General features: G+C 68.4%; 106 protein-coding genes and 2 pseudogenes (2 of these 108 running past the window's edge). 61 read left to right on the forward strand and 47 right to left on the reverse strand.

Features of this window, described 5'->3' with window-relative positions:
* The 6 genes from EV138_RS22935 to EV138_RS22960 all read right to left on the reverse strand — a co-directional run.
* Positions 1-760, reverse strand: the start of a protein-coding gene (locus tag EV138_RS22935; protein ID WP_133980850.1) for a multicopper oxidase family protein. It extends 761 nt beyond the left edge of the window; 760 of the gene's 1521 nt are visible here — the first part of the coding sequence; the start codon lies at positions 758-760; the stop codon falls past the left edge of the window.
* A complete protein-coding gene (locus EV138_RS22940; RefSeq protein ID WP_133980851.1) occupies positions 757-1191 on the reverse strand; it encodes a hypothetical protein in 435 nt (144 codons plus the stop codon). The genes EV138_RS22935 and EV138_RS22940 overlap by 4 nt, the downstream gene beginning before the upstream one ends.
* Positions 1188-1574 carry a hypothetical protein gene (locus EV138_RS22945; RefSeq protein ID WP_133980852.1) on the reverse strand — a complete coding sequence of 129 codons (387 nt, stop codon included), beginning with the start codon at positions 1572-1574 and terminating at the stop codon, positions 1188-1190. Before EV138_RS22945 ends, EV138_RS22940 begins: the two co-directional genes overlap by 4 nt.
* A 595-nt stretch (positions 1575-2169) precedes the next feature.
* The gene (locus tag EV138_RS22950) at positions 2170-2514 is read right to left on the reverse strand and encodes a DUF8819 family protein (protein WP_133980853.1); all 345 of its coding nucleotides are present in this window, start codon (positions 2512-2514) and stop codon (positions 2170-2172) included.
* A gap of 336 nt (positions 2515-2850) precedes the next feature.
* A complete protein-coding gene (locus EV138_RS22955) occupies positions 2851-3075 on the reverse strand; it encodes a hypothetical protein (protein WP_133980854.1) in 225 nt (74 codons plus the stop codon).
* Between the two features lie 80 nt (positions 3076-3155).
* The gene (locus EV138_RS22960; protein ID WP_133980855.1) at positions 3156-4196 is read right to left on the reverse strand and encodes a LacI family DNA-binding transcriptional regulator; all 1041 of its coding nucleotides are present in this window, start codon (positions 4194-4196) and stop codon (positions 3156-3158) included.
* Positions 4197-4318: 122 nt separating this feature from the next.
* Here EV138_RS22960 and EV138_RS22965 point away from each other — a divergent pair, with 122 nt between their 5' ends.
* A complete protein-coding gene (locus EV138_RS22965; protein ID WP_133980856.1) occupies positions 4319-5032 on the forward strand; it encodes a copper homeostasis protein CutC in 714 nt (237 codons plus the stop codon).
* On the forward strand, positions 5029-5286 hold the full coding sequence (locus EV138_RS22970) for a DUF4031 domain-containing protein (RefSeq protein WP_133980857.1): 258 nt from the start codon (positions 5029-5031) through the stop codon (positions 5284-5286). The genes EV138_RS22965 and EV138_RS22970 overlap by 4 nt, the downstream gene beginning before the upstream one ends.
* 34 nt (positions 5287-5320) lie before the next feature.
* Here EV138_RS22970 and EV138_RS22975 read toward each other — a convergent pair whose 3' ends face one another.
* Positions 5321-5785: a nuclear transport factor 2 family protein gene (locus EV138_RS22975; RefSeq protein ID WP_133980858.1), complete on the reverse strand. Its 465-nt coding sequence runs from the start codon at positions 5783-5785 to the stop codon at positions 5321-5323.
* A gap of 124 nt (positions 5786-5909) precedes the next feature.
* Between EV138_RS22975 and sigJ the strand changes: the two genes are divergently transcribed.
* Positions 5910-6827: an RNA polymerase sigma factor SigJ gene (gene sigJ / locus EV138_RS22980; protein WP_369410812.1), complete on the forward strand. Its 918-nt coding sequence runs from the start codon at positions 5910-5912 to the stop codon at positions 6825-6827.
* 39 nt (positions 6828-6866) lie between these two features.
* Here sigJ and tuf read toward each other — a convergent pair whose 3' ends face one another.
* From tuf to EV138_RS22995, 3 genes are all read right to left on the reverse strand, one after another.
* Entirely contained in the window at positions 6867-8054 is a 1188-nt protein-coding gene (gene tuf / locus EV138_RS22985) for an elongation factor Tu (protein ID WP_133980860.1), read from the reverse strand.
* A gap of 298 nt (positions 8055-8352) precedes the next feature.
* On the reverse strand, positions 8353-9234 hold the full coding sequence (bla, locus tag EV138_RS22990; RefSeq protein ID WP_133980861.1) for a class A beta-lactamase: 882 nt from the start codon (positions 9232-9234) through the stop codon (positions 8353-8355).
* Positions 9235-9253: 19 nt separating this feature from the next.
* A complete protein-coding gene (locus tag EV138_RS22995; RefSeq protein ID WP_133980862.1) occupies positions 9254-11635 on the reverse strand; it encodes an outer membrane protein assembly factor BamB family protein in 2382 nt (793 codons plus the stop codon).
* A gap of 149 nt (positions 11636-11784) precedes the next feature.
* On the opposite strand from EV138_RS22995, the gene EV138_RS23000 reads away from it, so the two are divergent.
* Positions 11785-12660 carry a Gfo/Idh/MocA family protein gene (locus tag EV138_RS23000; RefSeq protein WP_133980863.1) on the forward strand — a complete coding sequence of 292 codons (876 nt, stop codon included), beginning with the start codon at positions 11785-11787 and terminating at the stop codon, positions 12658-12660.
* Positions 12661-12696: 36 nt separating this feature from the next.
* On the opposite strand, the gene EV138_RS23005 is transcribed toward EV138_RS23000, so the two are convergent.
* Both EV138_RS23005 and EV138_RS23010 read right to left on the reverse strand, forming a co-directional pair.
* On the reverse strand, positions 12697-14958 hold the full coding sequence (locus EV138_RS23005; protein ID WP_238158297.1) for an outer membrane protein assembly factor BamB family protein: 2262 nt from the start codon (positions 14956-14958) through the stop codon (positions 12697-12699).
* 102 nt (positions 14959-15060) lie between these two features.
* Complete coding sequence (locus EV138_RS23010) at positions 15061-15375, reverse strand: ArsR/SmtB family transcription factor (protein WP_133980864.1); 315 nt, start codon at positions 15373-15375, stop codon at positions 15061-15063.
* Positions 15376-15463: 88 nt separating this feature from the next.
* On the opposite strand from EV138_RS23010, the gene EV138_RS23015 reads away from it, so the two are divergent.
* From EV138_RS23015 to EV138_RS23025, 3 genes are read left to right on the forward strand one after another with little or no spacing between them, the layout of a single operon-like run.
* The gene (locus EV138_RS23015) at positions 15464-16666 is read left to right on the forward strand and encodes an MFS transporter (RefSeq protein WP_133980865.1); all 1203 of its coding nucleotides are present in this window, start codon (positions 15464-15466) and stop codon (positions 16664-16666) included.
* Between the two features lie 52 nt (positions 16667-16718).
* The gene (locus EV138_RS23020) at positions 16719-17756 is read left to right on the forward strand and encodes a hypothetical protein (RefSeq protein ID WP_133980866.1); all 1038 of its coding nucleotides are present in this window, start codon (positions 16719-16721) and stop codon (positions 17754-17756) included.
* Positions 17753-19324, forward strand: a complete 1572-nt coding sequence (locus tag EV138_RS23025) for a hypothetical protein (protein WP_133980867.1) — start codon at positions 17753-17755, stop codon at positions 19322-19324. The genes EV138_RS23020 and EV138_RS23025 overlap by 4 nt, the downstream gene beginning before the upstream one ends.
* A gap of 2 nt (positions 19325-19326) precedes the next feature.
* Here the strand turns inward: EV138_RS23025 and EV138_RS23030 are convergent, their stop codons facing one another.
* The 5 genes from EV138_RS23030 to EV138_RS23050 all read right to left on the reverse strand — a co-directional run bounded on the left by EV138_RS23030 (position 19327) and on the right by EV138_RS23050 (position 26005).
* Positions 19327-21393, reverse strand: coding sequence for a HelD family protein (locus tag EV138_RS23030; protein ID WP_439649000.1), 2067 nt, complete (start codon positions 21391-21393; stop codon positions 19327-19329).
* Positions 21394-21440: 47 nt separating this feature from the next.
* Positions 21441-22247, reverse strand: a complete 807-nt coding sequence (locus tag EV138_RS23035) for a phosphatase PAP2 family protein (RefSeq protein ID WP_133980868.1) — start codon at positions 22245-22247, stop codon at positions 21441-21443.
* A 311-nt stretch (positions 22248-22558) separates the two neighbouring features.
* A complete protein-coding gene (locus tag EV138_RS23040; RefSeq protein WP_133980869.1) occupies positions 22559-23446 on the reverse strand; it encodes a carbohydrate ABC transporter permease in 888 nt (295 codons plus the stop codon).
* A complete protein-coding gene (locus tag EV138_RS23045; RefSeq protein ID WP_133980870.1) occupies positions 23443-24387 on the reverse strand; it encodes an ABC transporter permease subunit in 945 nt (314 codons plus the stop codon). Before EV138_RS23045 ends, EV138_RS23040 begins: the two co-directional genes overlap by 4 nt.
* A 4-nt stretch (positions 24388-24391) precedes the next feature.
* Positions 24392-26005, reverse strand: a complete 1614-nt coding sequence (locus EV138_RS23050; RefSeq protein ID WP_133980871.1) for an extracellular solute-binding protein — start codon at positions 26003-26005, stop codon at positions 24392-24394.
* Between the two features lie 56 nt (positions 26006-26061).
* On the opposite strand from EV138_RS23050, the gene EV138_RS23055 reads away from it, so the two are divergent.
* Genes EV138_RS23055 through EV138_RS23065 form a run of 3 tightly spaced genes read left to right on the forward strand, consistent with a single transcriptional unit; the run spans position 26062 to position 28860 of the window.
* Complete coding sequence (locus EV138_RS23055) at positions 26062-27159, forward strand: sialidase family protein (RefSeq protein WP_133980872.1); 1098 nt, start codon at positions 26062-26064, stop codon at positions 27157-27159.
* Positions 27156-28103 (forward strand): dihydrodipicolinate synthase family protein, encoded by a 948-nt coding sequence (locus tag EV138_RS23060; RefSeq protein WP_202866799.1) that lies wholly within the window; start codon positions 27156-27158, stop codon positions 28101-28103. Before EV138_RS23055 ends, EV138_RS23060 begins: the two co-directional genes overlap by 4 nt.
* Before the next feature lie 46 nt (positions 28104-28149).
* Entirely contained in the window at positions 28150-28860 is a 711-nt protein-coding gene (locus tag EV138_RS23065) for a FadR/GntR family transcriptional regulator (RefSeq protein ID WP_238158298.1), read from the forward strand.
* A 710-nt stretch (positions 28861-29570) separates the two neighbouring features.
* Here the strand turns inward: EV138_RS23065 and EV138_RS23070 are convergent.
* From EV138_RS23070 to EV138_RS23080, 3 genes are all read right to left on the reverse strand, one after another.
* Positions 29571-31211, reverse strand: a complete 1641-nt coding sequence (locus tag EV138_RS23070) for a DNA repair helicase XPB (protein WP_133980873.1) — start codon at positions 31209-31211, stop codon at positions 29571-29573.
* Positions 31212-31357: 146 nt separating this feature from the next.
* Complete coding sequence (locus EV138_RS23075; protein WP_133980874.1) at positions 31358-33646, reverse strand: helicase C-terminal domain-containing protein; 2289 nt, start codon at positions 33644-33646, stop codon at positions 31358-31360.
* A gap of 85 nt (positions 33647-33731) precedes the next feature.
* Positions 33732-34535, reverse strand: coding sequence for a GNAT family N-acetyltransferase (locus EV138_RS23080; RefSeq protein WP_133980875.1), 804 nt, complete (start codon positions 34533-34535; stop codon positions 33732-33734).
* Positions 34536-34621: 86 nt separating this feature from the next.
* Between EV138_RS23080 and EV138_RS23085 the strand changes: the two genes are divergently transcribed.
* The 5 genes from EV138_RS23085 to EV138_RS23105 all read left to right on the forward strand — a co-directional run bounded on the left by EV138_RS23085 (position 34622) and on the right by EV138_RS23105 (position 39524).
* Positions 34622-35245, forward strand: coding sequence for an SIMPL domain-containing protein (locus EV138_RS23085; protein ID WP_133980876.1), 624 nt, complete (start codon positions 34622-34624; stop codon positions 35243-35245).
* 69 nt (positions 35246-35314) lie between these two features.
* Positions 35315-36550 carry an Nramp family divalent metal transporter gene (locus tag EV138_RS23090; RefSeq protein WP_133980877.1) on the forward strand — a complete coding sequence of 412 codons (1236 nt, stop codon included), beginning with the start codon at positions 35315-35317 and terminating at the stop codon, positions 36548-36550.
* Positions 36551-36557: 7 nt separating this feature from the next.
* Positions 36558-37349, forward strand: coding sequence for a metallophosphoesterase (locus EV138_RS23095; RefSeq protein ID WP_133980878.1), 792 nt, complete (start codon positions 36558-36560; stop codon positions 37347-37349).
* A 90-nt stretch (positions 37350-37439) separates the two neighbouring features.
* Entirely contained in the window at positions 37440-37820 is a 381-nt protein-coding gene (locus tag EV138_RS23100) for a DUF427 domain-containing protein (protein ID WP_133980879.1), read from the forward strand.
* Positions 37821-37883: 63 nt separating this feature from the next.
* The gene (locus tag EV138_RS23105) at positions 37884-39524 is read left to right on the forward strand and encodes an AMP-binding protein (protein ID WP_133980880.1); all 1641 of its coding nucleotides are present in this window, start codon (positions 37884-37886) and stop codon (positions 39522-39524) included.
* Here the strand turns inward: EV138_RS23105 and EV138_RS23110 are convergent.
* The gene (locus tag EV138_RS23110) at positions 39442-40620 is read right to left on the reverse strand and encodes an MFS transporter (RefSeq protein ID WP_133980881.1); all 1179 of its coding nucleotides are present in this window, start codon (positions 40618-40620) and stop codon (positions 39442-39444) included. The genes EV138_RS23105 and EV138_RS23110 overlap by 83 nt on opposite strands.
* A 48-nt stretch (positions 40621-40668) precedes the next feature.
* Between EV138_RS23110 and EV138_RS23115 the strand changes: the two genes are divergently transcribed.
* Positions 40669-41118, forward strand: coding sequence for a winged helix-turn-helix transcriptional regulator (locus tag EV138_RS23115; RefSeq protein ID WP_133980882.1), 450 nt, complete (start codon positions 40669-40671; stop codon positions 41116-41118).
* 48 nt (positions 41119-41166) lie between these two features.
* Here the strand turns inward: EV138_RS23115 and EV138_RS23120 are convergent, their stop codons facing one another.
* On the reverse strand, positions 41167-42117 hold the full coding sequence (locus tag EV138_RS23120) for a R2-like ligand-binding oxidase (RefSeq protein WP_133980883.1): 951 nt from the start codon (positions 42115-42117) through the stop codon (positions 41167-41169).
* A 32-nt stretch (positions 42118-42149) separates the two neighbouring features.
* On the reverse strand, positions 42150-42731 hold the full coding sequence (locus tag EV138_RS23125; protein WP_133980884.1) for a TetR/AcrR family transcriptional regulator: 582 nt from the start codon (positions 42729-42731) through the stop codon (positions 42150-42152).
* A gap of 134 nt (positions 42732-42865) precedes the next feature.
* Between EV138_RS23125 and larE the strand changes: the two genes are divergently transcribed.
* Positions 42866-44347 (forward strand): ATP-dependent sacrificial sulfur transferase LarE, encoded by a 1482-nt coding sequence (larE, locus tag EV138_RS23130; protein WP_133980885.1) that lies wholly within the window; start codon positions 42866-42868, stop codon positions 44345-44347.
* Between the two features lie 173 nt (positions 44348-44520).
* On the forward strand, positions 44521-44904 hold the full coding sequence (locus EV138_RS23135; RefSeq protein ID WP_133980886.1) for a cold-shock protein: 384 nt from the start codon (positions 44521-44523) through the stop codon (positions 44902-44904).
* 32 nt (positions 44905-44936) lie between these two features.
* Here EV138_RS23135 and EV138_RS23140 read toward each other — a convergent pair whose 3' ends face one another.
* On the reverse strand, positions 44937-45683 hold the full coding sequence (locus EV138_RS23140) for a TetR/AcrR family transcriptional regulator (RefSeq protein ID WP_133980887.1): 747 nt from the start codon (positions 45681-45683) through the stop codon (positions 44937-44939).
* Between the two features lie 131 nt (positions 45684-45814).
* Here EV138_RS23140 and EV138_RS23145 point away from each other — a divergent pair, with 131 nt between their 5' ends.
* Positions 45815-47734: an MFS transporter gene (locus tag EV138_RS23145; RefSeq protein ID WP_202866800.1), complete on the forward strand. Its 1920-nt coding sequence runs from the start codon at positions 45815-45817 to the stop codon at positions 47732-47734.
* Here the strand turns inward: EV138_RS23145 and EV138_RS23150 are convergent, their stop codons facing one another.
* Positions 47735-49633, reverse strand: coding sequence for an MFS transporter (locus EV138_RS23150; protein WP_238158299.1), 1899 nt, complete (start codon positions 49631-49633; stop codon positions 47735-47737).
* A 515-nt stretch (positions 49634-50148) separates the two neighbouring features.
* Between EV138_RS23150 and EV138_RS23155 the strand changes: the two are divergent.
* Positions 50149-50913: pseudogene (locus tag EV138_RS23155) on the forward strand (DUF3027 domain-containing protein); the annotation flags it as partial.
* Positions 50914-51144: 231 nt separating this feature from the next.
* Here the strand turns inward: EV138_RS23155 and EV138_RS23160 are convergent.
* Positions 51145-51462, reverse strand: a complete 318-nt coding sequence (locus EV138_RS23160) for a DUF2530 domain-containing protein (RefSeq protein ID WP_133980889.1) — start codon at positions 51460-51462, stop codon at positions 51145-51147.
* Positions 51463-51536: 74 nt separating this feature from the next.
* Between EV138_RS23160 and EV138_RS23165 the strand changes: the two genes are divergently transcribed.
* Positions 51537-53024, forward strand: a complete 1488-nt coding sequence (locus EV138_RS23165; RefSeq protein ID WP_133980890.1) for an NCS2 family permease — start codon at positions 51537-51539, stop codon at positions 53022-53024.
* Between the two features lie 185 nt (positions 53025-53209).
* Positions 53210-55270 carry a prolyl oligopeptidase family serine peptidase gene (locus tag EV138_RS23170; protein WP_133980891.1) on the forward strand — a complete coding sequence of 687 codons (2061 nt, stop codon included), beginning with the start codon at positions 53210-53212 and terminating at the stop codon, positions 55268-55270.
* Here EV138_RS23170 and EV138_RS23175 read toward each other — a convergent pair.
* Complete coding sequence (locus tag EV138_RS23175) at positions 55251-56348, reverse strand: hypothetical protein (RefSeq protein ID WP_133980892.1); 1098 nt, start codon at positions 56346-56348, stop codon at positions 55251-55253. The two genes, EV138_RS23170 and EV138_RS23175, sit on opposite strands and share 20 nt — an antisense overlap.
* A 94-nt stretch (positions 56349-56442) precedes the next feature.
* Here EV138_RS23175 and EV138_RS23180 point away from each other — a divergent pair, with 94 nt between their 5' ends.
* Genes EV138_RS23180 through EV138_RS23190 form a run of 3 tightly spaced genes read left to right on the forward strand, consistent with a single transcriptional unit; the run spans position 56443 to position 59634 of the window.
* Complete coding sequence (locus EV138_RS23180) at positions 56443-56892, forward strand: MarR family winged helix-turn-helix transcriptional regulator (RefSeq protein WP_133980893.1); 450 nt, start codon at positions 56443-56445, stop codon at positions 56890-56892.
* Positions 56889-58205 (forward strand): MFS transporter, encoded by a 1317-nt coding sequence (locus EV138_RS23185; RefSeq protein ID WP_133980894.1) that lies wholly within the window; start codon positions 56889-56891, stop codon positions 58203-58205. The genes EV138_RS23180 and EV138_RS23185 overlap by 4 nt, the downstream gene beginning before the upstream one ends.
* Positions 58206-58239: 34 nt before the next feature.
* Positions 58240-59634 carry a mycothione reductase gene (locus EV138_RS23190; protein ID WP_133980895.1) on the forward strand — a complete coding sequence of 465 codons (1395 nt, stop codon included), beginning with the start codon at positions 58240-58242 and terminating at the stop codon, positions 59632-59634.
* Here the strand turns inward: EV138_RS23190 and EV138_RS23195 are convergent.
* Entirely contained in the window at positions 59631-61115 is a 1485-nt protein-coding gene (locus tag EV138_RS23195) for an LLM class flavin-dependent oxidoreductase (protein WP_166678659.1), read from the reverse strand. The two genes, EV138_RS23190 and EV138_RS23195, sit on opposite strands and share 4 nt — an antisense overlap.
* A gap of 60 nt (positions 61116-61175) precedes the next feature.
* Here EV138_RS23195 and thpR point away from each other — a divergent pair, with 60 nt between their 5' ends.
* Genes thpR through EV138_RS23220 form a run of 5 tightly spaced genes read left to right on the forward strand, consistent with a single transcriptional unit; the run spans position 61176 to position 65894 of the window.
* Positions 61176-61739, forward strand: a complete 564-nt coding sequence (thpR, locus tag EV138_RS23200) for an RNA 2',3'-cyclic phosphodiesterase (RefSeq protein WP_133980896.1) — start codon at positions 61176-61178, stop codon at positions 61737-61739.
* A gap of 42 nt (positions 61740-61781) precedes the next feature.
* Entirely contained in the window at positions 61782-62627 is an 846-nt protein-coding gene (gene efeU, locus EV138_RS23205) for an iron uptake transporter permease EfeU (RefSeq protein ID WP_133980897.1), read from the forward strand.
* Positions 62628-62669: 42 nt separating this feature from the next.
* Positions 62670-63812: an iron uptake system protein EfeO gene (gene efeO, locus EV138_RS23210; protein WP_133980898.1), complete on the forward strand. Its 1143-nt coding sequence runs from the start codon at positions 62670-62672 to the stop codon at positions 63810-63812.
* On the forward strand, positions 63809-65080 hold the full coding sequence (efeB, locus tag EV138_RS23215; RefSeq protein ID WP_133980899.1) for an iron uptake transporter deferrochelatase/peroxidase subunit: 1272 nt from the start codon (positions 63809-63811) through the stop codon (positions 65078-65080). Before efeO ends, efeB begins: the two co-directional genes overlap by 4 nt.
* A gap of 37 nt (positions 65081-65117) precedes the next feature.
* Positions 65118-65894, forward strand: coding sequence for a hypothetical protein (locus EV138_RS23220; RefSeq protein ID WP_133980900.1), 777 nt, complete (start codon positions 65118-65120; stop codon positions 65892-65894).
* A 26-nt stretch (positions 65895-65920) separates the two neighbouring features.
* On the opposite strand, the gene EV138_RS23225 is transcribed toward EV138_RS23220, so the two are convergent.
* From EV138_RS23225 to EV138_RS23240, 4 genes are all read right to left on the reverse strand, one after another.
* Positions 65921-66760 carry a carbohydrate ABC transporter permease gene (locus EV138_RS23225; protein ID WP_133980901.1) on the reverse strand — a complete coding sequence of 280 codons (840 nt, stop codon included), beginning with the start codon at positions 66758-66760 and terminating at the stop codon, positions 65921-65923.
* On the reverse strand, positions 66753-67736 hold the full coding sequence (locus EV138_RS23230) for a carbohydrate ABC transporter permease (protein WP_133980902.1): 984 nt from the start codon (positions 67734-67736) through the stop codon (positions 66753-66755). Before EV138_RS23230 ends, EV138_RS23225 begins: the two co-directional genes overlap by 8 nt.
* 93 nt (positions 67737-67829) lie before the next feature.
* Positions 67830-69152, reverse strand: coding sequence for an ABC transporter substrate-binding protein (locus tag EV138_RS23235; protein WP_133980903.1), 1323 nt, complete (start codon positions 69150-69152; stop codon positions 67830-67832).
* 259 nt (positions 69153-69411) lie between these two features.
* Entirely contained in the window at positions 69412-70497 is a 1086-nt protein-coding gene (locus EV138_RS23240; protein WP_133980904.1) for a LacI family DNA-binding transcriptional regulator, read from the reverse strand.
* Between the two features lie 484 nt (positions 70498-70981).
* On the opposite strand from EV138_RS23240, the pseudogene EV138_RS38680 reads away from it, so the two are divergent.
* Positions 70982-71146, forward strand: a pseudogene (locus EV138_RS38680) (DapH/DapD/GlmU-related protein); the annotation flags it as partial.
* A gap of 1422 nt (positions 71147-72568) precedes the next feature.
* Here EV138_RS38680 and EV138_RS23250 read toward each other — a convergent pair.
* Together EV138_RS23250 and EV138_RS23255 are read right to left on the reverse strand one after the other, a co-directional pair.
* Entirely contained in the window at positions 72569-73468 is a 900-nt protein-coding gene (locus EV138_RS23250; RefSeq protein WP_133980906.1) for a MerR family transcriptional regulator, read from the reverse strand.
* Between the two features lie 27 nt (positions 73469-73495).
* Positions 73496-74284, reverse strand: coding sequence for an alpha/beta fold hydrolase (locus EV138_RS23255; RefSeq protein WP_133980907.1), 789 nt, complete (start codon positions 74282-74284; stop codon positions 73496-73498).
* Positions 74285-74498: 214 nt separating this feature from the next.
* Between EV138_RS23255 and EV138_RS23260 the strand changes: the two genes are divergently transcribed.
* Positions 74499-75611 (forward strand): hypothetical protein, encoded by a 1113-nt coding sequence (locus tag EV138_RS23260; RefSeq protein ID WP_238158300.1) that lies wholly within the window; start codon positions 74499-74501, stop codon positions 75609-75611.
* On the opposite strand, the gene EV138_RS23265 is transcribed toward EV138_RS23260, so the two are convergent.
* Both EV138_RS23265 and EV138_RS23270 read right to left on the reverse strand, forming a co-directional pair.
* On the reverse strand, positions 75535-76884 hold the full coding sequence (locus tag EV138_RS23265; protein ID WP_133980908.1) for an MFS transporter: 1350 nt from the start codon (positions 76882-76884) through the stop codon (positions 75535-75537). The two genes, EV138_RS23260 and EV138_RS23265, sit on opposite strands and share 77 nt — an antisense overlap.
* Positions 76881-77471, reverse strand: coding sequence for a helix-turn-helix domain-containing protein (locus EV138_RS23270; RefSeq protein WP_166678660.1), 591 nt, complete (start codon positions 77469-77471; stop codon positions 76881-76883). The genes EV138_RS23265 and EV138_RS23270 overlap by 4 nt, the downstream gene beginning before the upstream one ends.
* 211 nt (positions 77472-77682) lie before the next feature.
* Here EV138_RS23270 and EV138_RS23275 point away from each other — a divergent pair, with 211 nt between their 5' ends.
* The 3 genes from EV138_RS23275 (at position 77683) to EV138_RS23285 (ending at position 80723) form a co-directional block, all read left to right on the forward strand.
* Positions 77683-78048, forward strand: coding sequence for a hypothetical protein (locus tag EV138_RS23275; protein ID WP_133980910.1), 366 nt, complete (start codon positions 77683-77685; stop codon positions 78046-78048).
* Between the two features lie 285 nt (positions 78049-78333).
* Entirely contained in the window at positions 78334-79584 is a 1251-nt protein-coding gene (locus tag EV138_RS23280; protein WP_133980911.1) for a class I SAM-dependent methyltransferase, read from the forward strand.
* A 32-nt stretch (positions 79585-79616) separates the two neighbouring features.
* Positions 79617-80723 (forward strand): hypothetical protein, encoded by a 1107-nt coding sequence (locus EV138_RS23285; RefSeq protein ID WP_238158301.1) that lies wholly within the window; start codon positions 79617-79619, stop codon positions 80721-80723.
* Between the two features lie 316 nt (positions 80724-81039).
* Here the strand turns inward: EV138_RS23285 and serC are convergent, their stop codons facing one another.
* Both serC and EV138_RS23295 read right to left on the reverse strand, forming a co-directional pair.
* Positions 81040-82164 (reverse strand): phosphoserine transaminase, encoded by a 1125-nt coding sequence (gene serC, locus EV138_RS23290; RefSeq protein ID WP_133980912.1) that lies wholly within the window; start codon positions 82162-82164, stop codon positions 81040-81042.
* A 128-nt stretch (positions 82165-82292) separates the two neighbouring features.
* A complete protein-coding gene (locus EV138_RS23295) occupies positions 82293-83126 on the reverse strand; it encodes a phytanoyl-CoA dioxygenase family protein (protein WP_133980913.1) in 834 nt (277 codons plus the stop codon).
* Between the two features lie 122 nt (positions 83127-83248).
* Between EV138_RS23295 and EV138_RS23300 the strand changes: the two genes are divergently transcribed.
* The gene (locus tag EV138_RS23300; protein ID WP_133980914.1) at positions 83249-84064 is read left to right on the forward strand and encodes an AraC family transcriptional regulator; all 816 of its coding nucleotides are present in this window, start codon (positions 83249-83251) and stop codon (positions 84062-84064) included.
* On the opposite strand, the gene EV138_RS23305 is transcribed toward EV138_RS23300, so the two are convergent.
* Both EV138_RS23305 and EV138_RS23310 read right to left on the reverse strand, forming a co-directional pair.
* Positions 84061-84732, reverse strand: a complete 672-nt coding sequence (locus tag EV138_RS23305) for a DUF2293 domain-containing protein (protein WP_133980915.1) — start codon at positions 84730-84732, stop codon at positions 84061-84063. The two genes, EV138_RS23300 and EV138_RS23305, sit on opposite strands and share 4 nt — an antisense overlap.
* A gap of 3 nt (positions 84733-84735) precedes the next feature.
* Entirely contained in the window at positions 84736-85848 is a 1113-nt protein-coding gene (locus tag EV138_RS23310; protein ID WP_133980916.1) for a citrate synthase 2, read from the reverse strand.
* 102 nt (positions 85849-85950) lie between these two features.
* Between EV138_RS23310 and EV138_RS37355 the strand changes: the two genes are divergently transcribed.
* A complete protein-coding gene (locus tag EV138_RS37355; protein WP_166678454.1) occupies positions 85951-86553 on the forward strand; it encodes a hypothetical protein in 603 nt (200 codons plus the stop codon).
* Between the two features lie 30 nt (positions 86554-86583).
* Positions 86584-87210, forward strand: a complete 627-nt coding sequence (pdxH, locus tag EV138_RS23320; RefSeq protein ID WP_133982075.1) for a pyridoxamine 5'-phosphate oxidase — start codon at positions 86584-86586, stop codon at positions 87208-87210.
* On the opposite strand, the gene EV138_RS23325 is transcribed toward pdxH, so the two are convergent.
* Entirely contained in the window at positions 87159-89363 is a 2205-nt protein-coding gene (locus EV138_RS23325) for an MMPL family transporter (RefSeq protein WP_133980918.1), read from the reverse strand. The two genes, pdxH and EV138_RS23325, sit on opposite strands and share 52 nt — an antisense overlap.
* A 183-nt stretch (positions 89364-89546) precedes the next feature.
* Between EV138_RS23325 and EV138_RS23330 the strand changes: the two genes are divergently transcribed.
* The 5 genes from EV138_RS23330 (at position 89547) to EV138_RS23350 (ending at position 93609) form a co-directional block, all read left to right on the forward strand.
* Complete coding sequence (locus EV138_RS23330; protein ID WP_238158302.1) at positions 89547-90239, forward strand: TetR/AcrR family transcriptional regulator; 693 nt, start codon at positions 89547-89549, stop codon at positions 90237-90239.
* Between the two features lie 334 nt (positions 90240-90573).
* A complete protein-coding gene (locus EV138_RS23335) occupies positions 90574-90867 on the forward strand; it encodes a hypothetical protein (RefSeq protein ID WP_133980920.1) in 294 nt (97 codons plus the stop codon).
* Complete coding sequence (locus EV138_RS23340; RefSeq protein WP_133980921.1) at positions 90867-91820, forward strand: SPFH domain-containing protein; 954 nt, start codon at positions 90867-90869, stop codon at positions 91818-91820. The genes EV138_RS23335 and EV138_RS23340 overlap by 1 nt, the downstream gene beginning before the upstream one ends.
* A gap of 4 nt (positions 91821-91824) precedes the next feature.
* Complete coding sequence (locus EV138_RS23345; RefSeq protein WP_133980922.1) at positions 91825-92451, forward strand: CGNR zinc finger domain-containing protein; 627 nt, start codon at positions 91825-91827, stop codon at positions 92449-92451.
* A 348-nt stretch (positions 92452-92799) separates the two neighbouring features.
* The gene (locus EV138_RS23350) at positions 92800-93609 is read left to right on the forward strand and encodes an SDR family NAD(P)-dependent oxidoreductase (protein ID WP_133980923.1); all 810 of its coding nucleotides are present in this window, start codon (positions 92800-92802) and stop codon (positions 93607-93609) included.
* A gap of 19 nt (positions 93610-93628) precedes the next feature.
* On the opposite strand, the gene EV138_RS23355 is transcribed toward EV138_RS23350, so the two are convergent.
* The gene (locus EV138_RS23355; protein WP_133980924.1) at positions 93629-94363 is read right to left on the reverse strand and encodes a hotdog family protein; all 735 of its coding nucleotides are present in this window, start codon (positions 94361-94363) and stop codon (positions 93629-93631) included.
* Between the two features lie 261 nt (positions 94364-94624).
* On the opposite strand from EV138_RS23355, the gene EV138_RS23360 reads away from it, so the two are divergent.
* The 5 genes from EV138_RS23360 to EV138_RS23380 all read left to right on the forward strand — a co-directional run bounded on the left by EV138_RS23360 (position 94625) and on the right by EV138_RS23380 (position 99250).
* The gene (locus EV138_RS23360; protein WP_133980925.1) at positions 94625-95257 is read left to right on the forward strand and encodes a TetR family transcriptional regulator; all 633 of its coding nucleotides are present in this window, start codon (positions 94625-94627) and stop codon (positions 95255-95257) included.
* 138 nt (positions 95258-95395) lie between these two features.
* Complete coding sequence (locus EV138_RS23365; protein ID WP_238158303.1) at positions 95396-96358, forward strand: ROK family protein; 963 nt, start codon at positions 95396-95398, stop codon at positions 96356-96358.
* Positions 96355-97485 (forward strand): N-acetylglucosamine-6-phosphate deacetylase, encoded by a 1131-nt coding sequence (gene nagA / locus EV138_RS23370; RefSeq protein ID WP_133980926.1) that lies wholly within the window; start codon positions 96355-96357, stop codon positions 97483-97485. The genes EV138_RS23365 and nagA overlap by 4 nt, the downstream gene beginning before the upstream one ends.
* Entirely contained in the window at positions 97473-98396 is a 924-nt protein-coding gene (locus tag EV138_RS23375) for a 1-phosphofructokinase family hexose kinase (RefSeq protein WP_133980927.1), read from the forward strand. The genes nagA and EV138_RS23375 overlap by 13 nt, the downstream gene beginning before the upstream one ends.
* A 17-nt stretch (positions 98397-98413) precedes the next feature.
* Positions 98414-99250, forward strand: a complete 837-nt coding sequence (locus tag EV138_RS23380; protein WP_133980928.1) for a class II fructose-bisphosphate aldolase — start codon at positions 98414-98416, stop codon at positions 99248-99250.
* Between the two features lie 18 nt (positions 99251-99268).
* On the opposite strand, the gene EV138_RS23385 is transcribed toward EV138_RS23380, so the two are convergent.
* Positions 99269-99523: a hypothetical protein gene (locus EV138_RS23385; RefSeq protein ID WP_133980929.1), complete on the reverse strand. Its 255-nt coding sequence runs from the start codon at positions 99521-99523 to the stop codon at positions 99269-99271.
* Positions 99524-99607: 84 nt separating this feature from the next.
* On the opposite strand from EV138_RS23385, the gene EV138_RS23390 reads away from it, so the two are divergent.
* The 3 genes from EV138_RS23390 (at position 99608) to EV138_RS23400 (ending at position 102059) form a co-directional block, all read left to right on the forward strand.
* The gene (locus EV138_RS23390; protein ID WP_133980930.1) at positions 99608-100165 is read left to right on the forward strand and encodes a TetR/AcrR family transcriptional regulator; all 558 of its coding nucleotides are present in this window, start codon (positions 99608-99610) and stop codon (positions 100163-100165) included.
* An 83-nt stretch (positions 100166-100248) separates the two neighbouring features.
* Positions 100249-100782: an HIT family protein gene (locus tag EV138_RS23395; protein ID WP_133980931.1), complete on the forward strand. Its 534-nt coding sequence runs from the start codon at positions 100249-100251 to the stop codon at positions 100780-100782.
* The gene (locus EV138_RS23400) at positions 100779-102059 is read left to right on the forward strand and encodes an APC family permease (protein ID WP_238158304.1); all 1281 of its coding nucleotides are present in this window, start codon (positions 100779-100781) and stop codon (positions 102057-102059) included. Before EV138_RS23395 ends, EV138_RS23400 begins: the two co-directional genes overlap by 4 nt.
* Here the strand turns inward: EV138_RS23400 and EV138_RS23405 are convergent.
* The 3 genes from EV138_RS23405 to EV138_RS23415 are packed head-to-tail and all read right to left on the reverse strand — an operon-like array spanning position 102025 to position 104347.
* Positions 102025-103068 carry an ABC-2 membrane transporter-related protein gene (locus EV138_RS23405; RefSeq protein ID WP_133980932.1) on the reverse strand — a complete coding sequence of 348 codons (1044 nt, stop codon included), beginning with the start codon at positions 103066-103068 and terminating at the stop codon, positions 102025-102027. The two genes, EV138_RS23400 and EV138_RS23405, sit on opposite strands and share 35 nt — an antisense overlap.
* Entirely contained in the window at positions 103065-103958 is an 894-nt protein-coding gene (locus tag EV138_RS23410) for an ABC transporter ATP-binding protein (protein ID WP_133980933.1), read from the reverse strand. Before EV138_RS23410 ends, EV138_RS23405 begins: the two co-directional genes overlap by 4 nt.
* Entirely contained in the window at positions 103955-104347 is a 393-nt protein-coding gene (locus EV138_RS23415) for a GntR family transcriptional regulator (RefSeq protein WP_112242662.1), read from the reverse strand. Before EV138_RS23415 ends, EV138_RS23410 begins: the two co-directional genes overlap by 4 nt.
* 92 nt (positions 104348-104439) lie before the next feature.
* On the opposite strand from EV138_RS23415, the gene EV138_RS23420 reads away from it, so the two are divergent.
* Positions 104440-104937 carry a GNAT family N-acetyltransferase gene (locus EV138_RS23420; RefSeq protein WP_238158305.1) on the forward strand — a complete coding sequence of 166 codons (498 nt, stop codon included), beginning with the start codon at positions 104440-104442 and terminating at the stop codon, positions 104935-104937.
* On the opposite strand, the gene EV138_RS23425 is transcribed toward EV138_RS23420, so the two are convergent.
* Entirely contained in the window at positions 104903-106237 is a 1335-nt protein-coding gene (locus EV138_RS23425) for a cryptochrome/photolyase family protein (RefSeq protein ID WP_133980935.1), read from the reverse strand. The two genes, EV138_RS23420 and EV138_RS23425, sit on opposite strands and share 35 nt — an antisense overlap.
* Before the next feature lie 108 nt (positions 106238-106345).
* Here EV138_RS23425 and EV138_RS23430 point away from each other — a divergent pair, with 108 nt between their 5' ends.
* The 9 genes from EV138_RS23430 to EV138_RS23470 all read left to right on the forward strand — a co-directional run.
* Positions 106346-107059 carry an iron-dependent transcriptional repressor DtxR gene (locus EV138_RS23430; RefSeq protein ID WP_133982078.1) on the forward strand — a complete coding sequence of 238 codons (714 nt, stop codon included), beginning with the start codon at positions 106346-106348 and terminating at the stop codon, positions 107057-107059.
* A gap of 80 nt (positions 107060-107139) precedes the next feature.
* A complete protein-coding gene (locus EV138_RS23435) occupies positions 107140-107916 on the forward strand; it encodes a class I SAM-dependent methyltransferase (RefSeq protein ID WP_133980936.1) in 777 nt (258 codons plus the stop codon).
* A 69-nt stretch (positions 107917-107985) separates the two neighbouring features.
* Positions 107986-109344, forward strand: coding sequence for an aminodeoxychorismate synthase component I (gene pabB, locus EV138_RS23440; protein WP_133980937.1), 1359 nt, complete (start codon positions 107986-107988; stop codon positions 109342-109344).
* 11 nt (positions 109345-109355) lie between these two features.
* Entirely contained in the window at positions 109356-110039 is a 684-nt protein-coding gene (locus EV138_RS23445) for an aminotransferase class IV (RefSeq protein ID WP_238158307.1), read from the forward strand.
* Positions 110040-110361: 322 nt separating this feature from the next.
* Positions 110362-111276, forward strand: coding sequence for an SPFH domain-containing protein (locus EV138_RS23450; protein ID WP_133980939.1), 915 nt, complete (start codon positions 110362-110364; stop codon positions 111274-111276).
* Positions 111277-111284: 8 nt separating this feature from the next.
* The gene (locus EV138_RS23455; protein WP_133980940.1) at positions 111285-111488 is read left to right on the forward strand and encodes a type II toxin-antitoxin system antitoxin; all 204 of its coding nucleotides are present in this window, start codon (positions 111285-111287) and stop codon (positions 111486-111488) included.
* Between the two features lie 99 nt (positions 111489-111587).
* Complete coding sequence (locus EV138_RS23460; RefSeq protein ID WP_133980941.1) at positions 111588-111959, forward strand: GntR family transcriptional regulator; 372 nt, start codon at positions 111588-111590, stop codon at positions 111957-111959.
* On the forward strand, positions 111956-112858 hold the full coding sequence (locus EV138_RS23465) for an ATP-binding cassette domain-containing protein (protein WP_133980942.1): 903 nt from the start codon (positions 111956-111958) through the stop codon (positions 112856-112858). The genes EV138_RS23460 and EV138_RS23465 overlap by 4 nt, the downstream gene beginning before the upstream one ends.
* Positions 112855-113104: the start of a hypothetical protein gene (locus tag EV138_RS23470; RefSeq protein WP_133980943.1), read on the forward strand. Its footprint extends 521 nt past the window's final position; 250 of the gene's 771 nt are visible here — the first part of the coding sequence; the start codon lies at positions 112855-112857; its stop codon lies off the right edge, out of view. Before EV138_RS23465 ends, EV138_RS23470 begins: the two co-directional genes overlap by 4 nt.

Raw genomic sequence — 113104 nt, forward strand, 5'->3', positions numbered from 1 at the left:
CGACAACGCCTTCCATATAAGCCGATTCGACGCCCGGGCCGTCCTTGGCGGCGGGATAGCGGAACGATCCGTCCGCCGCGAAGGCGCGATCCGCGATCAGCAAGGGGATCTCGCGATCACCCCGCGGCAACGGCAGGGCGTCCTCCTCGTCGTCCCGGATCAGGTGCAGTCCGAACAGACCGCGATAGACCTGAGGGGCGGTGTAGTCCATCCGGTGGTCGTGATACCAGAGCGCCGCGGCGCGCTGGGTGTTCGGATACGTATAGGTGCGGCTCCCCGTCTTCTGATCCCCGCCCGACATTTGCATGTGCTCGTGATGGTGGCCCCCGTTCGGCAGGAGAAGATCCAGCGGCCAGCCATCGCTGGCAGCCGGAGTGTGTCCGCCGTGCAGGTGCACCACGGTCGGTACGTCGAGTTGGTTCACCTGCTCGATCACAGTGGTCCGCCCACTGCGTACGTCGAAGGTCGGGCCGGGGAACAGGCCGTCGTACCCCTGTACTTCGGTTCGCAGGCCCGGCAGGATCTCCAGGCTTGCCTTCTTCTGCACCACTCGGTAGTGGTCGACACCTGCCTCGGTCCGGACCGGCTTCTTCACCGGCGGGATCGGCAGCGGCACCTCGAAGGCTTCCGGGAGAGGGACTTCGCTGCGGAGCAACTCGGCTGATTGGCCCGGCGAGGCCTCCAGGCCGCAGTCGGCCAGCGCCGCGACCAGACCGGTGCCTCCGGCAACAGTCAGGAACGTCCGTCGGGACAGGCTCATTGCGCACCCTTTCTGCGGCCACGGCGAGCGGCGGGCCGGAAGGACCAGATGGTCAGTGCCACCACCGTGAGGACGATGGCGGTGCCGAGCGGCACGTGGATCGCCAGGTTCTGGGAGTGGCCGACGATCATCTGGAGGAACTCGGCGAAGAACAACAGGAATGTCAGTCCCGCCGGCCACAGTCGGCCGCCACCCGGTCGCCAGTAGAGCAAGGCCGGCACGAGCTGGACCATCGAGATCATCCAGAGGGTGGAGCCGATCGGGCTGTGCACGTCCATCGCGTCGGCATCGCCGGACAGGTAGTAGCCGGCCATGATCGGCTGGGTCACGACCAGGCCGGTGTGCAGTAACAGCACGAGCCGCAAGACCCACAAGGAGGCGCGCGGACGACGTACCGGCTGTTGGCTCGGGGCTTGCAGTTGGTCGGTCATGCGGCGGCCTTCTCCGTACGGCGTACGCGCGTGGCCGGGCGGCAGGTCCAGACGGCGACCGCGATGCCGGTGCCCACCAGGGTGATGCCGACCGGGATGTGCAGGAGCAGGTTGCGGGTGTATCCCATGGTGACCTGGAGAACCTCGCCGGCCAGCATCGCCGCGGTCAGCCCGACGGCGAGGGCGCGACCGCCGGTCCGCCACCAGATCGTTGCTATCAGCAACTGGCCTAGGCAGAGGAACACCGCGGCCAGGCCGATCGGTTCGTGCATCCGCATCGCGGCACCCGCGCCGTTCAGGTACGAACCCGCGAGCACGGGTTGCAGGCAGAGCGCGATGGCATGCGTCACCGCGACCACCCTCAGAACCACCAAGGACTTCATGCCGTCATAATAGTAGCCTGTCTACATGTAGCGCGACAGGGTATTTCCCGGAGCCACCCCTCAGAAGACAGACAGAAACCCCCGGCCGGCTGCCGGGGGTGTGGTGAGGCACCCGGCTGGTCGCTCGGGGCGCGTGAGGCGAGAGCCGGTCAGTTGATGACTCGGGACCGTGGTGAGGCAAGAGCTACCGGCTGGTGGCTCGGGGTGTACCGCAGCAAGAGTCACCCGGCTGGTGGCTCGGGGTGTGCTGCAGCAAGAGCCGAGGAATTGATGGCTCGGGTGTGGTGCAGCAAGAGCCGGTCGGGTTGAGGGCTCCGGGTGTGGCGAGGCAAGAGCCGGCGGTTGGTGGCTTGGGGTGTGGCGAGGCAAGAGCCGGCGGTTGGTGGCTTGGGGTGTGGCGAGGCAAGAGCCGGCGGTTGGTGGCTTGGGGTGTGGTGAGGCAAGAGCCGGCGGTTGGTGGCTTGGGGTGTGGTGAGGCAAGAGCCGGCGGTTGGTGGCTTGGGGTGTGGTGATGCGAGAGCCGGCGGTTGGTGGCTTGGGGTGTGGTGATGCGAGAGCCGGTTGGTTGAGGGCTCGGGGCGTGGTGGGGGCCGGGTCAGGTGAGGCGGCCGAGGGGGGAGACGCTGATGCCGGCGCGTTCGCAGACCCAGTGCGGGTCGGGGCCGAGTTCGGGCTCGATGCGGAGCTCGTGGTCGTTGAGGTCGTCGCAGGCGGTGCAGCGTGGCCAGCGGAGGCCGGAATCGACCAGGCGGTCCTGCACGTCCTGGGCGACCAGGCCGGCGATGTGCTCGGCGCCGTCGGGCCACTGGTCGAGCCACCACTGCCGGCCGGCCACCACGTCCTCGAGCAGGGACACCATCACGGCGTCGTCGAATCCCCGCGCGGCCAGGTCGTGAAGGACCATCGCGCGGGCGGTCAGCAGGATCCCGGGCTCACTCATCGCCCTTCAGGGTGCCAGACGGAACCGACAAAACCCCACGCCTGGTCGGCATGGGGTCTCATCGCCTCGGGAGAGGTCTTCACCGGACCGGTCTTCCGGATCACCTTCGGGTTGTGCTTCCGGTCGTTCCGGCGCTTGCCTACGGGTCGTCCCCGGGATCGCCTTCGGGTTGTGCTGCGGCGATCGTGTTCGGGTTGTCCCCGGGTCGCTCGGGATCGCCTTGGGGTTGTGTTCCGGCGATCGCGTCTGGGGCGTCCCCGGATCGCCTCCGAGTTGTCTCGGGGGCTTTGCTCTTCCGGGGCTGTTCGCCCAGGTGCTTGGTCCGGGGTGCGGGTGTCAGCTGGAGGCGGCTTCGCAGTGGGGTTGGGGGGCGATGCGGTCGGCCAGTTTGAGTTCGTGGGCGGCTGCGGTGCGGAGGAACGCGCTGAGCCGGGCGCGGACGGCGTACGAGCGGCGCGGGGCGGGCTCGTGGTACTCCTGCTGGGGAGCGTTCGGTAGGGCGGACTGGGCGACGGCCCGCGCGTTCTCCACTGCGGTGTTGCCGGCGATGAAATAAGTCATGGTCGTGCTGCTCCCTTCCGGTGAGCGTGCTTGTCGGAACCAGCGGCCGGACGGCCGTGGTCGGACGATCTGTGGTTGTGTCAGCTGCGCGGGGCGGGACCGCTGCTCGAGCGGACGATCAGCTCGGTGGGCAGCATCACTTGGTGGTCGGTGAAGCCGGGGTCGAGCAGGACCCGGCCGACCATCCGGCCGCGGTCCTTGATCGGCTGGCGGATCGTGGTGAGCCCGGCCGCCTCGGCCGCGGGGATGTCGTCGAAGCCGACCACGGTCAGGTCCCGGCCGGGAACCAGTCCGCGGGTCTTCATCGCCTCCATCGCGCCGAGCGCCTGGACGTCGCTCAGCCCGACGATCGCGGTCGGCCGGTCCTGGGAGTCGAGCACCCACTCGGCGCCGGCCAGCCCCGAACTGAAGGCGTTGTGGCCGCCGGAGACCAGCCTGATCCGGGCATCCGGCATCTCCTTCTGCAGACCGCGGATCCGCAGTTCGCAGTCGGCGTACCCGACCTGGTCGAGGCTCAGTTCGACCGGCCGGCTGCCGGCAGCCTCGGTGTTGTCGACCAGTACTACGAGGTCGCGGTGGCCGAGGCGGGCCAGGTGCTGGCCGAGCTTGGCCGCGGCCTCCATCTCGTCGATCGCGACCCACGAGGTGTCCGGGTGGGCGCCGCGGTCGGTCGAGACGGTGGGGATGCGGCGCTTCCTGAGTACGTCGAGGCCGGGGTGGCCGGGGGCGACGCAGAAGATCGCGGCGCCGTCGATCGCGGCCTGCCGGACCGCGTCGGTGCCGCCTTCGATGTCCGAGGAGTCGAGGGGCATCAGCAGCAGGCTGGTGACGAACTCCTCGGCCACCTCGGCGAGGCCGGCCAGGAAGCCCACGGCGTACGGATCGGAGAAGGCGTAGGCGAGCTTGTCGGTGAACAGGACGCCGACCGCGCCGGCCTTGCCGCTGCGCAGTGCGCGGGCGGAGGCGTCGGGTCCGGCGTAACCGAGCTCGGCGGCCTTGGCCAGGATCCGCTCCCGCATGGTCGCGGAGAGCTGGTCGGGCTTGTTGTAGGCGTTCGAGACGGTCGACGGCGACACCCCGACGGCCTGCGCCACGGTCTTGATGGTGACTCCGGGTGCCATCCCGAACCTCCTTCTGAATCGTTCTTCTAAATCGTTCTAGAAAAACGATACAGAAGCTCTCTGCGGAGCGCAACACCTATTTCTGACCGGGCCCGGCGGGGCGATGCAGGATGATGTCCTGCATGGGTTCGTTGCTGGAGGTCATCGCTCTGCATCCGGCCGATGCGGAAGCGGCTCAGGAGGGTGGCGCGGACCGGCTGGAACTGTGCGCCTCGATGGAGGCGTCCGGCCTCTGCCCGTCGGTGTCGACGGTGAGCGCGATCCGCCGGGTCACGGACCTGCCGCTGCGGGTGATGCTGCGGCTGACCGACTCGTTCGCGACCAACGGGGCCGAGCTGAACCGGCTGACCGCGATGGCCCAGTCTTATCTGTCGGCCGGCGCGGACGGGTTCGTGTTCGGCTTCCTGACCCCGGACAACCAGGTGGACACCGAGTCCGTCGCGGCGCTGGCGAGCACGTTCGCCGGCACACCGTGGACCTTCCACCGGGCGATCGACGCCGTGCTCGAGCAACGGCCGGCCTGGCGTGCCCTGCGCAGCCTGCCCGGCCTGGACTGCGTACTCACGGCCGGCTCGTCGCTGGGGGTCGGCCACGGTTTGGACGAGCTCACCGGGCTGGCCAAGGAGGACCCGCAGGTGGCGAAGGTGATGATGGCGGGCGGCTCGCTCCAGCCCGAGCACGTGCCGTGGCTGTACGGCGCCGGCGTACGGCGGTTCCACGTCGGGTCGTCCGTGCGCCAGGACGGCTCGTGGACCAAGGCCTACGTGAACTCGCGCTTCGTCCGGGCCTGGCGCAACCTGCTGGACGCCCAGGACAGCAAGGAGCAGCACGCGTGATCCTCATCGACCCACCGGTCTGGCCGGGCTGGGACCGGGTCTGGTCGCACCTGGTCAGCGACGAGTCGTTCGACGAGTTGCACGCGTTCGCGCGGCAGGCCGGCATCCCCGCGCGCGCCTTCGATCGCGATCACTACGACGTCCCCTCCGACAAGTACGACGAACTGATCGCGGCCGGCGCCACTCCGGTCGCCAGCCGCGACCTGGTCCGCCGCCTGATCGCCTCGGGCCTCCGTCACCGCAAGCGCACCTAGTAGCAGACCTTCGCCGCCGAAGCGGCACGTAGTACTAGATCTCGACGTCCACGTGGGTCTCGCCCTCGGCCGGCACCGAGCCGGGCAGCGGAGAGGTGTCGACGTACTTGATCTCGTAGCTGCGTTCGGCGAACTTCCAGCCGTCCGGCGTCCGCCGGTAGCGGTCGTGGTAGACGGCGTAGTTCGAGTACGACTGGCCGTCGTGGAAGCGGCCGAACTCGTAGATGTAGGCGCGGCCGGTCGCGGTGTCACCGTCGACCACGACCGAGCCCGGGTGCACGTTCTGGACGAAGTACTCCCAGACGCTCTTCATCCGGACGATGCCGGCCCGGATCTCGGCGCGGCTGGTGAACTCGACGGCGCCGGGGATCCGGAAGATGCCGTCCTCGGTGAACAGCTCGGCGAAACGGTCGTAGTCGTGCATCATCCCGGCATCGGTGAATTCGGCCGGCAGGGTGCCGATCTCGAACCGGTCGACGATGCTCTGCAAGTCGGTCATGGGTCGTCCTCTCATCGGGTCATCTGCTCGACGAGACGGCGGCCGGGAATGTGAGCCTCACATTTGGGGTCCGGGTTTCGTCGGAGAGGATGAGAGGGCATTCGCGGACGTTGGGAGTGGACAGGTGAGCACCGAAACCGGAGGCGACCAGAGTCTGGGCGCGATCATGAGTGAGCGGCGGCAGTTGATCAACGTCGCCTACCGGCTGCTCGGCTCGTTGGTGGACGCGGAGGACGTGGTACAGGAGACGTATGCGCGGTGGTACGCGATGTCGCCGGAGGAGCAGGAGGCGATCCAGTCGCCGGGTGCCTGGCTGACGACTGTTGCCAGCCGCATCTGTCTCGACCTGCTCGGGTCGGCCCGGGCCCGGCGCGAGAACTACGTGGGGGAATGGATTCCCGAGCCGCTGCCCGGGCGGACGGAATGGGTGAGCGGACGAACCGGTGGTGCGACGACCGACCCGGCCGACCGGATCACGCTCGACGAGTCGATCAACATGGCGTTCCTCGTAGTGCTCGAATCGATGACGCCGGCGGAGCGGGTCACCTTCGTCCTGCACGACGTCTTCCGCTACCCGTTCAAGGAGGTCGCCGAGATCGTCGGCCGGACGCCGGCGGCCTGCCGCCAGCTGGCCACCTCGGCCCGTCGCCGGGTTCGCGACGCCGAGGCGCCGGTGACCACGCCGGCCCAGAAGGCCGAGGTCGTCCGGGACTTCAAGCTGGCCTGGGAGGCCAAGGACATCAACGCCCTGATCGGGCTCCTCGACCCCGACGCGACGTCGATCGCCGACGGCGGCGGTCTGGTCCCGGCGTTCCTGGAGCCGATCCGGGGTGGCGAGGAGGTCGCGCGTCTGATGCTGGAGGTCGCCAGAAGGGTGCCTGTGCTTGGACTGGTCGAACGCACGGTCAACGGTCAGCCGGGCCTCGTCGCCCAGCAGAACGGTGTCACCGTCTCCGTCTTCGCCTTCGACGTCGTCGACGACCGGATCAAGCACCTGTGGATCATCCGGAACCCGGAGAAGCTGCGTCCCTGGACCGTATGACCAGAAGGCCCCCACAACAAAGTCTGTGGGGGCCTTCGTTCAGTCGAGCAGTTCGGTCACGGTGCCGGCGGCGACCGTGTGGCCGCCTTCGCGGACCGCGAAGCCGAGGCCGACGTCCATCGCCACCGGCTTCTCCAGCTCCACGCCGAGCTCGATCGTGTCGCCGGGCATCACCAGGGTGATCTCACCGAGGTCGATGCCGCCGGACACGTCCGTGGTACGGAAGTAGAACTGCGGCCGGTAGTCCGCGGCGAACGGCGTGTGCCGGCCACCCTCGGCGGTGGACAGCGCATGCAGTTGCGCCCGGAACTTGCGGTGCGGCCGCACGCTGCCCGGCAGTGCCACCACCTGGCCACGACGGACCTCGTCGCGCTTGACGCCACGCAGCAGTACGGCGGCGTTGTCGCCCGCCTCCGCGGACTCCAGCGACTTGCCGAACGTCTCCATCCCGATCGCCACGCTCGCGACGGTCGGGCCGAGACCCACCACCTCGATGGCGTCGCCGACCCGCAGCGACCCGCGCTCGACCGCACCGGTGACGACCGTGCCGCGGCCGCTGATGGTGAGCACGTTCTCGATCGGCATCAGGAACGGCTCGCCCAGCTCACGGTCCGGGACCGGCACGTAGTCGTCGACGGCGTCGAGCAGGTCGCCGACCGCCTTCATCCACTCGGGGTCGCCCTCGAGCGCACGCAGGCCGGACACCCGTACGACGGGTACTTCGTCGCCCGGGAAGCCGTACTCCGACAGCAACTCCCGGACCTCCAGCTCGACCAGGTCGAGCAGTTCGGGGTCGTCGACGGCGTCCGCCTTGTTCAGCGCGACCACCAGGTACGGCACACCGACGCGTTGTGCGAGCAGCACGTGCTCTCGCGTTTGCGGCATGGCGCCGTCCTGCGCCGACACGACCAGGATCGCGGCGTCCACCTGGGCGGCGCCGGTGATCATGTTCTTCACGTAGTCGGCGTGCCCGGGCATGTCGACGTGCGCGTAGTGCCGGTTGGCGGTCTCGTACTCCACGTGCGAGATGTTGATCGTGATCCCGCGCTGGACCTCCTCGGGCGCCCGGTCGATCCCGTCGAACGCGACGAACGAGTTGAGGTTCGGGTAGCGCTCGGCGAGCACCTTGGTGATCGCGGCGGTCAGCGTGGTCTTGCCATGGTCGACGTGCCCCATGGTGCCGATGTTGAGGTGCGGCTTGGTCCGCACGAACTGGCTCTTGGCCATGATGTGTGTTTTCCCTTGCTGGTCAGAGGATTCGACTGAGCCAGGACCCCCGGCCACACACCTTCGACACAGCAGTCGGTACTGCGGTGAAGGGGGCCGGTTTGCCGTGCCACCCTCCTCCGCGGGTCCTGCTTCAGCAGGAGGAGGGTCGGCTTCGCGCGCCGGTGAACAGATCCTCTGACGTCCACGCAGCAGCGCCCGTCAGGCAGACGCCTGACAGGTACGCAACAGAATCCACGCGGAACATGTCGATCACGGTAGAGCTCAACGCTGCCTCGGGCAACGGAATTCCCGGACCCTAACCGAGGCGCGGGACGACCAGTTCGGTGGCCGCAGCGAGGAGGGCGTCGTCGTACTTCGCGTCGGCTGTCGCGCGGCTGGACATGATCGCCAGGACGATCGGGGACCGGCCGGGGGGCCAGACGACGGCGATGTCGTTGCGGGTGCCGTAGCCGCCGCTGCCGGTCTTGTCGCCGACCTTCCAGTTCTTGGGGACGCCGGCCCGGATCAGGGTGTCGCCGGTGGTGTTGCGACGCATCCAGTCGATCAGCAAGGCACGCCTGGCGATGGGCAGTGCCTGGCCGAGGGTGTAGGCGCGCAGACTGGTCGCGATGGCGCGCGGCGTGGTGGTGTCACGGATGTCGCCGGGTGTGGCTTCGTTCAGGGTGGGTTCGGTGCGGTCGACGTGCGTCGTACGGTCTCCCAGGCGGTGCAGACGGGCCTGGAGGCCGGCCGGTCCGCCCAGCTCGCGGAAGAGCAGGTTGGCGGCGGTGTTGTCGCTGTAGCGGAGGGCGGCGTCGCAGATTTGGCGCAGAGTCATACCGGTCGCGACGTGCTTCTCCGTAATGGGGGAGTAGGTGACCAGGTCCGCCTCGGTGTAGCGGATCAGCTTGTCCAGGTTCCGGCCGTCGCTGAGCAGGGCTCCGACGGACAGGGCTTTGGAGGTCGACGCGTAGGCGAACCGCTCGTCGGCTCGGTAGGTGACTGTGCGACCGGTGCCGGTGTCCAGCGCGTACACGCCCAGCCGGGCGTCGTACTGCTTCTCCAAGGCGCTGAAGGGAGCCACCGCTGGGGTCGAGGTCGCCGGTGGCGCGCTGGGCGGAGAGACGGCTGTGGCAGCGGGCTCGGCACAGCTGGTGGCCAGGAGAAACAGCATGGAGATCGCTACGGCTCGACGCATGTGGTCAGAGGGTAGTGGTCTAGTTCAAGGCGAAGAGGCGCGTGTTGTCGGAGAAGATCGGGCGGCCGTCGGCGACCGTGACGGCCGGCTTGTCGCAGGTGACCTTCTTGGTGTCCGCGACCGAGGCCGCGGTCGGGCCGGCGACGATCGGGCGGGGCAGGATGCCGGTGGTGCCGACCAGGACGGGAGAGCAGGTGCCGTCGGGTTGCGGCATCAGCGTGACCACGCGGCCGTCTGGCAGCATCCCGAAGCCGTCCCGCGGGTACTGGGGCCGCTGCAGCTTCGGTGGCACCGGCAGGAGGTGGTGCCACTGCGTCGTACCGTCTGCTGGGCTCGATGCCGACACGTCGTAGTTCTGTACCTGGCCCGCCTCGTTGTTGGTGCGGCAGGTGACCAGGACGAGGGACGCGTGGGTCGCCGTCAACTGCGCGTCGCAGGACGACGCGCCGAGCCGCGGCCTCGGCGTACCGGGGACGGGTGAGGTCCACAGCACGCGGCCTTCGCCGACGTCCACTGCCCACTGGTAGAGCGTTCCGCCGGCCGCGCCCGTCCACACCAGCCCCGTGACCTCGCGGCTGTCCGGCACGGCGACCATGTCCCCGACCCAGGTCGTCGGGTCGAGTTCGGCGCTCAGCTCGAACCGGATGCCCAGATCGACCTCCCAGCGCTGCTTGCCGTCGGTCAGGTCGAGCCCGCGAACCACGGCGTGGTTGTCATCGCAGGCGTCGACCACGACGGCCTGGTCGGCCAGCAGCACGCCTTGCGTCACAGTGCACTGCAACCGGGTCCGCCAGTGAGTCGGGTTGCTGACGCCGTGCGCGACGACGTACTTGCCCTCTGCAACGAGTAGTTGGTTCGCGTCAACGGCCAGTGCCGTGCCGTCGGTGTGTACCTCGGTGAGCGGCTTACCGGTGCCTGCATCCAGTACGGCGTACGTGGGCAGGTCGATGCCGCTCGGTGCACGGTTACCGGCGTACGGGAGGTGTGCCGCCAGCGTCCGGCCGTCGCCGGAGACCAGGAGGCCACGGGACCCGCTGGAGGCGGCACCGTCGACGTCGGCGCGCGCGTAGCGCCACCTGATCTGCCCGGTGGTCGCGTCGGACATCACCACGCCGTCGGAGCGGAGCTCGGCGACACCGCCGGCCGTGCCCGCGATCGCACCGGTCGCTGGGACCTCACGACTCCAGGCGAGTTCACCATCGAGCTGGACCGGCAGTACGCCGGGCGGCACGGTCGTGGTGGTACTCACGGTGTTCGCTGTCTCGAGCCGGGCCTGAACGAACGGTTCGCCGGCCGACACGACGATCCAGGCCAGCAGGGAAGCGCAGACGAGGGTCACTCCAAGGCCTAGCGCACGCGGTGGCGCCAGAGCGTACGGCGGTGCGAGGCGGAGGCGGCGGGCCAGTGCGAGGAGTGCTCCGGCGAGTACCAGGGCGACGGAGGCGAGCATCAGGTACGGCCAGCGCTCGCTCATGGCAGCGCCCGGCTGTGCGGCGGGCCAGCGCCACCAGCACACGCCGATCGCGATCACACCCAGGCCGATCAACGCGAGAGCAGGAATGGTGACCAGCCGCGGTTGAACTCGTCGGTACCACGCGCAGGTGAGGGCGGCAGCTACCGCAGTACCGGCGATCGGTGCCCAGACCGGGAAGCCGGTGGACTCGTCCGCAGCGGCGGGCCAGTGTGCGGCAGCGCCGAGGCCGCGGCCGAGCAGGACAGAGGCTGCGACGATCACCCCGAGGGCGGCACCCAGGTAGATCATCGGGATCAGCCCGGAGATCGGACGGGCCGCCTTGGGCGCCCAGGTGGACAGCTCCCGGCTCAGGTTCGCCCTGGCGGCGGCTTCCCACCTCTCGTGGCCCCGGCTGGTCGCGTACAGCGCAGTACCGGCCAGGCCCTGCAGGAACGTCATCCGGCCGCGGGCGAAGTCCCGGTCGCCGATGTGCCCGTACTCCTCGCGGATCCCGGTCGCGTACTCGTCGTACCGGTCGGCGGGCAGGCTGAGGATGCGCAGGTCCGCGTCGCACAGGACCGCGCCGTTCGCGTCGTCGGGGTCGCAGTCGTGCTTGGCGGTGAGCCGGATCAGCCGGCCGATCTCGTCGACCTGCTCGGCCGGTACGCCGTACGCCGACAGCTCGAGCTCGGCCAGTTGCGCGGAGAGCTCTTCGTTCTCACCCGGTTCGGCCGTCGGATCGTAGATGGCGTCGTGGAACCAGGCCGCGAGCCGCACGGTCTCCGGGTCCTCGGCCAGGTCGGCGAGCTCGTCGACGGTTTCGAGCATCTCGGTCAGGTGCCGCTGGTCGTGGTAGTGCCGATGTTGCTCTGCGTAACGAGCCAGCAGATCATCGCCCAGCGGCTGCGCGTGCGGCAGCAGGCGATTCCACTGGTCGCGCAGGTCCATGGCTGGGAGTCTCGCACCCGGAACAGGCCTGTACCGACCGATCCGGGGCTCGGGGTTAGGGTCGTGGCCAAAGCGATATCGCCTCGTCACCAGACCGGTGCGGGAGCGTCGGATCCGCAGGTTTCTGCCGGGTGGAAGAGGAGCGCGCGATGCGATTCGGTCTGGTCGGTACCGGTCACTGGGCGCGGGTGACGCACGGGCCGGGGCTCCGCGCGGCCGAGGGCGTCGAGCTGGTCGGAGTGTGGGGCCGAAGCGCCGACAAGGCGTCACGCTTAGCGACCGAGCTGGGAGCGACCGGATACGACGACTACGCCGAGTTACTGGAGGTCGTGGATGCCGTCGCGTTCGCCGTACCGCCGAAGATCCAGGCGACGATGGCGCTCGAAGCCGCTGCCGTAGGCAAGCATCTGCTGCTGGACAAGCCGGTCGCGGACTCCCTCGACGACGCCCGGGCGCTGGCCGGCGAGGCGACCGCGGAAGGAATCGCGTCGGTGGTGTTCTTCACCGGCCGCTTCGCGCCGGAACTGCGGTCCTTCTTCGCCGAGGTCGAGGAGACCGGCGGCTGGCGCGGCGGCTGGTGCCGGATGCTCGCCTCCTTGGACGCCCCCGGCAACCCGTACGCCGAATCCGCGTGGCGCCGCGAGAAGCGAGGCGCCCTCTGGGACGTCGGCCCGCACGCGCTGTCCAACCTGACCGCGATGCTCGGCCCCATCGCCTCGCTGCAGGCCGTGGGCGGCGCAGGCGACCTGGTCCACCTCGTCGTCACCCATGAATCCGGCGCCACCAGCACCGCCAGTCTTTCCCTCAGCGCCCCGCCGAACGGTACAAGCTTCGAAACCGGCCTCTGGGGAGAATCCGGCACCACGCTCCTCCCGCGCGCCACGACGCCGGCTACCAACTCCCTGAGTCGTGCGGCCGAGGAACTGGTAGCCGCCGCCGAGTCCGGCGACTCGCACCCGGTGGACGTCGTCTTCGGCACCCACATCGTCGAACTCCTGGCCTCCGCCGAAGCCCAACTCCACTAGCCCAACATCTGCTCACGAACTTCGGTGCGTGGGGTGTCAGTGGAGGGCGATGACTGTGCCGTCGCCGGAGGTGAGGAGGAGGTTGCCCAGGGCTCGGGGAGCGCGGGTGCAGGTGATGCCTTCGGGGAGGCGGGACTGGCGGTAGCCGTTGCGGGTGATGATGTTGGCCACGCAACCCGTGCGCGCCTGGGCCAGGGAGATGACGCGGGCGTCGGCGGTGACGGCTACTCGGGTGCGGGGGTTGACTGGAGCCGTGCTCTGCCAGGCGGTTCGCCCGGTGGTGGTGTCGATCGCGGTGATGATCGTCTTGGTGTTGACCTGCGTGGCCGGCCCTGGGCAGTCGACCACGACCAGCAGGTTGCCGGCCGCGTTCAGCAGCGTGCGGCAGGCCCAGTTGCGGGGGACCAGCCAGCGCCACTTGGTGTCGCCGGTGCGCGGCTCGATGCCGACGAGCGCTGCCGGTACGTCGGAGTCGCCGCCGGGCTCGGCGACGACGACCAGGCCGCCCACCACGATCGGCCGGCGGTACATGTCCGCGGGCGACTTGGTCCACAGCTTCTTGCCGGTCTCGAGATCCAGCCCGCTCATCTCGTCCGGCCGGTCGCCGCAACTGTGCCCGAGGAAGGCGACGACGGTGTCCGCAGTCGCGACCGCGCCGATGTCCGTGCACCGGCCGGGCTCGAACGTCCAGCGCTCGTGCCCATCCGGATCGGTGCCGCGCAGCTTGTCCGAGCCCTTGCTGACTTCCTCGCCGGTCAGCAGCGGATCGGCCTGCTGGATCGAGTGGTCCCTGGTGTGACCTGGCCAGGCCGCCTTGCGCTTGCCGGTGTTCGCATCGAGCAGCAGGTAGCCGATGTCGGAGAACTCCGCGACCAGCAACTCACCGTTCCCCGTGGCGTAGATGTCCGGCTTCTCGTCCGAGTCGGAGCGGGAGTAGCGCCAGCGCAGTTCACCAGTCGCCGCATCGAGCATCTCGACCACACCGGTCTGCCGCGGGACGGCAATCCCGTACTTCGTACCGACGGCCTCCTCCGCGCCCGCGCCCGACAGGGCCCTGCTCACCCAAGCGACCGTCCCGTCCAGCGTGGACCGTGGGAACTCGCCGGCCGGGCGACGGCCGCCCTCCACTCGCTCGTTCGAATCCAGCACGTAGTTGCGTGCCAGTGGCTGCACGATCAACAGCAGCGCCAGAGCGATGACACCCGGTACCGCGAGCCAGGCCAACTGCTGCCCGAGGTTTCGCGAGGGCAAGAACCGTGCGGTCCTCGTGCGAAGCAGTGAGCCCACCAGCGCAGCACCAGCGGCCACTAGGAGCAGCAGCAATGCAGAGATGAGCAGCGGCACCCGCAACCCGACACCAAGCGCAGGGTTCGTCACCGGAACCTGCGCCCACGCCACCAGCAGCCCTGTCACTGCAACCGCCACTAGGGCGCCCGAGATGAGCCGAGCTCGCTGACTGCTGCTACGCGCGCAGCGGAACAACACAGGTGCGCTGAAGAAGGCAACCACAGCAAGGACAACCGGCGGCCAGCCGGCTTCGGATTCGAGAGCCGGAACTTGCCATGGCGCGCCGGCCGCGGCGATGGCGACTACTGCGGCGGCGATAGCGCCGAAGGTAGCCAGTGCCGCCAGAGCCGCTTGCTGCCAACCGCGCCAAGGAGCAGGGAGTTCACTGTCGAGCCCGGCGAGCTCTGCTTCCAGGTTGGCGCGAGCCGCAGCGCCCATTCGCTGCCGCGCCAACTGAGTCCGGTACAGATGACCGTCCAGGATTTCGCGGACCTCGTCGTACCGGCGTTCGGTGGCGGTTGCCCGGTCGCCGGCGTCGCGGCGTACTTCGGACGCGTGCGCGGCGTAGCGGCTGGGTGCAGTGGCGAGTGCCGCGTTGACGGCGTCCAGCAGGACGTCACCGTTCGCGTCGCGGCGAGGCGGAGCGTAGGAGTCCGTCGGCGGTGTGGACAGCGAGCCGGTCAGCCGGATCAGCCGGGCGACCTCGGCGATGCGGATCGGGTCCACGCCGTACGCCGGCAGGGTCTGCTCGGCCAGGCGCGCCGACGCCTCCGCGTCCTCCGCCGGGGCACCGCCCGGTTCGTGCACGGCCCGGTGGAACCAGGCGGCGAGCCGGACCGAGGTCGGGTCGGTGCTCAGCTGGATCAGCGAATCGAGCCCGGTCAGCACGGTTTCGAGGTACTGGTCGCGGTACGCGCGCCGGTTCCGGCCGAGATAGCGCGCGACCAGGTCGTCGGCCAACGCGGTCGAGCCAGGGATCAGCTCGTTCCACCGTTCGCGCAAGGCCACCACCGCCACAGTCTGCCAGTCCGCCCACACGCCCGCCGCTCGATCTGGGCACCATCGGCTTGCGGTTGCCGAACACCGGCCGAGATATGGGCCGGGACGGGCGGCTCAGCGAGGAGCGGCCAGGACGCCGGGGAGCAGGCCGGGGTACAGGCAGTCGAGGTCTTCGCGGCGCAGGCTGCTGATTCGCCGGGTGCCCTCGGTGTGGGTGCTGATGACGCCGGCCTCGCGCAGGATCCGCAGGTGGTGAGCCCGGGTCGACGGCGTCACCTGGAGGTCGATCTCGCCGCACGCGATGCCGTCCGGCAGGTCGGCGAGGAGCCGCACGATCTGCAGCCGGACCGGCTCGCCCAGGGCCTGCAGCACGTCCTCGATGCGAATCTCTTCGCGATCGGGCTGCGGCAGGGCTTTCGAGGTGCTCATGGCATCCATAGTACGACCACTATCGAAGTTCGACGAAGATCGTAGTACGATCAACGTCGAACTAACCATTTCCGTCGGAAGGTCCCTGATGTCCGCACGCATCTACCTGCTGGCCGCCGGTGCCTTCGCCGTCGGCACCAGCGCGTACGTCGTGTCCGGCGTGCTCCCCGCCGTCAGCTCCGAGCTGCACGTCTCACTCACCGCCGCCGGCCAGCTCGCGACGGCTTTCGCTCTCTCGTACGCCGTCGGCGCGCCGCTGTTGTCCACGTTGACGGGCCGCTGGGAGCGCCGCACGCTGCTGCTCGCCGCACTCCTCACTGCTGCGCTGGGCAACCTGATAGCCGCGCTGGCCACGGACTACTCGGTGCTGATCCTGGGCCGGGTCGTGGCCGCGTTCGGTGCTGCTGCCTACACGCCGGCTGCCACGTTGTTCGCCACCGGCTTCCTGCCGCCGGAGGAGCGGGGCCGCGCGGTTGCTGTGGTCTTCGGTGGGCTCACCTTCGCGCTCGTGCTGGGAGTACCGGCGGGCAGTCTGCTCGGTGGAAGTCTCGGCTACCGCGGGGTGTTCGGGCTGATCGCGGCAGTGGCCGTCCTGATCGCGCTGGCCGTCCAGACCGCGCTTCCCAAAGTCCAGGCGCCACCTGCCATCAGCTTGCGTGAACGGTTCGCGGGAGTGACCGACAGGCGCGTGCAGATCGTGCTGGCGATAACGGTGCTTTCGGTCCTCGCAACAATGAGCGTTTACATCTACGTCGTGCCGCTGCTGGCCAAGACTGCTCACCTGAAGGGCGGCATTGTCGGCGTGCTGCTGCTGGTCTACGGGCTCGGTGCTGTGGTCGGCAACCTGATCGGTGGCCGGGCAACGGACCGCTTCGGCAGTCTTCGGACACTGGGCGTGGTGCTGACCGGATTCACCGTGGTGATCGCGACACTGACGCTGACCGCGACCACGGTGGTCGGTGCGGGGATTGCCTTGTTCGTGTGGAGTCTCTTCACGTGGGCGTTCAACCCGCCGATCCAGAACCTCCTGCTGGAGCTGGGCTCCGGCGGTGGACTGCTGCTGGCGATGAACGCGTCGGCGATCTACCTGGGCGCCGGACTCTCGGCCGTGGTCGGCGGCCTGGTGATCAAGCTGGTCGGCGTACAGCTGCTACCGCCCATCGCAGCCGGGCTCGGCGTGATCGTGCTCGCTCTGCTGGCAGTACTGCGCCGCAACCCCGCACTGGAAGCGATCGAGCACCTGGAGCCGGTCGAGTCCGAAGAGCGCCTGTCAGTAGCCGTCGCCGACTGACCGACGACACCGCCGGCCTGCCTTAACACCTCGTTAGGGCAGGCTTGCGCCCATGCGTCCGCTGGCTGCCCTGCTCCTTGCCGTCTCCTGGGCGGTTCCGCTGCCCGCGTCGGCCGAGCTCCCGAGGACCCAGTCCGCCACTCCGAGCGAAGTGGTCGAGGGATGGAAGAGCTCACCCGTGTACGTCGACCCGTCGCAGCGGTCGCTCGTTCCGGAGCAGGACTCTCAGCGCTTGGCTACCCGGATCGACGGGCAGACGCCGGCGATCCGGATCGCTGTGGTCCCTGCTGCGGCGCTGGCCGCGGGAGACCGTGACCAGGCGGCCAGGGCGTTCGTGGATCAGGTAGTGGATCTCCAGCAGGCCGACGGGATCTACCTGGTGGTGTTCGGCGGGGCGATCACCTGGGGGAGCGCGGTAGGGGTGGATACGCCGATCGCCGGGATACTCACCGACGAACTGGCGAAGCACAGCCGCTCGGACCCGGTGGGGACGCTGGAGGGCGTACTGGATCAGCTCGACGTTCCCAGCTCGTCCAAGGGAGCCCCGGGCCGGCTGTGGCCGGTGGGGATCGTGCTGGTGCTTCTGGTTGCCGGCGGGCTCGGCTTGCGCTGGTGGAAGCGGAGGCCGGGAAAGGATGAAGGCCCTGCGTTGTACCGGCCGTCGTACCAGGTGTTGCCCGACGAGGCGGACACGCTGGAGGAGCGGCAGAAGCTCGCCCTGGAGGACGTGACCCGGTTCGGCGAGGAACTGGACAGAGCCGACGTGCGTCTGGACGGCGTGGAGACAGCAGCGGACGTGCAGGCGGCGATGGACGCGTACGCCGACGCGGGCCGCGTGGTCGACAGCTTGCCGGACGACCAGCAGTTGCGCGCAGTACGAGCAACTGTCGAGTACGGACGCTGGCGGCTGGCTTGTGCTCAAGCCCGGCTCGCCGGTACGCCGGCGCCGCCGCGGCGCGCTGCCTGCTTCTTCGATCCGGCGCACGGCACCTCCGTGACCGACTGGATGTACACGCCACCGGGCGGTAAGGCCCGGGAGATCCCTGTCTGTGCTGCCTGCCAGAACCGCCTCGCTGGAGGAACACGATGACCCGCTACCTTCGCCTGCTCGGCACGCTCGCGCTGGTCGCCGCGCCTGTGCTCGCTGCGTCGCCGGCCCACGCCGCCACCCCGACACCGACACCCAAGCCGAGCAAGCCGCCGACCAGCCGGCCGACGTACAAGTACACGCAGCCTCGCTACACACCGCCGGACATCGAGGGCGACCGCCAGCGCGCGCAGGCTGCCGCGGAGACCTACATGAACGGCGTCGCCGCCAAGTTGGGTGATCCAGGCATCTGGGTCGACCCGGCGGTGACCCGGCTCAGCTCCTCGGAGGTGGTCGAGCTGAACCGCGCAGTGAGGTCTGCAGCGGCACCGATGCGGATCGCGGTCATCCCGGCATCGGCGATCGACACCGCCTACAAGAGCACCTATAGCTACAGCTCGCGGGTCCGGCTCGCCTGGACCGGCGAAGAGATCGCGAGCCAGCTGTACGACCGGGTCGGCGTGGAGGGCGTGTACGCCGTACTGGTCGATGCGAGCTCGGAGGCGAAGGGTCGCGGGTTCCACGCCGTGCAGCACGCCGACAAGGGACCGACGTACCACGTGGGGGACGCGGTCGACGAGGCGGTCGACTGCTGTGCGCCGGACTACGACGCCATCCTCACCAGGTTCATCCAGCGTGCGCAGCTGATCGACAAGCCGTTCTACATCGACGCCGCCCCGTACGCCGGAGGCGTGGCCGGCCTGGCGGTGCTGTGGTGGGGCGGTACCACCCTGAGCGCTCGCCGCGCCCGCAGGTCGGACGAGAAGCAGCACCTGGAGGTCGCGGTACCGGTCCTCAACGAGGAGATCATCGGGCTCTCACAGCAGGTGTCAGCGCTACCGGCCACCTCCGACCCCCAGCAGGCGAAGCTTTCCCAGGAAGTGCTCGATGCCGTGGAGAAGGCCCGGCATCGGCTCGACGAGGCCAAAGGTGACGACGACACCGCGGCTGTAGCCACACTGCTCGGCTCCGCGCGGTACGGCTTGGTCTGTCTGGCTGCGGTGCGCGCAGGCAAGCCGATCCCCGAGCCGACGCCGCCCTGCTTCTTCGATCCCCGCCACGGGCCCAGTACTACGGCCGTGGAGTGGGCACCCGAAGGCGGTACGGACCGGGAGGTGCGGGTGTGCGCCGCATGCGCTGCGAAGGTCGCGGCCAAGCAGGAGCCCGACATCCGGATGGTGACGCTCAGGGACAGGCCACGGCCCTACTGGACGCTCGGCGAGGAGCTGGCGTCGTACATGGACGGCTACTGGACTATGGGCGACGGCACGCGCTGGTGGTTCCCGGACCAGGACGCCCGCCGGGCCGGAGAGGCGATGCGATCCCGCTGGGGCTCCCGTCGCCCCGGTGCTCGCCTGAGTCGCTTCTCCGACGACCTCAGTACTGCGATGTCCAGCCGCTCGTCCTCGTCGAGCTGGAGCAGCTCGGACGACGACGACAACGACAGCGGCAGCAGCTGGAGCTCCGGATCGTCCCGGCGCCGGCACTCCTACTCGTCCCGTACCCGCTCCAGCGGCGGCGGCTCGTCCCGGCGCTCCTCCCGCCGCTCCGGCGGCTCCCGCGGCTTCTGACCTCAGCGCAGTACGTCGGGCAGGTCGTCGGTGTGCAGGATCGCGAGTGAGGTGACCGCACGGGTCAGGCAGACGTAGAGGCGGCGGAGGCCGGTTCGCTCGTCGGCCTCACCGGCCACGATGCCTGCCGGTTCCACCAGAACCACGTGGTCGAACTCGAGACCCTTCGCAAGCCCGGCCGGTACGACGTCCACGTGCGCCTCGACGTCGTCCTCTTCGCCGAGCACGCTGAAGCTGATTCCCTTGTCCTGCAAGGCTTTCCGGGCTGCGGGGACCAGTGCGTCCGGAACGATCACGCCGATCGACCCGGGCCGTTCGGTGATCTCCTGCAGGGTCTCGACGGCGGCGGCCAGACTGTCCGGCACCTGGGTGATGGCGAGCTCCCCGCGGGCGCGTCGTACAGCGGTCGGTGGCGTCAGGTGCGGCGCGATCTGCGGCAGCAGCCGCGCGGCGTACTCGATCACCTGGCCGGGCACGCGGAAGCCGGCCGTGAGCTCCTCGGTGTGCGCGCCGCTCTTGCCGAGATGCTTCAGCGCCTCGTCCCAGGACGGCGTCGCCCACGGTGTCGTGCCCTGCGCGATGTCGCCGAGCACGGTCATCGAACCGGTCGAGCACCGCCGCCCGACAGCCCGCAACTGCATCGCCGACAAGTCCTGCGCCTCGTCCAGTACGACGTGGCCGAGGCTGGGCGTCCGATCCACCAGGTCAGCGAGCTCGTCGATCAGGGTGGCGTCGGCAACAGACCACTTCGCGGCGCCCGCCGACCGGGGCGCCTTGTCCCACAACAGGAGCGCCTGCTCGTCCTCGGTCAGGATCCCGTCGGCGTGCTCGGCCAGCAACTCGGCGTCCGTGAACAACCGGAACAGCAGCTTCGCCGGATCGACGGCCGGCCAGAGCGCATCGGCGTACAGCTTGACCGGCCGGCTCCGCGCTACCGAGTCCTGGACGCGATCGTCCGGCGAATCACCGCCGGTTTCCATCCGGAGCAGTACTGCGTGCGCCAGCCGCTGCGGCAACATCGCCCGGCCGGCGCCGTACCGGATCCCTCGGGTGCGGAGCTCGTTCACCAGTTCCTCGGCCTCGTACGCCGGTACGCGCCAACGGTGCGATCCCCGCGGTACGACCAGCGCCTCCTTCGGCAGTTGCACCTGCGACCACACTGCCCGGCGCAGCACCTCCGCCATCCGCGCGTCACCCTTGAGGATGTCGACCGGTGCGGGTCCCGGCCCTGCGATCTTGACCCGCGCGACCAGCTCCTCGACGGTCGTCTGCTTCGCCTCGATCTCGCCCAGCGCGGGCAGCACGTCGCCGATGTACCGCAGGAAGCTCGCGTTCGGCCCGACCACCAGGACGCCGGCCCGGCTCAACTGGTCGCGGTACGCATAGAGCAGGTACGCCGCGCGGTGCAGCCCGACGGCCGTCTTCCCCGTTCCGGGCGCACCCTGGACGCAGATCGTCTCGTCCACCCCGGCCCGGACGATGACGTCCTGCTCCGGCTGGATCGTCGCCACGATGTCGCGCATCGGGCCGGACCGCGGCCGCTCGATCTCCGCGTCGAGGATGTCGCTGTGTTCGCCGACCGGTGCGGAGGTGGTCAGGTCCTCGTCCTCGAAGGCGGTCATCTCGCCGTGGGTGAAGCCGAACCGGCGGCGGATCCCGACGCCCATCGGCTCGGTCCGGCTGGCCCGGTAGAACGGCACCGAGATCTCGGCGCGCCAGTCGACCACCAGCGGCTCGCCCTGCTCGTCGTTCACGTGCCGGCGGCCGATGTGGAAGGTTTCCTCGGTGGGTTCGAGGTAATCCAGCCGGCCGAAGAACAGCGGTACCTCGGGATCGTCCTCGAGTTCCTGCATCCGGCGGAAGATCGCCGCTTTGAGGAACTCGGCGTTCACCGGGTCCGCGCTGTAGATCTTCAGCGAGCCGGTCTTCTCCCGCATCAGCGCGAGCGCCGCGCGGGAGGTCCGCAGGTAGTCCTTCTCGGCCTGCAGGGTGGACGGCGTCGGGTCGGGATGCTGCGTGGGGTCGGAAGGCGCGGGCTCGGGATGCGTGGGGTCGGGATCAGGGGGCACGACAAGACCTCCGCAAAGCGGTCGACGGTCGGGGAAGCCCCGCTACGTTACTTGAGCGCGGGCTCCGGGGCGACCGAATTATCCGCGGACCTGTCGACGGTCTTGTAGCTGCGCAGTCCGGGCCGGAGCAGCAGCGGCAGGCTGATACCGATCAGCAGCAGGGCGACGATGCCGTCCAGCCAGTAGTGGTTCGCTGTCACGACCACCACCGAGAACGTGATGATCGGGTGGGCGAGCCACAGCCAGCGCCACTTGGACCGGGTGATCAGGATCATCGAGAGCGCGATCAGGGCGGCCCAGCCGACGTGCAGGCTCGGCATCGCGGCGAACTGGTTCGCGACGCCGCCGGAGTTCTCGGGTCCGTAGACGGACTGGCCGAACTTGAGGCCGGTGTCGACGAAGCCGGGCATCATCCGCGGCGGTGCCAGCGGGAACAGGATGTGGCCGATCAGTGCCAGCCCGGTAACGGAGACCATCGTCCAGCGGACCAGCGGGTAGGCCTTCGGCCGCCAGATGGACAGCCAGAGCAGGACCGCACCGGTCAACGGGGCGTGCACCGACGCGTAGTACAGGTTTGCTCCCTGGACCAGTTGGGGGAGCTGGAGGGCGGCGTGCTGGATCGCTGCCTCGTCCGGGAGATGCAACCAGTGCTGCACGGAGAGCACTTCGCGGGCATGGCCGAAGGCCGAGCCGGTATGTTTTCCGGCGAACTGCCGACCCGCGCTGTAGACCAGGAACATGGTGGCGAGCAGGACTGCTTCCCGCACCACCCGCCAGACCACCGGCCCCGCCCCGGTGGAGCTGCGCGCCCGTTCCCCAGTCAGATCCACCCGCTCGAGTGCCTGTGTCCCCATACGTCTCGACGGTACCGGTCGAAGTCTCGGGATTCGCTCAGGTTGAACCCTGATGTTGCCCTGGGCAATCCCCGAACCACCCTCTGTGACCGAACCGTCACCCCCATTCAGCTGATCGGCGACCTGTCCCAATCTGGGCCAACCCCGGCAACGGCGGTCGCATTCCCGGGCGACTGACTCGAAGATCACAGTTGACAAATAACGCACCGCAGGTCTGTTGTCAGTCTGCCCGATACCGAGGGCTTCGCGCAGCCGGTTTTATCCCTTCATCGCCCCGGTCAGAACGCCCTCCCCTCTCGCCTTCCTTTCCTTCATCCTTTGACAGCTCCGGTCAGAACGCCTTTGGCGAAGTGTCTTTGCAGGAACGGGTAGACCAGCAGGATCGGCACGATCGAGATCACCAGGATGGCCATCTGGATCGAGGCCTGGGGTGGGAGCAGTTCGGTGCCCAGGTCCGCACTGCCGAGTTGGGTGTCGTTGATGACGTACGTCCGCAGTACCAGTTGCAACGGCCACAGCTTGCTGTCGTTGAGATACAGCAGGGCACCGAAGAACGCGTTCCAGTAGCTGACCGCGTAGAACAGGCCGATCACCGACAGCACCGCCTTCGACAACGGCAGCACGATGTAGCCGAAGGTCTTCAGTTCGCCGGCACCGTCGATCCGGGCGCTCTCGGTGATCTCACCGGGCAGGTTCGAGAAGAACGCCCGCAGCACGATCACGTTGAACGCGCTGACCATCGTCGGCACGATCAGCGCCCAGAGACTGTCCAGCAGCCCGGCCCCTTTGACCACCAGGTACATCGGGATGATGCCCGGCGAGAACAGCATGCTGAACAGGACGATCAGCAAGATCGGTCGCCCCGCCGAGAAGCCCGGCCGGGACAGGGCGTAGGCGAGCAGGCACGAGACCGTGAGACTCAGCAGCGTCCCGATCACGGTGACGAAGATGCTCACGAACAGTGCCCTGGTCACCACTCCGCCGGCGAACAACGACTTGTACGCCGCGAAGTTGACCGAGTCGGGCAACAGGACGAGGCCGCCCGACTCGTTGATCTGCTTGTTCGGCGCCACGCTGGTCGAGATCACGCCGACGAACGGAAGGATCACGACCGCACAGAACACCAGTAGAACCACGCCTTTGAAGGCCCGCATCGGCCACGACGGCACCGGCACGCCCTGAACGATTCGCCGTGTCATCGGCTGTACACCCCCTGCTCCCCGAAGATGTGCGCCACCTTGTTGGCGGCCAGCACGAGGACGACGCCGACGAGGCCCTTCACCAGGCCGACCGCGGCCGCGACTCCCCAGGCGCCACCGAGCACACCGTTGTTGTAGACGTAGGTGTCCAGTACTTCGCTGACGTCGCGCCCGACGGCCTGTTGCTGCAGGATGATCTGCTCGAACCCGACGGTCAGCGAGTCGCCCAGCTTCAGGATGAACAGCAAGATGATGATCCCGCGCAGCCCGGGCATGGTCACGTGCCACACCTGCCGCATCCGGCTCGCGCCGTCCACGCTGGCCGCTTCGTACAGCTGAGAGTCGATCTGCGAAAGCGCGGCCAGGAACAGGATCGTCGCCCAGCCGGTGTCCTTCCAGATCACCTGCGAGGTGACCAGGACACGGAACAGTTCGGAGTTCCCGATGATGTCCAGTGTCGCCAGGTCGTGCGCCCGCAGGTAGTTGTTCAGCAGTCCGCTGCCGCCCAGCATCTGCTGGAACAACGCGACCACGATCACCCAGGACATGAAATGCGGCAGGTACAGGATGCTCTGCACGATCCGCTTGATCCGCTCCGAGAACAGCGAGTTCAGCAGCAACGCCAGCAGGATCGGCGCCGGAAACACCAGGATCGCCTGCAGACCGGTCAGGATCAGCGTGTTCTTCAGTGCCTGCAGGAACGCAGGGTCGCCGTTGAAGATCACCGCGAAGTTGTCCCAGCCGGACCAGTCGCTGCCGCCGATGCCGAGGAACGGCTGGTAGTCCTTGAACGCGATCACGTTGCCGAGCAGCGGCAGGTAGTGGAACGCAAGGATCAGCGCAGTACCGGGCAGAGCGAACAGCAGCAGCACCCGGTCGCGGAGTAGCCGGCGACCGAGGCTGAGCTGCTGGGCCGGGTGGGGCTTGGTGCGCTGCAGCATCTGGCTAGCGCCCCGCCGCGTCGGCGTACGCCTGCTGCAGTTCCCCGCGCATCTTCTCGCCGCCCTGCGACAGCCAGTCCTTGACCGCGGAGGCCCACTCGGAGACGGGCTTCTTGCCCTGCATGATCTGGTTCTCCACGTCGGTCATCACTTTGACCAATCGCGGCCCGTCCTTGGACACGGTCTCGGAGTAGAGCCCGTACGACGCGTCGTACACCAACCGCGACGCAAGCTTCTCCTGAATCGCGTGTTGCTTACGCGGTACGTCGGGTTTGCCGGCCATGTACAGCGCGAGGGTGGAGTCGGCGACGTACTGCAGTCCGATCCCGGTCTCCACCACACCAGTCTTGGTCGGCACCGGATCCGTTCCCTGCAAGGCGTAATGGCGACCCGCTACGCCGTACTTGCGGAACAGATACTCCTCCGTACCGAAGGGTGCGGCCATCCAGTTGGCCACCTTCAGCAGGGTCTCGACCGAGTGCTTGCTGTCCTTGCGGAACGCCGTGATGTTGTTCAGGGCCGCGCCCATCCACGGCCTGCCCTGACTCGGCACGTCGAGCATGTTGACCGAGAAGGCGTCGCCGGCGGTGTTGTCGGCGTAGTACTGGTTCCAGGCGACGAAGCTGTCGATGTCGAACGCGGCGATGCCACCGTTGAACCATTGCTTGCGCTGGCTGGCCTGGGCACTGAAGGAGTCCGGGTTGATGACGCCGGCCGCGACCATCTTGCGGCCGGCCTCCAGAGCGTCGGCGCCCTGCTCGGCCTCGTAGAACGAGGTGAACTTGCCGCCTTCTTCCTTCCACTGGTTCGGGATGCCGAGCAGTTGGCGCAGGTACGAGATCGGCGGCCTGGTCCATGCCCACCGGTTCTGCTTCGCCGCGGTCAGCTCCTTGGCGAGGTCGAGGAACTCCTCGAAATCCTTCGGGGCGGGGTCCTTGATGCCCTTGGCTGCCAGCAGATCCTCGCGGTACAGCGGCAACGTCGTCCGCGACATCCCGCGCGGAACCGGTACGGCGTAGATGCCGCCGTTGTACACGCAGCCCTTCCAGTACTCGGTGGGAATGTTCGCGAGGAACGGGTATTTCTTGACCGCGTCGCCGGAGAGCTGATCGGTCAGGTCCAGGCACTTGGCCTTCAGCAGTGCGGGAATCTGCGGCGTGGTCGGCGGCAGGTTGATGATGTCGGGAAGGTCGCCGCCGGCGACCCGCGTCGCGAGCTTGTTCGGGTACTCGTCGTTCGACGCCATGCTGATCTGCAGTTCGGAACCGAGGCGTTCGTTGACCGCCTGCCAGAACTGGTTGCTGTCCGCGGCGGGCGGGATCGCGCCCGGGATGTTCGTCATGAAGCTGATCGGCTGACCGTCGCCGGGCTTCTCGGTGATCGCCTTGAGCGGGTTCGCGGGGTACTTCAGGAAGCCGTCGAGCACCACATCGGTGCCGGGCAGATCGGGCGTCACCCCGGTGAAGCGGACGTAGGTCGGGAGCTTGACCGCGAGATTGGCGGCGGCCTGGTTCTTCTTGTCCGACGCGCAGCCGCTGAGCAACGGCGTACCGGTCACCGCGACCGCCGCGGCGGCCAGGCCCCCACCGAGGAGTGTTCTTCTGCTGAGTCGCTGCATGAGGCCTCATTTCCGGGCGATTGAGAGTGCGGCCTCACCATGACATAGTACGTCCTATGTCATCAAGCCTCAGTCCTCCGGAAGTCGTCTTCGACCCGGTCGGCAGCCGCTATCACACGTTCCGCATCCCGGCCGTCACGATGCGTGGCGATTGGCTGTTCGCCTTCTGCGAGGGCCGGCTGCACTCCGCTGCGGACGCGGGCGAGATCGAGGTCGTACTGCGGCGCTCCGGTGACGGCGGGCGGACCTGGTTGCCGTTGCGGGTGGTGTCGGCAGCGGCCGGGAAGACCTGCGGGAACCCGGTGCCGATCGTCGATCCGGCGAGTGGCGACCTGGTGCTGGTCACGGTGCAGAACGGGGCCGATGAGCTCGAGCATCTTGTTGCCCTGGGCACTGATGTTGAGGACGGGCGACGGGTCTACGTGCAGCGCAGTATCGATGACGGGGCTTCGTGGAGTGCTCCTTCGGAAATCACTGCGCAGGTGAAGCCTCGCGATTGGGGTTGGTACGCGACCGGCCCGTGCCACGGGATCGCCTTGACCGCTGGGCCTTACGCCGGGCGGCTGGTCGTACCGGCGAACCACTCCTTCGTGCCGGCCGACGTCGGCGATCTGGACTCAGCAGCTACGGCGCGGTTGAACGGCGGGCATTGCATCTTCAGCGATGACGGCGGCCGGACCTGGGCACTTGGATTCGTCGATCGCAACGACGGTGGCGTGGTGAATGCGAACGAGACAGCCGTTGCGGAGTTGGGCGACGGGCGACTCTATTTCACGGCGCGGAATCATCGGGGGACCGGACCGGCGCGGGTGCACGCGTACTCGTCCGACGGTGGCGCCACGCTTGAATCGCCGTACGAAGGAATCGCTGAGATCACCGCTCCCGGGATTCAGGGGAGTGTGCTTCGGGTGGGGGACCGGCTGTTGTTGTCGACGCCGGCGCATCCGGAGATCCGGCGCGAGTTGACCGTGTTCGTCAGCACCGACTCGGGGGCGACCTGGCGGCCGGGTTTCGTCGTCCATCCGGGGATGGCCGGCTACTCCGATCTGGTGCCGCTGCCCGATGGGCGGGTCGGGCTGTTCTACGAGGCGGGCGAGACGTCCTCGTTCGCGACGCTCCGTTTTGTCACCTTCGATCCTCGGGAGATCCTTTGAGCACCTCTGCCTCCGCTGTTCGCCTGAGTGGTGTGGTACCGCCGCTCGTCACGCCGCTGACTGCCTCGTACGACGTCGACACCGCCTCGCTGGTCCGGCTGGTCTCGCATCAGCTGGCCGGTGGAGTTTCCGGCGTCTTCGTGCTCGGGACCTCTGGTGAAGGGACATTTCTGACCGACGAGCAACGGCGTACGGTGCTGGAGGTGGTGGTCGGCGAGGTCGCCGGGCAGGTACCGGTTCTGGCGGGGGCGATCGATACGTCGACCGCGCGAGCGGGCGCGCATGTCGTGGCTGCTTTGAAGGCGGGAGTGGATGGTGTTGTCGCGACCGCGCCGTTTTATGCGGCGACGCATCCGGCGGAGATCTCACTGCATTTCGAGCGGCTGGCTTCGGTGGCGGACGGCGTACCGCTGTATGCGTACGACATTCCGCCGCGAATCGGTGGGACCAAGCTGCCTTCTTCGCTGCTGATCTCACTGGGGGAGCGTGGGGTGATCGCGGGAGTCAAGGACTCGAGTGGGCAGGAGACGAGTTTGCGGCGGCTGGTGCTGGATCGCGCCGCGGCCGGTCTCGATGGGTTTGCGGTGATGACGGGGTCGGAGTTGACGGTCGATTCGGCCTTGGGCTTCGGGGTCGACGGGGTGGTGCCTGGGCTGGGGAACGTGGATCCGGCGGGATATGTGCGGATCTTCGACGCCGTTGCCGCTGGGGATTTTGCCGCCGCGCGGTCGGAGCAGAACCGGCTGTTCCGGTTGTTCGAGGTCGTCGACGTGGCCGACCGCGGGCGGATGGGGGCGAGCTCGGCGGCGTTGGGTGCGTTCAAGGCGGCGCTGTTCTTGCTCGGAGTCATCGAATGCCCGCTCACGGCGTACCCGTCGATCCCGCTGGACGACGACGAGATCGCGAGGATCGGCTCGCTGCTGGCCCGGGCCGGACTGCTGTGAGCGCTCCCGGTCAGTAGACTGGCCGATCTCGACGAAGGGGGCCGGCGTGACAACGGGTGGGCTCGGCCGCGCACGCGGCGCCGCTGGGAACCAGAGCTTCATCCGCGACCAGATGAAATCGTTCATCCTGGAACGCGGACTGAAAGCCGGCGACCCGCTGCCCAACGAGCAGGAGCTGATGGCGCAACTCGGCGTCGGCCGGCATCCGTTGCGCGAGGCAATGAAAGCGCTGCAGGCGGTCGGCATCATCGAGATCCGGCACGGCTACGGGACGTACGTCGGCCAGGTAACGCTCGAGGCGCTGGAGGACGGGCTCGCCTTCCGGATGTCCCAGTCGATGGCCGGCGACCTGCGCGACGTACAGAACGTCCTGGAGGTCCGCCAAGCCATCGAAGTCGGCCTGGCGGACGAGGTGGTCGCCCATTTCAGCGCCGCCGGCTTCGACTCGCTCGAGCCGATCGTCGCGCGGATGGAGGAGAAGGCGGCCGCCGGTGAGTATTTCCCCGACGAGGACTGGGCCTTCCACCAGGCGCTCTACGAGCCGCTCGGCAACGCCCTCGTCATCGACCTCCTCAGCGTCTTCTGGCGAACCTTCGCCCAGGTCGACGCTCGGCTTCCAGGTGCCCGCTACACCCCCGCCGACGCGGCCGGTTGGCACCGAGACCTCCTCAACACTTTGAAAACCGGTCGGCCCGAAGCGTTCGCACGGTCGATGAAGCACCACTTCGTAGGCATCCACACCCGCCTCGACCCCTGACCCACGCACCTCCTGCGTCGGCGCTCCCGCCCGCCCTGGGTCGCGGCTCCTGCGTCGCCACTCGGTGACTGCACCCACGCACCTCCTGCGTCGGCGCTCCCGCCCGCCCTGGTTCGCGGCTCCTGCGTCGCCACTCGGTGAGAGCGGTCGTTCGCTGCCTGGTGGACTTGGGGTGACGCGGTGGGTGTGTGGCCCACGCAACCTCCTAGGTCGGTGTTCCCACCCATCCGGTTCGCGGCTACTACGTCGCCGCTCGATGACCACCGGCATGGTCCAGGCACTGGCCGGCTGGTGAGCCCGAAGCCTGGCGGTCTACTTCGTCGCAGAATTCATCCGGCTCGGCCCGTGGCCGTCTGCACCAGATTGGCGACCACGACATGGTGGTCGCCCAACCTGGCTGCTGTGTCGAGCGCCGACGCAGGAGGTGCGTAGGTGACGTATCGGTCCGGTTCGCGACGTCGACCTGGTGCTCGCCCGACGTGGCCGTTGTTATAGAGCGGCGACGGAGGAGCCGCGATCAGGGGTGGGTGGGAGCGCCGACGCAGGAGGTGCGTGGGTGACGCGTCGGTCCGGTTCGCGATCCCGACGTGGTGGCCGCCCGACGTGGCCGTTGTTATCGAGCGGCGACGGAGGAGCCGCGAACCGGGGTGGGCGGGAGCGCCGACGCAGGAGGTGCGTGGGGACAGGCGCTTCGTAGTACCGGAAAGCGTTCAGGCGAACAGGTTTTCGGCGTCGACGATGGTGTAGGCGTAGCCCTGTTCGGCGAGGAAGCGTTGGCGGTGGGCGGCGAACTCGGCGTCGACGGTGTCTCGGGCGACGATGGAGTAGAAGCGCGCGGTGCGGCCGTCACCCTTCGGGCGTAGTACTCGACCGAGCCGCTGCGCCTCCTCCTGACGCGAACCGAAAGTGCCGGAGACCTGTACGGCGACCGACGCCTCGGGCAGGTCGATCGAGAAGTTGGCGACCTTGCTGACGACGAGCATGTTGATCTCGCCGGTGCGGAACGCCTGGAACAACCGCTGGCGCTCCTTGACGGTCGTCTCGCCCTTGATCACCGGGCATTCGAGGCGTTCGCCGAGCTCGTCGAGTTGGTCGATGTACTGCCCGATCACCAGCATCGGTTCGCCCTTGTGGTGCTCGGCGATTCGCCGTACGAGCCGTGACTTGGCCGGGGTCGACGCGGCCAGCCGATACCGGTCCTCGGGCTCGGCGGTCGCGTACACGAATCGCTCGGTCTGCTCGAGATCAACTCGTACTTCGACGCAGTCGGCCGGTGCGATCCAGCCCTGCGCCTCGATGTCCTTCCACGGCGCGTCGTACCGCTTGGGCCCGATGAGCGAGAAGACGTCACCCTCGCGGCCGTCTTCGCGGACCAGCGTCGCGGTCAGTCCGATCCGGCGCCGGGTCTGCAGATCGGCGGTCATCCGGAAGATCGGGGCCGGCAGCAGGTGCACCTCGTCGTACACGATCAGGCCCCAGTCGCGCGCGTCCAGCAGTTCGAGGTGCGTGTAAACACCCTTCCGCCGGGTCGTCATCACCTGGTACGTCGCGATCGTGACCGGCCGGATCTCCTTGCGCGCACCGGAGTACTCGCCGATCTCGTCCTCGGTCAGCGTGGTCCGCTTGAGCAGCTCTTCCTTCCACTGCCGGGCGGACACGGTGTTGGTGACCAGGATCAGCGTGGTCGCGGACGCCTGTGCCATCGCGGCCGCGCCGACGATCGTCTTGCCGGCGCCACAGGGCAGTACGACGACGCCCGAGCCGCCGTGCCAGAACGCGTCGGTCGCCTGCTGCTGGTACGGACGGAGGTCCCAGCCATCTTTGACCAGGTCGATCTTGTGCGCCTCGCCGTCGACGTAACCGGCGAGGTCCTCGGCCGGCCAACCGAGTTTCAGCAAGGTCTGCTTCAGGTGTCCGCGCTCGGACGGGTGGACGATCACCATGTCGTCGTCGATCCGCGCGCCGAGCAGCGGCTTGATCTTGGCGCTGCGCAACACCTCTTCGAGCACAGGCCGGTCAGTGGTGATCAGCACCAGCCCGTGCTCGGGGTGCTTCTCCAGCCGCAGCCGCCCGTAGCGGTCCAGTGTCTCGGCGATGTCGACCAGCAGCGAGTGCGGCACCGGGTAGCGGCTGTAGCGAAGCAGTACGTCGATCACCTGCTCGGCGTCGTGCCCCGCGGCCCGGGCGTTCCACAGCCCCAGCGGAGTCAACCGGTAGGTGTGCACGTGCTCCGGAGCGCGTTCCAACTCCGAGAACGGCGCGATCGCCTTACGGCAGTCGGTCGCATCCGGATGGGCGGTCTCCAACAACAGCGTCTTGTCGGACTGCACGATCAACGGCCCGTCGGTCACTACACATCCCCTGTCACCAGCCTTCAGGCGAAGTACTCCGCCCGACCCTCCATTGTGCCTCCTCCCACCAAACACCCCGGGCGACGCCGGCCGGCAGGCGGGCGCCGCGGGGGTGCAGCCGGGGCACCGGGGCGTGGGAGACGTTGTTACTCCGGCACCGGGCGGGCGGCGGCTATGCGGTGGAGGGCGTAGGTGCGGGGCTGGTCGGCGCCGTCGTCGTACGCGGTGAGCCAGCCGTCGGCTACTCGGACCGGTTCGACGATGCGTTCGGCCGCGTTGCCGTTGTGGTCCACGTAGGAGATCCACGTGGGCCTGCCCGCTTCGGCGGCCTCGGCGAGGACGCCGATGGTTTCGGCGGGCGCGGTGGCGTCGCCCGAGGTGTGTTCGGCCGGGCGCTCCGCCGCGACCCGGTCACCCGCGCGAACGCGTTCGATGACCGCCTTCACCTGCTCCTCGCTCAAATCGATCGTGCTGTCCGCGAAGTCCCGGCTCGTACGCCGACGCGGTGGCTGGCCTCGGCGGTTACCCGCGGACGTCACGTGCACCACCCCGTCGAACGACTCGCCCAGTGGAGCGAGCCCGGCTTCGCGCAGACGCGAGAGCACCATGTCCGGCGGCGACGGCGAGACGACCACGGTGGGCGCGAGGCGGCGGAACCGGATGCCCGGCAGGTTGGAGCTGAGCAACTGGGTGAGCACCGACTCGTCGTCGCAGCGCAAGTACGTCGACGCCGCACCGATCCGCAGTACGCCGTGGCGGCGGGCGACGTCGTCGATGAGGTAGCTCAGCGGCTGCGGCACCGGCGTACGCGAGTGCTCCACCAACCAGGAGTGCAACTGCTCGGCAGTGCGCCCGAGGTCGAAGGCGCGCCGGATCGAGCTCTCACTGAACCGGTAGACGCCACCACCGCCGTGCGACTCGGCGTCGGCCATCACCACAAGGTCCTCTTGTACTGCGCGCACCAGCGGCCCTGGTGCCACAGCAGTGAGGTCCGCCTGCAGCAGTACCTCCGACACCGGCGCCGGAACCAGCGGCTGAATAGCAACAGCCAGATCCTCGGCAGCAGGCTCCTCGCCGAGCAGCACCCGAGCATGCGAAGCCAACGCGCCTAGACCGGTCAGCCCGAGCAAAGCCGCCTCGGTGATGGTCCAGTCGACCAAGTCGTCCCGGAACTGACCACCGCGACGCGGGCGATGCCAGGCGACCCAGGTGACCACAGACTCGACTGCAGGCGCAGTACCGGCTCCTGCTTCCGCCAGTGCCTGCAACGTGAGCTGTCTGACCTCCGGCGCCAGCAAGCGCTCCAGGTCCGGCGCGAGCGCGTTGACCAACCGCTCACGCGCAGCAGCGGTCGCTCCGCCGCTGTCACGCCTACCGATCAGACCGATCGCCCGTAGCCCGCTGTGCCAGGCCAGCACTAGCTGGGCCCACCGATGCGCAGTGTCGAGCTCCAGCCAGTCGTCGTACGACGAAGTCGGCAACCAGAGCTCTCCCGTACCGACCTCAGCAGCAGCAACCAGCCCAGCGGCGTACGCGATCTCCAGTACGGCGCCCGCCGCCTGCTCGTCGGCACCGATCTTGGTGGCGAGGCTCCGAAGCTCCCGTACGCCGATGCCGCCCGTCCGCAGTACGGCAGGGGGATCGGTGCCCAGCTGCTCAAGTGCACCGTCGACAAGGCGAACCAGGTCGAGAGCCGCACCAGCCGCAGCGCGGTCAGCGATAGTCGCAGACACCTGCTTGCCACCAAGCGGCGGCGGCGTCGGCCTCGTGGACGCCAGGACGCGCCCACCGCGCAGGTGCAGCCCGATCTGCCGCGGCAGCACGACGGTGTTGGCATCCTTCGGTACTACGAGTCCGCGGGCGAGCAACTGCTCCACGGGCGTCTTGGCGGAGGCGATCGTGACAGGCCGCTCGGCCTTCTCCACCGAACCGGTCGGCGGACCCCAGGTGAGCTTGTCGAGCACCTCGCGCGCCTCGGGGCCGGCCTCCTCGATCAGCTTGTCCAGGTCACCGAAGTGCCGGGTGGTGATCGGACCCAGGCCGGCCGGCGTCGGCCCGAGGAGCTCGTGTACCGCGCGGATCGGACGCAGGTCGTCCTCGTTGCCCCAGACCAGGGCCAGGGCCAGCAGCTCGGTCACCCGCGGCTGCACGACCTCCACCGGCTGGTCGACGCCCGCAGCGAGCGCCTGCAGGTCCACCGGCTCAGGCAGTGCCGACAGTGCTTCCAGCAGATCGACACTGAACTCGTCGAGCCGGTTGATAGCTCTCGCCGCCGAAGCGTTGCTGGTCGCGCGGGCAGCGAGCTGACTGGTGTCGGCCGGGATGGGCGTAGCCAGGTCGGGCCGGTTCTGAAGCAGCTGGCCGAGGGCAGCATCGTCCCAACCGCGTAAAGCCTCGGCGAGGGTACGTGGGCGGGTCCGCTCGGTATTGCTCATCCCTCCAACGGTACGGCCCCGCACCCAGCATCCACGACCCGCAGCCCGACTCTTGTCACGCTGATGACGTCACCGGCGCAAGTGGTCACTCGCCGTCGGGTACTTCGGCGGCGCCGGCGTGGCCGATGCGGCGGAAGCCGATGCGCTCGTAGACAGCCGCCACCGCGTCCGATTCGGCCGACAGCAGGAGCAGCGTGATGCCCATGGCGAAGGCATGCTCGGCCAGGCAGCTGGTGACGGCGGCTCCGAAGCCCTGCCGCCGCATCGCGGGCAGCGTGGCGACGCCGACGATCTCACTGGCCTTGCCGACCGGCTGGTGCACGCCACTGGCGACCAGGCCGTCCGCGGTGGCAGCACCGGCGGTGACGGAGTACCCGGCCTGGGCACGGTCGAGCAGGAACTTGAGCATCTCAGGCGAGATCTCGGCGGCCTTGGCGTCCCTGTCCTCGATGCCGCCCCTGCCGACCGCCGTACCGGGGTCGCCGAAGGCAACGTTGGCGACGGCGCGAGCTTCTTGTAGTACGGACTCGACCGCGGGCAGGATCGTGCAGTTCGCGTCAGCCGTCGCGGGCTTGAAGTTGGCCTGCTCGAGCACGAGCAGCGGGTGCTCGGTGACCTCCAGGCCGGCGGCGGCCGCGGCGGCACTGAGCGATGGGCAGGTCTCCACGACCCACTCCAGGTTCAGCGGGAGGTCCAGCTCGGTGCAGCGCTTCCGCAGCGTCTCCAGGTCGGCCGCCTCGATGGTCCGCTCGGCACCAGGCCGCGGACGCGCGTAGTACGGCCAGGGACTTGTACTACGGAACAGCGTGAAGGGGCCGACCTCCTCGGGCGTGGCACCGGACAGCGGCGCGGCGTGCAGGTAGTCGTCGACCTCGTTCAGCAAGCTCATCCCCGGAGAGTCCCAGCCCAGCGGGCCACCGGCAACCCAAATTTGCCGCGCTTTACAGAGTCCGTAGCAATGGCACACTGGCGGGCATGGACTCTGGGATCACTGTGGTGGGCACCGGGCAGGTCACTGCGCCGGCCGACGTACTCCGTCTGACGCTGAGCGTGGGACACGACGCCAAGGACGTGGCGGCCGCCGTCGCGCAGGTCGCCGAGCGGACCGACGCGGTGAGCGCCGCGCTGCACGATCAGGGTGTCGCCGAGAAGGACATCCACACGAGCTCGGTGAACGTCTACCCGCAGTACGCGGATTCGATGCAGATCGCCGGGTACCGCGCGTCGCACTCGATGACGGTCTCGACGACCGACCTGACCGGGTTCGGCCGGCTGCTGAACGCCGCGGTGGGTGCTGTGGGCAACGATCTGGGGCTGGACGGGCTGCAGTTCGACGTCGCCGACAAGGCGCCGCTGGTGGAGCAGGCGCGCGAGCTCGCCTTCGCCCAGGCCCGGCAGAAGGCGGATCACCTGGCCGGGCTGACCGGGCAGACGATCGGATCCATCACCGCGGTCGCCGAGACCTACGGTCATGTACCGATCCGGGCGATGGCCGCCGCCGGGAAGGCCGTCCCGCTCGGGTTCGACGCGGAAATGGCCGTCACACCGGGCGAGCAGACCATCGAGGTCTCGCTCGAGGTGCGCTGGTCCTGGGGCTGATCCTGGACTGATCTGTCTCAAAATCAGACCGGATCCCCTTTTGTTCCCGGCTTCGGACACACTTCTCCCATGTACGCACCGGCCCCGCTCCGACGGCAACTGAACCGATCAGGTCTGTTGCTGCTCGGTCCCGCCTTCGTGGCAGCGGTCGCGTATGTGGACCCGGGGAACTTCGCGACCAACATCGCCGCGGGCGCGACATACGGGTATCTGCTCTGCTGGGTCGTCGTCGGGGCGAACCTGATGGCCGTGCTGGTGCAGTATCTGGCCGCCAAGGCGAGTATCGCGACCGGCCGCACGCTGCCCCAGCTGTGCCGGGAGCACTTCCGGAAGTCGACCTCCACCGGGTTGTGGGCGCAGGCCGAGCTGGTGGCGGTCGCGACCGATCTGGCCGAGGTGGTCGGCGGCGCGATCGCGCTGAATCTGCTGTTCGGAGTCCCGTTGTTGCTGGGCGGTGCGATCACCGGTGCCGTCTCCTTCGGGTTGCTGATCTACCAGTCCAAGCGCGGCCAGCGGCCGTTCGAGGCCGCGATCATCGGGTTGCTGGCCGTCGTACTGGTCGGATTCGTGGTGTCCACGATCCAGTCGCACCCGTCCGGATCGGGGATCGTCGGGGGCCTCGTGCCACGCCTGGACGGCACGCAGTCGCTGGTGCTCGCGGCCGGAATGCTCGGTGCGACGGTGATGCCGCACGCGATCTGGTTGCACGGGGCCCTGGTCACCGACCGGCACTGGAAATCGATCCGGTCCGCCTCGGGCAGGCAGCGCGTACTGCGCGCGACGCGGCTCGACGTCGCGGTGGCGATGGCGCTGGCCGGTGCGGTCAACCTGGCCATGGTCGTGGTCGCCGCCGCCGCGTTGAAGGGCAGTGGAGCCGATTCGCTCGACGCGGCGCACACCGCCATCGGGGACCGGATCGGCAGCCTGCCGGCCCTGTTGTTCGCGTTGGCCTTGCTGGCCAGCGGGTTCGCCTCGTCCTCGGTGGGCACGTATGCCGGCTCGGTCATCCTGGACGGGTTCTGGCAGCGGCACGTCCCGCTGGCCGCGCGCCGGCTGGGGACGTTGCTCCCGGCCCTGATCATCCTGGCCATCGGCATCGACCCGAGCCGCGCGCTGGTGGTTTCGCAGGTCGTGCTGAGCTTCGGTATCCCGTGTGCCCTGTGGCCGCTGGTCCGGTTGACCGCCTCCCGGCGCGTCATGGGCGACCTTGTCAACCGCTGGCCGACTACTCTCACGGCATGCCTGGTAGCAACCGCCGTCACGGCCCTCAACGTCGTACTGATCGTGCTGACGCTGCGAGGGTGAGTTCCGCATGACCGCGACGTACGCGGTCAGCGACATCCACGGCCACCCCGAGAAGCTGACCGAGGCACTCACCGCGGCCGGCCTGATCGACGCCGAGGGCAACTGGGCGGACCACGACGTCCGGCTGTGGTTCCTCGGTGACTTCTTCGACCGCGGCCCCGACGGCGTCGGCGTACTCGCGCTGGTCCGCCGGCTGGCGGACCAGGCGGCGGCCGGCACCGGCGAGATCCGGGTCCTGCTCGGCAACCACGAGATCCTCGCGCTCGGGATGCGCAAGTTCGGCGACACCTTCGTACCGCACGACGGACTCACCTCGCGCAGCTTCGAACGCAGCTGGGCGCTGAACGGCGGCCAGGACCGCGACCAGGAACTGCTCACCGACGACGACGTGGCCTGGCTGATCGAGCAGCCGATGGTCGGCCTCGACGCCGACCACCTGCTGCTGCACTCCGACACCGAGGAGTACCTCGAGTGGGGTGACTCGATCGACGAGATCAACCAGGCGGCCTGGGCGGACCTGCACAGCGACGACATCACCGTCTGGTGGGAGGTCTGGCGCCGGATGACATCGCGGTACGCCTTCCGCGGCGAGACCGGCCCGGCGGTCGCGGCCGACCTGCTGAACCGCCTGGGCGGCCGCCGGATCGTCCACGGTCACAGCATCGTGGCCGACCAGCTCGGCATCGACCCGGCGTACCTGACCGGTCCCTTGCTGTACGCCGACGGCCTCGCCCTCGGTATCGACGGCGGCATCTTCGACGGCGGCCCCTGCCTGCTGATCAAGCTCCTCCCGGTCTGAGCCGGCCCGAGAAGCTCGTGCGAGGGGGAATGCGATGGTGGCCGGAGGGGTTGTCGAAACCTGAAGAGTCGATCTTTGGGAGCTGAGACTATGTCTGACAAGCCGGTGAAGGTTCCGGGGCCGGATCACCCGATCACTGTCGAGAAGAACCCCGACCGCGTGGTCGTGAAGGTCGCCGGGCAGATCGTGGCCGACACCCGCGACGCCCTGTCGCTGCAAGAAGCGGACTACCCGGCCGTGCAGTACGTCCCGCGCAAGGACGTCGACCTGACGCAGCTGGAGCGCACCGACCACGAGAGCTACTGCCCCTACAAGGGCGACGCGTCGTACTACAGCATCATCCCGGGCGGCGAGAAGACGGTGAACGCCGTCTGGACGTACGAGAACCCGTACGCCCCCGTCGCCGAGATCAAGGATCACCTGGCGTTCTACCCCGACCGGGTCGACTCCATCGAGATCCTGGCCGACTGAGCCCGGCCGGTCGCCCGGCGCGTTGGGGTTGTCGGGCGACCGATGGGGAGTGACGATGGCGGCATGAGCCAGCCTTCGTATGCGTCCGGGGTGTCCGAGGTTCCGCTGCTGGGCGAGACGATCGGGCAGAACCTCCGGCGAACGGTCGCGACGTACGGCGACCGGGAGGCGATGGTGGAGGTCGCCAGCGGACGACGGTGGACGTACGCCGAGTTCGGGGCCGACGTCGACGAGTTCGCCCGGGGGCTGATGGCCCGGGGGATCGCGAAGGGCGACCGGGTCGGGATCTGGGCCCCGAACTGCGCGGAGTGGACGATCACGCAGTACGCGACGGCGGCGATCGGCGCGATCCTGGTGAACATCAACCCGGCGTACCGGACCCATGAGCTGGCGTATGCGCTGAACCAGTCCGGTGTGAAGCTGCTGATCTCCGCGACCGAGTTCAAGACCAGCGAGTACCGCAAGATGATCGAGGAGGTCCGGCCGGACTGCACGGCGCTCGAGGACGTCGTCTACATCGGTACGCCGGACTGGGCCGCGGTGGTCGAGGCGGCGGGCCGTGTGACCGCCGAGCAGTTGGACGAGCGCGCGGAGCAGCTCAGCTTCGACGACGCGATCAACATCCAGTACACCTCGGGGACCACCGGCTTTCCCAAGGGCGCCACGCTGTCCCACCACAACATCCTGAACAACGGGTACTTCGTCACCGAGACGATCGCCTTCGGTCCGGACGACCGGCTGTGCATCCCGGTGCCCTTCTACCACTGCTTCGGCATGGTGATGGGTAATCTCGGCTGCACCACCCACGGTGCCTGCATGGTCATTCCGGCGCCGGCCTTCGATCCGGCGGCGACCCTCAAGGCCGTGCAGGACGAGCGCTGCACCGGCCTGTACGGCGTACCGACGATGTTCATCGCCGAACTGGGCCTGCCCGACTTCGCGTCGTACGACCTGAGCTCGCTGCGGACCGGCGTGATGGCGGGCTCGCCGTGTCCGGTCGAGGTGATGAAGCGCTGTGTGGCCGACATGCACATGGCCGAGGTGGCGATCTGTTACGGGATGACCGAGACCTCGCCGGTGTCGACCCAGACCCGGCGCGACGACGACCTGGATCGCCGTACGTCGACCGTCGGCCGGGTGATGCCGCATGTCGAGGTGAAGCTGGTCGACCCGGTGACCGGGCTGGTCGTACCGCGCGGTGAGCCGGGGGAGCTGTGCACGCGTGGGTACTCCGTGATGCTCGGCTACTGGGACGAGCCCGGGAAGACCGCCGAGGCGATCGACCAGGCCCGCTGGATGCACACCGGGGATCTCGCGGTGATGCGCGACGACGGCTACGTGAACATCGTCGGACGGATCAAGGACATGGTGATCCGCGGCGGCGAGAACGTGTACCCGCGGGAGATCGAGGAGTTCCTGTACACCCATCCCGACATCGCCGACGTCCAGGTGATCGGCGTACCGGACGAGAAGTACGGCGAGGAGCTCTGCGCGTGGATCAAACTTCGCCCGGGCGCCGACGAACTGGACGCCGCCGGACTGCGCTCCTTCGCCACCGGCAAGCTCGCGCAGTACAAGATCCCGCGCTACGTCCTGCTCGTCGACGACTTCCCGATGACCGTCACCGGCAAGATCCGCAAGGTCGAGATGCGCGAGAAGTCGATCGCCCTGCTCGGACTGCAACCGCCAGCGCCGACAAGCTGAAGGTTGCCCCAAGCAAACAAACCGCAGTCCAGCCGCCGGCGGCGTACAGCGCGGTCGAGGAGATCGCGCCGAGCCCGCTGCCGATCGAGTAGAACACCATGTAGCCGCCGATCAGCCGGCTGCCGGCATCGGGGCGCAGGCCGTAGATCATGCTCTGGCTGCTGACATGCACAGCCTGGACCGCGAGATCCAGCAGGATCGCGCCGATCGCCAACGCCCACAGGAAATCCGACGTGAAGGCGAGCGGGAGCCAACTCGCCGTCAACAGAACCAGGGCCACCCAGGTGGTGGTGCTGCCGCGGCCTCGATCGTTGAGGCGACCGGCTGGTCCGGCGGCCAGAGCACCAGCAGCGCCAACAAGCCCGAACGCTCCGATCGCCGTGTGTGAGAGTTCGTACGGCGGTGCGCTCAGCGGGAGCGCGATCGAACTCCACAGGGTGCTGAACGCGGCGAAGACGAGCAACGCGAGGACCGCGCGGGTGCGGAACAGCGGCTCGTCCGTCCAGAGCGTCATGGTGGAGCGCAGCAGTTCGTAGTACGAGAGATTCGCCTTGTTCTGTGGGGTTGTGCGGAACAAGATCAGTGCGATGAGCAGGCTCAGGATGCCGGCGGCGAGATAGACCGATCGCCAGCCGGCGAGGTCGGCGAGCATTCCGGAGACGGTGCGGGCCAGCAGGATGCCGATCACGATGCCGCTGGTGACAGCGCCGACCACTCGGCCGACTTCAGCGGGGCGGCTGAGGGAGGCGGCGAACGCCACCAGGGATTGGGTGACCACCGCGAGAAGTCCGATCGCGGCCAGGCCGAGCAGCAGGACGGCCGCTCCCGGGGCGGTGGCTACCACCAGCAAAGCGGTTGCCAAGAGCAAGAACTGGAGCCGGATGAGCCGGCGGCGGTCGACGAGATCGCCGAGCGGAACCAGGAAGAAGAGGCCGAGCCCGTAGCCGAGTTGTGTGATCGTGACGAACAGGCCGACCCGGCTGGGCGGGATGCCGAGCTCGGTCCCCATCGTCACGACCAGGGGCTGGGCGACGTACACGGTGGCGACGGCCACGCCGGCCGCGAGCGCGAGGAACAGCCGTCTGCTTGGTTGCATGTTGCTACCATATGAGCGATGGTAGCATGATGCAACCAGGAGGTGGAGATGGTCGAGCGGACCAGGTTCGATACGGCGGAGTGCCCGGTGGCGCGCTCCGTCGATGCGGTCGGCGACTGGTGGTCGCTGCTGATCGTGCGGGACGCCTTCGACGGCAGTCGCCGGTTCGGTGAGTTCCAGCGCAGCCTCGGCGTGGCCAAGAACATCCTGTCCGCACGGCTGAAGGCCCTGGTGGACCAAGGCATCCTGCAGGTGAGTCCGGTGGGCGCCTACAACGAGTACGTGCTGACGGCGAAGGGCGAGGCGCTCTTCCCGGTCATCGTCGCGCTGCGGCAATGGGGTGAGGCCTTCGCCTTCGAGGCCGGTGAACCGCACTCGGAGCTGCTCGATCGACGGGATGGCAAGCCGCTTCGCCCCCTGGAGATCCACGCCGCCGACGGCCGCATCGTGACGCCCGAGGCAACCGTCGTACGCAAAGTCGGCTTCGAGGAAGACTGAGGTTCGCAGGAGCCGGCGAATTCATCGTCGCCTCTTGACTGCGCCGGGTCAGCGGACCGCGGCCAGGGCGGCGGAGTCTTCGGCGCCGAAGACGTCCTCCAGTTTCTCGGGGGAGTAGTCGAGGTCGATGCCGGCGACATCCGCGCCGAGGGCCGACTCGATGGCGCCGAGGCGGCGGGTCGCGCGGTCGCCGGCGTACGTCATCAGTGCGGTCGGGTCGATCTCCGGGGGAATCTCCGGCGAGTTCTCCAGCGCCCACTGGATCTGGACGAGGGCGTGCGGGAGCAGTTCCTCCATCGTGTCGGTGACGACCTTCCAGTTGGCCTCGTCGGCGGCGACGTGGCGCCGGCAGGTGAACGTGCCCCAGGCCATATGGCGTCGTTCGTCGTCACCGATGCGGCGGATCAGTTCCTGCATGCCGGGCAGGACTCCGCGGCCGGTGCACAGCAGGTTCCACGAGTGGTAGCCGGTGAGAGCCAGAGTTCCTTCTACTACGTGGTTGTAGGTGACCGAGGCGCGTACCTGGTTCGCCGGTGACGGATCGTCGGCGAGGGATTTGAGTGCCACCGGCAACGCTTCGTAGAAGATCGCGCGGTAGCCGGGGTTGTTCTCGACGTACCGGTGCAGGTCCTCGGTGACGCCGACCGCGTCGAGCCACATCCGGAAGACCGCGGTGTGCTTGGCCTCCTCGAAGCAGAACTGGGTCAGGTACATCTCGTCCCCGAACCGGCCCTCCGCGGCCATCGCCTGCAGGAACGGCTGCAGGTCCTCGGTGACGGCTTCCTCGCCGGCGATGAACTGCGCGCACAGCATCATCGCGTTGTCCCGCTCGTTGTCGGTGAAGTTCTCCCAGTCCTTGGCGTCCAGGCTGAAGTCGATGTCGCGAGGATTCCAGAACTTGCGATTCCCCTTGTCGAAAAGGCGGAGCGGCAGGGCGTCCCAGTTCAACCCGCCCGCCTGCAACGAGCTGAAACCCTGCCGGTGAAGAGGATTCGTCATCAATACTCCTGCTGTTGGCGAAGTGGAAGTGTTCAGCTGTTGCTGCTGAGGAAGGGGCCGAGGACCCGGGCTACCTGGTCGGCGACGACGGTTGGTGGCGGGCCGGGGTTGACGATGTGGCTGAGGACGACGCGCAGGGCGATGTCGACGCAGGTGCTCGCGTCGTCGGGAGCGATCTCGGGCCAGTGCTCGCGGACGTGCGCGTCCAGTCGCTGGTGGCTCAACTCGAGCACCTGCTGGCCGCGGGTGGTGAGGACCTGACTGGCCTGGTCCGAGCCGGGGGCGGTGAGCGCGGCCTTCACGAGCGGGTTGTCGGAGGCAAGCACCAGCGCACGTTCGACCGCGGCGCGGAGCCCGTCGATCGGGTCGGCATGGTCGGCGAGCGCGGCGTTCACATCGACCAGGAACCGCTCGGTCTCGCGCGCCGCGACCGCCTGCAGCACGCCCCACTTGTCACCGAACTCGTTGTAGACCGTCTGCCGCGAGACCCCGGTCCGCCGCCCGACGTCGGCCATCCGCAACCCGTCGTACCCGCCGGTGACGATCGCGTCGTACGCCGCGTCGAGCAACTCCTCGCGCAACCGCCGCTTGGTCCGCGCGCCAAAGGAATCCATGCACTCAGGGTTTACATCTAGGGCCCTGATGTCAAGACCTCGGACATCATGGCCAAAGATGTCAAACCGCCGGCCGGAACCGGGGGTGGAATACCCGGAGGACCGGGCGTGGTCGAGGACGTAGGGTTGGGGACGTGTCAACCGCCGAGATTCAGCCCACCCCTGCCGCCACGCCAGGCGAGGCCGACGTGCCGGAACTGGTGGTCGGTTTCGATCTGGACATGACGCTGATCGACTCCCGGCCCGGGATCCAGGCCGTCTGGGACCTGCTGGCGGCCGAGACCGGCGTCCCGATCGACACCGACCTGGTGGTGAGCCGTCTCGGGCCGCCGCTGACCTGGGAGATGGCGAACTGGTTCCCGCAGGACCAGGTCGAGGCGATGGTCGCGCGGTACCGCGAGCACTACCCGTCGTACGCGATCACCGGGAGCCTGCCGTTGCCGGGGGTGCCCGAGGCGCTGGCCGCAGTGCGGGCTCTGCGTGGGCGCACGATGGTGGTCTCGGCGAAGTACGCGCCGAGCGTGACGCTGCACTTGGAGCACCTGGGGCTGGACGTCGACGAGCCTGTCGGCGATCTGCACGGCGCCGAGAAGGGCACCGCGCTGCGTGAGCACCAGGCCACGATCTATGTCGGCGATCACACCGCCGACATCGACGGAGCCCGGGCTGCCGGCGCGGTCGCGGTGAGCGTTGCCACCGGTCCGTTCTCGGCGGACGAGCTGCGCGCGTACGGCGCTGACGTAGTACTCAACGATCTGACCGAGTTCCCCGCCTGGCTGGACGCCTATGTGCTGGAGCAGCGGCTGGAAGCGTTGATGACGAGGCTGGCCAAGTACGAGAGCCTCGTGGTCGCCTTCTCCGGCGGCGCCGACTCGGCGTTCCTGCTGGCGGCCGCGGCTCGCGCGATCGGCCCGGCCAACGTGGTGGCGGCCACGGCGGTGTCGCCGAGTCTGCCGGTCGCGGAGCTCGAGCCCGCGGCCCACTTCGCCGACTCGCTCGGCGTACGGCATGTGACTCCGCACACCCACGAGATGGACCGCGAGGGCTATCAGGCGAACGCCGGCGACCGCTGCTACTTCTGCAAGGCCGAGCTGGTCGAGACGCTGCAGCCGATCGCGGACGAGTTCGGCATCGACGCGATCGCCACCGGGACCAACGCCGACGACGCGATCGCCGGCTTCCGGCCGGGGATCCGCGCTGCCTTCGAGCGCGGCGCGATCACGCCGTTGCGCGATGCACGGTTGACCAAGGCGCAGATCCGGGCGGCCTCGCGCAGCTGGGGCCTGGAGACGTCGGACAAGCCGGCCGCGGCCTGCCTGTCCAGCCGGATCGCCTACGGCATCCGGATCACTCCCAACCTGCTCGTCCGGGTCGACCGGGCCGAGCAGGCGGTCCGCGACCTGCTCACGCCGTACGGCGTGCAGAACGTGCGGGTCCGCGATCTGGGGGAGTCCGCGAGCATCGAGATCGACGCCGACCTGCTCGGCCGGGTGGACCACGCGCCGCTGATCGACGCGGTCCGCGCGGAAGGTTTCGCGGCGGCGGCCGTCGATTCGCGGGGCTTCCGCTCCGGCTCGATGAACGAGCGGCTGGCCGATCCGGACCGCTATCGCTGAAGGACGACCGCCGCGGGGCATTGCGAGACCGGTTAGTGCGGAATCGTTGCCTCATCAGGTAGTTTCCCGGAGGCGCTGATGCCCGGGTTCACGTACGCTGGGTAACCGGCCCGGGCAGCCCGTCCCGGTCACCTTTCCGTCCTGTTCCGACGATTGACATCGAAGAGGTTCCCGTGCCTGTTGGCAAGGTCAAGTGGTATGACTCCGAGAAGGGGTTCGGCTTCCTCAGCAAGGAGGAAGGCGGGGATGTCTACGTCCGTGCCGAGGCGCTGCCGGCCGGAGTGACCAACCTCAAGCCGGGGCAGAAGGTCGAGTTCGGCGTCGTCGAGGGCCGCAAGGGTGAGCAGGCGCTGCAGGTGCGGCTGATCGACCCGCCGCCGTCCGTGGCGAAGGCGATGCGCCCGAAGCCGGAGGAGATGCAGTTGGTGATCGAGGACCTGATCAAGCTCCTCGACAACATCGGCGAGGGCTACCGCCGCGGCCGCCACCCCGACGCCAAGGCCGCCCGCGGCGTCGCCACCGTCCTGCGCGGAGTAGCCGACAAACTCGACATCTGACCCGTACGGCGATCCGCCGCTGCCCGTGCCGGTCAGGTGCGGGCAGCGCTGCGGTCGATCAGGGCCTGGATGCCGTCGAGCACCGCGGTCAGGCCGAACTTGAAGTCGTCGGGGTCGTCGCCGGAGTCGGCCCGTTCGATGCCGGCCGCGACCGTGGCGGCGATCATCGGGAACCGTTCCAGGGTGGCCAGCATCATCAGCCGCCGCCCGTACAGCTGGTCGTTCTCCTCCCTCGTCCGATCCGGCCGGGCGAACATCTCGGCGGTCAGCTGAGCTGCCCCGCGCACATAGATGTTGACCAGCACCATCGACGAGAGCTTTTCCCCCGCGCTGAGCGGCGTACCTTCGAAGACCCGCAGCCCCGCCTCCATCCACTCGAACTGCTTGGGTGACAGCGGCGGCTCGAACAGCGGCACCTGCAGAATCCACGGATGCCGGTGGATCGCCTCCCGCACCAGCATCGCCCACTGCGTGATCCCGGCCCGCCAGCCCAGCTCCGGCGCGATCGGCCCCGGTACGCCGAACGCCTCGTCGATCATCACCGTGTACAGCTCGTCCTTGGAATCGACGTACCGGTAGAGCGACATCGTGGTGAAGCCGACCTCGGCCGCCACCTTCGCCATCGAAACCGCGCCGAGCCCCGCGGCGTCGGCGATCCTGACGCCGGCCGCACCGATGTCGCTGATGTGCAGCGTCGGCTTCGGCCCTGGCCGCGCCGGCCCCTCGATACCCCACATCAACTGCAGGGCTCGCGGGAGTCCCTCCGCGGTCTTGTCCATCACTCGCTCCTCCGGTCGGCATGGCCAGAACTTCTCTGGATCTTATCTGTTTACAGCATAGACAGATACGCGCTATGGTCTGCGTACGGCGCACACAGTGTGCGTCATACACAGATAGCGGAGGGGTTCTTATGAGCACACCGGAGCGGGCCGGACGCAAGGAATGGATCGCGCTCGGCGTCCTCGCCCTGCCGTTGCTGCTGGTCTCGATGGACGTGTCGGTCCTGTACTTCGCAGTTCCCTTCATCTCCTCCGACCTGGGCGTCTCGGCGACCCAGCAGCTGTGGATCTTCGACATCTACGGCTTCGTGCTGGCCGGCCTGCTGATCACGATGGGCTCGCTCGGCGACCGGATCGGCCGGCGCAAACTGCTGATCTTCGGCGCGGTCGCGTTCGGCCTCGCCTCGGTCGCGGCGGCGTACTCGCAGAGCCCCGAGCAACTGATCGCGGCGCGGGCGGTACTGGGGATCGGGGGCGCGACCTTGATGCCGTCGACGCTGGCGCTGATCCGGAACATGTTCCACGACGCGGGCCAGCGGAGTAAGGCGATCGCGTTCTGGAGCGCGATCATGATGGGCGGCATCTCGCTCGGTCCGGTGCTCGGCGGCTTCCTGCTCGAGCACTTCTGGTGGGGCTCGGTCTTCCTGATCAACACCCCGGCGATGCTGCTGCTCCTCGTGCTGGCGCCGGTCCTGCTGCCCGAGTTCAAGGCGCCGGTTCGTGGACGCTTCGACCTGTTCAGCTCGGTGCTCTCCTTGGCGTCCGTGCTGCCGGCGATCTGGGGGATCAAGGAACTCGCCGCGAACGGCATCGAGACCCTGCCGATCGTCAGCATCGTGGCCGGCCTGATCGTCGGCGTCGGCTTCATCCAGCGGCAACGTACTGCGGACCACCCGATGATCGAGCTGGCTATGTTCCGCAACCGGGCCTTCAGTGGAGCGCTCGCCGCGAACACGATCGGGACACTGGCGCTGGTCGGCAACGCGGTCTTCATGACGCAGTACCTGCAGTTGGTGCTCGGGATGAGCCCGCTCAAGGCTGCACTGTGGTCGCTGGTGCCGTCGGTCGCGGTCGGTGCGGCTGCCCCGGTCGGTAACGTGCTGGCGCAGAAGATCGACCGGGCCTATGTGCTGGGGATCGGCTTCGTCGTGGCGGCCGTCGGGTTCGGCGTACTGACTCAGATGCACGTGGACTCGTCGCTCGTGGTTCTCCTGGTCGGTGCCGGGCTGCTGGCGGCCGGGTTGGTGATGGTGATGTCACTGGTGACCGAGGCGATCGTCGGTGCCGTCGCACCGGAGCGGGCCGGCTCGGCCTCCGCGCTGATGGAGACCTGCAGCGAATTCGGCGGCGCACTCGGCATCGCCGTACTGGGCAGCATCGGTACTGCGGCCTACCGCGGCGACCTCGACACGCACCTCCCGTCGAACCTCCCCGCCGGCGTCGTCGAAGGCGCCCGCGAAGGTCTTCCTGCTGCGACCGGCATCGCCGCCCACCTGCCCACCCAGCTCGGCACCATCGTCCTCGACGTCGCCCGCCACTCCTTCAGCCACAGCATGAACGTCGTCGCCCTCGTCGGCGCCGTCCTCCTGACCGCCACAGCCATCGCAGTAACCGTCCTCCTCCGCGGCACCACTCCGACCCCCACCAAAGCCGAGGACTCCAAGCAACCGGAGGCGGAGCAGACGGCCAACCCGCTCGACGCCCAGGGCGCCCCGCTCGTCGGTGAGAGCGAGGTCGCCTTGCTCACCAGCAAGGACGGCGCCGACGAGACCGCTCATCGCATCGAGGCGGCGACGCCCGCTCCTCGCGCCGGGGCAGCAGCGTCCGCCCGTCGCATCGAGGCGGCGATGCCCGCTCGTCGCGCGGAGGCGGCGATGCCCGCTCGTCGCGCCGAGGCGCCAGCGTCCGCTCGTCGCGCCGAGGCGGCTGCGTCCGCTCGTCGCGCCGAGGCGGCTGCGTCCGCTCGTCGCGCCGAGGCGGCTGCGTCCGCGCAGCGCGCCGGAGCGCCGGTGGTTGCTGACGGCAACGGTCAGGCGGTCGTCGTCAGCTGATCAGCGAGGTGGCCGGCGACCTGTGCCGGACTCGGGGCCCGACCGGCGACGCCGGAAGGGCCCCGCCTTGCGTTCCAGCGTCGGCTCGACAGCCCACGGCTGCTCCTCGACGACCGTCTCGTCATCATCCGGCTGCCCACTCCACCACCGCCCCACCACCGGTCGCCTAGCACTCTCACGCCCGCCACGGCTTTCATCGCCCACCCCGCCGCCACCCGCGCCCTGTCCACCGCGGCTTAGATCGCTCGTCCCGCCATCCGTGCCCTGTTCGCCGCGGGTTTCGCCGCCGGAACCGGCGCCCGAGGTCTGGCTGCCGCCGTTGGCGGCGCTCCTCTCGCCTGGGTGCTGACCGCCGGCTTGGAGGGTTTGGTTGGGGTCGAAGTGCAGTTCGACGGTGGGTTCGGAGTAGTGGGGAGTGTCGGGGCGGGCGGGTCGGGTGCGGCGTTCGGCGATGGACTCGGGGGCGGTGGAGAGGATGGTGCGCGTGGTTGCTGTCGACTGCGTGGGCTCGGCAGGTGCCGTGTTGGTGCCGGGAACACCGCCGCGAGCGTGCGGGACGGGGCGGGTGTCGTGGTGGGGTGCGGGGTCTCGCGGTCCAGGATGCGTGCCGGGACGGTTGGGCGGTACCGAGGTCGGCTTCTGGCGGATGACCAGGAAGACGACGACCGCGAGAACCGCCGCCAGGAAGCCGAAGCCGAGGCGGGGGATGAGTGGGAGCACGATGCCGCAGCCGCCGCCGAGCACCCAGGCGAGTTGCAGGACGGTCTCGGAGCGCGCGAAGACCGACGTACGGACTGATTCCGGGACGTCGCGCTGGATCATCGCGTCCAGCGACAACTTGCCCAGTGAACTGCAGACGCCCGCGACCAGGCCGAGCGCGATCAGCAGCGGGAAGCCGTAGAACACCGCCACACAGATCGCGACGATCGCGTCGGCGAACAGCACGACCAGCACCACGGCCTCGGGTTTACGGGCCTTGAGCAACGATCCGACCAGGGTGCCGAGGCTGTTGCCGATCCCCGCCGCCGCGATCACCGCACCGGCGGCGACGGCGCCGTTGATCCCGCTGATCGGCCGATCGCGGAGCAGGAACGCCAGGTACATGGTCAGGAAGCCGGAGACGAAGCGCAGCCCGAGATTGCAGCGGATTCCCCGCGCGACCGCGGAGGTGATCGCGCGACGGCGCGCGTCGCGGCCCTCGGTACCGGTCATTTCCTCGCCGGCCGGTGAGTCCACCCGGGCGGGCAACCGGATCGCGAGCACGAGGCCGACCGTGTACACCAGGGCTGCCCAGCGCAGTGACCATTGCGGTCCGATCGCGGCGAACGCACCCGCGATGCCGGCGCCGATCGTGGCGCCGGCCAGACCCGCGAGTGAGATGCGTGAGTTCGCCGTCACCAGGGTGACGTCCTTGGGCAGGAGCCTCGGTACTGCGGATGCTCGGGTTACGCCGTACGCCTTCGAGGCAACTAGGCAGCCGAGTGCGGCCGGGTACAGCCAGGCCGAACTTCCTGAGATCGACGCGGCCAGACTCCAGACGAGGAACCCGCGCAAGCCGAGCGTGGCGCCGATCGCCCAGCGGCGGCCGTGCCGGAACCGGTCCAGCACAGGGCCGATGAGCGGGGCCATCAACGCGAACGGCGCCATCGTCAGCAACAGGAAGAGCGCGACCCGGTCCCGGGCCTGCGAACTCGGTACTGCGAAGAACACGGTGCCGGCCAGCGAGACAGCGAACGCCGTGTCGCCGGCGGCGTTGATCGCGCCGAGCTCGATCAGCCGCGACAGCCCCGACTCGCCCGCCCCTTGCGCCCCGGTCAGCCCACGAATCCGCCGCCCGGTCGCCTTCCCCACCCGCCCGGTGAACCCAGCAGTCTTCTTGGACGCCGCCGCAAACCCCACCGCCCCCACCTTCGAGGCATGCCCGATCTTCTTCCCCGCAGCCCCAATCTTCTTCCCCGCCTCATCGAATCGCTCGCCGGTGCCCTTCCTCTCCCCGTCAGCGCCACCCGCCCCCCGCCCCTCATCGGAGCCGCCCGACCCCCGCCCCCCGCCGGAGCCGCCGGACGCTCGCCCCCCATCGGAGCCGCCCGACCCCCGCCCCCCGCCGGAGCCGCCGGACGCTCGTCCGCTGTCGCCGCCGCCCGGCGCGCGACCGCGGCCGGCGTCGCTCGACGGTCCGCCTTTGGTACCACCGCTTTGCGGCTGCCCGCTGGGGTTGGTGCCCGAGGTCGCGGGTGGGCGCCGGGGGTGCTCGGGGCGCCGGCTGGCCGCGGGGTCTGGGCTTTCCATACACCCATCCTGCCTTGTGGCGGGGACACAGCGCAGGTGCGGCGCGGAACTGTGTGGACAACCGCGGAACGTCGGTGTGGATCACAGTTCGAGTCAGTCCCGCGGGCGTGCGAGAATGACCGATTGTGACTCCCGTCAAGACTCCGGAACCGGTCCGCGCCAAGCCCGACGCCATCTGCGTCGCGGCTGTCGAACCTGCCCGTGAGGCGGCGATCGCCGAGGCGGGCGCTGCCCAGGTCGGCGAGCACCTCGGTCATCTGGTCGAAGGTGAGCGCCTCGTCACCCACTACTTCGCCTCCACCCACCCGGGCTACCGGGGCTGGCGCTGGGCGGTCACGGTGACCCGCGCTTCGCGCGCCAAGACGGTCACCGTCAACGAGGTCGTGATGCTGCCGGGCGACGAGGCGATCGTCGCGCCGGAGTGGGTGCCGTGGTCGGAGCGCGTCCAGCCGGGCGACCTGCGCCCGGGCGACCTGTTCCCGACTCTGCCCGACGACCCGCGGCTCGAGCCCGGCTTCACCGACACCGGCGCACCGGACGACGTACTGGCCGTCGTCGAGGAGCTCGGCCTGGGTCGCGAGCGCGTGCTCTCGCAGGAAGGCCGTGAAGAGGCGGCTGAGCGCTGGTACGCCGGGGACTTCGGTCCGAGCTCCGCGATCGCCCAGGCCGTGCCGTACAAGTGCTACTCCTGCGGGTACTGGATCCGTCTGAACGACAGCCTCGGCCAGGCTTTCGGCGCCTGCGCGAACGAGATGGCGCCCGGTGACGGCCGGATCGTGTCCTACGACTACGGCTGCGGGGCGCACTCGGACGTCGTCATCGACGCACCGGACCACCCGTCGACGGAGCACGCCTTCGACACCACCGGCTACGACGACCTGGCAATGGAGACCGTCGCCGAGGCAGACGGAGTACAGGACGAGCCAGACGTAGTACAGGACGAGGCGGACGTAGTACAGGAAGCGACCGATGAGGCCGACGCCGTTCAGGCTGAGGTCGAGGCCGCTGCCGAGCCCCCGTCGGACGACGAGGTCGAAGCGTCCTCTGCCGAGGACGACGAGATCCCGATGCCGACCGCCGAGGAAATCGCAGCGGAAGCAACCGCGAACTACTAGGCGAGCTCAGTCTTCCTGTTCCGGGCGGTGGCCCGCCTGGATGGCGGCCCAGCGGCGCCGGCAGTAGGCCAGGCCGATCCAGCCCAGCCCGAAGCCGGCCACGGTGACCCACAGCCACCACTCGTCGCCGTTCTTCTTCAGCTCGGACCGGAAGATCAGTACGACGACGAACGCGACCGCCCAGGCGACGATGCCGAAGATCACGGTCGGGATGCCGGACAGATCCAGTGGCTTCACGTCGGCGTGCATCAACTCACCCCGGGCCAGCTGACTGGTCGGGTCGGTCCGCTTCTTCGAGACCGACGCCTCGTTCTCCTCTGCCACCCCTCCACCTTAGCTCCAAAGCTTTTCCCGAAGGTGCTCGCAACCGGCCGGTAGGAACTGGCACCATTCGGGGCATGAGTTCGCCAGAGGCTGCCACAGCCCGCTCCAGGTCAGCCAAATTCCCAGCACACCGGCTCGACTCCTTCTTCAAGATCAGTGAGCGTGGGTCGACGCTCGGCCGCGAACTCCGCGGCGGACTGGTCACGTTCTTCACGATGGCCTACATCGTCGTGCTGAACCCGTTGATCATCGGCACCGTCAAGGACGGCACCGGCCAGTACGTCGGTGGCGGCACCGACCCGGTCGCCGCGATCGCCAAGGTCGCGGTCGCCACCGCGCTGGTGGCGGGCGTCGTCACCATCTTGATGGGCGTGGTCGCGAACTTCCCGCTCGCGCTGGCCACCGGGCTCGGGCTGAACGCGTTCATCGCCTTCAGCGTCGCGACCAAGATGACCTGGGCCGACGCGATGGGCCTGGTCGTGATCGAGGGCATCATCATCTTGGTCCTGGTGCTGACCGGGTTCCGCCGAGCGGTCTTCGAGGCGGTGCCGTTGCAGCTGAAGATCGCGATCAGCGTCGGCATCGGCCTGTTCATCGCGTTCATCGGGGTGATCGACGCAGGCTTCGTACGGCGCCCCGCGGCGGCCGGCGGGCCGCCGGTGGAGTTGGGTGTCGGCGGCAACCTTCGGGGCTGGCCGGTGCTGGTGTTCGTGGTCGGCCTGATCCTCGTCATCACCCTGTACGCGCGCAAGATCAAGGGCGCGATCCTGATCGGCATCCTCGCGGCGACCGTGCTGGCGATCGGGGTGGAGGCGATCTTCGACGTCGGCGGCCGGACCAACGACAACCCGGGTGGCTGGGGCCTGAGCGTGCCGAAGCTGCCGGACAACTGGTTCACCAAACCGAACCTGGACACGATCGGCGAGTTCAACCTGTTCGGCTCGTTCGACAAGGTCGGCGTGGTCTCGGCGCTACTGCTGATCTTCACGCTGATGCTGGCGGACTTCTTCGACACGATGGGCACGATGACCGCGATCGGCGCGGAGGCGGGCCTGCTCGACGAGGACGGTACGCCGCCGAACGCGCAGCGCATCCTGATCGTCGACAGCATCGCGGCCGCCGCCGGTGGAGCGGCCTCGGTGTCCAGCAACACGTCGTACATCGAATCCGCCTCCGGGGTCGGTGAGGGAGCGCGGACCGGGCTGGCCAGTGTCGTGACCGGGGTGTGCTTCCTGATCTCGATGGTGGTCGCGCCGCTGGTCACGCTGGTGCCGTACGAGGCGGCCACGCCGGCTCTGGTGCTGGTCGGCTTCCTGATGATGACGCAGGTGAAGGGGATCGACTTCGACGACCTCGAGGTCGCGATCCCGGCCTTCCTGACCATCATCCTGATGCCGTTCACGTACTCGATCTCCGCCGGTATCGGTGCCGGTTTCGTCTCCTACGTGCTGCTCAAGGTGGTCCGCGGCAAGGCGCGCCAGATCCACCCGCTGATGTGGGTCGTCTCTGCCCTGTTCGTCATCTACTTCGCCATCGGCCCCCTGGGCGACTGGCTCACCTGACGTCGCCGGGCCTCGGGGAGTCAGCGCTTCCCGGGGCCCGCTCGCTCGCCACAGCTCGACGGTTGCTAGAATGACTGTCGTCGGGTTCTCCGATCAGCCCACTTCCGCTCCGCTTCCACCGCGTCGAGCACCGGGCCTCTTCCATCCCTGAAGTTTCAGCTGATAGGCAGCCCAGGATCTCGCTTATGGACATCAACGGATTCCCTGCCCAGTCAGCGCGAACAGCGCGCTTCACCCTCGGCCTGCCGACCTCGTTCTCGCTGTCACCGGACGGTCGCCGGCTCCTCTTCCTCCGCAGTCGCGGTCCCGAGGACCGGACCGGTTGCCTTTGGATCCTCGACGACGGCGGCGAGCGGCTCCTGGTCGCACCCGACGAACTCGGTGCCGACGGCCCCATTCCGCCGGCGGAGCTGATCCGCCGGGAGCGAACCCGGCAAAGCGGGTCCGGCATCGTCGGCTACAGCGCCGACTCCGCACTGCGCACGGTCGTCTTCGCGCTCAACGGCGATCTCTGGGCACTCAACCTCGAAGACACCAAGCCGAAGCGGGTCCAGACCGCAGGCCCGGTCGTGGATCCTCGACTCGACCCGACTGGCCGTCGCGTCGCCTATGTGACGGACCGTGCACTGCGCGTAGTAGAGCTTGCTGATGGCAATGATCAGCTGCTGGCCGTCGACGAGAGTCGGGAGGTCAGCTGGGGACTCGCAGAGCACGTCGCGTCGGAGTCGATGGGCCGCAGCCGTGGTCACTGGTGGTCGCCCGGCGGCACTTCGTTGCTTGCGGCAAGAGTCGACCAGACGCCGGTGCACCGCTGGTGGATCGCCGACCCCGCCAACCCGTCCCGGCCGCCTCGCGAGATCCCCTACCCGGCAGCCGGTACGCCGAACGCGTTGGTCTCCCTGCACGCCTTCGACCTGGCCGGCAAGTCGGTGGAGATCGCGTGGGACCGGACGGCGTACGAGTATCTGGTCTCGGCCAACTGGGACGTGCACGGGCCGCTGCTCAGCGTGCAGTCCCGCGATCAACGAGTCCTTCGAGTCCTGGCAGCCGACCCCGAGACCGGGCAGACACAGCTACTGCACGAGCAGCGGGATCCCGCCTGGGTGGAGATCATCGCCGGTACGCCGGCGCGCACGGCCTCGGGCAAGCTCGTCCACACCGCGGATGAGGGCGAGACCCGCCGACTGACAATCGACGGCAAGCCGGTGTCCCCGGCAGGCCTACAGGTCCGCACGGTCCTCGAGGTCTCGGGCGAAGCGGTGCTGTTCGAAGCGAACGACGAGCCGACCGAGTGCCACCTGTGGCTGTACGACGAAACGGGCCTGCGGCAACTGAGCGACGGCCCGGGTTTCCACTCGGGTAGCCGGGCCGACGGCACTCTCCTGCTGACCTCGAACACCGAGGCCGGCCGATCGTTCGTCGTACGCCGGGAAGGCCGGCCCGATCAGACGATCACCTCACGCGCCGCGGAATCCGTGCTCACGCCCCGGATCACCTGGTTGAGGGCAGGCGAGCGAGAGATCCGTACGGCGCTGCTCCTGCCCTCCTGGTACCAGCCCGGGGACCGGCCTCTCCCGGTCCTGATGGCGCCGTACGCCGGTCCCGCGATGGCGATCGTGTTGCGGGTCAGCGGCTGGTGGTTCGCCAGCGCCCAGTGGTACGCCGAGGCGGGGTTCGCGGTGGTGATCGCGGACGGACGCGGTACGCCGGGGCGCGGCCCGGTCTGGGAGAAGACGGTGCACCACGACACCTTGTCGGCGCCGATCGAGGACCAGGTCACGGCGTTGCACGCGGCCGCGGAGCACTGCCCGGATCTCGACCTGACCAGGGTCGGCATCATGGGCTGGAGCTACGGGGGAACCCTGGCGGCAGCCGCCGTACTGCGGAGGCCGGATGTCTTCCATGCCGGGATCTCCGGAGCGGGCCCGAGCGACCAGCGGCTCTATGACACCCACTGGCGCGAGCGGTTCCTGGGGCATCCGGATGAGCACCCGGAGGACTACGACCGATCGTCGCCGATCACGGATGCGGCGAAGCTCTCCCGGCCGCTGCTGCTGGTGCACGGTCTCGCTGACGACAATGTGGTGGCTGCTCACACCCTGCGGTTCTCGGCGGCCCTGCTGGCGGCCGGTCGCCCACATCAGGTGCTACCGCTGTCAGGTGCTGGTCACCGGCCGACCGACGAGGCGACCGTGGCAGGTCTCATGCACCACCAGTTGCAGTTCTTCAAGGATGCGCTGAAGTAGCTTCGTGGAGTTCGGCACGCAGAGCCAGGTACCGCGTGCGGTCGGTGAACAGGTCGCGGAGTTCGGCGGTGACGTTGTCGAGGAACTCGGTGCGGTAGGTGGCGTCGGTCATCAGCGAGATCGAGTAGTAGAGGCCGGTGAAGATCGCGATGCCGGACGCGACCTTCACCAGGGTCGCGCTGAGCAGCAGCGGGTGGTCCAGCAGGACGAACTCGTGTGACCAGTTGCCCGGACTGATGCCCCACAGTTCGTACACGTGCCGGCTGATCGCGAGCAGACCGAAGGCGACAAAGAAGAGCCCGACGCCGCTGCTGACCACCAGGACCTGCATCCACTGGCGGATCATCAGGCTGATGGAGAGGTTCAGCCGTTGCAGCCGGCGCAGCGGCGGACCGGCGGCGGCGTCGTGCTCGATCCGGTCCAGCTCCTGCGGCAGTCGCAGGACCAGGAAGAGGTTGCTGATCAGGGCGAAGGCGACGCCCACGAAGACGATGAAGGCCGTCGGCATGCCGGCGAACACCTGCCACATGTCGGCGGTCATGAACAGCACCAGCGAGAACACCAGCAGCAGCGGCAAGGCCCGGACCAGGCTCGCCACCGAACTCGCCAGCTCCGAGCCGAGCCGCTGCAGCCCCCACACCGTCGTACCGATCAGGCCGTAGCCGACCACGGCGTACACCAGGCCGATCAGCACCAGGTTGCTGACGGCAACGCCGAGGAACTGGGTGAACTGGAACTCCGACAAAACCGGCAGGAGGGCCGGGAGCAGGACGAAGGTGGCCAGTTCCGGCGTACCGAAGCGGGACGGGAGGGACCACCACGGGCGGCCGCGGAGCCGGTTGAGGACGGCGAAACCGCCGATCAGTACCGCCAGGCCGCCGAGGACGGCGAACAGGTTGACCCAGAACGGCCACTTCAGCGAGGTCGCGCCGAGCATCTCCGCGAGGAAGACGAAGCCGAGCAGTGGGGTCGCCCGGGTGAAGATGTCGTGCGTCGGCGAGAAGTCCTCGATGAACAACGGCAGCCCCGCCCGCCGGAACCGCTGCTCGTACCGAGCCAACTCCGCAGATGTCGCCATGACCGCAGACCCTAATGCGCCGCCCCGGTTACCGCGGAGTCCGCATCCTGGTAACTTATTTTTGTTAGCAAAGGTAATGAGCTAAGCTAACGGTATGCCCGAAGTCGTAGCTCAGCAGGTGAAGAGTGACGTCGGCCTGGCGAGCGCGCTCAGGTCGTCCACGCTGCGGCTGTCCCGGCAGATCCGGCGGCAGCGGGTGGAGGGCGTGGATCTGACCGCCAACCAGCTCGGCGTGCTCGGTGCGCTGGGCAAACACGACGCGATGACGATCGGTGAGCTGGCCGCGCACGAGCAGGTCAAGCCGCCGTCGATGACGCGGATCGTGTCGAACATGGAGGAGGCCGGCCTGGTGGCCCGCCGCCCGCACGACACCGACAAACGCCAGATCGTGGTCGAGCTGACCGAGTCCGCGCACGCCTTGCTGCACGCCAACCGGCGGCGGCGCGACGAGTGGCTGCAGACCAAGCTGAAGAAACTGACCCCTGAGGAGCGCGACATCCTGCGCAAGGCAGCACCTGTCCTAGAGCGGCTGGCGGCCACATGAGCCCGACCTTCCGCGCATTTCACGTTCGTAACTTCCGGCTCTACGCCTCCGGCGCCATCGTCTCCAACATCGGCACCTGGATGCAGCGCGTCGCCCAGGACTGGCTGGTCCTGGAGCTGACCCACTCCGGCACCGCCCTGGGGATCGTCACCGGCCTCCAGTTCCTCCCCGCCCTGCTGATCTCGCCGTACGCCGGTCTGATCGCCGACCGCTTCCCCAAGCGCAAGGTGCTGACCATCACCCAGGTGGCGATGGGCGCGATCGCGCTGATCCTCGGCACGATGACGGTGACCGGCCTGGTCCAGACCTGGCACGTCTACGCGCTCGCCTTCCTGTTCGGAATCGGGACGGCGTTCGACGCGCCGACCCGGCAGGCGTTCGTCGTCGAGATGGTCGGCAAGGACGAGCTCTCCAACGCCGTCGGGCTGAACTCGGCGTCCTTCAACGCGGCGCGTCTGATCGGCCCCGGCCTGGCCGGCCTGCTGATCCACTGGATCGGTACCGGCCCGGTGATCATCATCAACGGGCTCAGCTACGCGGCGGTGATCCTGTCGCTGCACCTGATGCGCTCCAACGAACTGCACACACCCAAGGTGGCCGCCCGCGAGAAGGGCATGATCCGGGACGGCATGCGCTACCTGTGGCGCCGCCCCGACCTGATGATGGTCCTCGTCGCGGTGTTCTTCGCCGGCACCTTCGGGCTGAACTTCCAGATGACGTCCGCGCTGATGGCCACGAGTGCCTTCCACAAGGGCGCGGGGGAGTACGGCATTCTCGGCTCAATCCTGGCGATCGGTTCCCTCGCCGGCGCCCTGCTGGCGGCCCGCCGGGTCCGGACCAGGGGCCGCCTGGTGATCGGAGCCGCGCTCGCCTTCGGCGGCATGGTGATCATCAGCGGCCTGATGCCGACGTACCTGTCCTTCGCGGTGGTCCTGCCGCTGGTCGGGTTCACCGCGCTGACCATGCTGACCGCCGCCAACGCGACGATGCAGCTCGGGATCGAGCCGACCATGCGCGGCCGGGTGATGGCGCTCTACATGACGGTCCTGATGGGCGGTACGCCGATCGGCTCACCGTTCATCGGCTGGGTCGGCCAGGAGTTCGGCGCCCGCTGGTCCCTGATCGTCGGCGGCGGCCTGACCATCCTCGGGACGACGGCGTCGGTGCTGTACTTCTCCCGCCGCCGCGGCCTGGCCATCCGCCCGCACCTGTTGCCGCGCCCCCGGCTGGAGATCCTCACCCCGACCACCGACCTGCTCGGTGAGAAGGCCACCTTGACCGACCCGCCGCAACAGAAACCCCGGGTCGCCTGAACCATCCGGTTGTGTGACACGCGCACAATGGGGTGTGACTCATTACGACTTGGTGGTCGTCGGTACCGGCTCGGGCAACACGATCGTGACGAAGCAGTTCGCTGATCGGAAGGTGGCGATCGTCGAGCGGGGCGTCTTCGGCGGCACCTGCCTGAACGTGGGCTGCATCCCGACCAAGATGTTCGTGCACACCGCCGATCTGGCCGCCGTCCCGTCGCACAGTTCGCGGCTCGGGGTGGACGAGACGCTGACCGGCGTTCGCTGGCCGGACATCCGGGACCGGATCTTCGGCCGGATCGATCCGATCTCGGCCGGTGGAGCGGAGTACCGCGAACATCACCCGAACAACGCGAACGTCACGCTGTACCACGGCACCGGCCGGTTCACCGCCAAGCGGGAGCTCACGGTGACGGCCAACGGGAGCCGCGACACCGCGGTCCTGACGGCCGACCGCTTCGTGCTGGCCGCCGGCAGCCGGCCGATCGTGCCGTTCATCCCGGGGCTGGAGGAGACCGGGTTCCACACCTCCGAGACGATCATGCGGCTCGACGAACTGCCGCGCCGGCTGGGCATCATCGGCAGCGGCTTCGTCGCCGCCGAGTCGGCCCACATCTTCTCGTCGCTCGGCGTCGACGTCACGCTGATCGCGCGATCGGACCGGCTGCTGCGGCACGAGGACAGCGAGATCGCGCAGCGCTACACGGAGATCGCGCAGGAGCTGTACACGGTCAAGTTGCTGCACGAGACCGTGCACGTGTGGCGCCGGCACGACGGCATCGTCGTCAAAACGCTGCACCCGGACGGCGCGGAGGAGTTCGTGTTCGACGAGTTGCTGATCGCCGTCGGCCGGACGCCGAACTCGGACGTCCTCAACGTCGAGGCCACCGGGGTGAAGCTCGAGTCCGACGGCCGGGTGGTGGTCGACGAGTTCCAGGAGACGGCCGTCGAGGGGATCTACGCGCTCGGCGACCTCTGTTCGCCGTACCAGTTGAAGCATGTCGCCAACCACGAGGCGCGCGTCGTCCAGCACAACCTGCTGCACCCCGACGACCGGATCGAGTCCGATCACCGGTTCGTGCCGCACGCCGTCTTCGGCTCGCCTCAGGTGGCGGCGGTGGGGCTCACCGAGGAGCAGGCGATCGAGCAGGGCGTCCGGTACGTCGTGGGCCGCGAGGCGTACGCCGATATCGCGTACGGCTGGGCGATGGAGGACACCACCGGCTTCGCCAAGATCCTCGCCGACCCCGACACCGGCCAGATTCTCGGCTGCCACGTGATCGGCCCGCAGGCGGCGACGGTGATCCAGCCGGTCATCCAGGCGATGAGCTTCGGCCTCGACGCCCACCCGATGGCCCGCGGCCAGTACTGGATCCACCCGGCCATGCCCGAGCTGATCGAGAACGCCCTGCTCGCGCTCAAGCTCAACTAGAACGCGGCGATGACCTCGGCGAGGGTGTCGATCGGGGTCAGGTCGTCGTCGAGGTCCGGCAGGCTGATCATCACCTCGGCTGCGCCGGCCTCGGCCAGGTGCCGGAAGCGATCGATGTGGTCGGCAACCGTTCCGGCGTTCACCGTGGCGGCGTAGCGGGCCGGGTCCTGGTTGCGTGGTCTCAACCGCTCGACCAGCTCGTCGACGTGCCGATGATCCTTACCTACAAGGGCTGTCGAGAGATGGGTCAGCGTCGGCGGCTCGCGGTCGACCGAGTGCTTCTTCAGGTACTCGGCCCGCTGTCGCACCTGGCCGGCGTCGCCGAAGACGTTCGCCGCATCGGCGTACCGGGCGGCCAATCGCAGCGTCCGTTGGCCGCTGCCGCCGACGAGGATGGGCAGGTGCTCCTGCAACGGACGCGGGTAGCAGGTGGTGTCCGGTACGTCGAGAACCTTGCCCCGGAACGGTTTGTTGCCCGGACCCCATATCGCCGGCAGCAACTGCAACGCGTCCTCGAGCAACTCGTAGCGCTCACCCACCGGCGGAAACGCCCAGCCGTACGCCTTGTGCTCGGCCTCGAACCAGGCAAGCCCGACACCACAGACCGCCCGACCGCCACTGAGGACATCGAGAGTGGCGGCGATCTTCCCCAGGTGAGCGACGTTGCGATAGGTGATGCCGGTGACCAGCGTGCCGAGCCGGATCCGCTCGGTGCAGGCGGCGAGGTAGGCCAGCGTCGTCCAGCTCTCCAGGAAGTCCTCCCAGGCCCGCCCGACCTGCGGGATCTGCCGGAAGTGGTCCATCACGTAGATGCCGTCGAACCCGGCCGCCTCGGCCTTGGTCGCGACCTCCCGGATCCACTCGCCGGTCGTCTTACGCCCGGCCTTGTGCGTGTAGCTGCTCAGCTGCAACCCGAACTTCAGCTTCGCCGGCGCCTCCTCCGGCCGCCGCGCAGCCTCGGTCGCCTCGACGAACACAGCCGGTACTACGCGGATCGCGGCCGGCCGGAGGATCTCGTCGTACCCCTCTTCGGGCAACTCCTTCTTCACCGCTGACCAGCTCTTCAACTGCGAGCTGAGCACGTCGGCGGGGATCCGTTTGGCCCGCTCCCGGTTCCGCCGGCGGCATTCGTCAGCAGGAGTGTCGAACGCCACAGCCACGCAGGGCATCCCGTGCTCGCGAGCCAGACCGAGCCAGTTCCGGCGGCGCTCCCGATCGAGACCGAGCGTGTCGATGACCGTGGTGAGACCACGCCCGATCCGCTGCCGGACGACTTCCTCCAGCAATGCGAACGCGTCGGTACTCGCGGCCAGATCGTCCTCACCCGCGCCGACCAGCGCCCGCAACCGATCGCTCGACACGATCAGGTCGGCGGCGAACCGCTCCGCCGCCCAGGTCGACTTCCCGGCGGCACCCGGCCCGACCAGCACCACCACGCACGGCGACGGCAGCTTGCGCTCGTCAGCCTCGATCGACGCCATGCCCCAGTGTGACCGGTAATCCAGGCGCCGCAGAACCGGCCGGACCTCTACGCTCGGTGAATGCGATTGTTTGTGGCGGTAGTGCCGTCGGTGGAGGTTGTGGAACATCTGAGTGAATTCGTGGAGCCGCGGCGGGCGTTCCCGGACGACGACATCCGGTGGGCGGCGGACGAGAACTGGCACATCACCCTGGCGTTCCTGGGCGACGTACCGGAGTACAAGACGGATGAGTTGGCCGAGCGGCTGGAGTCGGCGGCCAAGCGGCAGAAGCCGTTCGACCTGCAACTCAGGGGGAGCGGGGCGTTCCCGAGCGTGGCGGACGCGCGGGTGCTGTGGACCGGCGTACGGGACTCCTCGGAGGCGTTGCCGCATCTGGCGATGACCACGCGCGCGGCGGCGAACAAGGCCGGCGTGACGGTGGATGGACGGAAGTTCACCCCGCACCTGACCCTGGCCCGGTTGCGGCAGCCGATGGACGTGGCGCGCTGGGTCCGGATCTTCGACGGCTACGAGGGGCCGTTGTGGACAGCGGACCGTATCGAGTTGATTTCATCACGTCTCGGTGAGGGTCCGAGCCATGGTGCGGCGTACGACACAGTGGGCGAATGGGAGTTCTTAGGCTAGCCTTCGGAAGGTTAGCCGTACCTAATGCCCTGGAGTTCCGCCATGCTCGCCAACTTCCTGATCGGCCTGAGAGAAGGCCTCGAGGCCTCGTTGGTGGTCAGCATCCTGGCCACCTTCCTGGTCAAGTCCGGGCACCGCGATCGGCTCAAGCTGCTCTGGGCCGGCGTCGGCGCGGCGATCGGGGTGGCGGCGCTCGGCTGGGCCCTGCTGCAGTTCATCACCGCGCTGACGGCCAAGTCGTTCACCACCCAGGAGACGATCGGCGGGCTGATGTCGATCGTCGCCGTGGGCTTCGTCACCTGGATGATCTTCTGGATGCGCAAGGCGTCCCGCACGATCGCCAAGGAGTTGCGCGAGCGGATGGGCGCCGCGCTCGAAGTGGGTTCGCGCGCCGTCGTCGTGCTGGCCTTCCTCGCCGTCTTCCGCGAGGGCATCGAGACCGCGTTCATCGTCTACGCCTCGGCGGCGACCGCCAGTACGGCGACGCCGTTCATCGGCGTGCTGCTCGGCCTCGCGGTCGCGGTCGGCCTCGGCTTCGGCATCTACAAGGGTGCGGTCAAGATCAACCTCGGCACGTTCTTCAACTACACCGGCGCCATCTTGATCCTGGTCGCGGCCGGCATCTTCGCCTACGGCTTCCACGACCTGCAGGAGGCCGGCATCCTGCCCGGCCTGGACAACCTCGCCTTCGACATCTCGCACGTGATCCCCCCGGACAGCTGGTACGGCGTCGTCCTCAAGGGCATCTTCAACTTCAGCCCGGCCCCCACCGTGATCGAAGCGATCGCCTGGCTGGCCTATCTCGTCCCGGTGCTGGTGCTCTACCTGCGCCCGGTCAAGAGCAGTACGCCGCCCGCCGTCCGCGCGAAGGCAGCCGAAGCGGCCTGAACTGCCCTGTTCCACCCCTCACCCTGTCCAGGAGACCTCGAAATGTTCACCATCACGGCCCGCCGTGCCACCGCAGCCTGCGCAGTACTGCTGCTCGCTGCACTGACCGGTTGCGCCAAGGAGACCCCGGCGGCCCAGCCCGGTGACAGCACCGGCCCGGTGACGGTCAAGGCGACCGACTCGGAGTGCTCGCTGAGCCGCAGCGACGTCAAGTCGGGCACCAACACGTTCTCGGTCGCCAACGGCGGCAGCAAGGTCACCGAGTTCTACGTGTACGCCGACGGCGACCGGGTGATGGGTGAGGTCGAGAACATCGGCCCGGGCCTCAAGCGCGACCTGATCGTCGAGCTGCCGACCGGCAAGTACCAGGCCGTCTGCAAGCCGGGCATGGTCGGCGACGGCATCCGCGGCGACCTGACCGTCACCGGCGCCGCAGCGGCCCAGGTGGACGAGGACACGGCCCTCAAGCAGGCCGTCGACAGCTACTCGCGGTACGTGAACTCGCAGGCGATCGCGCTGGAGCAGAAGACCACCGACTTCGTCGCCGCGGTCAAGGCGGGCGACGTCGCGAAGGCGAAGGCGCTGTACCCGGTTTCGCGGAGCTACTGGGAGCGGATCGAGCCGGTCGCGGAGTCGTTCGGCGATCTGGACCCGAAGATCGACGCCCGCGTCAACGACGTGGAGCCGGGCACCGAGTGGACCGGGTACCACCGGATCGAGCAGGCGCTGTGGGAGAAGAACACGACCGCCGGGATGGCGAAGTACGCCGACCAGTTGCTGACCGACGTGAAGACGGTGGTCGCCAAGGCCAAGGTCGTGAAGCTGACCCCGCTGCAGCTCGCCAACGGCGCGAAGGAACTGCTCGACGAGGTCGCCACCGGCAAGGTCACCGGTGAGGAGGACCGCTACTCGCACACCGACCTGTGGGACTTCCAGGCCAACCTCGAAGGCTCGCAGGCAGCGATCCAGGCCCTCCGCCCGGCGCTGCAGAAGCGGGACGCCGCGCTCGTCACGACCCTGGACACCGACTTCAAGGCCGTTTTCGCGGCGCTCGACAAGTACCGTACGGCCGACGGCTTCAAGCCCTACACCGCGAGCGAGGCCGAGAAGAAGCAGCTCGGCACCGTCGTCGACGCGCTGGCCGAGCCGGTCAGCAAGGTCGCCGGAGTGATTGCGAAGAAATGACTTCCGAATCCAGCAAGGGAATCTCGCGCCGCGGCCTGTTCGGTGCCGCGGGCGCGGCGGTGGCGACCGGTGTCGCCGGGTACGTCGTCCACTCGGCGGTGTCGGGCGAGGAGTCGCAGGCAGCGGACAACACCGGTCCGGTCGAGTTCCACGGGCCGCACCAGGCCGGCATCGTCACCCCGGCGCAGGACCGGCTGCACTTCGCGACCTTCGATGTCACCGCGACCAAGCGGGAAGCGGTCATCGCCCTGCTGAAGGAGTGGACGGCCGCGGCCGCGCTGATGACCGCCGGCCGCGACATCGGCCAGTACGGCGCGGTCAACGGCCCGGGGGAGGCACCGCCCGAGGACACCGGCGAGGCGGTCGGCCTGCCGCCGGCCCGGCTGACCATCACCATCGGGTTCGGCCCGAGTTTCTTTGTCGATGCCCAGGGCAACGACCGGTTCGGGATCAAGGCGAAGCGGCCGGCCGCGCTGGTGGACCTGCCGCACTTCATCGGGGACGACCTCGATCCGAACCGGAGCGGCGGCGACATCGCCGTACAGGCTTGTTCGGACGATCCGCAGGTCGCGGTGCACGCGATCCGCAACCTGGCCCGGATCGGCTTCGGCACGGTCGCCGTCCGGTACTCCCAGCTCGGCTTCGGCCGGACCTCGTCGACCAGCCGGGCGCAGAGCACGCCACGCAACCTGTTCGGCTTCAAGGACGGTACGGCGAACCTCAAGCTCGAGGACACCGACAAGCTCGAGCAGCAGCTCTGGGTGCAGCCCGAGGACGGCCCGGACTGGATGGTCGGCGGCTCGTACCTGGTCTCCCGGCGGATCCGGATGACGATCGAGATCTGGGACCGGACGTCGCTCGGTGAGCAAGAGCAGATCATCGGCCGCGGCAAGGGCACTGGGGCGCCGCTGGGCAAGGCGGACGAGTTCGACGCGGTCGACTTCAACGCCAAGACCTCCGACGGCTCGCTCAAGGTGCCGGCCGACTCGCACGTCCGGCTGGCGCATCCGCAGTTCAACAAGGGTGCCGAGTTGCTCCGCCGCGGGTACAACTTCGTGGACGGCTCCGACGGCCTCGGCCGGCTCGACGCGGGGCTGTTCTTCCTGGCCTACCAGCGGGATCCGCGCAAGCAGTTCGTCCCGATCCAGCAGCAGCTCGCTCGGGCCGACAAGCTGAACGAGTACATCCGGCACGTCGGCTCCGGCATCTTCGCGTGTCCTGGCGGGGTCACTCCGGGCTCCTACTGGGGTGAAAAACTCTTCACCTGACGTCAGGACAGCCCTCGAACGGCGTAGATTGCGGCGGGTGGGGGATGACCGAGGTACTGATGTCGGGGGGCCGAGGGGCCACGGGCAGGCCGGCCGGGCTGGGCGGACCCGCCCGCCCGAGCCGACCCGGACCGGGCTTTACCTGAGCGTCTTCGCCGGTGTGGTGGTCGCCGTGGTGCTGGTGTTCGTCATCCTGCGGTTCGAGGCCAACCGCGACGACGCCTCCGGTTTCGCCGGCTCCCCGCAGCGGACCACGGCCCGCCCATCCGGCAGCAGCGGTACTACGGCGGGTCGTGGTGGCCCCGTGCCCTGCCAGTCCACCGGTGGGCTGTACTGCTTTCCGCGCGCGACCGTGACGAGCGTGGCCGATGCGCTCAAGGTCCAGGGCGCCACCTGTGGCAAGGACGGCAGCGACATCGCTTGCCGGACCGGCTCGGGTGCGGACGGCTCGCAGGTGTCCGTCCAAGCGGCAGCCGCGGATCTGGACCAGTTGGCCACCCTCAGCATGACCACGTTCAGCCGCGCGCCGGGAAACAACGACGCGGGTCGGGTGCGGGTGGTCGGTCAGTTGGTGCGCGCGGCCCCGACCGTGCTGGCGAATCTGCTGCCGGGAGAGACCAAGACCCAAGGAGCGATCCGGACCTGGCTGTCCGGACACCTGAACAAGTGCCCGGACGGCCCGATCACGATCGGCGGCTACAAGGTCTGGTGCGACCCGCCGACCAGAGTCACAGCCTCGACCTCCGGTCAGCTGGTCAGCACGTGGACCGCCGGCCTCACGATCGACAGCGCCACAGCCTTCCCACCCCGCTGATCAGTACTACTTCACGGCACCTACGGTCACTTCACGGCACCCGCGGTCACGCCGGCGACGAAGTGGCGCTGGGCGAGCAGGAAGCCGATGACGACCGGGATGCTGACGACCAGCGCCGCGGCCATGATCTGGTTCCAGTAGATGTTGGTCTGGGTGGAGTACTGGCGCAGGCCGACCGACAGTGTCCGGTTGGACTCGGTCGTCATCACCGACGCGAACAGCACCTCTCCCCAGGCCGTCATGAAGGAGTAGATCGCCACCGCGATCACACCGGGCCGCGCGGCCGGCAGGACGACCCGGGTGAGTGCGCCCATCGGTCCGCAGCCGTCGACCAGGGCAGCCTCGTCGAGCTCGCGCGGGATGCTGTCGAAGTACCCCGCCAGCATCCAGATCGAGAACGGCAGGCTGAAGGTCAGGTAGGTGATGATCAGGCCGAGCCTGGTCCCGACCAACTGCAGGCCGAGCGAGTTGTTGATGTTCACGAAGATCAGGAACAACGGCAGCAGGAACAGCACGCCGGGGAACATCTGGGTCGACAGCACCGTGGTGGTGAACACGCTGCGGCCGCGGAACCGGAACCGCGACACCGCGAACGCCGCCAGGATCGCGATCGCCACCGAGGCGACGGTCGCGGCGACGGAGACGATTGTGCTGTTCACGAAGTACCGGCCGAGCGGAACCGTCTTCCACATGTCCACGAACGGGTCGAGGGTCAGGTTCGACGGCCACCAGGTGAAGGCGCCCTGGACATCGCGCAGCGGCTTCAGCGACGAGGTCACCATCACGTACAGCGGCAGCAGCACGAACAGCCCGAGCACCGTCAGCACGACGGCCCGGTAGATCTTGAATCCTCTGGTCTCACGCACGGCGGGACCTCCGTCCGGTGACGACGAGATAGGCGCCGGTCACGATCATCAGGAAGATCAGCAGCAGCACGGACATCGCCGCGCCGGAGCCGAAGTTCCAGGTCAGGAACGAGGCGTTGTAGATGTGGAAGGTGATCAGGTCGCCGGCCGGCGGCTGCGCCGTACCGAACAGCACGTACGGCGTGTTGAAGTCGCTGAACGTCCACAGGAAGAGGACCAGGACGAGCACCAGGTTGACCGGGCGCAGCGACGGCAGGGTGATGTTCCGCCACTGCCGTACCGTTCCTGCGCCGTCCACCGAGGCCGCCTCGTAGATGTCCTGCGGGATGCTCTGCAGACCGGCCATCAAGGTCAGGAACGCGAACGGCCACAGCTTCCACAGCGCCACCGTGATCAGCGACGTCAGCGCGTTCCCACCGAGCAGCCAGAACGGGCGGTCGGACAAGATCCCGAGGTTGTCGACCAGGACGTGGTTCACGGCGCCGGTGTCGCGCTGGAGCATGAAGTTCCAGGTCAGGATTCCGGCGTACGCGGGAAGCGCGTACGGCACCAGGAAGAGCGTCCGGACCGCGCTGCGCCCCTTGAACGGCGGCTGGAGCGCGACCGCCGCGGCCATCCCGAGGCACCAGGCCAGCACCACGGTGACGGCCGAGAAGACCACGGTGACGCCGAACGACTTCAGCAGGCCCTCGCCGACGGCGTTGTGGACGTCGACCGCGACCCGGTAGTTGTTCAGGCCCGCCCAGGGCGCCGCCGACCAGTTGGCGATGAAGAACTTCGTCAGCTTCACGAAGCTCATCCAGATGCCGACCAGCATCGGGATGATGTGGATCAGCAGTTCGAGCAGTACGGCGGGGGCGAGCAGCAGATAGGGCAGCTTCCGGCTCAGCCCGGGGCGATGGTCAGGACCGCGTTTCCTGGCCGCCCGTACGCCGGGCGCGGCCTCGGCGGGGGCCTGTTCTGTGGCGACGGACATCCGGTCGCCTCCGTTCTGTGAATGGTCGGCGGCTGGCTACCTCAGTGGCCCGGGCGGCTGATCGAACACGCTCACCCGGGCCACGACGGCAACTCAGCTACCGGCGGCCACCTGATCCTGGGCCGTCTTCAGCGCCGCCTTCACTTCGTCGGCGGTCACCGTCCCGCCGGTGGCGATCTTGCCGAACATGCTGTTCATCGCCTTGCCGACGGTGCTCTCGAACTGGTCCTCGGCCGGCACCAGCGGCAGCGGCTTGGACTTGTTGTTGTAGACGTCCTGGAAAGTCGCGGCCTCAGCGGCGTCGCTGGTGAAGACCGGCTTCGCGTCCTTCAGCACCGGCAGCGACGAGAACGGCTTGCCCAGCGTGGTCTGGGTCGTCGCGTCCGTCATGTACTTGACGAACTTCAGCGCCGCGTCCTTGTGCTTGGTGTTCTTGAAGATCGACAGGTTGATGCCGGCCACGTGGCTGCCGACCGGTGCGGCCGCGCCCGCCGGTGCGGGGAACGGCACGACGCCGTACTCGCCGGCCTTCATGCCGTTGGCGACGATCGAGGAGTCGGCGTTGTTCTGGTTGATCACCATCGCGACCTTCTTGGTGGCGAAGTCGTTCACCGACTTGGTGCCGTTGTCGTACTGCGCGTTCGACGGGTTCGCGACCTTGTCCTTCTGCATCAGGTCGAGGTACCGCAGGACGCCCTGCACGTTGCCGTCACCGGTGAAGGTCGGCTTGCCGTCCTTGTCGAACCAGTCGGCGCCGTTCTGAGCGGCGTTGATGAACGCGAAGTGCACGTTCTCGGTGTAGCTGCCGGCCGCCAGCGCCATCCCCCACTGCTTCTTGGCGGGGTTGGTCAGCTTCTGCGCGTCGGTGACCATCTCCTCCCAGGTCTTCGGCGGCTGCAGACCGGCGGCGGCGAACATCGCCTTGTTGTAGTACAGGCCGTACGCCAGGCCGTAGAGCGGCACCGACGTCGGCGGCTCGCCTTCCTTGCCGCCGGTCGCCAGGGCCGTCGGCACGAACTTGTCCTTGCCGCCGATCGCCTTCATCGCCTCGTCGTCGAACGGCAGGAAGGCACCGGTCGCCTGCAGCGAGGCGGCCCAGGTGTTGCCGATGTTGAGCACATCGGGGCCCTGACCGGAGGTGGTCGCGGTCTGGATCCTGGTCTGCAGGTCGTTCCAGCCGATCACCTCGAGGTTGACCTTGATCCCGGTGTCCTGGGTGAACTTCTGCAGGACCGGGGTCAGCACCTCCTTGTCGTTGTCCAGGCTGGTGCCCTGGTTGCTGGCCCAGTAGGTCAGCGTCTGGTCGCCACCACTGCCGCCATTCGAGCTGTCGCCGGAGTCACTGCCACCGCAAGCGGCCAGGCTGATTCCCAAGGCGGACACCGCTGCTGCGGCTACAAGCGAACGCAGTCTCACGTCGGACTCCCTTGTCCCATCGAGCCTCCGACAGACAGCGGAGGCGGGTCGGGCCCATAGTGGCCTAACCGGTTAAGTATGGGAACCCGAACCGGTTCAGTCTGGTCGAGTTCGTTAATGTTCCGTGACCTTGGTACCCCGCCGGGAACGCGTTATCCGCAGGTTTCTCCGGAGCTTGTGCGGTCCCGGTTGCTTTGCGGCAGGCCGGTACTACGTTCGCCAGGTTAGCGGATGGTGACGAGGCCGTCGCGCTCGGACGTCAGGTCCGCGCGGGGCCACTGGAGTCGCGCACCCGCAGTACGCCGGGCGGTGTCTCCCAGTGCAGACCGGACTCCCCGGCCGCGATCCGGAACAGCAGATCGGCCGCCATCCGGCCGCGTTCCATCGTCTGCTGGTCGACCGCGGTGATGCCCGGCCGGGCCAGCTCACACAGGGGGGAGTCGTCCCAGGCGAGGATCGACAGTTCGCCGGGGACCGCCGTACCGAGATCCGTCGCCACCCGGAGCGCGGCCACGGCCATCAGGTCGTTGCCGAGGACCAGTGCCGTCGGCGGGTTCTTCTTGGCCAGCAGCGAGCGGGTCAGCTCGGCGCCTTCCTCGTACCGGTAGCTGCCCGTCAGGTGCGTCACCCGGATCCCGCGCTGCTTCGCCTTCTCCTGCAGCAGCCGGACGCGGAGTTGCTCGTGGACGAAGGTGAAGGGGCCACTGATGTGCGCGATGTCCACATGGCCCAGCTCGGCCAGGTGGTCGAGCAGCAGCGTCACGGTCTCCTCGGGGGAGCTGATCAGCCGGCCGACGCCGTCGTCGGGCGCGTTCGAACTGACCACGACGCAGGGGACACCCAGCTCCTTGAGCAGCGGCACGCGGGGGTCGTCGTCGTGCTCGTCGAACAGGATGAACCCGTCGACGCGGCCCTGCCGGCTCCAGCGCCGCAGTACGGCCAGATCCTCGCCGTGCTCACCCGTGAGGCGCAGGAGCAATGACGAGTCGACCTCGTTCAGGTACTGCTCGATGCCGACCAGCGTGCGCATGTAGAACGCCTCGGTCGAGATCAGCGCCGGGTCACGGGCGATCACGATGCCGATCGTGCGGGTGCGGCTCGCGGACAGGGCGACGGCGGCCGAGTTCGGGTGAAAACCGAGCTCCTCGGCGAGGCTGAGCACCCGTTGCCGGGTCTCCTCGCTGACCCCGGACCGGCCGTTCAGCGCATACGAGACCGACGCCTTCGAGATGTCCAGCCGGCGGGCGAGGTCGCTGATGGTGACACGCTGGCTGCGTCGGCCACCGCTGCTCGCCGGGCCGTCGAGGGCGGACTGCTCGCCGTCGGTGGATCCCGGTGCCGTCATCTCTTGCCTCCACCCCGCATGCCCCGGACATTAGCAGCGCCGTCCGCTCTCCGGCCGCTGCGCGCGGCTTGTCACGACTCTTGGATAGCGTTATCCAATGATCGCCGAACCTCCGGAACGCCTCGATTTCCTGCCTTGGGAGTACTCCGGTACCGCCTCCGACGACGACCGCGCCCGGCAGGCCGAGCGGCAGCGGGCGCTGACCGGTTCGGTGGAGCTGGCCGCGGATGCCTTCGTCGCCGGCTCGGCGGCGGTCTTCTGTGACCGGTTGCGGATGGGGGAGCGGTCCTACATCGGAGCGCACGCCTACGTCACCGGCGAGATCGAACTCGGCGCGGACACCACCATCAACCCGTTCGCGGTGGTGCGCGGGCGGATCACCTTCGGCGACGGCGTGCGGATCGGCGCCAACGCCTCGCTGATCGCCTTCAACCACGGCACCGCCCCCGACCGCCCGATCTTCCAACAGTCCCACACCGCCCTCGGCATCACCGTCGGCGACGACGTGTGGATCGGCTCGAACGCCATCGTCCTGGACGGCGTCACCATCGGCTCCCACGCCGTCATCGGCGCCGGCGCGGTAGTCACCAAAGACGTCACCCCCTGGGCCGTAGTAGTAGGCAACCCCGCCCACCAAATCCGAGACCGCCGCACCCCCTCCACCACCCCCGCACCGGGCGCCTCCGCACCCACCACCCCCGCACCCACCCCCGCACCCACCGCCCCCACACCCAGCCCGTCCGCACCCAGCCCGTCCGCACCCAGCGCTCCCGCACCCAGCGCTCCCGCACCCACCACTCCCGCACCCACCACCTCCGCACCGGGCGCCTCCGCACCCACCACTCCCGCACCCACCACCTCCGCACCGGGCGCCTCCGCACCCAGCGCCTCCGCACCCACCAGCCGCGCACCGGGCGCCTCCGCATCGGGCGTCTCCGCACCAAGCACCTCCGCACCCACCACCTCCGCACCCACCGCCTCGGCGCCCATCGTCCCCGCCTTCGCGGCTTCGCCGTTCCGCGATCTCGCGGAGCGGCTTTCCGTCTTCGCCGATCGCGCACGTGACCAGGTGGGCGACGTACTCGAGCGTTGTTACGACGGCGAGCGCTTCGTCGACCGCCCCGGCCTCGGCCATCCGGGTGCCATCCGCCCGTGGTGCGATGCCATCGAGATCTCCGACCTCCTACTCCGCCGTACCCCGGACCCTCACACCCGCGACGACCTGGTACGCCGCCTCCGTGCGCGCCAGGACCCTCACACCGGGCTCGTCGCTCCCGGCGATCTCTCCAATGCGGGCCTGGAGCAACCAAGTGAAAGCGCCGAACTCTCTGTCCTGCAAGGCCCCGCCAGCTACCACATCCTCTGCGCCGGTTATGCGCTCCAGCTCCTTGATAGTTGCTTCGAGCATCCGATCGCAGCTGTCGGCGACCTGGAGACCCGGCTGGCCGAGTTGCCCTGGGCAAGAAATGCCTGGAGCGCCGGCGCCGCCGTCGACGCACTCGGTACGGCGATCGCCCGGAACCTCCACGATCACAGGGATCTCGGCCCCGGCCCGTTGTCGACGCTGATCGGCTGGCTGACCACCCACGCCGACCCCCGAACCGGCCTCTGGGGCCAACCGGACCCCGACAACGGCTGGCTCCAGGTCGTCAACGGCTTCTACCGCCTCACCCGCGGAACCTACGCCCAGTTCGGCCTTCCGCTGCCCTATCCCCAAGCCGCCGTCAGGACGGTCCTCACTCACACCAAGGACCGCCGCCGCTTCACCGCCGACGGCAACAACGCCTGCAACATTCTCGACGTCATCCACCCCCTCTGGCTCGCCGGCAAGCAAACCGACTTCGGCCGCCCCGAAGCCCGCAGTTGGGCCGAGAGCACCCTGTCGACCGCCCTCGACCACTGGGTCGACGGCGAGGGATTCGCCTTCGCCCCAACCGGTACCGACGACAACGCCATCCCCGGTCTGCAAGGAACCGAGATGTGGCTGGCCATCACCTGGCTCCTGTCCGACTACCTCGGCCTCTCCGACGCCCTTCGCTACCGCCCCCGAGGCGTCCACCGCCCCGAACCCCTACTCGCCCTTCCCCCCACCTGAACCGCGTGTCCGCTGGACCACGGCTGAGCCACCGGTCCGATGGACCTCGGCTGAGCCGCCGGTCCGATGGACCTCGGCTGAACCACCCATCCGCTGGACCTCGGCTGAGCCGCCGGTCCGCTGGACCTCGGTCCAGCCTGTCCAGCCGCGTTCTTCCAGGAGGGCGATGAGGCGGCGGGCCGGTGGGACCGTGTCGAGCGCCAGTGTGTCCATCAGCTCGGTCAGCGGCGGATCGAGCTCGGTGTCGTTGACGAACTGCTCACCGTGGTCGTCAGCCAACTGAGTCAGGAACGGGGCCAGTTCGTCGGCCAACTGGACCAGTTTCGGGTCGTCGAGATTTTGGTCGAGTGTCTGGCTGAGGATGCGATAGAAGTTGACCATCCTCGGGTCGGCGAGCTGTTGCTGCTTGCGCGTCATCCACGTCGGCACCTGCTCGGGTGATTGCGCGGCCAGCACGATCCAGCCGTCGCGCTCGGCCTCGACGATTCTCTCGTCGACCTCGAGTGCACGCAGGTGGTCCAGATAGTCGACCACCTGAGGTGGCAGCGTCAGTTGGGCACCAGCGGCAAGGCGGGCAATCCGTTCCCGGTGACGTTGCCGTTGCCGGATCTCGTCCTTCAACCGCCGGTCGATCTCGGCGATCGCCGCGGCGAACTCCTCTGCGTCGGCCTGCAGGAGCTCGCGCACCCGGGCCAGCGGAACGCCCGCCTCGGCGAGGGTCCTGATCCTGATCAGCTCGATCACGTCGTCGGCGTCGTACCTGCGGTAGCCGGAATGGTCGCGCTCAGGTTCCGGCAGCAGTCCCTTGGCGTGGTAGTGCCGCACCGCGCGCACGGTCACGCCGGCGTACCTGGCCAATTCGCCGATGGTCAGCATGCGATCAGTCTCCCCGAGGCTCGGCGATCAGCCGGTCGTGCGGATGATGTCGGCGATCTGCGGCGCGTGCGTCAGCACCAGTCCGTGATCGGCGTCGATCCGGAAGGTGTTGATCTGCGGCTGGTCCTGCACCAGCCGATCGAAACCCGCCTGCCAGTTCTGGTTGAGCGCACGCCCTTGGCTGCTGTCGCCTGCCATCGCCGCGGACATGATCATGGTGATCGGCCGGTCGATCGTCCGGTAGCGATCGAGGATCCTGGCTCGGATGCCGTCGAGCTGGACGTTCAGGTCGAGAATTTCCTGGGCGGTGAGCAGCACCTGCCGTGGCGTGCCGCGCAAGGTCTCTTGGTGTTCCGCCTGCTGTTCCCACAGCGCGCGGAACAAGGGCAGGTCGGTCGCTGTGATGAACGGCTCGGGGACCGGATTCGCGCCGTCGATCAGCAGGAGTTCGGTGACGCTGCCGGGATGCTCGGAGGCGTAGTGCACCGCCAGGTCCGCTCCCAGGGAGTAGCCGACGAGTACGGGTGTCGCCTCCGGCTGGATCCGCTGTTGGGTCGACGTCACGGCGGTCAGGTCGCTGAGGAAGTCCGCGAAGAGATAGCTGTCGGCAGCCGAGGAAAGGCCGTGGCCGCGCAGGTCGAAGGTCACTACGTCGTAGTCGTGCCGCAACAGCCCAACAAGCTCGTGCAGATCGGCCTGCGTCGAATTGAGTCCAGGACAGAGGATCATCGGCCGCCCGTGCCCGCCGCGAGACATCGAGATCGTGACGCCGTCGTGGTGGATCGTGGAGGTCTGTACGGCTGTGTTCGTAGTCATGTGCCCATGGTGGAAGGTTGACCCTGCGTCAGGGTCAAGCTCAGCCGCCAACCTGGACCACTCGGCGGATCGGGGGTCCACTAGCCTGGGCCGGTGGACCCCCGGACCCGACGGCTCGTCACCTCTGTCGTACTGCTGGCTCTCATCGCCATCGTGGTGATCGCGGCGCTCACCCGGTGACCGCTCGGCTCCGCGCCAGCTAACGTTCTGCGCCATGACCACCACGGGAGCGCGGTCGCCGTACCTGATGCGAGCGGGACTGGTCCGCAACGTACGGACCGCGGAGCATCTGACCACGTTCGTCGTGTCCGGTGTCTCGACCGTGCTGATCACCCGGTTGATCCTCGGGCTGAGCGGCTATCCGCAGATCGGCGGCAAGGGTCTGCACATCGCGCACGTACTGCCCGGTGGCCTGCTGATGCTGCTGGCGATCTTCCTGCTGCTCGCGTACGTCGGTCCGGTGGTGCGGCCGGCCGCCGCGCTCGTCGGCGGCGTCGGGTTCGGCCTGTTCATCGACGAGGTGGGCAAGTTCATCACCTCGGACAACAACTACTTCTACCAGCCGGCCGCGGCGATCGTGTACGTCGTGTTCGTGCTGATCGTGCTGGCTTCGAGGTTCGTCACCAACCGCCGGCCGATCGACCCGAAGGAGCAGTTGGCCAACGTCGTCGACCACGCCGTCGAAGGAGTCTCCGGAGGACTGTCCAAGATCCGGAGCGCGCAGGCGACGGAACAGCTCAACCAGGTCGATCCTCAGCTCCAGGGGTGGTCCGAGACGCGCGCGCTGCTGCTCGCCTGCCCTCCCGACGAGGTAGAGCTCGCTGCTCCGGTCGACGCTGCCTGGCGTGCCGTCCAGCGTGGCTTCGAACGGCTTGCGACTCACCCTTACGCGCCAAGGGTGGCGATCGCGGTACTGGTGGTGCAGGCGATCGGTGCACCGGCTATTGCGGCCGGGATCCGGTTCGACGACGGACGGCTGCTGACAGATCTCCCTGTGCTCGGAGTGGCAGCAGGAAGCTTGCTGTCGGCCACGTTCACCTTCCGGGGCGCGTTGCGGTTCCGGCGTGGAGACCGGGTGCGCGCAGTACGGCTGTTCGAGCTGGCCGTGCTGGTGTCGCTGTTGGTGACCCAGGTGTTCCAGTTCGCCGGGACGCAGTTCGCGGCGGTCGGTGGGATGACGCTGGACCTTGTCCTACTGGGCTTGCTCGGTGCCGAACGCAACCGGCTACGGCATGGGCCCGCTGCCCCGGCTAGTCCGAGGATGTGGGGCCTGCCACCAGATCCGGACGCTCCACCGTTCCCTGTGGACCCCGGCGATCCCGCTTAGTCGCGCGGCCGCCCCAGTTCTCGCCGCGCCCGATCAAAACCGGTGCCGTGGTCGCCACGAAGTACAGGCAGCCTGCGGCGAGCAGTGCGGGGACCAGCCCGATGCCTGCGATCGCTGCGCCTGCTACGACGCCGCCGAGCGGCACCCCGGTCCAAGCGATGGCGTTGGTCAGCGAACCGACTCGGCCGAGCATGTGCCGCGGGGTTCGTTCCAAGAACAGCGCACCCAGTACGGGGTTGATGAAGCCGGCACCGACGCCGCCGATGGCGTAGACAAGCATCACGGACCACACGGGCGCGTCGAAGGCCAGCAGGACGAACCGGGGCGCACCGCAGACGAGGAACGCGAGCGTGAACACCACCTTGCGCGGAATCTTGTCGCCGATCGCCGAAGCCAGCAGGGCGAACAAGGTCGCGGTGATGCCGAACGACAACAGGATCAGGCTGGTGTGCCCGGGACCGAAGCCGTGGTCCTTGATCCAGACCGGCAGCAGTACCGCGCCGATCGCCGCGTCGAGCAGGTTGGTGACTGCGATCATGAGGACGAGCGGCATCATCAACTTGTCCCTGCGGAGGAACTGCCAGCCCTCCCTGAGTTGCGCGAAGTAGCTGACCTCGTCACCGGCCGACGGCGTACTGGTTTCGACGGTCGGTCGCGGCACCCAGGTCCTGATCAGTGCCGCGCAGACAGCGAAGGAGACGGCGTCGACCCACAGCGCGTTGACCGTGCCGACGAGAGTGATGAGCCCGCCCGCCACGCCGTACGCTATGAACCCCGCCAGGCGCTCTGTGGTGCTTTCCAAACCGGTCACACGTTCCAGCGGCACCTTGGCGGCAGCCGCGATGTCGGGGACCAGGGTGCCTTTCGCTGCGTCGCCTGGTCCGCGCAGTGCTCCAGCTACGGCGACTATGGCAAGCAGTGCCGGGAACGAGAGCAGGTGCAGGGTGTGCAGCAGTGGGATCAGCGCGACGACACCCGCGCTGGCGACGTCGGCGGTGACGCTGATCCGGCGTCCACCGATCCGGTCGATCAGTGGGCCGCCGAAGGCTTTGCAGAGGACCAGCGGGGTCATCTCGACGAAGGCGACCAGACCGGTCTTCATCGGCGACCCCGTGCTGACCAGGACGAACCACGGGATCGCGATGGCGCTCACCCGGGTGCCGCACAGCGACACCACGTTCGCGACGAGGAAGGCGATCAGGGGCGCCCTGTACGGCGTACTGGTGGTGGCCGTGGGCTGTTCGGTTGCACGTGGCGTCGTGACGGTGCTCATCGGGTTTCCCGGGGGTAGGCCTGGATCTGGACGGTGACCTGTTTCGCGCCCTCGGGGATCGGTGCGGTCAGGTCCTCGGAGCGGTACTTCTCCAGCACGGCCAGCACCTCTTGCATCATCTGGTGCGTCTCGGCGGCGGAGAGACGGAAGAGGTAGTCCGAGATCAGGGACGCCTCGCGCCACTCCGGGGCCATGGTCTGCAGGCTGTCGATGGCCTGGAACATGTTCTCCGCGTAGATCTGGCCGACGCCGTGCAGGAAGCCGAGAGTCAGCTCCGGCTCCTCGTCGAGCAGCTTGCCGGTGTCGAACGCCGTCCCCTGGTGCGCGGACTTCCACCACCGGTCCCGGGCGTTCCCGCGGCTGTCGTCCTCGACCACCAGCCCGGCCTCGGCCAACTGCCGCAGGTGGTAGCTGGTCGCCCCGGTGTTCACCCCGAGCCGCTCAGCGAGCGTGGTCGCCGTGGCAGGCCCGTGCACCCGCAGCAGCCCCAGCATCCGGTTCCGCATCGGATGCGCCAACGTCCGCAACAGCCGGCCATCAAGCTCAACTGTCCTGGCCGGGTCGGTGGGCTCGTCGTTTTGGCTCATGACAGCGAGCATAGAACTGCAAAGGTGGTTTGCAAAGACCTTTTGCAAACCGATTTTGCGATCCGTCTGAGCGTTGTCTGCGGTGGCGGGAGTTGTCCACAGGCGGGGAAGTTGCCGGTGAGCGGGGCGGTGTTCGCGGCATCTTCTTCGGTGAGCGGGAATGCCTTGGCCGGTCGGGCCGGGGCGGTCGCTGACGAGAGAAGGAGCAGACATGGTGCGGGTGATGCTGGAGGACACGGACTACTGCGACGTTCCGGCGGACCTGATGACGTTCGACGAGGGCGTGGTGGTGTTCTGGCGCGACGGCGAGGAGGTCGGCCGGCACCGCCAACTGCGGATCCGGTCGCTGGAGATGCTCGGCTCACGGTCGATGGGCCGCCGGATCGAGGAGGCCCGGAAGACCTTCCCGAACGCATACCGGAGCTGGAGTCAGGAAGAGGAGGAGCGACTCGCGGAGCTGTACCGCGACGGGGTGGGCCTGGACGTGCTGGTCAAGGAACTCGGCCGCCAGCCAGGCGGAATCGAGACCCGCCTGCGCAGCCTCGGGCTGCTCGGCGACGACGAAAAACTCAGATGACCAGCCCGATACTCAAGCAGCAGCAGCGCCGAGCAGAGGTCGGTGACCTACGCCCTGGTGGGCGGCAATCTGCGAACAGGCAACCACGGTGGACCCGCCGAAGCCGACCGTCGCAGGGCGTAGCGAGTGAGCTGAGGGCGAGTTGGTGGGGCAGGTTGGCGGGCGATGCGAGTGGGTTGACGCCGAGGTGGTTGTGCAAGTTGCGGGCTGTTCCGGCGCGGGCTCTTGACGTCGCCGGGCGAGACCGTTTTGTGATCGGCTGGAGCGGTCAGCGACAATGGCGCGATGCAGGCAGAGTCGGGTCCGGGTGGCCCCATCGACGAGCCGGACGACGAGTCCGGGCCACGGGACGTGATCCGTGGCGCGCTGCTGGCACCGCAGACCCTGGTCCGCGCGATCGGATCCGGCCGGCGCCGGGGAGCGGACGCCCCGCAGTACCAGCGGGTCGAGCTGCGGTACGTCGATCTCAAGGGAGTCCGCCACCTGCAGATCACCGAGTACGACGAACGCCAGGCGCACACCCGGAACGCGGCGGCCGGTCCGCCGGCGGCCGAGTCGGTGGACGGCCTCCTCGCGGCGCCGTACGGGAACTGGCATGTCGAGACGACCGACGAGACGCTTCGGCTGCGCTACACCAAGAAGGGCAAGTCGCTGCTGCATCGGCAGGGCGAGAGCCACGAGCAGAAGACCGAGCACGACCGGGTCAAGCGGCGTGTCCTCGATCCGGCCGCGCCCTTCCTGATCGAGCTCGGTATCAGCGACCACCTCGGCCGGGTCAAGCCGTCGCGCCAGTCGAAGTACAAGCAGATCGAGGAGTTCTGCAAGCTGCTGGCGCCGGCAGTGGACGAGGCGCTGGCCGCCGGACGGATTCCGGCCGGTCGGCCGCTCCACGTGGTCGACCTCGGCTGCGGGAACGCCTATCTCACGCTCGCGGCGTACCACCTGCTGACCGCTGCCGGGCACGACGTGCGGATGACCGGTATCGATCGCACGCCCGTGGCCCGCGCACGGAACACCAAGCGGGTCGAGGCGCTGGGCTGGCAGGATCACCTGCGGTTCGTCGACGCGACCATCGCCGATGCCGAGCTGGACACCCCACCGGATGTGGTGCTGGCGTTGCACGCGTGCGACACCGCCACCGACGACGCGCTGGCCCGGGCGGTCGGCTGGCAGGCTCCGCTGGTGCTCGCGGCACCTTGCTGCCACCACGACATCCAGAAGCAGCTCAAGAACGTCGAACCACCGGCGCCTTACGGACTTCTCACCAGGTATGGCATCGTTCGTGAGCGGTTCGCTGACGTGCTGACGGATACGCTGCGAGCAGCCGTGTTGCGTCAGGTCGGTTACCGGGTAGAGGTGGTGCAGTTCGTGGACAGTGAACACACGCCGCGCAATCTGTTGCTGCGCGCTGCCCGGACGGGTGCGCCGGCGGGGCCCGAGGTCCGGGCGGAGTACGAGGCGCTGGCCGGGGAGTGGCAGGTCAAGCCACGGCTGGCGGAGCTGGTCCTGGATCTCAACCGCGAGGCGGTGTTCTGAGCTTGCTGCGAAACGCCCTGACCGTGACCGCCGTGACCCTGCTGAGCCTGGCAGGGGCCGCGGTACCCGCCGGTTCGGCCACGGCACTCCAGCAAACCTCCCCACCGCAAACAGCCCCGCAACAGGTGCCGCTGGCCGATCCGCTGCCCGCGCCGAAGAAGCTGTTCACGATTCGCGACGAGCGGATCGACGAGTCCTCGGGGCTGGCGAAGAGCCAGCGGTACGTCGGCATCTGGTGGACGGTGAACGACTCCGGCGACACCGCCCGGGTGTTCGGGATCAACGCGGCCGGCAAGGTCAAGGCCGAGCTCAGCTTCAAGGCTCCGGTGAAGGACGTCGAGGCGATCGCGGTCGACCGCGAGGGCACGATCTACATCGCCGACATCGGCGACAACAAGTCCACCCGGGACATGATCGAGGTCTACACGATCCCTGAGCCGGACAAGCTCGAGGACGCCACGAACGTGAAGTTCCACCGGTACGACTTCAAGTACCCCGATGGCGCCCACGACGCGGAGACGCTGCTGATCCACCCGGAGAGCCGGCAGATGTTCATCGTGACCAAGGTCGCGAAGGGTCTGGGTGGCTTCTACGCCGGGCCGGAGACGGCGTCGCGGGAAGGTACCAACGAGCTGACCAAGATGGCCGACGCGCCGGCCGGGGTCACGGACGGCACGTTCATGCCGGAAGGCGAGACCGTCGTTCTGCGCAGCTACGTGGACATCGCCCGGGTCAACTGGGGCGAGGTGCCCAAGGTGGTCGGGCGCGCGGCCACCCCGCTGGCTCAAGGCGAGTCGGTCGCGGTCGGCCCGGACGCGGACGACAACTCGGTTCTGGTCGGCAGCGAGGGCAAGGGCTCGGCCGTCTACGAGATGTCGATGCCCGCGGTCAAGGGCGCTGCCGCCAGCCCGACCGCCACTCCCGCACCGAAGAACTCGGCCGCCGACAGCGGCACCACCAAGAAGAGCCACAACCTCCGCTGGATCATCATCGGCGCGGCCTTCTTCGCCTTCGTCATCACCATCATCACCTTCCCACCCGGCCGCCGCGAACGCCTCGACCGGATGGCCGAAAACGCCCGCCTCACCGGCCAGGCCCCACCCGACCAACACCCCCGCCGCCGAACCCCCGCCGCCTGACATCCCAGCCCCGGCTGACGTGCCAGCCCCGCGTGAGGTGCCAGCCCGGCTGACGTGCCAGTCCTGCGTGACGTGCCAGCCCCCGGCTGACGTTCCAGCCCCGGCTGACATCCCAGCCCGCCTGACCTTCCCGCCCCGGCTGACGTGCCAGCCCACCTCACCTCCCAGCCCGCCTGACCTTCCCGGCCCGGCTGGCGTGCCAGCCCGCCTCGCCTCCCAGTCCCCTGACCTTTCAGCCCGGCTGGCTGACCGGCTTGTGGGCAGAAAATAAGCAGCCGTCCGCCTAAGGGCGAACGGCTGCTTAAGGTGAGGAGGGTCAGCGGAGCTTTTCGACGGTGTAGTCGATGGCTTGGGTGAGCTTCTCGACGTCGTCGGGATCGACCGCGGGGAACATCGCGACGCGGAGCTGGTTGCGGCCGAGCTTGCGGTAAGGCTCGGTGTCGACGATGCCGTTCGTGCGCAGTACCTTGGCGACCGCGGCGGCGTCGATGGAGTCGTCCAGGTCGATCGTGCCGATGACGAGCGAGCGGGCGTCGGCGTCGGTCACGTACGGCGTGGCGTAGTCCGACTTCTCCGCCCAGGTGTAGAGCCGGTTGCTGGAGTCGGTGGTGCGCGCGACGCTCCACTCCAGACCACCGTTGCCGTTGATCCAGTCGGTCTGCTCGGCCATCAGGAACAGCGTGGCCAGCGACGGCGTGTTGTACGTCTGGTTCTTGCTGGAGTTGTCGATCGCGGTCGCCAGGTCCAGGAACGCCGGGATCCACCGGCCGGACGCGGTGATCTCCTCGACCCGCGCCAGCGCGGCCGGCGAGAGGATCGCGATCCACAGGCCGCCGTCCGCCGCGAAGCACTTCTGCGGCGCGAAGTAGTAGACGTCGACCTCGTTCAGGTCGACCGGCAGGCCGCCCGCGCCGGAGGTCGCGTCGATGGCGACCAGCGCGCCCTCGTCGGCGCCTTCGACGCGCTTGACCGGCGCCATCACGCCGGTGGAGGTCTCGTTGTGCGGCCACGCGTACAGGTCCACGCCCGCCTCGGCGACCGCGACCGGCCGGGTGCCCGGGTCGGACTTGATCACGCTCGGCTCGCCCAGGTGCGGCGCGAGCTGCGCGGCCTTGGCGAACTTGGAGGAGAATTCGCCGAAGCTCAGGTGCTGGCTCTTCTCCCGGATCAGCGCGAACGTCGCGATGTCCCAGAACGCGGTCGAACCACCGTTGCCGAGCACGACCTGGTAGCCGTCCGGCAGGTTGAACAGGTCCGCGACGCCCTGCTGGACCCGGCCGACCAGGTTCTTCACCGGCGCCTGCCGGTGCGAGGTGCCGAGCAGCTTGGCGCCCTCGGTCGCCAGCGCCGCGACAGCTTCCGGGCGCACCTTGGAGGGACCGGCGCCGAAGCGGCCGTCAGCGGGCTTGAGCTCTGCGGGGATGATGATGTCGCTGGTCACCAGCGGTTCCCTTCGTCGTCTGGCTGAATGCTTGCCGACGACGCTGTCAGCGAACTCCAGTGTTCCACACCTCCGACACACCCCCGTAACAGGCCCGTACTCCGAACCCTCGGTACGCCGTACACCGGCTACTCGTGTTTGCGGGTGATCTTTTGCTCGCCAGTGAGGACGGCTACCTGGCCGGCGTCGGTGGTGACCCATTCGCCGCAGGCGCCGCCGCCTTCGGCTACGTCGAGGGTGAGCGGCGTGCCGTCCATCCGCAGCGCCGGGTGGTAGTACTCCGCGACCTGCTCGGCCTCGCCCTGGATGTAGTGGCCGATCAGTGCTCGCCGGAACCGATCGCTGGTGACGTTCGGCGCGCTCCCGTGCACCAGTGCGCCGTGGAAGAACAGCACATCGCCCGGCTCCATCTCCACCGGTACTGCGGCCGCTGCGTCGGGCAGCGGCACGGTCACATCGGTGAAGCTCACCTTCGTGTCCGCCTTCTCCGTGCACAGGATCGGCCACCGGTGACTACCCGGCACGACCTCCAGGCAGCCGTTCACCTGGTCGACCCGATCGAGCGCCATCCACGCCGCCACGCACGTACCGGGCTCGGCCTTCAGATAGAAGTTGTCCTGGTGCAGCGCCTGCCCCCGCGACCCCGGCGGCTTGAAGTAGATCATCGTCTGTACTGCGTACGGCGACCTGCCGAGCAAGGCGGTCATCACGTCGTCGAGACGGTCGTCGATCAGCCATTGCAGGGAGAGCTCGTCCCAGCGATGCATCTGCGCCATCCGCGGGTACCGGCGGAGCGGGTCGCGGCTGTTGGCCTGTACGCCGACTACGTCATTCGCGTACGAGCCGCGCTTCCGCAACTCCATGTAGTGGTCCCGGAGCCGCTCGACCTCGTTCACGCCGAACAACCCGCGCACCAGCGTGTACCCCGAACGGTCGAACTCATCCTTGAACGAATCGCTCATCCACATCTCCTGTGCTCGATCCACCGTGAGCATCCGGCGGCGCATACTGAGAACCAGACAAGGCAATTCTCTGAGAGCAAGCACCGATCGGCCACGGATGTTCGACGCAAGGACTTGAAGTTTTGACGCATCAGCCAGCGATCTCCAAGGGACTCGACCTGCAGCTGCTCTCTCCGCCCACCTTCTGGCGATGCGAGCCGAGCTGGTCCTGGGTGTCGCGTCCACTGCCGGACCATCTGCTGTGGTGCGTGCTGGACGGCATCGGCCGGCTGGAACTCGACAACCGGGTGACCGAGCTGGGCCCTGGAATGTGCGCCGTCTTCAAACCAGGAGATGCCCCGACGGCGAACCACGACCCGCGCAGGCGGTTGCTGGTGTTCGGTATGCACTTCACGCCCAGGCGGCCCCCGGCGGACGTAGTACCGGAGGCGCGGTGGGCGGAGGTGCGGGATCGGGTGCTGCTTGGTGCGTTGGCGCGGAGCTCGGATTCGGCGTACAGGCGAGGCGATCGGTTGGGGGAGCGGCAGGCCGAGCTCTGTCTGGAGCAGTTCCTCTGCCTGATCTGGGAAGCCGCGCACGGTACGCAGGCGAGCAGTGTCGACACAGCGATCGAAGAGGTCGCACAGCTGATCCGGCAGGATCCCGGGCGCGACTGGAGTGTCAGTGAGATGGCAACGCGTGCCTCGCTCTCGCGTGCTCAGTTCACTCGCCGATTCGTCGCCCAGAACGGTATGGCGCCGGCGCAGTACCTGATCAACGCAAGGATCGACAGAGCGCACCAGTTGCTGACGGAGACGAGCATGACGATCACCCAGATCGCCGCTGCCCTCGGCTACGCAGACGTGCCGTACTTCAGCCGCCAGTACAAACAACGCACCGGCCGCCCACCCAGCGCCACCAGACCACGCAGTACAGAATCCCGCGCCGGGAGCAACTAACCCGACAGTGGTCGACGCCAGCTCTCCAGTACTTCGTCCAGCTGCTCGCGAATCCGGTCCCGTGCCTCGGAGCGCGGCACGCCGGCCATCAGCAGTTCGTCGTACGGCGTGTTCTCGTGGCGGACCGATGCGGCCACAGCGAGCGTGATCGCGTTCTCCTCCAGAGCACGACCAGCGGCCGATCTCCCCACCCGACCGCTGCTCCGAGTGCCCGCGTGGTTCGCGATCGCCTGAGCTCGCTCGGCCGGGCAGCCCGGGAAGAGTCGCGAGATCTCAGCGGCCATCCGCTGCTGGAACTCGACATCCTCGACAGCTCGCTTCTCCCGCGCACGTTCCCGCTGCCGTTCCCGTACGTCGGAGTCGGCCAAGCACTGCTCCTCGGCCAGCTCCAGCGCGGGCTGCTCGACCAGCACGCCCTGTCGTTCGTACCGTTTGCGGGCACGACTCCAGCGCACCACAACCGCCGACAGTGTGCTCGCCTTGCGGGCCCGGCGGGTGAGGGCCGTGTTGCCCGACGGGATGAAGACCAGGTGGTCGAGATCCATGCAGGCCAGGCAGTGCGGCACATCGTTCTCGAGCCGCATCAAGACGGCTTCGGTCGTTTCGCAGTCCGCGCAGGTGAACTGCTTGAGCGGCTGGATGACCAGCAGGTCCTCGACCTTCGGCATCGGTCAGGCCCAGGAGGGGTTCCAGCCCTCAATGTCGGTGGCCGGGCGGGTGTCCGGGCCGGAGTAGATCGCCGACGGGCGGATCAGCCGGCCGGTGCGCTTCTGCTCCAGCACGTGCGCGCTCCAACCCGCAGTACGGGCGCAGGTGAACATGGAGGTGAACATCGGCGGTGGCACCTCGGCGAAGTCGAGCACGATCGCGGCCCAGAACTCGACGTTGGTCTCCAGCACCCGGTCCGGGCGCCGCTCGCGCAGCTCGGCGAGGGCGGCCTTCTCCAGCGCCTCGGCGACCTCGTAGCGCGGCGCGTCGAGCTCCTGCGCCGTACGCCGAAGTACGCGGGCGCGCGGGTCCTCGGCACGGTACACGCGGTGGCCGAAGCCCATCAGCCGCTCACCGCCGTCCAGCAGGCCCTTCACGTACGCACGGGCGTCACCGCTCTTCTCGACGCCCTCGATCATCGTCAGCACGCGGGCCGGCGCACCGCCGTGCAGCGGGCCGGACATGGCGCCGACAGCACCGGACAGCGCGGCAGCGACGTCGGCACCGGTGGACGCGATCACCCGAGCCGTGAAGGTGGAGGCGTTCATACCGTGCTCGGCAGCGGACGTCCAGTACGCGTCGACAGCCTTGACGTGCTTGGGATCCGGCTCGCCACGCCAGCGGATCATGAACCGCTCGGTGATGGTGGTCGCCTTGTCCACCTCGCGCTGCGGAACCATCGGCTGCCCGATGCCGCGCGCGGCCTGGGCGACGTACGACAGGGCCATCACTGCCGCACGGGACAGGTCGTCGCGCGCCTGGGTGTCGTCGATGTCGTACAGCGGCCGCAGTCCCCAGGCCGGAGCGAGCATCGCCAGCGCGGACTGGACGTCGACCCGGATGTCACCGGTGTGCACCGGCAGCGGGAACGGCTCAGCGGGCGGCAGCCCCGGGGTGAATGCGCCGTCGACCAGCAGGCCCCAGACGTTCTCGAACGGCACCCGGCCGACCAGATCCTCGATGTCGACCCCGCGGTAGCGCAGCGCGGAGCCCTCCTTGTCCGGCTCGGCGATCTGGGTGTCGAAGGCGACGACTCCCTCGAGACCGTGCTGAACCTCGGTTTTCGGATCTGACATCAGCCGCTGACTCCCTTGTCGATTGAGGCGCCCAGGAAGCATAGTTCTCCAGCTCGCGGGACGGACAGATCTGTGACCGGTTCGGCGATTACGCTCGCCGCCATGACAACCAAGCCGAACCCGGTACTCGGGCTGCTGATCGGGGCAGTGCTGGCCTGGGGTAGCGCCACGGCGATCAACTATGCAGGCATCAAGCTGAACGTCTTACGGGCCGCCCGCTTCGACAACAGCCTGTCGGACGGTCTTCCCTGGATACTGCTCATCCTCGCGGTCTCGGCGGTGGTCGGGCTCGTGCTGTCGATCCGCACGATCAGCGGCGGTGCTCTGGTCGGTGCCGGCGGCTTGCTGACTGCAGTGGGCGTGGCGGTGTTCACCTTGCCGCTCCGCCAGGCCTTCGACCTGTCCAAGTTGTTCGTGATCCCTGGTACGAATCCAGCGGGTTACGTCCTGTGGGACGGCTCGGTGATCTTCGTCGGGACGATCCTGCTGGTGCTGGGCGTACGACGCTGGGCGACCGACCTCCGCAGTACGTCGCTGAACGGTCCGGGTTATCAGCCCGGCCAGCAACTCCCGACGCAGTACCCGGGCCAGCAGTACGGCGGTCAGACGTTCCCCGGGCAACAGAGTCCCGGGCAGCAGAGCCCTGGGCAGCAGGGCGCTCGCCAGCAGGACTACCCGCCCCGGGGTGGAGCGCAGCCGCGCTGATCTAGGCTCGGAGCCGTGGACCTTGCAGAGATGCGGCAGACGTACGGCCTGGGGGAGTTGCTGGAGAGTCAGGTCGACGCCGACCCGATCGTGCAGTTCGGGCAGTGGCTCGCGCAGGCGACCGAGGCGGGACTGGCGGAACCGAACGCGATGGTGGTCGCCACCGCGGACGCGAACGGCCGCCCGTCGGCACGGACCGTCCTGCTGAAAGGCCTGGACGAGCGCGGCTTCGTCTTCTACACCAACCAGCAGTCCCGCAAGGCCGATGACCTGGCCGCCAACCCGTACTGCGCTCTGGTGTTCCCCTGGCACGCCATGGAACGCCAGGTTCGGGTAGAGGGCGTCGCCGAGAAGCTGCCCTCCGAGGAGGTCGAGGCGTACTTCGCCACCCGGCCGCGCGGGTCGCAGCTAGGCGCCTGGGCGTCCCAGCAGAGTCAGCCGGTAGCGAGCCGCGAAGAGCTGGACGCGCAGTACGCCTCGTACGAACGGCAGTGGCCGGACGGCACCGAGATCTCGGCTCCCTACTTCTGGGGTGGCTACCGGATCCGGCCCGAAGCCTTCGAGTTCTGGCAGGGCCGCACCGGACGCCTCCACGACCGCCTGGCCTACCGCCGTACCAGCTCCTCCTCCTGGGAACTGCTCCGACTCCAGCCCTGATCGACGGCGGGACCGGTCTCACGGAATCCGTGCCGCTGCCACCAGCGGGCCAGTGGGGCCGGTGCCCACCAGTTGGCCCTACCGAGTAGGCGCATGGTGGCGGGGACCAGCAGCGCCCGGACTACGGTCGCGTCGAGCAGGATCGCGATCACCAGGCCGACCCCGATCATCTTCACGAACACGATTCCCGAGGTGGCGAAGGCGCCCACGACGATGATCAGCAGCAACGCGGCACTGGTGATGATTCCGCCGGTCCGTTGCAGCCCCAGCGCGACCGAGCGCGTGTTGTCCCCGGTCCGGTCGTACTCCTCCCGGATTCGGCTGAGCAGGAACACCTCGTAGTCCATCGACAGCCCGAACAGTATGGCGAACAGCAGGACAGGATTGGTCGCGTCCAGGAAGCCGGCGGGGGTGAAGTCGAGCAGGCCGGCCAGATGGCCCTCCTGGAAGATCCACACCATCGCGCCGAAGGACGCCGAGAGCGAGAACACGTTCATCAGCAATGCCTTGGCAGGCAGGACAAAGGAGCCGAAGGCAACAAACAACAGGACGAACGTGACGAGCACGATGAACCCGGCCATCCAGGGCGCGCGCTCACGCAGTACGTGCAGAAGGTCGACCAGTGCCGCGGTGTCTCCACCTACCTCGACAGTCGTTCCAGTGGGCGGTTGCACTGCGCGGACGGCCTTCACCACGGCGCGAGCCGGCAATTCCTGCGACGTGTAGTGGGTGTGGACCAGGATCGACGCGATTCCGTTCTTGTAGCCGCCGAGTCGAACGTCCTGGACATCGCGGACCTGACCGAGTTGCCGCAGGTAGGGCGCCAAAGCCTGCTGGACAGTCGTGGCAGGCGGTGGTGTAGCGAACCGAACCGCCACCTGTACTTCGGATCCGCCCGCGCCGGCGAAGTCGTTCTGCAAGGTCTCGGTGACCGTGCGGCTGTTCGCGCCGGCTGGTAGGGCCCGGTGGTCGACACCACCCAATTGCGCTTGCAGAAAGGGGATTCCGAGCACGAGCAGCAGCGGAACCAGCACTACCACGTAGATCACCGGCCGCCGCATCACGCTGTGCGCGAGCCGGTACCACGCGCCGTGCTCGGCCGCACCGAGTCCGCCTCGCCTTGCCAGCCAGGGCACCTTCAACTTGTTCACCCGATCGCCGAGCACCGCCAGCAGAGCGGGCAGCGCCGTCAGCGCCGCGACCATCGCCACCAGCACGGCCGCGGCGCCGCCGTACGCCATCGAGCGCAGGAACATGACGGGGAACAACACCAGACTGGAGATCGCCACTCCGACGGTGACACCGGAGAATGCGACCGTCCGGCCGGCCGTACTCATCGTCACGGTCAACGCGGTCTCGACGTCGTTGCCGAGAGCAAGCTGTTCGCGGAACCTGGTGACGATGAACAACGCGTAGTCGATCGCCAGTCCGAGCCCGATCATCGTGACGATGTTGATCGAGAACACCGAGACATCGGTGAAGGTGGTGAGCGCCCGCAGTACGACAAAGGCGCCGAGGATCGCCAGACCGCCGACGAACAACGGGAGGCTGGCCGCGACCAGGCCGCCGAAGACGACCACGAGCAGGATCAGCACGATCGGCAGGGAGATCGTCTCCGCCTGCACGATGTCGTGCTCGGTCTGCGTGTTCACCTCGTCGAACACGGCGACCTCGCCGCCGACCTTCACGTCGAGTCCGGCCGGCGCCTGCCGGACCTTCTCCGCGATCGTGTGGAACGTGGCCAGCCGCGCCTCCGCATCGGCCCCGGCGAGCGTCAGTACGGCGTACGTCGAGTGCTGGTCCTTGGAGACGAAGGCCGCGGATCCGGTACTCCAGAAGGTCGTCCTGCCGACCACATCAGCGGATGGCAGCTCCGCGAGGTCCTGCTCGACGGCGGAACGGAAACCGGGATCTGCCACCGTTTGTGTCGGGCTGCGGTAGAGCACGATCACGTCGGTGCCGGTCCGGCCGATGTTCTGCTCGATCGTGCGAACGGCCCGGTACGCCTCGCTGTCAGGGGCGTCGAACCCGCCGTTCGCGAGAGCGCCGAACACTCCCGTGCCCCAGGCGATCGCGGCCACCACGAACGCGCCGGTCAGCGCGAGCACCAGCCGACGGTGCCGGTAATTGAATCTGCCGAGGGTCTCGAACACGGCGCGTCTCCAGAGGTATTTAACACTGGTCGCTCAAGTGAACAGCGTTAACGGTTAACGGTGTAAACACTAACCTCGTGTCCGGCCCCGCTGTCAAGGAAGTTCGCGATACCGTTCGGGCGACGGAACAGGAGAGGGACTGTGGAGGTATCGAGCCGGCGCGATCGCCAGCGGGCAGCGACCGTGGCGGAGATCAAGGCCGCGGCGCGGAAGCTGCTGGTCGGCGGTGGCCTGTCCGCGGTCGGCCTCCGTGCGGTCGCCCGCGAGCTCGGGCTCAGCGCGCCCGCGCTCTACCGGTACTTCGGCAGCCACGAAGACCTCATCTCGGCCTTGATAGCCGACCTGTACGACGAACTGACGGCATACCTGATCCAGCTTCGCGACAGCGACCCCGCGGCGGATCTCGGCGACCAGCTGTTCGGGATCGCCGGGGGACTGCGGGACTGGGCGCTGGCGCATCCGGCGGAGTTCGGGCTGCTGTTCGGAGCGCCGGTGCCGGATCCGCTCGACCCCGGGCACGAGCTGACCGCGGGTCATCAGGCGGCGATGCGATTCGGCGCGGTGTTCGTGGAGCTGGTGACGAAGGTCTGGCATCAGCAACCGTTCCCGAGTCCGCCCGAGGAACTGCTCGGAACCGAGCTGCTCGGCCAACTCGAACAGAAGGCCGAGTTCTTCGACGGGATGCCGCCCGGGGCGGTCTATCTGGCGCTGACCTACTGGACCAGGCTCTACGGGCTGATCTGCATGGAGGTCTTCGGCCAGCTGCACTGGGCGCTCGACGACGCAAGCGCGTACTTCGCGGCGCAACTCCGCGAGATCGGCGAGGGACTCGGCCTCGACTGCCCGCCGGTCGACGACGATTCCGGCAGCGCCTGACGAAGCCGGCGCACGGCGAACCGGGATATCGGCGTTCAGGGAAAATAAAAAAGAGACCCGTGGACGCTTCCAGAGACACGACCGGGTGGCCGAGCTCGGGGTCAGGCGGACTTTCCTGACTGTCCACGGGTCCGGTGGCTGGCGTTGAACTGGCCGACCACTTGCCCACTGATTAGTGGTTGGCGGTCAGCCCGCCGCCACCTCACGAGTCCGATTGCAATTCATGCGTTGGACCACCTCCCTTCGCGTGTACCTGAAACCTACGTCGCGACCGCGAGGTGTTCAAGGGAGTTTTCGCCGACGGCTGAACGGCTTCTCGTGGTCTCATGAAGGCATGGTCTTCGAGCTCGGTCTGCCCGTCATCCTGTTGCTGTTCGGAACCGTCTGGTTCGTGGTGTCGTCGTACCGCCGGGCTGCCATCGCGGAGCAGACCGTGGCCGAGCTCAACGCCGAGACGAAGGCGCTGATGCGGGAGGTCCGGACGCTCGAGAAGGCGGTCGCGGCTGCCGAGCAGGGTCTGCGTACGCTCAGCTCGCATCCGTCGGTACCGCGGGACGTCGCGGTCACCGCCGACCTGACGCTCGCCGACATCCGGCGACTCACCGAGGGCAAGGAGCTCGACCACTGATGGCAAAGCTGGGGAACGCGACCGCGGTCGCCAAGGGCGGCAACGTGAAGATGAAGGTGGTCGGCGGTCTGATCCTCGCGGTGATCGCGCTGATCATCCTGCTGAGCATCTTCAACTTCGCCAGCACGGACGCGAACCGGATCGGGCTGCACTACGGCGGCGGCGTGATCGAGGACAAGAAGTTCAAGTCGATCATCCCGCCGGGTTCGACGAACAAGCTGATCGGGCCCGGCGACAAGCTGTACACCTACCCGATCGACCAACGGTCGTACATCATCGGCGGTGCCGGCGCGGACACCGACGACGCCGACGAGGTCACCGTGGTCAGCAAGGACAACGTCCGGCTCGGGATCCGGGTGCAGGTCTACTTCACGCTGAACCGGGACGCGAAGGTGCTCCAGCAGTTCCACGAGCGGATCGGGCTGAAGACCGAGGCCTACACGACCGAAGGCTGGGACAAGATGCTGCAGGCCTACTTCCGGCCGCAGATCGACCGGGCCCTGGCGGCCGTCGGCACCGACTACCTGTGGAACGAGCTGTACAACAACGAGGCCCGCAAGACGAAGTTCCAGAACGCGGCCGCGACGAAGTTCACCGACATCCTGGCCGCTGCGGTGGGCGACGACTACTTCTGCGGACCGTCGTACAACGGCACCAACGCGTGCGGCGAGTTGTCGTTCACGATCCAGAAGCCGACGCCGCTGGACAAGGGCATCATCGACGGGCTCGAGGCCAAGCAGCGCGCCGAACTCGCCAAGCAGGCGCAGGAGCAGAAGAACCAGCAGATCAACGTCGAACTGCAGTCGGTCAAGCAGCAGGTCGCGTTGCTCGGGTCACAGGGCTACCTGCTGAAATCCGCGATCGAGTCGGGCAAGATCCAGTTCATGGTGATCCCGCAGAACGGCAACGTGAGCATCCCGGTGCCGACCCCGACCGCGACCACGCCGCGCTGAGCCGATGTCCGCGCTGCCGTCCCATCTCGAGCTGGTGCAGGGCGTCGTCCTGCCCAGGCCGGTCGGCGCCGACCCGGTCCTCGATTTCCTGAACACCCGCTCCGAGTGGGCCGGCCGAGGGCCCGCCCGGAGCGAATGGCTCACGTCGTACGAGGCGCTGGTGATCTGGAGCGGGTACGTCGGCCTGCTCTCCGACGCGAGCGTCTTCCGGCTGATCGAGCAAGCCGCCGTCAAACCCACCGACGCCGCCCGCCGGCTGGCCGCCGCCCGCGAGTTCCGCGCCGACCTGTACGACGTACTCACCGACTCGGCCGCGGCCGGCTCCTTCGACGCGGTCGCCCGCGTGATCGACAAAGCCGGCGCCCGCCGACGGCTCCTCGCAGTACCGGCCGACGGCGACGGATTCCGGGCCGCCTGGGAGCTGCCGGAAGACCTCGGCCTGCCGCTCGACCAGCTCGCACTCCTGGCGGCCGACCTCCTCACTGGCCCGTCCCGCGACCATGTCCGCGCCTGCCCCGGCGACGCCTGCGGCTGGCTCTTCCTCGACCCCCGAGGCCGCCGCCGCTGGTGCTCCATGTCCACCTGCGGCAACCGCGCCAAAGTCCGAGCCCACGCCGCGCGCACCAGGTAGTACATCCCCACGCACCTCCTGCGTCGGCGCTCCCGCCCACCCTGGGTTCGCAGCTCCTCCGTCGCGGCTCGATAACTGCGCGCCGGTTCGGTGCCGCGCCGACTTGGCGAGCTGGTCCGTCGTCGCGGGTGCTCCAGGAACATTCCAGGCCCTCCGTCCTCGCCGCTGTCGTCGCGCACCCTGCCTCGCCGCTACTGCCCTCGCCCACCGTTCCTGACTGCTCAGCACCCACCTACTAGCGACCCCTTATGCAACCCTAGGTTGCGCATTCTCCGTCCTGTCTCTAGAGTCATGTGCAACCAATGGTTGCTATTCGCAGCTAAAGCCGTCGCTTCTGGAGGGGTAAATATGAGCGGGTTGCTGAACGGTAAGAACGCCGTGATCTACGGCGGTGGAGGTGCGATCGGTGCCGCCGTCGCGCGGGTATTCGTTCGCGAAGGGGCGCGCGTCTTCATCGCCGGCCGGACGCAGGCGAAGCTGGATGCCGTGGCGCGCGACATCGCCGCGATGGGTGGCGCCGTGGAGACCGCGCAGGTCGACGTACTCGATCAAGAGGCGGTGGAGAAGCACGCTGATGAGATCGCGGCGACAGCAGGCGGTATCGACATCGCGCTCAACGCGGTCAGTGTCATGCACGATCAAGGCACCTTGCTCGCGGATCTCTCGGTCGAGGAGTTCATGCGGCCGATCGACGGGTTTCTGCAGGGGTTGTTCATCACCAGCAAGGCGGTGGCGCGGCATATGGGTGGCGAGCGTCCTGGTGTCATCCTGACGCTGTCCGAGCCGGGTTCGAAGCTCGCGGTCGGCGGCATCTTGGGCCACGGTGTGAGCGCGGCCGGCAAGGAAGCCTTCACCCGGCTTTTGGCCGCCGAGTTGGCGCCCAGCAACATCCGGGTGATCGGCATCCGACCGCACGCTGTGGTCGACGCACCGGCCGCGGGTTCCTACACCAAGGACCTCTTCAAGCCCTTGGCTGCAGGCGCCGGTCAGTCGGTCCAGGAACTGCTCGAGGACGGCAGCATGGCGCAGAGCACACTCCTCAAGCGGTTGCCGACGCTGTCCGAAGTCGCCGAGACCGCCGCCTTCCTGGCCTCGGACCGAGCCGGCTCCATCACCGGAACCATCACCAACCTCACCGCCGGCACCCTGACCGACTGACCCGCGAGTCCGCTGAGTTCTAGTTGAACACTGACGGGTCTACCAGGAGCCAGGTTTGGTGGGCTCGGGCGAGGATTCGGCCGTCGGCGTCGTAGAGGGTGGTGGCGGTGTGGGTCTTGCGGCCGTCTTCGGTGAGGAGGCGGCCCATGACGACGCAGGGCTCGCCGGCGGGTGGGCGGGCGTCGATGCAGGCGGTCATCTGGCCGAGGACCGACGGGCGGCCGTCGAGGTCGATCGTCCAGCCGCCGGGGCAGTCCAGGGCGGCCCAGAGGTAGACGGGGTCGACCAGGCCGTCCTCGCCGGCCAGGTCGGCGGCGGGATGCCAGGTGCAGGCGGTTCGGCCGTCGCCGAGCGGGCCGGGGCGCAGTTGCAGGCCTTCGGTGTTCTCCGGCCCGCAGGCGAAGCACCCCGGAAACGGGTGGTTGGAAAGACCCCGGTACGACGATTCCGCCGCGCGCGCCTCGTCGGGGCCGACCGGGTCGATCGCCGCGTCGGTCAGGTTTGCCGCGTCGACAGCGAGCGCTTCAGCGACCACGGCGTCGCCATTGGTCAGCCGGGCCGTGTCCGCGTCGACAGTGAGCTCGAGGTCGAGCCGCAGTGGAGGCGGCACCATCAGGCGCACCCGGGGAACCGTTCCGTCGGCGGCAACCCGGGCGAGCGCCGTACCGACTGTTCCTGCGACGTAGCCGCCGTTGCCCGAGTGGGCCGGGCCACGGAACCGCGGCGCGATCCGCACCACCTCACGCGTCGTCATGCCGAGAAACCCTAGCCGCGCTGCTCTTCCGGGCCCCGCCGGGGGAGTGCTCGCCACCACTTCGGAGCGGTCGGCCGGTCAGATGTGGCATCGATTCCGGCCGGGAGCACGGGGAAACCCTCGTTTCCCGAGGATCTTTGCAGATTTACTGCCCTGACCACTCTCATTCAAACGTCCGTTTGAACTATGCTGACTGCAGGCTACGGCGCGTGAGCAGGTGGGGTGCCTGAGCGAGCAGTGGCCGGGGGGAAGGAGAACTCTGTGGAAACACCCGTGGAATCGACCCGGGAAAGACTGCTCAACGTCGCCGAGCAGAGGTTCGGCGAGGGGGGTTACGAAGGAACCTCGCTGCGCGCGATCACCGTCGCCGCGGCCGCCAATATCGCCGCGGTGAACTATCACTTCGGCTCGAAGGAGGCGCTGCTCAGGGCCGCCGTGGCGCGCGCGATGGCGCCGGTGAACACCGAGCGCCGGCGCCGGCTGGACCAGTTGGAGGCGAAGGGCCGGCCGACCGCCGAGCAGTTGATCCGCGCGTTCGTCGAGCCGGGACTGGATCTCGTACTGCGTCGCGGCGAGCGCGGGCCGGTGGTGGCGAGGTTCATCGGCCGGATCGCGTTCGACCCGAGTCAGCGGATCCGCGAGTTGTACGCCGCCGAGTCGGACCCGGTCGAAGCCAGGTACCTCGCGGCGTTGCAGGCGGCGTTGCCGAGGGCCGCGCCGGAGTCGGTCGCGTTCGGGTACGTGAACATGCTCGGGTTGCTCGCACTGCACCAGTCGCAGGCACTCACCCGCCCGCCGGGTGAGCCGGCCGAACCCAACGACGATCCCGGCAAGCTGGCCGAGAACCTGATCGCCTTCCTGGTCGCCGCCTTCGACCGCGGGCTGCGCGCCTGACGCAAACGGTCGACGCGGCCGCGAACCGTGCACGAAGACGCTCGAACGACCCCGATTCAGCCAGCCGCCGCGTTCATGGTGTCCAGAAAATGCTCACGGATGTTCGAACCGCTGGGTAACGCTGCATAATGGCACTCCGTGGACCCCTGTGAAGTCGTGGTTGCCGTCGATCTCGGTGGAACCCGGATGAAGTGCGGCCTGGTCGCCGCCGACGGTGCCGTGCTGCACCGCGAGACCAGGCCGACGCCCCGGGTTGTGGTTGACGCACGAGGCGGGGGTCGCGCCGTGCTCGAAGCCCTGCTCGAAACCGTCGTCGAACTCGGCCAGAAGGCGGCCGCCGACGGCCATCGGGTCCGAGCCGTCGGCGTCGTGGTGCCCGGCATCATCAACGCCGAAAGCGGCATCGTCAGCGCGGAGAACCTGGCCTGGGCCGGTACGCCGGTGCTCGCCGAACTCAAGGCCGCCATCGGCGACCAGCACGTCATCCTGGCGCACGACGTTCGCGCCGGCGGCTACGCCGAGCTCCGCCAAGGCGCCCTGATCGGCACCACGAACTCGCTGTTCCTCCCGCTCGGCACCGGGATCGCCGCGGCCATGGTCGTCGACGGCTCACTGGTCAGCGGCGACGGGTACGCCGGCGAGCTCGGCCACACCCGGTTCGTCAACGGTGAGGCCGCCGAACTCTGCGCCTGCGGCCAGTGGGGCTGCCTCGAGACGGTCGCCTCCGCCGCCGCCCTGGCCAGACGGTACGGCGTACGCAGCGGCCGCGTCGTCGACGGCGCCCGTGAGGTCCTCGAACTGCTCGCGCAGGGCGATCCGGATGCCGAGGCCGTGTGGAAGGAAGCGCTGGCCGCTCTCGTCGACGCCCTCGTCATGTACACGACGCTGGTCGCGCCGACCCGGATCGCGATCGGCGGTGGCCTGGTCGGAGCCGGTGAGACCCTGCTGGCACCGCTGCGCGAAGGAGTCGCCGCGCGGCTCACCTTCCAGCGCAAGCCGGAGATCGTCGCCGCTGTTCTCGGCGAAGAGGCCGGCTGCCTGGGCGCCGCCTTGATGGCGTGGGACAGCATCACCGACGAGAGCGGAGAGCAGACGGTATGACGACGTATCGCGTGGCGCGCCTGGTCACGCCCGACGACGTACTGGAGAACGCCTGGATCCAGGTGGTCGACAGTGACATCCTCGCGTTCGGGCGCCGCTCGGACGGGATGCCGGCCGACGGGCTGCGCCCCGAGGACCTCGGCGACGTCACGGTGGTGCCTGGTTTCGTCGACATCCACACCCACGGCGGCGGCGGTTCGACGTACTCGACGACCGATCCCGAGGAGGCCCGCAAGGTCGCGGCCTTCCATGCCAGGCACGGCACCACGACGACGATGGCGAGCCTGGTCACCGCACCGCTCGACGACATCGTCGAGCAGACCGCCTGTCTGGCCGACCTGGTCACCGACGGCGTGATCGCCGGCGTCCACCTCGAAGGCCCGTTCCTGTCGGAGGCCCGGTGCGGTGCTCATGAGCCGACCCTGCTGCGCGATCCGGTCGAGGGTGACGTCGCGAAGGTGCTCAGCGATGCCGTCAAGATGGTGACGATCGCGCCGGAGCTGCCGAGCGGCCTGGACGCGATCCGCCAGGTCGTCGACGCCGGAGTGGTCGCGGCGCTCGGGCACACGGACGCGACGTACGAGCAGATGATCGCCGGGGCGGATGCCGGTGCGACCGTGGCGACCCACCTTTTCAACGGGATGCGGCCGTTCCATCACCGCGACCCGGGTCCGGTCGGCGCCGCCCTGAACGATCCGCGGCTGCTGCTCGAGGTCATCAACGACGGCATGCACCTGGATCCGCAGGTGGTCCGGGTCGCGCTGGCCGCGGCCGGGGTCAACCGGATCGCGCTCATCACCGACGCGATGGTGGCGACCGGGATGCCGAACGGGCGGTACATGCTCGGCAGTCTCGAGGTCGACGTGAAGGACGGGCTGGCAACGCTTGCCCACGGCACCCATTCGATCGCCGGCAGCACCTTGACGATGGACGTCGCGTTCGCCAACGCGGTCAAGGCCGGCACGTCCTTGGTCGACGCTTCCCGGATGGCGTCGACAACGCCGGCCCAGACGTTCGGCTGGTACGACGTGGGTGGGATCGAGACCGGCAAACGAGCCGATCTGGTCGTCCTGGACGAGGAGTACGCCGTCCGCAAGGTGATGCGGGCCGGCGCGTGGCTGGACTGATCGGGACCGTCACCCTCAACCTGGCCCTCGACGTCACGTACGGCGTCGACGAACTCGTGGTGGGTGGCAGCCACCGGGTGACCGACATCAGACAGCGCGCCGGCGGCAAGGGCGTCAATGTGGCAAGGGTTGCGGCGACCCTCGGCCATCAGGTGCTCGCCCTCGGCTTCGTCGGCGGCGTCACCGGTGAGCTCGTCGCGGAAGAGCTGTTCGATGCGGGTCTGACCGCGCTGCTCACACCGATCAGAGGCGAAACCCGGCGAACTGTTGCCATCGTCAACGGTCAGGACGGCGACGCGACGATCTTCAACGAAGCAGGGCCGTCGGTGTCGGAAGACGAATGGCGTGCCTTCCACGACCGGATGCCGTGGGCCAGGCTCGGCGTACTGGCCTGTTCGGGAAGTCTGCCACCAGGGCTTCCTGTCGATGCCTATGCCGAACTGGCCGTCCGGGCCCGGCATCACGATGTGCTCACCGTGATCGACGCCGGTGGGGAAGCGCTCGTCGCCGCGGCGAAGGCGGGCGCCGTCGTACGCGCCAACGCGGCCGAGCTCCGCGAAGCCCTGGGCAATGACATTTCGGTCGAAGAGGGCGCAAGGCAACTGGTTGTCACCGGCGCGACGGCCGCTGTCATCACCGACGGCTCGCGCGGAATGGTTGCCGCTAGCAAGAGTGGTGCGTGGCGCGCGTTGCCGGTCGAACGCGTGGCGGGCAACCCGACCGGCGCCGGAGATGCCTGTACTGCGGTGGTCGCGGCCGCCGTCGCCGAATCACCCGAGCCCGATTGGGCCGTAGTACTCAAGTCAGCCGTGGCTGCTTCGGCCGCGGCCGTACTGACGCCGGTTGCCGGGGACATCGACCTGGCGGCGTACCAGCGGTGGCAGCCGCAGGTCGCCGTCCAGAGTCTTTAGACGAAGAGGAGTTCGAGATGCCGTTGGTTTCCGGAGCCGAGGTCGTGCTGGGTGCCGCCAAGGCGGGCAAGGGGGTCGGCGCGTTCAACGTGATCCAGTTGGAGCACGCGACCGCGTTGATCGCCGGTGCCGAGCAGGTCGGTGCGCCGGTCATCCTGCAGATCAGCGAGAACGCGGTGAAGTACCACGGCGCGCTCAAGCCGATCGGCGTCGCCACGCTCGCCGCGGCCTCCGCCTCGACGGTGCCGGTCGTGGTGCACCTCGATCACGCGATGGATCGCGACCTGGTCACCGAGGCCGTCTCGCTCGGCTTCACGTCGGTGATGTTCGACGCCTCGAAACTCGAGTACGCCGACAATGTCGCCGCGACCACCGAGGTGACCAAGTTCTGCCACGACCACGGCGTCTTCGTCGAGGCGGAGATCGGTGAGGTCGGCGGCAAGGACGGCGTGCACGCACCGGGCGCGCGGACCCGGCCGGACGAGGCGCTCGCTTTCGCCGAGGCGACCGGCGTCGACGCGCTCGCAGTTGCCGTCGGCTCGTCCCACGCGATGACCGAGCGGACGGCCGAGCTCGACTTCGCGTTGATCGCCGAGTTGCGGGCCGCCGTACCGGTTCCGCTGGTGCTGCACGGGTCGTCCGGCGTCGCGGACGCGGACCTGACCCGCGCCGTCGAGGCGGGCATGACGAAGGTCAACATCGCCACCCACCTCAACAACGTCTTCACCGCCTCCGTCCGCGAGACCCTCGCCGCCAACCCGGCCCTCGTGGACACCCGCAGGTACCTCGGCCCGGCCCGTACGGCGGTCGCCGCCGAGGTGGCCCGCCTCCTGACGATCCTGAAGGCGGTCTGAAGCAGTCGGAGTCCCCGCCTAGAGGGAAGCGCTGCCGCGGGTCCAGCCGCGGCGGAGTTCTTCGTGGGCGACCTGGACGCGCTCCCGGGCCGCCGGGTCGGGCACTTCGAAGTCGTCGAGCAGCCGACGGAGCGCCAGCTCGAGCGCGGCGACCACGGCCTGCTCCTCGGTGACCGGTGATTCGCAGATCCCGGCGACTCCCTCGGCGAGAGCGGCCAGCGCCGTCACCTCCTGCGGGCTGAGCTGGAGCCGGATCTCGGTTCGTGCTTCCACCTGCGCCTCCTCGGCATTGGTAGAGTCATCGTGCAATGCAACGGGTATGTTTCACAAGGGGGCTGGCGTGAGGAGCTCGGCGCGATGACGGTCACGGTCGACGAGACGCTGCGGGAAGCGACGGTCGCGGTGCTGGCCAAGCACGGCTGGGACGGCGTCACGCTGGAACGGGTGGCCGAGCAGGTCGGCCGGTCCAGGGTCACGTTGTGGCGCCAAGGTCTCACCGTCGAGGCATTGCTCAACTCGCTGCTCGACGCCCTGGCCAGCGATTACCGCGACGCGATGTGGCCGGTGCTGACGGCGACCGGGACCGGCCGGCAGGGCCTGGTCAACACGCTGAACGCCTTGTTCGAAGTACAGGATCGTCATCTGCCGTTGATGATGTCGTCGGATCTCATCTTCCACCGGGAGCAGGAACGCAACGGCTCGGTGATCTACCTGGAGCCGTTCGAACGGTTCCTGCGCGAAGGCGCGGAAGACGGCTCGCTGCACCCGCGCGGCCGGATCGACGACGTCGCCGAGATCGTGATGGTGAGTGCCGCGATGACGTACGTGCACATGCGCGGTCGCCACCACTGGTCCAAGTCCCGGGCCCGCCGGCTGACCCTCGACCTGATCCTCCGCGGACTGGTCGAGCCTTGATGCTCATGCAACATACCTGTTGCAATTCGTGCAACAACGGCGTTACATAGGGACCACCTACCATGCCGTTGAGGGGAACCGCCATGACACTTCCGTACGCCGAACCACTGACCAAGCTGGCCCCTGGCCCTCGGGTAATCCCTGAGCCGCCGCGGGTCGGCGAGCCCGGCGGGGATCCGTGCGGGCTCTGCGCCTGGATCTCCGATCCGGCCGCCTCCGGCCACGAGCCGCCGCTGTGGCAGAACGAGGACTGGGTGCTGTGCCGGGCGACCGGGATCACCATCCCGGGCATCGTCTGGCTGACCACCCGCGAGCACCACGATTCGTTCGCCGACCTGCCGGACCGGGTCGCCGCGAGCTACGGCGGCGTGGTCGCGCGGATCGAGCGGGCCATCCTGGCGCTCGGCGACATCGCCCGGGTGCACGTCTACCGCTGGGGCGACGGCTCGGCGCATTTCCACGTCTGGTTCTACCCCCGCCCGCTCGGCATGCTCGAAGCGCGCCGCGAGATGCTCGCGCTGTGGGCAGACCTGATGCCGGAGTTGCCGAAAGAGGTGGCCGTGGAAGCCGAGCAGAAGATCGCCGCGGCCATGAGGGCAGGTGACCCCCAGCCGTGACGGCAGCGGAGCAGCAGCCGGGCCTGGTCCGCGGACTGGGCGTGCCGGACGCGGTGGTGATCGGGCTCGGGTCGATGGTGGGCGCCGGGGTGTTCGCGGTCTGGGGGCCGGCCGCGCGGGCCGCCGGTGAAGGTCTGCTGGCCGGCCTCGTCATCGCCGCGATCGTTGCCTACTGCAACGCCGCGTCCTCGGCCCAGTTGGCCGCCGTCTATCCGGTGTCCGGCGGCGCCTACGTCTACGGGCGTGAGCGGCTCTCGCCGACCCTGGGCTTCATGGCCGGCTCCTGCTTCGTGATCGGCAAGACCGCTTCCTGTGCCGCGATGGCGCTCACCTTCGCGACGTACGTCGTACCGGATGCGGGCTGGCTTCGCCGAGGCGTCGCCTTGCTGGCGGTGGTCCTGCTGGCCGCCGTCAACTATCGCGGCGTGACTCGTACGGCGAGGTTGACCCGCATTCTGGTCGTCTGCTCGCTGACCGTTCTTGCGCTGGTTCTGGTGCTCCTGCAGACGTCGAACTCGACGCACCGGCTTCCGTCGGTGTGGCCCGGTGGAACGAGTGTCTACGGCGTCCTGCAAGCGGCCGGCCTGCTGTTCTTCGCTTTCGCCGGCTATGCCCGGATCGCGACGATGGGGGAGGAGGTCCGCGACCCGGCGCGGACCATACCCCGAGCCGTCTCCATCGCACTACTGGTTGCTGTGGGCATCTACTTGCTGATCGGGCTCGCCTTGCTGAGTTCGGTCGGCGCACCCGGCCTGGCCGCTTCCTCCGCACCACTTGCCACTGCAGTCAGTACCGCGGACGCGGCGTGGGCGATCCCTGTCGTCCGGATCGGTGCCGCGCTCGCCAGCCTCGGCGCACTGCTGGCCCTGATCGCGGGGATCGGCCGCACCACCTTGGCGATGGCCCGCAACGGCGACCTGCCCGGCTGGCTGGCCGCAGTACATCCGCGCTTCCGGGTGCCGCATCACGCCGAGATCGCCCTGGCCGTCGTGGTCGGTGTCCTGGTGCTGACCACCGATCTGCGCGGCGTCATCGGCTTCTCGTCGTTCGGAGTCCTGCTGTACTACGCGATCGCCAACGCGGCCGCCTTCACCCAGCCCCGGGACCAGCGTCGCTGGCCCCGGTTCGTCAGCGTCCTCGGACTGCTGGGTTGTGTCGTTCTGGCGTTCACGTTGCCGCCCGCCTCAGCCGTCACCGCTGCCGCAGTATTGGCTGTCGCGCTGCTGAGCCGGTGGCTGCTGGTCAGGTCAGGTCGCGCCGGATCCGCCAGAAGCTGAAGCCGGCCAGCAGGAACGCGAGCGCGACGAAGACCCCGGTCTCGCGCCACTGCAGATCCCAGAACCGGTTGGCCGGCACGTAGGAGATCTGTTGCCGGTAGCCCTCGTTCGCCAACCGCTGGAAGCAGGCTTCCAGGCTCTGTCGTGGCTGTTTCGAATCCTCGGCTCCTGGCGGCGGGGGCGCGCAGGCGCCGAACCAGGCGGGCAGCGACTTCTGGACCTTCCCGGCGGCATTCACCGTCTGGTCGGACAGCTTCCAGTCGCCGGGCCGGCCGAGCTCGACCTCGAGCCCTTTCACCAGTGGGCTGGTCGGTGACCCCTGGATCTGGAGCCCGCGCATGTTCTCGGTCGTCACGACCGCCGATGCCTTCGCCGGGGTGATGAGATGCGGCCGCAGCACCATGGGGGTGAAGATCTGCACCGCGATCACCACTGCCAGGGTGATGGCGACACCGACCAGACTGCGGCGGACCAGCAGACCGATCGCGACGCCCAGGGCGAAGGCGAAGGCCGTGTAGCCGATCGGGACGATGCCCCGGGCGGCGAACACCGAAGGCCACAGCCGAGGCACGAACGAGCCGGACTGGCCTGCGGCGACCGCGTCGTCGACCGGGTCGGACCAGCGCGTCACCGCCAGACTGAGCAAGCCGGTGGCGACCACGGCGGCCGTGCCGGTGAGACCGAGCTTGGTGAGCAGCCATTTCCGCCGGCTGATGCTCTGGGTCCACACCAGCCGGTGCGTCCCGGCCTCGAGCTCGCGCGCGATCAACGGTGCTCCCCAGAACGCACCGATCACCGGCGGAGCGGCGTACACGGCAACCAGGCCGAGGATGTACAACCGCTTGTTCCACTGCTGGAACTCCAGTTGGTCGAGGAAGCCGCTCTTGTTGACCTGGTAGCTGTGCAGCAGGCCGGGACCGGTCAGCAACAAAACGAAACCGATGAGCAGTACGGCGGTGAGGATCACCACGGCCTGCAGGCGGAACTGACGCCAGGTCAGCCAGATCATCTTTGGACCTCCAGGACCGGACGGTGGTTGTTCTGCTCGGGCGCGGACGGGCGGCCCATGTAGGCGAGGACCAGGTCCTCGAGGGAGAGCCGGCTGACCGTCCAGGCAGGATCGAGGATCGGTTGCTCGGTGCGGATCACCAACGTGGATTGACGATCCGTGTGACTGGCCGAGATCACGTGCTGGGCCGAGGGCAACGACTTCTCGTCGCGACGCGGGCCGCTGATCCGGTAGTGCGTCGCCAGCAGCGTCTCGATCTCGCCGCTGACCTGGACCCTGGAGTCGACCAGGACGATCAGGAAGTCGCAGGATCGTTCGACGTCGGAGACCAGGTGGGACGACAGCACCACACTGAGTTCCTGCTCGGCGACCGCCTCCATCAGGTCCTGGAGGAACTCTCGCCGGGCCAGCGGATCAAGGGCCGCCACCGGTTCGTCGAGGACCAGCAGTTCGGGCCGCTTCGAGATCCCGAGGGTGAGCGCGAGCTGCGCCCGCTGACCACCGGACAGCCGCCCGGCCCGCTGCTTGAGGTCGAGGCCGAGTCGCTCGATCCGCTTGGTGGCGATGGACTCGTCCCAGTCCGGGTTGAGTCGCGCGCCGAGCCGTAGGTGGTCGGCCACGCTCATCCTGCTGTACGTCGGGGTGTCCTGGGCGACGAAGCCGACCTTCGCCCGCTGCGAGGTGCCCGCGGGCTCACCGAGCACGGTGATCGAGCCACTGGTCGGGGTCAGCATGCCGACCGCGAGATGCAGCAGCGTGCTCTTACCGGCGCCGTTGGGGCCGACCAGGCCGACGACCCGGCCGGCGGGCACGTCGAGTGTGCAGTCCGACAGCGCCCAGCGCCGCCCGTACTTCTTGCCCAGTCCCTGGGCTTGCAGAACCGTGTTCACGCTATGTCCTCCTGGGCGGCGGTCCGAAAGGTGGCCAAGAAGAGAGCCTCGATGCTCTCGTCGTCGAGTCCGGCGCGGCGGGCCTTGGTGAGCCAGCGCTGCAGGTCCTGCCGGAGCGGACCGTGCGCGGCGAGCGAGGTGTCGGCCAGCGTCTGGGTGACGAACGTGCCGACGCCCTGCTTGGCCGACACCAGGCCCTCGTGCTCCAGCTCGCGATAGGCCTTCAAGACGGTGTTGGGGTTGATCGCGAGCTGGGCGACCACCTCTTTGACCGTCGGCAGCCGGTCGCCGATGCGCAACATCCCCAGCCGGAGCGCGTTGCGGACCTGCTGGACGATCTGCTGATAGGGCGAGACGCCCGACCGCTCGTCGAGATGGAACTCGATCATCCCGTTCTCCCATTCATCTAGTTAACTAGCACAATACGCTCATCCACTGCTCGGCCGTCAAGAGTGATCCCGGGCCGAGGGAGAATCTGGGAGTGACTGAGGCAGCGAAGGTGACCGTCCGCCAGGCCGTCGAGGAAGACAGCGCGGCACTGATCGAGTTGGAGAGGACCGCGTTCGACTCGCGGTCGGGGTTCCCGTCGTTCCGGACCGCCGTACGGGAGTCGTTCTTCACCGAGCGCTGCCAGCCGGAGCATGTGCTGGTGGCTGTGGACGGCGACGAGATCATCGGCTTCGCCCGGCTGACCGACAAGTACCCGTTCGTCGAAGGCGCCGGCGTACTCATGGTCGGCGGTCTGGCGGTGGCGCCGACAGCGCGCCGTCGCGGGGTCGGATCAGCGCTGCTGGAGGCGGTCGAGGCCGAGGGACGGCGGCGGGGCGCCCGCAAGATCAGCCTCAACGTCTTCGGCGTGAACACCGAGGCGCAGCGGCTCTACGCCAAGCACGGGTACGTCGTCGAGGCCCGGCAGACGGCGGAGTTCACCATCGACGGAGAGCTCATGAACGATCTGGGCCTGGCGCTGTTCCTTTGATCGCGGCGTAGCGGCGCAGGGACTCCTGCCGGGCTTCGGCGTGGTCGACGATCGGCCGCGGGTACGCCGGTACGTCGTGCTTCCACGGCTCGTGGACGGCCTTGCCGGCCAGGTCTGCGAGCTCGGGCACCCAGTGGCGGACATACGAGCCCGACGGGTCGAACTTGAGTCCCTGCGTGGTCGGGTTGAAGATCCGGAAGTACGGCGACGCGTCGGCGCCACAGCCGGCCACCCACTGCCAGTTCAGCGAGTTCGACGCGAGGTCGCCGTCCCGCAACTGCCGCATGAACCAGCGCGCGCCGTACTTCCAGTGCACATGCAGGTCCTTCACCAGGAACGAGGCGACCACCATCCGCACCCGGTTGTGCATGAACCCGGTCTCGGCCAGTTGCCGCATCCCGGCGTCGACGATCGGGTACCCCGTCAGGCCGTTGCACCAGGCATCGAAGGCGTCACCCGGTTCGTCGTACTCCATCTGCTCGAACTCCGGCCGCAACGGTTTCCAGGCCGCATCCGGGTAGCGGGCCAGCAGGTCGGCGCAGAACTCGCGCCAGGCGAGCTCGCGCCGGTACGAGTCCGCGCCCGCACTGCGTCTGCGGGCCAGGTCGGCGAGCATCGTCCGGGGGTGGATCTCGCCGTACTTCAACGGCACCGACATCCGCGAGGTCGAATTCAGATCCGGCCGGTCCCGAACAGCGTCGTACTCCGCGACGTCGTCCAGGTATTCCTGCCACCGCTCCCGTACCGCGGTCTCACCGGCTCCGTCGACGGCCGGTCCGTCCAGGAGTTCACCTTGCTTCGCGATCCACTTCACCTTGTCCGGCGCCTTCACCGGCTGACGCCAGCCGTGTTCCAGCCAGCTCCGGAAGTACGGCGTGAAGACCTGGTACGACGCGCCCTGCTGGGTGAGCACCCGGCCGGGCGCGACGGCGTACGGGGATCCGGTCGTGACGAGCGGGCAGTCGAGTGCCTTCTCGACCTCGGCGTCCCGGCGGCCGCCGTACGGGCCGAAGTCGGCCGCGATGTGCACGCCGGCCGCCCCGATCTCGGCTGCGAGCTCGGGAACGACCTCGGCCGGGTCGCCACGGCGTACGACGAGGTTGCCGTCCATCGAGTCCGACAGGGACCGCAGGGATGCCAGCAGGTGGTTGCGGCGGGGATCGCCGGCCTTGTCCCACAAGGCGGGATCGAGGACGAACAGGCCGAGGACCGTTCCGTCACCGGCTGCCACCGCATCCAGCAGCGCCGGATTGTCCGCGAGGCGCAGATCGCGCCGGAACCACATCACCGCAGGAGCCATCAATCCATCTTGGTCGATGCACAACTTTGAGCCCACTTGAGGTCTACTCGGTCCACCCGGTCCCGCTCGGGGTCCGGCGATTGGTAAGGCTTGCCTATGTGAGTGAGAATGGTTGTCGTGAGCGAGCTGATCGATACCACCGAGATGTACCTGCGGACCGTCTACGAGCTGGAAGAAGAAGGCATCCTGCCGCTGCGCGCGCGGATCGCCGAACGGCTGCACCAGTCCGGCCCGACGGTCAGCCAGACGGTGGCGCGGATGGAGCGTGACGGCCTGGTCACGGTCGAGGGCGATCGGCACCTGGAGCTCACCGAGGTCGGCCGGATGCAGGCGACCCGGGTGATGCGCAAGCACCGGCTGGCCGAGCGGCTGCTGGTGGACGTGATCGGCCTGGAGTGGGAAGACGTGCACGCGGAGGCCTGCCGCTGGGAGCACGTGATGAGCGACGCCGTCGAGCTGCGGCTGCTGAAGATCCTGGACAACCCGACCGAGTCGCCGTACGGCAACCCGATCCCGGGCCTGGAGGAGTTGCAGAAGGACAGCGCGGTGACCGAGATCGGCGAGTTCCGGTTCGGCGTCGAGCCGCTCGACAAGGTGCTGGACGCCGCCACCGGCGAGAGCGTCCGGGTGCTGGTCCGGCGGATCGCCGAGCCGGTGCAGACCGACGACGACGCGATGTCCGTACTGCGGCGCGCGGGCGCGCTGCCCGGCCGCGAGGTCGACTCGATGCTCGACGCAGAGGGCGTCCTGGTCGGCAGCCGCGAGGCCGGCGGCATCATCAGCGACGAAACCGCCGGCCACATCTTCGTCTCGGTCGTCTAGTTAAGACCTCTATTAAGTCACCGGTACCGATCGCACTGGATGCTGTACTCAGTGTGGTCAGGCAGTAACGTCTGACGGCGATGCCTGAGAACGAGATCGACTGGCCCGGGTACTTGCGGCAGTTCCACACCGCGACCCCGGGCAGTACCGAAGCCCTGCTGTCCCGCGCCGTGTCGGGCGACCACACGCCGTACCGGTGGCTGGTCCGTGCCGTGTCCGCGGAGTCGCGCCGGATCCTGGACCTGGCCTGCGGCAACGGTCCGGTCGCCCGCGAGCTGTACGGCCGGTGGGTCGTCGGCGTCGACAACAACTCGGTCCAGCTGAGCGGATCGCCCGGGCCCAAAGTGCAAGCGGACGCGGTGCACCTCCCGTTCGCCAACGAAGCGTTCGACGTCGTGACCTGCTCGATGGGCCTGATGGTCCTGCAGCCGCTGCCAGAGGTGCTCGCCGAGGCTGCTCGCGTACTGCGGCGGGGAGGCGTGCTCGCGGCAACCGTCCCAGCCGTCCGCCCGCTGCGTCGGGGTGACATCCGGACCCTGTCCGGGCTGACCACGCGACTCCGGTCGACGCCGCAGTTCCCGGCGGGTGGTGAGATCACCGGCCTGCGCGACCTCCTTCGCGCGGCCGGCTTCGACGTATTGGAGAGTCAGCGCGAGCGCTACGCGTACACCGTGCGCTCGATCGACGACGCGCGCCGCCTGGTCGGCGCGCTTTACCTGCCTGGCGGTTCGGACACGCGGCGCGAGACCGCCGCGACCTGGCTCGCCGAGCGCGCCGAATCCAAGGAAGGCGGCCTGGAGGTCGCGATCCCGGTGCGCCGCATCACGGCGATGCGCACGAAGCTGGCCCTTCCGTAGTACGCCGTCTCAGCGGTCACCAGTTGGGCGGCCGGGACGGGTGACGCGTTCGGTGGGTACGGTTCTCGGGTGACTGCTCTGGTCTGGTCGGTTCGCTCGGTGGATCACGCCCTCGACGGCGAGACGGTCTACCGCGAACTACTGGCCGGTGAGCAGGTCGCCTTCTGGCTGGACGGGAGTCTGACCGACCGCGCCGAGCGCCGCGTCTCGGTGCTCGGTACGTCGGCCGGTGCCGATGTCGAGGTCGTCGTACGGGATGTCGCCGACGGTGACGTCTTCGCGGAGTTGCAGGGGTTGCTTGCCGCCAAACGAGCCCGGCTGGCCGCAGTACCGGCGCAGTTGGCGGGTCTCTTCAATGGTGGGTATGTCGGGTACTTCGGGTACGAACTCAAGGCGTTGACCGGGGGAGCGGCGGCTCACGAGGCGGCGACGCCGGACGCGTTGTGGATCTGGGCGAACCGGTTCGTCGTCATCGACCACGACGCCGAGGTCAGCCATCTCGTCGCTGTGCACTCGCCTGATGATCACGCCGCGGCTGCCTGGACGGAGTCGTCGACAGCGAACTGGTGGATGAGCGGGCGTGACCAGCCTCCGGTCGCGGCGCTGGATCTCGAAGCCCATCTGGAGCAGGACCGCGCGACGTACCTGGCCGGGATCGATGCGTGTATGGCCGCGCTCGAGGCCGGCCGGACGTACGAGGTCTGCCTGACGAACCGGGTCCGGTTGCCGGCCGTGCAGGACCCGCTCGAGTTCTACCTGTGGCAACGCGAGCGCAACCCGGCGCCGTACTCGGCCTTCCTCCGGTACGGCGAACTCGCGGTGGCGAGCTCGTCGCCGGAGCGATTCCTGACCGTCGATGCGGACGGGTGGGCCGAATGCCGCCCGATCAAGGGCACCGCGCCGCGCTCGGACGACGCGGCGCAGGACCAGTTGGCCGCGAAGGCACTCGCCGAGGACGAGAAGACCCGCGCCGAGAACCTGATGATCGTCGACCTGATCCGCAACGACCTGGGCCGGGTGAGCGAACCGGGCACGGTCCAGGTGCCGCAGTTGATGGCCGTCGAGAGCTACTCGACGATGCATCAACTGGTGACGACGGTGCGGGGCCGGCTGCGAACCGACGTGGACGCGCTGGACGCCGTACGGGCTTGTTTTCCGCCGGGTTCGATGACTGGTGCGCCGAAGATCGCGACGATGGAACTGCTCGATTCGCTGGAGTCGAGTGCTCGCGGCGTGTACTCGGGCGCGCTCGGCTACCTCACCGTGGACGGCCGCGCGGATCTCAGCGTGGTGATCCGTACGGCGGTACTCACACCGGACGCCACGGTCGTCGGGGCCGGCGGCGCGATCGTGCTCGACTCGGATCCGGCGGCGGAGTACGACGAAATGGTGCTCAAGGCAACGGCAACGATCGGTGGGGTTTCGTGAACGCTTTACTGGTGGCGGATTCGTTCTTGATTGCCGCAGGCAAGGTTCGTGGTCTCGAGTTGCATCGGGAGCGGTTCACCGCTTCGTGTGCCGCGGCCGGCTTCGACGGCGCGGGTGAGTTCTGGGACGGGTCGCTGTCTCGTATCCCTACCTTCGGCCGCTGGTTCCCGCGTTTCGAGCTCTCGTCGGACGGGCCGGCTCTGCAGGTACGCCCCGCACCCTCGACCGGCGGACGGATCCGGGTGGCGATCCACACCGGCCCGGACCCTCGGACGACGCCGCTCGTCAAAGGCCCCGACCTGGAAGCGCTCGCCGCCCTGAAGCAGCAGGCCTTCGCCTCGTACTCCGCCGACGAACTCCTCTTGGTCGACACCGACGGCGTCGCCCTCGAAGCGGCGTACTCCGCTCTCGCGTGGTGGGAAGACGACACCCTCTGCTTCCCGCCTTCCGACCGCCCGTTCCTCCCCTCTGTCACCGCTCGCCTCGTCCGCCAACTGGCTTCAACACAAGGCGTCCCCACCGCCGAACGCGCCCGCACCGCCGACGAACTCGCGTCGTACGAGACCTGGCTCCTCAACGCCCTCCACGGCATCCGCCCCATCCACGCCTGGAACCACGGCCCCATCGACCCCCTCCCCGCCTCCACCGCCACCACCTGGCAATCCCACCTAGCAGCCTTGGCCCGCTCCCTCTAACCCCGCCCGTACGCCGGCAAACACCCACGCGCCTCCTACGTCGTCGCTCCCGCCCGCCCGTGGTCGCCGCTCCTGCGTCGCGGCTCGGTGAGTGCATCCCACGCGTCTCCTGGTTGGTGAGCTCGCATCTCAACCGAGCTCGTCGGTCTGCAATAGTCGCTCGGTGCTCGAGATGAGCAGCACCCGCGCGACGCGTGCTCACCACGTGCACGGAGTCCCCTCGATCGCGCTCGTCCGCCGGCTACACATCACACTCTCGGGCTTGCGGAAAACTGATATCACTATGCTACCGTCGTGATAGACGACTTTGAAGGGGAGAGCGATGAGTGCGGATGTTGATGTGATGGTGGAGATGCCCAAGCCGAAGGTGACCGAGCGGTCGGCGCGGGATTTGAATGGCTGGCCGTTGCTTGGCGTGGCCTTGCTGTTGATCGCCGCCGGGATCGCGTTGTTCAGCGTCGGGGTGAGCGGCGAGCACATCGCGCTCGTCGTCGTCGCCGTGCTGCTGTTCCTGGCCGGTCTCGTCGTCTCGGCGGGACTCACCCCGGTGTCGCCCGGACGTGCCCGGGTGCTGCAGATCCTCGGCCGGTACGCCGGCACGATCCGCACCGACGGTTTGCGCTGGGTCAACCCGATCTCGGTCCGCACGGAGATCTCCACCCGGATCCGCAACCACGAGACGGCCGTTGCCAAGGTCAACGATGCCGACGGCAACCCGATCGAGATCGCGGCCGTCGTCGTGTGGCAGGTGGAGGACACGGCGCAGGCGCGGTTCGAGGTGGACGACTTCGTGGAGTTCGTGGCGATCCAGACCGAGACCGCCGTACGGCACATCGCGAACAGCTACCCGTACGACGTCCACAACCTCGAGGGCGGTCTGTCCTTGCGGGACAGCACGGACGAGATCACCGGGACGCTCTCGGCGGAGATCGCTGCCCGGGTGCAGGCGGCCGGCGTGCACGTGATCGAATCACGCATCACCCACCTCGCCTACGCCCCTGAGATCGCCCAGGCGATGCTGCGTCGCCAGCAGGCCGGCGCCGTCGTCGCCGCTCGTCAGCAGATCGTCGAAGGCGCGGTCGGCATGGTCGAGATGGCACTGGAGAAGTTGTCCGAGCGGAACGTCGTCGAGCTCGACGAAGAGCGCAAGGCAACCATGGTCAGCAACTTGATGGTGGTGCTCTGCGGCGACCGTGACGCCCAACCGGTGGTCAACACCGGCTCGCTCTACCAGTGAGCTAGCCGGTGGCCACCGAACGCAAGCAGCTTCTGCTCCGCCTGGATCCGGTCGTCCACGACGCCTTGGCTCGCTGGGCCGCCGACGACCTGCGCAGTACCAACGCCCAAATCGAGTTCCTCCTCCGCCGAGCTCTCGCCGACGCCGGCCGCCTCCCGGCCGACGTCGGCAAGATGCGTCCCCAGGGCCGCCCCCGCAAGGACAAGACCTGAGCCTCGGTACTTCGGAGTTGGCGCACCTGGACGTCCAGGTGCTACGGTTCGTTGGTCAAGTAATGAACCTACGAACCACAACGACTGGAGAGGAACGCGGTGTTCGACGATCGCAGCCCGATCTATCTCCAGATCGCGGAGCAGATCAAGAACGACATCGTCACCGGCGCCCTCGGCGAGGACGAGCAGGTGATGTCGACGAACCAGTACGCCGCGTTCTACCGGATCAACCCCGCCACCGCGGCCAAGGGTTTCGCCCAGCTCGTCGACGAGGGCGTGTTGTACAAGAAGCGCGGGATCGGGATGTTCGTCAGCCCGAAGGCGCGCGAGCTGCTCCGGACCGGGCGGCGGGCTTCGTTCTTCGCGGAGGTGGTCGATCCGATGATCCGCGAGGCCGAGGCGATCGGCGTGCCGTTGAAGGACGTGGTCGAACACATTCACAACCGCGAGTCCGGAGGGGGCGCACGATGAACGGTCTGGGAGTGCGGACCGAGAAACTGACCGTCCGGTTCGGCGACGTACCGGCTGTCGACTCGCTGGATCTCCGGCTCGCTCCGGGCAAGATCCATGGTCTGCTGGGACGCAACGGATCGGGCAAGAGCACGCTGGCGGCGACGTTGGCCGGTTTCCGGGCCCCGTCGGACGGCCGGGTGCTGATCGAGAGCGACGAGTTCGACCAGGCCCGCGAGCCGTACGAGGATGCGATCGTGACCAGCCGGGTCTGCCTGATCCGCGAATCCGGTGACCTGGTCGACAGCGCACCCGTGCGGCACGTTCTCGGTCTCGCGAGCAGTCTGCGGCCTTACTGGGATGGCGATCTGGCCGGCGAGCTCCTCGACAAGTTCGAGGTGCCGGTCCGTCAGCGGGTGCAGAAGTTGTCCCGCGGCAAGAAGTCCGCGCTCGGCGTCGTCCTCGGGATCGCGAGCCGAGCCCCACTGACGATCTTCGACGAGAGCTACCTGGGCATGGACGTACCGTCCCGCAACCTCTTCTACGACGCGTTGCTGGCCGACTATGCCGAGTTCCCTCGCACGATCGTGCTGTCCACCCACCTGGTCAGCGAGGTCAGCTCGCTGCTGGAGGAGGTCGTCATCCTCGATCGCGGCCGGCTGGTCACCCAGGCGCCGGTCGATTCGCTGCGAGGCCGCGGTGCCTCGATCGTCGGCCCGGCCGCACTGGTCGACGAGCTGACTGCCGACCTGATCGTGCTGGCCGAGCAGCGGCTGGGCGGGACCAAATCCACCACGGTGCTCGGCGATCTGGACGACGCGCTGCTGGCGAAGGCGCGATCGGCGGGTCTCGAGGTCGGCCCGGTCGGTCTGCAGGAGCTGTTCGTCCATCTGACCGGAGCCAGGGAGGGCACGCGATGAGCGCGACCGCGACAGACGTCCGTACTGCGGCTCTGCCAGGCACCGTCACGGCGAGCGGCCGCCTGCGCCGCGTGCTCCAGGCGATGGTGATCGGGCTCCGGCCGATGATCCTCGGGTACTGCCTGGTGATGGTCGTGACCTTCGCGATCGGCGGCCTGATCACTCAGTTCGCCGGCGGCATCGATCACAGCATGTGGGACTACGGCACCCAGTCCCCGAAGTACTTCTCATCCGCCATCGGCATCA

It is taken from the genome of Kribbella voronezhensis, from assembly GCF_004365175.1.
GTDB lineage: Bacteria > Actinomycetota > Actinomycetes > Propionibacteriales > Kribbellaceae > Kribbella > Kribbella voronezhensis.

What these genes read in the sequence shown, in the direction of transcription:
- EV138_RS23010 (WP_133980864.1), bottom strand. Translation starts at nt 15,375, where the DNA reads ATGAGCACCTCGAAAGCCCTGCCGCAGCCCGATCGCGAAGAGATTCGC.
- EV138_RS22995 (WP_133980862.1), bottom strand. Translation starts at nt 11,635, where the DNA reads ATGGACCTGCGCGACCAGTGGAATCGCCTGCTGCCGCACGCGCAGCCG.
- EV138_RS23395 (WP_133980931.1), top strand. Translation starts at nt 100,249, where the DNA reads ATGACACTTCCGTACGCCGAACCACTGACCAAGCTGGCCCCTGGCCCT.
- EV138_RS23120 (WP_133980883.1), bottom strand. Translation starts at nt 42,117, where the DNA reads ATGACGAATCCTCTTCACCGGCAGGGTTTCAGCTCGTTGCAGGCGGGC.
- EV138_RS23025 (WP_133980867.1), top strand. Translation starts at nt 17,753, where the DNA reads ATGACCCGCTACCTTCGCCTGCTCGGCACGCTCGCGCTGGTCGCCGCG.
- EV138_RS23055 (WP_133980872.1), top strand. Translation starts at nt 26,062, where the DNA reads ATGTCATCAAGCCTCAGTCCTCCGGAAGTCGTCTTCGACCCGGTCGGC.
- EV138_RS23075 (WP_133980874.1), bottom strand. Translation starts at nt 33,646, where the DNA reads ATGAGCAATACCGAGCGGACCCGCCCACGTACCCTCGCCGAGGCTTTA.
- EV138_RS23045 (WP_133980870.1), bottom strand. Translation starts at nt 24,387, where the DNA reads ATGCTGCAGCGCACCAAGCCCCACCCGGCCCAGCAGCTCAGCCTCGGT.
- EV138_RS23340 (WP_133980921.1), top strand. Translation starts at nt 90,867, where the DNA reads ATGGCAAAGCTGGGGAACGCGACCGCGGTCGCCAAGGGCGGCAACGTG.
- EV138_RS23110 (WP_133980881.1), bottom strand. Translation starts at nt 40,620, where the DNA reads ATGCAACCAAGCAGACGGCTGTTCCTCGCGCTCGCGGCCGGCGTGGCC.
- EV138_RS23240 (WP_133980904.1), bottom strand. Translation starts at nt 70,497, where the DNA reads ATGACGGCACCGGGATCCACCGACGGCGAGCAGTCCGCCCTCGACGGC.
- EV138_RS23050 (WP_133980871.1), bottom strand. Translation starts at nt 26,005, where the DNA reads ATGCAGCGACTCAGCAGAAGAACACTCCTCGGTGGGGGCCTGGCCGCC.
- EV138_RS22955 (WP_133980854.1), bottom strand. Translation starts at nt 3,075, where the DNA reads ATGACTTATTTCATCGCCGGCAACACCGCAGTGGAGAACGCGCGGGCC.
- pdxH (WP_133982075.1), top strand. Translation starts at nt 86,584, where the DNA reads ATGCGGCAGACGTACGGCCTGGGGGAGTTGCTGGAGAGTCAGGTCGAC.
- EV138_RS23145 (WP_202866800.1), top strand. Translation starts at nt 45,815, where the DNA reads ATGAGCACACCGGAGCGGGCCGGACGCAAGGAATGGATCGCGCTCGGC.
- EV138_RS23415 (WP_112242662.1), bottom strand. Translation starts at nt 104,347, where the DNA reads ATGATCGAGTTCCATCTCGACGAGCGGTCGGGCGTCTCGCCCTATCAG.
- EV138_RS23180 (WP_133980893.1), top strand. Translation starts at nt 56,443, where the DNA reads ATGCCCGAAGTCGTAGCTCAGCAGGTGAAGAGTGACGTCGGCCTGGCG.
- EV138_RS23310 (WP_133980916.1), bottom strand. Translation starts at nt 85,848, where the DNA reads ATGTCAGATCCGAAAACCGAGGTTCAGCACGGTCTCGAGGGAGTCGTC.
- EV138_RS23405 (WP_133980932.1), bottom strand. Translation starts at nt 103,068, where the DNA reads ATGATCTGGCTGACCTGGCGTCAGTTCCGCCTGCAGGCCGTGGTGATC.
- EV138_RS23170 (WP_133980891.1), top strand. Translation starts at nt 53,210, where the DNA reads ATGGACATCAACGGATTCCCTGCCCAGTCAGCGCGAACAGCGCGCTTC.
- EV138_RS23255 (WP_133980907.1), bottom strand. Translation starts at nt 74,284, where the DNA reads ATGACTACGAACACAGCCGTACAGACCTCCACGATCCACCACGACGGC.
- EV138_RS37355 (WP_166678454.1), top strand. Translation starts at nt 85,951, where the DNA reads ATGACAACCAAGCCGAACCCGGTACTCGGGCTGCTGATCGGGGCAGTG.
- EV138_RS23425 (WP_133980935.1), bottom strand. Translation starts at nt 106,237, where the DNA reads ATGGCTCCTGCGGTGATGTGGTTCCGGCGCGATCTGCGCCTCGCGGAC.
- EV138_RS23260 (WP_238158300.1), top strand. Translation starts at nt 74,499, where the DNA reads ATGACCACCACGGGAGCGCGGTCGCCGTACCTGATGCGAGCGGGACTG.
- EV138_RS23450 (WP_133980939.1), top strand. Translation starts at nt 110,362, where the DNA reads ATGAGTGCGGATGTTGATGTGATGGTGGAGATGCCCAAGCCGAAGGTG.
- EV138_RS23015 (WP_133980865.1), top strand. Translation starts at nt 15,464, where the DNA reads ATGTCCGCACGCATCTACCTGCTGGCCGCCGGTGCCTTCGCCGTCGGC.
- nagA (WP_133980926.1), top strand. Translation starts at nt 96,355, where the DNA reads ATGACGACGTATCGCGTGGCGCGCCTGGTCACGCCCGACGACGTACTG.
- efeB (WP_133980899.1), top strand. Translation starts at nt 63,809, where the DNA reads ATGACTTCCGAATCCAGCAAGGGAATCTCGCGCCGCGGCCTGTTCGGT.
- bla (WP_133980861.1), bottom strand. Translation starts at nt 9,234, where the DNA reads ATGCGTCGAGCCGTAGCGATCTCCATGCTGTTTCTCCTGGCCACCAGC.
- tuf (WP_133980860.1), bottom strand. Translation starts at nt 8,054, where the DNA reads ATGGCCAAGAGCCAGTTCGTGCGGACCAAGCCGCACCTCAACATCGGC.
- EV138_RS23295 (WP_133980913.1), bottom strand. Translation starts at nt 83,126, where the DNA reads ATGAGCGATTCGTTCAAGGATGAGTTCGACCGTTCGGGGTACACGCTG.
- EV138_RS23165 (WP_133980890.1), top strand. Translation starts at nt 51,537, where the DNA reads ATGAGTTCGCCAGAGGCTGCCACAGCCCGCTCCAGGTCAGCCAAATTC.
- EV138_RS23270 (WP_166678660.1), bottom strand. Translation starts at nt 77,471, where the DNA reads ATGAGCCAAAACGACGAGCCCACCGACCCGGCCAGGACAGTTGAGCTT.
- EV138_RS23000 (WP_133980863.1), top strand. Translation starts at nt 11,785, where the DNA reads ATGCGATTCGGTCTGGTCGGTACCGGTCACTGGGCGCGGGTGACGCAC.
- EV138_RS23230 (WP_133980902.1), bottom strand. Translation starts at nt 67,736, where the DNA reads ATGTCCGTCGCCACAGAACAGGCCCCCGCCGAGGCCGCGCCCGGCGTA.
- EV138_RS23265 (WP_133980908.1), bottom strand. Translation starts at nt 76,884, where the DNA reads ATGAGCACCGTCACGACGCCACGTGCAACCGAACAGCCCACGGCCACC.
- thpR (WP_133980896.1), top strand. Translation starts at nt 61,176, where the DNA reads ATGCGATTGTTTGTGGCGGTAGTGCCGTCGGTGGAGGTTGTGGAACAT.
- EV138_RS23020 (WP_133980866.1), top strand. Translation starts at nt 16,719, where the DNA reads ATGCGTCCGCTGGCTGCCCTGCTCCTTGCCGTCTCCTGGGCGGTTCCG.
- EV138_RS23125 (WP_133980884.1), bottom strand. Translation starts at nt 42,731, where the DNA reads ATGGATTCCTTTGGCGCGCGGACCAAGCGGCGGTTGCGCGAGGAGTTG.
- EV138_RS23105 (WP_133980880.1), top strand. Translation starts at nt 37,884, where the DNA reads ATGAGCCAGCCTTCGTATGCGTCCGGGGTGTCCGAGGTTCCGCTGCTG.
- EV138_RS23280 (WP_133980911.1), top strand. Translation starts at nt 78,334, where the DNA reads ATGCAGGCAGAGTCGGGTCCGGGTGGCCCCATCGACGAGCCGGACGAC.
- EV138_RS23185 (WP_133980894.1), top strand. Translation starts at nt 56,889, where the DNA reads ATGAGCCCGACCTTCCGCGCATTTCACGTTCGTAACTTCCGGCTCTAC.
- EV138_RS23350 (WP_133980923.1), top strand. Translation starts at nt 92,800, where the DNA reads ATGAGCGGGTTGCTGAACGGTAAGAACGCCGTGATCTACGGCGGTGGA.
- EV138_RS23040 (WP_133980869.1), bottom strand. Translation starts at nt 23,446, where the DNA reads ATGACACGGCGAATCGTTCAGGGCGTGCCGGTGCCGTCGTGGCCGATG.
- EV138_RS23085 (WP_133980876.1), top strand. Translation starts at nt 34,622, where the DNA reads ATGGACTCTGGGATCACTGTGGTGGGCACCGGGCAGGTCACTGCGCCG.
- EV138_RS23100 (WP_133980879.1), top strand. Translation starts at nt 37,440, where the DNA reads ATGTCTGACAAGCCGGTGAAGGTTCCGGGGCCGGATCACCCGATCACT.
- EV138_RS23250 (WP_133980906.1), bottom strand. Translation starts at nt 73,468, where the DNA reads ATGCTGACCATCGGCGAATTGGCCAGGTACGCCGGCGTGACCGTGCGC.
- EV138_RS23140 (WP_133980887.1), bottom strand. Translation starts at nt 45,683, where the DNA reads ATGGACAAGACCGCGGAGGGACTCCCGCGAGCCCTGCAGTTGATGTGG.
- EV138_RS22965 (WP_133980856.1), top strand. Translation starts at nt 4,319, where the DNA reads ATGGGTTCGTTGCTGGAGGTCATCGCTCTGCATCCGGCCGATGCGGAA.
- EV138_RS23355 (WP_133980924.1), bottom strand. Translation starts at nt 94,363, where the DNA reads ATGACGACGCGTGAGGTGGTGCGGATCGCGCCGCGGTTCCGTGGCCCG.
- EV138_RS22950 (WP_133980853.1), bottom strand. Translation starts at nt 2,514, where the DNA reads ATGAGTGAGCCCGGGATCCTGCTGACCGCCCGCGCGATGGTCCTTCAC.
- EV138_RS22945 (WP_133980852.1), bottom strand. Translation starts at nt 1,574, where the DNA reads ATGAAGTCCTTGGTGGTTCTGAGGGTGGTCGCGGTGACGCATGCCATC.
- EV138_RS23095 (WP_133980878.1), top strand. Translation starts at nt 36,558, where the DNA reads ATGACCGCGACGTACGCGGTCAGCGACATCCACGGCCACCCCGAGAAG.
- EV138_RS23175 (WP_133980892.1), bottom strand. Translation starts at nt 56,348, where the DNA reads ATGGCGACATCTGCGGAGTTGGCTCGGTACGAGCAGCGGTTCCGGCGG.
- EV138_RS23465 (WP_133980942.1), top strand. Translation starts at nt 111,956, where the DNA reads ATGAACGGTCTGGGAGTGCGGACCGAGAAACTGACCGTCCGGTTCGGC.
- EV138_RS23345 (WP_133980922.1), top strand. Translation starts at nt 91,825, where the DNA reads ATGTCCGCGCTGCCGTCCCATCTCGAGCTGGTGCAGGGCGTCGTCCTG.
- efeU (WP_133980897.1), top strand. Translation starts at nt 61,782, where the DNA reads ATGCTCGCCAACTTCCTGATCGGCCTGAGAGAAGGCCTCGAGGCCTCG.
- EV138_RS23275 (WP_133980910.1), top strand. Translation starts at nt 77,683, where the DNA reads ATGGTGCGGGTGATGCTGGAGGACACGGACTACTGCGACGTTCCGGCG.
- EV138_RS23195 (WP_166678659.1), bottom strand. Translation starts at nt 61,115, where the DNA reads ATGGCGTCGATCGAGGCTGACGAGCGCAAGCTGCCGTCGCCGTGCGTG.
- EV138_RS22940 (WP_133980851.1), bottom strand. Translation starts at nt 1,191, where the DNA reads ATGACCGACCAACTGCAAGCCCCGAGCCAACAGCCGGTACGTCGTCCG.
- EV138_RS23335 (WP_133980920.1), top strand. Translation starts at nt 90,574, where the DNA reads ATGGTCTTCGAGCTCGGTCTGCCCGTCATCCTGTTGCTGTTCGGAACC.
- efeO (WP_133980898.1), top strand. Translation starts at nt 62,670, where the DNA reads ATGTTCACCATCACGGCCCGCCGTGCCACCGCAGCCTGCGCAGTACTG.
- EV138_RS23390 (WP_133980930.1), top strand. Translation starts at nt 99,608, where the DNA reads ATGACGGTCACGGTCGACGAGACGCTGCGGGAAGCGACGGTCGCGGTG.
- EV138_RS23305 (WP_133980915.1), bottom strand. Translation starts at nt 84,732, where the DNA reads ATGCCGAAGGTCGAGGACCTGCTGGTCATCCAGCCGCTCAAGCAGTTC.
- EV138_RS23035 (WP_133980868.1), bottom strand. Translation starts at nt 22,247, where the DNA reads ATGGGGACACAGGCACTCGAGCGGGTGGATCTGACTGGGGAACGGGCG.
- EV138_RS23080 (WP_133980875.1), bottom strand. Translation starts at nt 34,535, where the DNA reads ATGAGCTTGCTGAACGAGGTCGACGACTACCTGCACGCCGCGCCGCTG.
- EV138_RS23435 (WP_133980936.1), top strand. Translation starts at nt 107,140, where the DNA reads ATGCCTGAGAACGAGATCGACTGGCCCGGGTACTTGCGGCAGTTCCAC.
- EV138_RS23380 (WP_133980928.1), top strand. Translation starts at nt 98,414, where the DNA reads ATGCCGTTGGTTTCCGGAGCCGAGGTCGTGCTGGGTGCCGCCAAGGCG.
- EV138_RS23115 (WP_133980882.1), top strand. Translation starts at nt 40,669, where the DNA reads ATGGTCGAGCGGACCAGGTTCGATACGGCGGAGTGCCCGGTGGCGCGC.
- EV138_RS23090 (WP_133980877.1), top strand. Translation starts at nt 35,315, where the DNA reads ATGTACGCACCGGCCCCGCTCCGACGGCAACTGAACCGATCAGGTCTG.
- EV138_RS23430 (WP_133982078.1), top strand. Translation starts at nt 106,346, where the DNA reads ATGGTTGTCGTGAGCGAGCTGATCGATACCACCGAGATGTACCTGCGG.
- EV138_RS22975 (WP_133980858.1), bottom strand. Translation starts at nt 5,785, where the DNA reads ATGACCGACTTGCAGAGCATCGTCGACCGGTTCGAGATCGGCACCCTG.
- EV138_RS22960 (WP_133980855.1), bottom strand. Translation starts at nt 4,196, where the DNA reads ATGGCACCCGGAGTCACCATCAAGACCGTGGCGCAGGCCGTCGGGGTG.